Genomic DNA, 115,343 nt, shown 5'->3' with positions numbered 1-115,343 from the left:
CGGCGAGACACCACGCAAGCCGCGCGGTCGCGATCGCTCGGCGCCGGGGAGCCTGGGGAGCGTCGCCGGGAGCCGTTCGAGCCAAAGGCCGGGTTGCCGATGAACATCCTCGACGTCATCGGCCTCGAGCGCGGCAGGCTCGACGAGTCGGCCTTCCGGCGCCAGGTGCCATTGGCGCGTCAGCCAGGCCGGCGGCAGTTGGGAAAGCGGCCAGCCGCGGGGCCACGCAAGCCACTGGCGTTGGCGCGACGACCGGCCGGCCAGCGGCTCGCCCAGCGCCTTGAGCAGCCAGTGATCCGAGGTGGCCATCACGCTGAGCCGATCGGGGTCGTCGGCCTCCGGCTGCATCATGAACGCCGTGGACCAGCTATCGATCGTTAAATCCAGCCGGTCGGCCCAGTCACGCCAGGCGAGAAGCCGAGCGGTATCGATCGCCAGGATCTCGAGTTCACCGCGCTGATGGGAGAGCGGGTGCAGCGTGAGCGCAGTGACGTCACCACACAGCGATTCTTCCAGAAGCGTCGGCCACTCTCGGCGTCGCAGCCCCGGCGGCGTCGCCAGATGGAAGTGGCTCGTCGCTGCAGGATCCAGCAGCAGTACGCCTTGCCGGCGCTGCAGACGCTGACGCAGCGTTGCGAGTTCATCGGTCATGTCCGGAGTCAGATGCCGCCAGCGGGGTTCTGGCTCGCCGCCGTCGGCCCACCACAGCGCTCGCCATTCGACACGGCTATCGGGCGTGCCACGGTCGGCCGCCGACGGACACGCCACCTGAAGTAGCAGGCGAGGGCGGCTGGCGCGGGTCGGCAGCCTGCACCGCGCGCGCTTCGAAAAACGGCTCATGAAGCGTCCTCTTGGAAAACGTTGGCGGGTTCGGTGCCGGCGTCGGGCGCGCTGGAAACGTAGCCATCGCGGCGTTGGAGAACCCGAACCCGGGCGGCGGCGGAGAGCGGCGACCAGCTACTGATGCCCTCGGCTTTCAGCAGCCGCCAGTAGTGGAAGCGCTCGCCACCCAGGGTCAGGGCGAGGTCCAGCGCGACGTAGTCGGGGGTCAACGTCAGCCGGTCGCCGTCGGTATCGAACCAGTCGGCGTTATCGCCGAGCTGCGCCCGCACCGCCTCCGCGCTGTGATAGCCGGTGGCCGGGCGGGCGTTGATCAGGCGAATCAACGTACCGCGCCCGGCCCGACCCTCGAAGAGCGCCTCGAGCAGGGGGAGCTCGGTGAGAGACAACGTGTTGAGATTGAGCCGCCAGGGCCCGGTCTCGGGTAGCGCGCAGAGCTCGGGCAATCGCTGGAAGCGCTGCGGGTTCAGCGGTTCTATCCAGTTGATCTCGCTCGTGTCCTGCATGAGCGTATCGGCGCTGACACGCGGCGGATCGCCTCGGGCGTAGTCGGCGCCGTCGAAGCCGTTCGGACGAGCCTGGGTATCGTCGTCGACCCAGTCCGCCAGGCGCGCCGCGAGCGTAGTCGGCGTCAGCCCGTCCAGCCGGCTTGCCGGCAGCCGGGAAAGAAAATCGCGCAGCTGCCGCTCGGCGAGTCCCGAGTCGTCGCCCGCCAGGGCGTTGACGTTGAAGCAGGTGCGCAGATCGCGAACGCGCAGGCGCAGGTCGCCCTCGTCGGTGGGGTAGTCCAGCGGCCGTCCCGCCAGCGTCTGCCACCACAGGCTCGCCTGACGCACGTTGCTGTCGGTCAGCGCACGGATGGCGATGGTTTCGGCGCCGGCGGCGTAGAAGTCGGCCTGGGTCTCGTTCTGCAGCAGCCGCATGCGCGTGAGCTGATCGCCTCCCTCTTCGGCGAGCTGGGTGAGCAGCAGCGCGCAGAGTGCCAGGCACATCAGCACCATCAGCAGCGCCGCGCCGTCCTGTCGGTGGTGGCTCACGACGTCGCCTCCGGCAACCGGACAGTGAGCGTCACCGGGTTTCCGTCTCGCCACCAGGTGAGGCGCGCGCCGAGTGTCAGGGGCGTCGCGGGTACTGGATTCCAGCGGCTGCCGTCGAAGAAGGCCCAGTCGATCCGGGAAACGTCGTCGAGCACGGCGACGACTTGCCAGTCCGGCGTCGTCGCCGCGTCGAGCAGGCCGGCGCTTGCCAGAACCAGTCGTCGCTGGTCGGGTAGCCAGGTCAGCCGCTGGCGGCGCAGGCGCGTGTAGTGGTCGCCCAGCGGTACCGGCGTATCGGCGAGAGCGACCCATTCCAGCGACCGGGAGTCGGGGGCGTAGTCGAGCCGCGCGTTGAGCTGCGGCTGGCCGCTTTCGTGAACCGGCCGCGTGACCACGGCTTTCAAGCGGCGATCGACCCGTCGCAGCCAACGGAGATCGTCACTGAGCGCGAGCGGCTCGTCGAAACGCTCCCGCGCGGTGGTAAGACCGTTGACCAGCGCGGCGACGCCCAGTCCGACCAGCGCGGTCAGGGCGATGGCGATGAGTACCTCCAGCAGCGTGAATCCTCGCTCGGCGCCGTGCGCGACCGCATTGGGTGAATGGGGCGCAGGTGAATGGGGCGCGGGTGAATGGGGCGCAGGTGAATAGGGCGCGGGTGAATGGGGCGCAGGTGAATAGGGCTTGGAGATCATCGCGGCGAAAAGAACAGCGTGAAGGTGATGTCGGCTCGCTCTCGAGCGTCGTCGTGAAACAGCGTGAGGTCGCCGCGGCGCATGGCGCGAATGGCGGTCGACTGAACGTCGAGTCGCCAGTAGCAGGGCGTACCTGCCTGGGTCGTTTCCCCTTCGCTCGAGCCCACTGGTGGCCAGTAGTGGGTGAGACGAAACTCCGCTGCCAGCGAGCGGGCGCAGAGCACCATGGGGAGTCGGTCCCGTTCGGCGACGGCGATACGCGTGCGCTGATTGATCCCTTGGGAGACCCCGACGGCGATGACTGCCAGCAGAAAGAGCGCCACCATGACTTCGAGCAGCGTGAAACCGCGCTCGGTGGCAAGCGTTGCTTGACCGAGATTCATGGTGCCGTCAGCTCGCGAACGCCCAGCGCGTCGACGGTCAGGGTGCGTGTCTCGCCTCGGCTCGACAGGGTCAGGGTGCCGCCGATGACTTCTCCCGGCGGCCACCAGGCCACCCACGGCGCGAGACCGTCCGCCTCATCGGGTGCGCTCGCCATCTCGAGTGCGACGGGCCGTGACCACTGGCGCGCCGCCAGCGCGGTGGCGTCGGGAGAGAGCGCGACCCAGGCGCCGCCATCGCGCGCCGGCTCCCAGGCGACGAATCGATAACCCCCTTCGACGGGGCGCCAGCCGATGACCCGCTGCTGACCCAGCGCCACCGCGGCGGCCAGCTGCCAGTCGCGGGCCAGCCGATCCGTCAGCGTCTGCAGACGATCGCGCTCACCGCCGCCGAGCCAGGCGACGCCGAGCCCCGCCGCCAGGGCGATGATCACGATGACCACCAGCAGCTCGATCAGCGTCATACCGCGCTGGCGGCGGCCGAGTGCTGCGCGGATGTCCGACCTCGACGTCATAGCATCCAGTTGCCGATATCGGCGTCGTTGCCGTCGCCACCGGGGGCGGCATCGGCGCCCAGCGAGAGGATATCGACGCTGCCGTGCTCCCCCGGGCTGCGGTACTGGTAGGCGTTGCCCCAGGGGTCTTCCGGCAGGCGTCGGATGTAACCGTCGTCCCGATAGTTCTTGGGTTCGGGGGCTTGCGTCGGCTTCTCGGTCAGGGCTGCCAGACTCTGCTGCGTCGTCGGGTAGCGGTAGTTGTCCATCCGATACATGTCGAGGGCCTGCTCCAGGGTCGAGATGTCGGCGCGCGCCTTCTGCTGCATCGCCTCGTCCTGATTGCTCAGCACGTTCGGGGCGACGATCGCCACCAGCAGGCCGATGATGAAGATGACGACCATGATCTCCAGCAGGGTGAAACCCGCCTGGCGGTGGGTATCGGTCGTCTTGCCACGTTGAGCGTGTGGGGCTGGCCGGCGGTCGTGCATGGTGATCTCCTGAGGGTCGGGAAGTGAGTGAAACGCCGCGTCTTTCGCCAAGGGTGAACCCGGCGCGTCTCACAAAGATGACGTGAGTCCGGGCATCAGATGGCCATCGCGCCGTTGAGTCGCATGATCGGCAGCAGAATGGAGAGCACGATGGCGAGCACCACGCCGCCCATGGCGAGAATGATCAGCGGTTCGAACAGGGCGAGCGCCATGTCCACCCGGCGGTTGAAGGTCGTCTCCTGGTTGTCGGCGATGCGCTCGAGCATGTTCTCCAGCCTCCCGCTGGCTTCGCCGCTGGCCACCATGTGCAGCATCGTCGGCGAGAAGCGGCCGACTTCCGCCATCGCCTTGTGCAGGCTGACGCCCGTGGTGACACGCTCGGCGATGTGATCGACGCTTTCCCGCAGTAGGCAATTGCCGAGCGTGTCCCGGCTGACCCGTAGCGCGTCCAGCAGAGGAATGCCGCTCTGCGTCAGGATGGCGAGGGTCCGCGTGAGGCGGGCGGTATCGAGCAGCGACACCAGCTCGCCGATCCGCGGCAGCCGCAGCAGGCCGGCGTCCCAGCGCCGCCGGAAGGCCGCTCGGCGCAGCGCACGGTTGATCGCGACGATCACCAGCGGCACGACGATCGCGAGCCATAACCCGCTGCTCTGGAGCCCTTCGGAGAGGGCGATCATGAACCGAGTGATCCAGGGCAGCGTCATGTCGGCGTTGGCGAACTGATCCGCCAGACGCGGCACGACATAGGTCATCAGGCCGATCACGACCCCGACTGAGACGACGATCAGCACGGTGGGGTAGACCAGTGCGGTACGCGCTTTCTGACGCTGAGCCTGAACGCGTTCCAGATAGTCGGCGAGGCGTTCGAGGACCACGGCGAGACGTCCGGCGCGTTCGCCGGCGGCGACCAGCGCACAGTAGAGCGTGGAGAACGTCGTCGGATGCGCGCGTAGACTGTCGGCGAGGCTGTACCCTTCGCGTACGCGATCGAGCACCGCGAGCAGTAGCGCGCGCGCGCGCGGCTTCTCCGCCTGGTCGGTCAGCGCCTGCAGCGCGTCGCCGATCGGGATGCCCGCCTCGATCAGCGTCGCCAGCTGACGCGTCACCAGCGTCAGCTGGGTGGCGTCCATCCGCGCTCCTCGCGTACCGGTGTGGGCGGCACGTGCCTGGTGGTCGGTCTCCACTCGCTGCAGCTTGCGAGGAAACAGGCCCTGATCGCGCAAGCGCTGACGTGCCTGGCGTTCGCTGTCAGCCTGGACGACATCGCGCCGCCGTGTGCCGTTCGCCGCCAGTGCGACGTAGCGATAGGTCGGCACGTCAGCGCGCCTTGCCGGTGCGGTCGGACTCAATCGTTACCGAGCTGAATCGCACGGATCACCTCCTCGAGACTGGTATCGCCGGCTTCCAGGCGCCGATGGGCGGCTTCGGCGAGAGACTGCTGGTGCGTGAAGGCGTAACGCGCGAGCTGATTTTCGGCCGCACCGTCGTGAATCATTTCGCGCAGGGTGTCGTCGATGGCGATAAATTCGTAGAGACCCAGGCGGCCGCGATAGCCGGTCTGGTCGCACGAATCGCAGCCGACCGGCGCGGCAAGACGCACCAGCGCCGGCAGTTCCGCGAAGGGCCTGGCCTCGACGCCGTTGGGATCGTGCCACTGTCGGCAGTGGGGGCAGAGCCGGCGCACCAGTCGCTGTGCCATGACGCCCTTGAGACTGGTCGACAGCAGGTAGGATTCGATGCCCATGTCGCGCAGCCGGGCGATGGCGCCAAGCGCGCTGTTGGTGTGCAGCGTGGAGAGCACGAGGTGGCCGGTCAGGCTCGACTGCACCGCGATGGCCGCGGTCTCCAGATCGCGGATCTCGCCGATCATGATCACGTCCGGGTCCTGGCGCAGAATGGCGCGAAGCCCCCGAGCGAAGGTCAACCCGGCGTGGTGGTTGACCGGTGTCTGGCCGATGCCGGGAATGGCGTACTCCACCGGGTCCTCGACGGTGAGAATGTTGCGCTCGCGGTCGTTGAGGCGGTTGAGACTGGCGTAGAGCGTGGTCGTCTTGCCGGAGCCGGTGGGGCCGGTATTGAGCAGGATCCCATTGGGCTGGCGGAGCACCTGCCGGTAGCGCTCGAGCACCGCCGGCGGCATGCCGAGACTGTCGAGTTCGAGCAGTTCGGCGCGCTTGTCGAGCAGGCGCATGACCACGCGCTCGCCGTGAATGCCGGGCAGCGTCGAGACACGAATGTCGACCTGTCGGCCCGCGGTGCGAACGGCGATGCGTCCGTCCTGGGGCTGGCGCTTCTCGGCGATGTCGAGCTTGGCCATGATCTTGATACGCGAAATCAGCATCGGCGCCAGCGCTCGGGGCGGCGTCAGCGCCAGTCGAAGCGCGCCGTCCACCCGAAGCCGTACGTTGAGCGTCTTCTCGAACGGTTCGACGTGAATGTCGGAAGCGCCGAGTCTCAACGCCTCGGAGAAGACCCCGTTGATCAGCCGGATCACCGGCGCGTCGTTCTCGGCGTCGAGCAGATCTTCGGCGCGCGGCAGCTCCTGCATCAGGCTGTCGAGATCGACGTGCTCGGCGATCCCCTCGAGAAGCGCGGCCGTACTGGCGCGGTCGCTGTCGTAGAGGGCCGCCAGACGCGCCTCGAAGCGTTCGTCGTCGAGCCACTCGCAGCCGAGGGCCGTGCCGTGCACTCGCTGCAGCTCCTGAAGCGTGTCGACCTGTGTCGCCGCGCCACCCTCGCGGCAGTAGAGCCGGTACCCCTCGGATTCCGCGATGGCGGCAATGCCGGCACGCTGCGCGCTGCGATAGCTCAGAAGCGGTCCCGCCTCATGCGCCCGCGAGGCGACACCGCCGGCGTCTGTCCCCTCGACAAGGGTATCGCTGGCCGGCTGGCGGGTTGCGCTCGGATTCATGGTGCAAGGCTCCCCAGCCGGTCGCGGGCGGAGGGGTAGAGCTGCTGCCAGGATGCGCTCGCCGTCGAGGCGCCTTGGGGGGCGTTCGAAAGGTTGCCTGCGCCGGTGTTGCCCTCGACCATCGTCTCCAGCGGCGGCAGCTGCTGATCGGCGTCGAGCTTCTGAAGTACCTGCTGGGCGCGCATGTACTGATACTTTTCCGCGGTGGCGGCATCCAGCGGCTGGCCGTCGCGGAGTACCCGTGCGCGGATGAAGACCATCAGGTTCTGACGCTCGTTCTCGTTGCTGGTATAGCGAAACAGATTGCCGACCAGGGGAATGTCGCCGAGCAGCGGTACGCTTTGCTGCGTGCTGCTGGTGTTGTTGCTGATCAGCCCACCGAGTACGACCATGCCGCCATCCTGGGTCACCACGGTGGTCTCGATCTCGCGCTTGTTGGTGACCACGTCGCTGGCATCGACGTTATTGGCGATCGACGACACTTCCTGACCGATCTCCATGCGGATGGTGTTGTCGGCACTGATGCTGGGGCGAATGTTGAGCTTGATGCCCACGTCTTCGCGCTGGATCGTCTGGTAGGGATTGGCGTTGTCCAGCGTGGTGGAGCCGGTGACGAAGGGAACTTCCTGACCCACCAGGATGTAGGCCTCGGCGTTGTCGAGCGTCATCAATGATGGCGTCGAGAGCAGATTGGTACTGGTATCGCTGCGCAGGGCGTTGAGCAGCGCGGCAAAACTGATACCGCTGTCGCTGAGTCGACCGACTCCGGCGGTGATGCCGTCTAGACCGCTGAGCAGGCTGCCGAGTGCGGAGGTGTCGTCGTTGATCGCCGCCGCCGCGATGTCATTGATGCCGGGATTGCCCGACACCGGGAAGTTGACGCTGCCGATCGGTACGGAACCGCTGCCACTGGTGTCGGCGAAGAGCCACTGCAGGCCCAGCTCGCGGGCGCGACTCTCGCTGATCTCGGCGATGATCGCCTCGACGGCGACCTGGGCGCGCCGCACGTCGAGCCGTTTGACGATCGCCTCGACGGCGTCGAGGCGACTCGATGGCCCCGTCAGTACCAGCGCGTTGGTTTCGGGATAGACGGCGAAGCTGACCTCACCGCCGCCCCCGCCACTGGCAGTACCGCTCGGCGAACGCAGGCGCGCCTGCTCGACCGGATCGTCGCCGACGAGCGCGGGACGCGCTTCATAGGCTCCAAGTGCGGCGCGGGAGACGCCTGTATCGAAGTCGCCGCCGTCGCGCAGACTGCGCAGGACGTTGACCACCGCTTCGGCACTGCCGTGGTTGAGGTAGACGACGCGGGTATTGGTCTGGGTGCTGGTCGGAGTGTCCAGCGAGGTGACGAGTCGTCGCAGCCGCGCCCGCTCGCGTGCCGGTCCGTAGGCGACCAGTCCCTGGCCGCTGGGGCTGGCGACGATGCGTGTCGCGCTGCCGTTCTCCTGCATCACCCCGTCGAGCGTTTCCGCCAGCTCGTCGGCGGCGGCGTAGTTCACCGGAATGACCTCGGCTGCGGTGTCGCGGCGGCTGTCGAGCCGGGCCGCCAGCTGGGTCAATCGATCCAGGTTGTCCTGCCAGTCGGTGACGACCAGCAGGTTGCTGTTGGGATAGGCGGTAACGGCGCCCACGCGGGCGTCGACGAGCGGCTCGATGATCGTCGATAGCGTCGCCGCGTCGAGAGACTGGGTCTCGATCACGCGCGTCGCGATGGACTGGCCGTCACCGCCGCCGATCGGCAACGGCTGGGTCCGGGCGACCTGGTCGGGAACGACGCGCACACTGCCGTCGGCGAGCGCGACCGTGGCGAAGCCGTTGACCTGGAGCTCGTTCTGGAACACGCGGTAGAGCTCATCGGCGGTGAGTGCGCGCTGGCTGGTCAGGCTGATTTCGCCGCGAACCCGCGGGTCGATGACGAAATCGCGCCCGGTGATACGGCCGATGCTCTGGATGAAGTCGGGCAGACTGACGTCGTCGAAGTCCACCGTATAGCGCGCGTCCGATGCCTCCGCCGACGTCTGCGCCTGAACGGGGGCGGCGAGCGTGGCGAATAGCGCCGCTAGAAGAATGCGGCCGATCAGCGGGCGCAGTGTCATGAGGAAGGCTCCAGAACCAGAATGAGGGGCGCGCCGTTGCGAACCAGCTGCAGCGAGACGGGGAGGTCGCCGACGGCGCCGGCGACGTCGGCCGGCGAGAACTCGGCGATCGGGCGCTCGCCGATGGCGGTGATCAGGTCGCCGCGCTCGAACGGGAGAGCGTCGAAGAGCGTCGCGTCATCGCCCGGTGCCAGGCGATAGCCCTGCAGGCGCCCGTTCTCTACCACGGGCACCACGGCAAGGTGCGGTGAGAAGCGCTGGGGTTCAGCCAGCAGCCGTGTTCGATAGTCCTCGCCGAAGGCCTGATGCAGCGCGACCTCCGGCCATCTCGCCTCGATCCGGCGCGAGGGCGACGCGACCCGCTGCTCCACGATGAAGATGCCGTCGTGAGCGGCTTCAGACTGCGGCCACGGGAGGCGTTCCCGCGTTCCTCGGTTGTCGAGGATCAGCCCCGTCTCGGTGATGCGCTCGAGCACCACGTCCGAAAAGATCTCCTCGCCGGCCATACGCACGCGCTGTCCCTCGGGGGTGTCCAGAATGACCAGCGAACGCGATACCGGTGTCGCGCGCACGATGCCCAGAAAGCTCAGCGGTAGCTGCGTCAGGGCCAGATCGGTCGTGGTCGTTTCCGCCGGCGAGCTCGACCAGGCGCGATCCGCCGTGGGCGGTAGACTGTGCGGCGGTGGCGAGGCGACCTGATGGCCGGCGGTGACCGGCGGGTGCGCCAACTGCCAGATCAGCTGCGCCGAGCCTGCGATGACGCGCGCTGCGAGCCAGGCGACGAGGCACCAGAGCAGCCAGCGCCCCAGCGTTGTCGGCCAGGAAGATGAAAGGGGCATGAACCGCAGCATCAGCTTTCCAGGCGCAGTTCGGGGTGCCAGCCGGGATGCCCTTCGACGAACGGCATGCGCGGACGATTCGGCGATGCCAGGGGGCGGGTGTCGCGCTGCTGTAGATGGCGCTCCATGAGCTGCCAGAGCGGTTCGCCACTCGAGGGGTGGGCCCGGGCGCTCCACGTGACGAAGTCGGTGCGGGGGGCGTCGGCCAGCTGGATGCGTTGACCGGTCTCGGCGCCGTAGCGACAGGTCCAGTCGACGCCGGTTAGGCGCGGCAGGTCCTCGCTGTTGTCGAGCAGGATCGGCGTGCCGAAGCACTGATCGGCGGCGCGTTCGAGTAGCCCGGTCAATGCGGCGTGATCGAGCGAGACCGGGAAGACGAGGGCCGCGTGGCCGCCGCTGAGAGCCAAAAGGTGGTCTCGGGTGAGCGTCGCGTCGGGGGGCAGGACCACGTCGTGGCGCAGGCCCGGCGAGAGAGTGGGGGTGCCCGGGTCGCCGCCGGAGAGCGCCTCGGCAATGAGGGCGTCCCAGCTGCCGCCGGTGGCATCACGACGCCAGAGCCACTCGGGCGCTCGTCCCACCGGGCGGTCGAGCCAGTCGGCATAGGGCGCCCGCCATCGGCCCACCTCGGTTGCCATCGTCTGCCGCTGGGTCTGTGCCGCGGAGGATAGCTGTTTGGCCTCCGCCGGCAGGAAGGTGGCCTCGAACTGCCATCGCCCCGCCTGCGAGCGCGCCTGAATACGATAGGCGCCCATCCCGCGGGAACCGGGAAAGCAGACCGGCAGACGCCCGCCGTGCGCCTGATCGACTTCCACCAGGGTGGGCCAGAAATCCTGGCCGCGGGCGCAGAGCAGCAGGTCCGCCTGGTCGAGACGCTGCGCCAGCCACAGTCCCGGACCGGTCCCGGTATCCGCCAGGACGATGACCAGATCGGCACTCGCGCGCGCTTTGGCGACGCCGGACTCGATGGCGAGATACCACGCATCCAGCGGCCGCGACTCGTCCGCCGCGTAGGGATCGGTCGCGCCGACCACCCCGATACGCGCCCCGCCGCGCTCGAAGTAGCTGACGGGCACGACGCCAGCCGCGGTGGCGCTCTCGTTGGATCGACCCAGGACGGGGCGCGCATAGCGCCGATAGAGCGCCTCGACACGCTCCGGCCACAGCACGCGCTCCTCGCTGCTGACGCGAACATCGCTGCCGAAAAGCTGACTGCTGGCGACGCCTCCATCGCCCTGGGAGAGATGCCCCAGGCCGGCACCGTTCCAGCACTGGCCGTTCTCGAGCGTCAGGCAGCGCTGCTCACCCAGGCGCTGGCGCCAATCCGCCAGCAGCGCGGCCAGGGTCGCGTAACCGCCGAGCGGCCGGGTCGTCGCCGCTCGGGGCGTGGTCGAGAAATCCGGCGGCGTGACGCCGGCGATTGCCGAGATCCCGGCACCGGTAGCCCAGGGCGCGCGACCCATGCGGCTCGAGGGCCCGATTCGGGTCGCGGCGACGGGCGGAATCGACGGCGCGAGCGCATCCAGCGTGTCGGCGTAATACAGCAGCTCGACGCTGGCGCCCTGGGGCGCCGATCGGCCGGGACCCGGTGCGGTCATTCCCGCGCATCCCGCCATGGAGAGCGGCAAGGTGAGCCCGATGCCCTGGAGCAGGCGGCGGCGCAGGAGATCGATCTTCGAATGGCTCGGTGTCGCGGGACGGTGGGTCAAAACGGGGCCTAATCAAACGATCGTGAAGGTGTCGTTGCCGGTGAGGAACACCGTGCTCTTGTCGGTATGGCTGGGCATCTTAATGACGACTTCATGACATTTTGATGATGGTGAGAGCGAGCGCTTCCCTTTGGTCACCATCCTGTCACCGATGGCGTCTACCGTTGCCACGTTCGCCGCAGGGCAATGCAGCGCGAAGGGGAGACGGCAAGCGATGTACCGGCTCTGGGCACCTGGGCGTTGATGGCGAATGCCGGGGCCAGCGGGTGAAGACGTTCGGGACTGACCCAACGCACTCCGCCCGCTGGCCAAAAGACCGCTGACGACAGGATGAGCGAGGAACCATGAGCAAAGAGATCGAAGATCATCGCCTGCTGAACCCGAGCCGCAACGAACCGTTCTCCTCGGTGCTGGAGCGACACGTTTCACGCCGGAGCATCATGCGAGGGGGCGCCGGGCTGGCGGCCATGGGGCTACTGAGTGGATTCGGCCTGGCGGGGTGCAGCGACAGCGACGGCGATGACGACGTCGATCGCGACAATGATACGGCACCGGAAAAAACGCCCCTGGCACTGGCGTTCGAGTCCATTGCCGGCTCGCGCACCGACGCCATCGTCGTGCCGGAAGGCTATACCGCCCAGGTGCTCGTTCCGTGGGGAACGCCGCTCAACGCCAGCGCCCGCGACTGGCGTTCGGACCTGCGGATGACCCCCGAGCAGCAGGCCGCAAGCCTCGGCATGCATCACGACGGCATGCACAATTTCGCCCTGAGTGAATCATCCGCCTCGCGGGATTTCCTGCTGGCGCTCAACAACGAATACATCGACCAAGATGCACTCTGGGCGCCCCAGGGCGGTCCGACCAACGCCGACGACGGCAACCGTCCGGCCGACGAAGTCCGTACCGAGGTCAACGCTCACGGCGTCACGGTGGTTCGGGTTCAGAAAGGAGACGACGGTAGCTGGCGTCACGTCGCCGATTCACCCTACAACCGTCGCTTTACCACGGCAACGCCGATGACGCTCGCCGGTCCCGTCGCCGGCACCGACTACGTGATCACCGCCTATTCGAGAGACGGGACACAGACGCGCGGCACCAACAACAACTGCGCCAACGGCTACACGCCCTGGGGCACCTACCTTACCTGCGAAGAGAACTGGCCCTCCGTCTTCATCAAGAATACGGGGCGTGAAGCGGACGACGATCGCCTGGGGATCGAGACCGGTCGCGGTCGCTACGGCTGGGAGACCGCCGCGGGTAGCGCCGACGAGGTCGATGGCGAGTTCGCCCGCTTCGACGCCACGCCGCGCGGCGCCTCGGCCGCCGACGACTACCGTAACGAGCCGCGCACCTACGGCTATATCGTCGAGATCGACCCCTACACGCAGGCGCGAGCCGTCAAGCGCACGCATCTCGGGCGCTTCCGCCACGAGGGCTGCTGGCCCGGCAAGCTGATCGAGGGCGAGCCGGTCGTCTTCTACTCGGGGCACGACTCGCGCAATGAGTACATTTACAAGTTCGTCTCGCGCGAGCCGTGGGACGCCGCCGATGCGAGTCGAATCGGCAGCGACTACGACCGCCTGGCGATCGGCGACAAGTACCTCGACGAAGGGACGCTCTACGCGGCGCGCTTCGATGCCGATGGCGCCGGGGAGTGGCTGCCGCTGACGCCGGAGGCCACCACACAGGATGGCCGTCGTCTGTCGCAGGCGCTGCAGCTGGCGGACGACGATCTGGCAGGCGTCATCATCCACACCGCGGATGCGGCCGACCTGATGGGCGCGACCCCGATGGACCGTCCGGAGTGGGGAGCCGTCGATCCGGTGAGCGGCGAGGTCTACATGACGCTGACCAACAACAGCGACCGCACACCGGAAGGCACGCGGGCGACGTTCACCCGCGGCGACGATATCGATGCCCTGGGCGCCGGCTATGCCACCGCCCCGACCAACGCGGCCAATCCCCGCGCCGACAACGAGAGCGGTCAGATCATCCGCTGGCGGGAGCCAATGCCCGCCGAGACGACCTTTGAGTGGGAGGTCTTCGTCTTCGGTGCCGCTGCCAGCGCCACGGACAACTTCTCCGGCCTCACCGAACTCAATCAGTTCGCGAGTCCGGACGGCCTGTGGTACGACGATCGAGGCGACGGCCAGGGCATTCTCTGGATCGAGACCGACAACAGCGGCAACGACGTGGCCGACTACACCAACGATCAGGTGCTCGCCGTGGTGCCGGGAGGGGTATCGCTGGCCGACGGGGATCGCGCGGTGATCGACAGTGCCGATCAGCAGTATTTGAAGCGCTTCGCGGTCGGGCCCAACGGCTGTGAAATCACCGGTATCTTCGCCACGCCGGACAAGACGGCGCTGTTCATCAACGTCCAGCATCCGGGCAACTGGCCGGCCGACGCCGACGACCTGACTCAGGACGCCACGCGACAGACGAGCGGGCAGGTACGCCCGCGGGCGGCAACGGTCGTCATCCAGAAAGAAGACGGCGGCGAGATCGGGCTCTGAGGAGCGAGCCTCGCACCACGCCGGCGTGACACGCGACGGGCGCCGCATCAGCGGCGCCCGTCGTCGTAAGGGCCTGTGTCGTGAGGGCCGGTCTCGAGCGGTCGTCAGGCCTGATTGGCGTAGGCGTAGAGCAGGGTCTCCTGCGCGCTGATCGGCTCGGCGTCGCCGCTCTCCTGCAGGTGGTAGAGACCCTCGGCATCGAGAATCCAGCTCTGACAGTTGTCGAGCAGGTAGGTATCGAGATCCTTGCGCACCTGCTGGGCGATCTTCTTGTCGAGCAGCGGGAAACAGGTCTCGACCCGGTGGAACATGTTGCGCTCCATGGCGTCGGCGCTCGAACACCACACCTCGTGCGCGCCGCCGTTATGGAAGTAGTAGACCCGGGTGTGCTCGAGAAAGCGGCCGATGATCGAGCGGACGTGGATGTTCTCGGAGATACCGGGTACCCCGGGGCGCAAGCAGCACATGCCGCGAATGATCAGGTCGCAGCGCACCCCGGCCTGAGAGGCGCGGTAGAGCGCGCGAATCAGCTTGGGTTCGGTGATGGCGTTGCACTTGATGATCAGGCGCGCCTTCTTGCCCTCCTCGGCGAGCTTCGCTTCGCGGTCGATCATCGCCACGAGCCGGTCGTGCAGCGTGAAGGGCGCATGCAGCAGGGTGTTGATCTTGCGTGGCTTGCCCATGCCGGAGAGCTGCTGGAAGACACGATGGACGTCTTCGCAGAGCGTCTCGTTGGCCGTCATCAGGCTGTAGTCGGTGTAGAGCTTGGCGGTCTTGGCGTGATAGTTGCCGGTGCCGAGATGGGCGTAGTGGCGAAGCGTGCCTCCCTCGCGACGTACGATATGGATCAGCTTGGCGTGAGTCTTGTACGCCATCACGCCGTAGATCACGATCGCTCCCGCCTCCTGTAGCCGAGAAGCGAGCGCCAGGTTGTCCGCTTCGTCGAAGCGCGCACGCAGCTCGACGACGACGGTGACCTCCTTGCCGGCGCGGGCAGCCTCCACGAGGGCGCCGACCAGGGCGGAGTCGGGGCTGGTGCGATAAAGCGTCTGCTTGATCGCCATGACGTCCGGGTCTCTCGCCGCTTGGCGCACCAGGTCCTCGACCGGAGCAAAGGACTGGAACGGATGGTGCAACAGCACGTCGCCATCGGCGATGACGCCGAAGAGGTCGACCTCCCCGCGCAGCGACTTCGGCAGGCCGGGCGAGAAGCGCCGGTAGCGCAGTTCGGGACGATCCACGTCGCCAAGCACCGCCATCATGCGCGTCAGGTTGACCGGGCCGTTGACGCGGTAGAGATCGGCTTCGCCGAGCTCGAACTGGCGTCGCAGGAACTCGATCAGGTGATCGGGACAGTTGTCGGCGACCTCCAGGCGCACGCCGCTGCCGTAACGTCGGGCTAGCAGCTCGCCGCGAAGCGCCGAGGCGAGATCGGAGACTTCTTCCGGGTCCACCGAGAGATCGGCGTTGCGGGTCAGCCGGAACTGATAGCAGCCCTCGACCTCCATGCCCGGAAACACCTCGTGCGCGTGAGCGTGGATCATCGACGACAGGAAGACGTAGTCGGTGAAGCCCTCTTCGCTGAGCCAGTCGGGGAGTCGGATCACCCGCGGCAGCGAACGCGGCGCCGGCAGGATCGCCATGCCGCCTTCACGGCCGAAGGCGTCGACGCCGTCGAGTTCGACGATGAAGTTGAGGCTCTTGTTCACCAGCCGTGGAAAGGGGTGGGACGGATCGAGACCGATGGGGCTGATGACCGGGGCGATCTCGGTCGCGAAGTACTCGGCGACCCAGCTCGCCTGTTCCGGGGTCCACTGGGCACGGCGACGAAACCGAATGCTGTACTCTTCCAGCGCCGGCACCAGGGTGTCGTTGAGGACACGGTACTGGCGCTCGACCTGCTCGTGGGCGATACGCGAAATGGCGTCCAGCGCCCGCGCCGGGCTCAACCCGTCGACGCCGACGTCATTGTGGCCGAGAGCGAGCTGTCGCTTGAGACCCGCCACGCGAATCTCGAAGAACTCGTCGAGGTTCGACGAGAAGATCAGCAGGAACATCAGGCGGTCGAGCAGCGGATGCGAGGCATCCAGCGCCTGCTCGAGGACCCGGATGTTGAACTGCAGGTGCGACAGTTCGCGGTTGAAGTAGAGCGAGGGGTCGGCCGGGTCCGCATGGGGCGAGGGGGGCGCCTTGGCGTGAATACCCTTGCGGGTACGGTTCACGCGAAGCGGCGGGCTGCTCTCCTCGGGTATCTCGGTATCGCGGCGATCGTCGATCGCCGCGTCGGTACGCTCGGTCTTTGAGGAAGAGGGCTTGTCGGGCGCGTCCGAATCGGTCATGCAAGTATCTCCTGCCTCGCGAGCGGACACGCCCGCGGGCTTAAGCGTTGTTGAGCAGCCGGGCGGCGCGTTTGGCAAAGTAGGTGAGAATGCCGTCGGCACCGGCGCGCTTGAAACAGGTGAGGGATTCGAGAATGACGCTGTCGGCATCGAGCCAGCCTTTCTCGAAGGCAGCCATGTGCATCGCGTACTCGCCGCTCACCTGATAGGCGAACGTGGGAACACCGAACGACTCTTTGACCCGCTGTACGACATCGAGGTAGGGCATGCCGGGCTTGACCATTACCATGTCGGCACCCTCCTGGATGTCGAGGGCGGTCTCGTGCAGCGCCTCGTTGGTGTTGGCCGGGTCCATCTGATAGCTGAACTTGTCCGCCTGGCCGAGATTGGCACTCGAGCCGATCGCGTCGCGAAACGGCCCGTAATATTTCGACGCATACTTGGCCGAGTACGCCATGATCTGCGTCTCGTGAAGCCCCTCGCGTTCGAAGGTCCGACGAATTTCGCCGATACGACCGTCCATCATGTCCGACGGCGAAATGACGTGGGCGCCGGCCTCGGCGTGGGAAAGCGCCTGCTTGATCAACGCCTCGATGGTGCGGTCGTTGACCAGATAGCCGTTCTCGTCGGGGACGCCGTCCTGACCGTGCGTGGTGTAGGGGTCGAGGGCCACGTCGGTGATGATGCCGAGTTCGGGGAAGCGTTCGCGGAGTGCGCGAATCGCTCGCTGGATCGTACCGTCCGGGTTCCACGCCTCTGCCCCGTCGGCGGTCTTTTTCTCGGCGGGCGTGTAGGGGAAGAGGTCGATCGCCGGAATGCCCAGCTCGCAGATCTCTTCGGCTTCCCGCAGCAGCTCGTCGATGGAGAGGCGCTCGACGCCGGGCATCGAGGCGATCGGCTCCCGGCGCTTCTCGCCGTCGAGCACGAATACCGGCAGGATCAGATCGTCCGTCGTCAGCGCCGATTCCCGAGCCAGGCGGCGCGAGAAATCGCTCTTGCGCAGTCGGCGCAGGCGAGTGGCAGGATACTGACGAGAGAGAGAATGACGCATGAGAATCTCCACGAAGCGACGGGGCGGTTTGAGCGCGCCCGAAACGCCGACGGCAAAGCTATCAGCGTGGTATGACAATGGGGTGACAGTGACGACGACCCAGTATAGCAACGCTATCGTCACGGGGCCTGAGGGGGAGGGTCGCAGGTAGACGGTTCGGCCCGCGGCGAATGGCGATTCGGCCGAGCGACGGTCGCTGCGTGACGCCGATCGGCTCGCGGGGCCGCGCCCGGGCCGACGCAAGCGTCGGCCCGGGCGCGTTTCAGTCCGCCTCTCGTAGCTCGGGGCGGCGACGCACCAGGCGCCCGAAGATGATGCCGACCTCGAACAGCAGCCACATGGGTACTGCCAGCAGGCTCTGCGAAATGACGTCCGGCGGTGTCAGCACCATGCCGATGATGAAGCAGACCAGAATGACGTAGGGCCGCTTCTTGCCGAGACTCTTGACGTCCGTGATGCCGGTCCATATCACCAGAAACGTCGCGATGGGGATCTCGAACGCCACGCCGAAGGCGAAGAACATCTTGAGGACGAAATTGAGATAGGCGTTGATGTCCGTCATCACCGTCACGTCCTGCGGCCCGGTGTGGACGAAAAAGCTGAACAGTAGCGGGAAGACCACGTAGTAGGCGAACGCCGCACCGCCGTAGAAGAGCAGGATGCTCGAGGCGAGCAGCGGAAACGCGATGGCTTTCTCGTGCTTGTAGAGCCCAGGGGCGATGAACGCCCACGCCTGGTACAGAATCATGGGAATTGCGGCAAAGACCGCCACCACCATGGTCAGCTTGAACGGCGCCAGAAACGGCGACGTCACTTCGGTGGCGATCATCTGCGAGCCCGGCGGCAGCAGGGCCACCAGCGGGTCGGCGACGAAGCGATAGATCTCGTTGGAGAAGACGTAGAGTCCGGCGAAGATCACGACGACCACGATCACCGCCTTCAACAGCCGCGAACGCAGTTCGATCAGATGCTCGATCAGCGGCGCCTGCGCCTGCTCTTCTTCCGGCTGGCGGGGTGCGTCACTCATCGGTCACGGGGTTCCTTGTCCTCGGTCGGTGATTCGGCATCCGATGCGTGACGGTCGGTGCCACTGGTCGGTTGAGGGATCGACGACCCGGTGGATGCCGCGTCGATGGCAGCGTCTCTCTCCACCCTCTCCTGGAGCGTCAAGGTTTCAGTCGACGATGCTTCGCGCGGCGGTGCTTCGCGCGGCGGTGCTTCGCTCGTCGGCGTTTCGCTCGTCGGCGTTTCGCTCGTCGGCGTCTCTTCGCTGCGTCGGCTTCCGGATGCGGGCGAGGAGAGCGTGCTCTCGACACCGCGGCGCACCTGATTCACGCCGTCATCGAGTTTCTTCTGCTGTTCGGCGACCTTCTGGCGCAGCTCCTCGGCCTCGAGCTGAGCCGTGATCTCCCGCTGCACGTTGTTGACGCTGCGCCGGATCTTGCCGATCCAGAGCCCCGCCGTACGCGCCGCCACGGGCAGCCGCTCGGGGCCGAGTATCAGCAGGCCGACGATGCCGATGAGCAGCAGCTCGAAAAAGCCGATATCGAACATTGCCGGTTACTGTCGTCCGGTCTTGTCGTCGGACGTCGACTTGGCGTCGTCGTGCGCGTCGAACTGGCTGTCCGTCGACTCGTTACGCGACTGATCGATTCGACCCTGCGGGGTGTCGTCGTGTTTGTCCTTGTCGTCGTCATCCATGGCCTTCTTGAAGCCCTTGACCGCGCCACCCAGGTCGCCGCCGACGTTGCGCAGCTTCTTGGTGCCGAAGATCAGGATGATGATTCCGAGGACGATGAGTAGCTGCCAAATACTGATACCACCCAGCATGACGTTCTCCTTGCGCTAGCGTCGTGACGCGATGTTTGGCTTAAACGGGTTGATGTCGATTCAAGAGGACTGTGGGCGAGACGCTTTTTCGTCGAGACCGGAGACACCGAAGCGGCGTGCCAGCTCGTCGAGAATCTCGCGATGGTCGATGTCGAGATGCGACAGCATGACCAGGCTGTGGAACCAGAGGTCGGCGACCTCGCCGATCAGAGCCTGACGGCTTTCGGCATCATCCGCCTTGACGTCCTTGGCGGCAAGCAGCGTCTCGGTCGCCTCTTCTCCCACCTTCTCCAGAATCTTGTTGAGTCCGCGGTGGTGGAGCCCGGCAACGTAGGAGCTGTCGGGGTCGGCCGAGCGCCGGGATTCGAGGATGTCGGTCAGTCGCTCGAGCGTATCACTCATGACGGAAATTCCTGTAGCTCGCGGGTCGTCGTTGAACGTTGAAAGAGGCCGAGTGCATCGGGCGGTGACGCTCGCGGGCCATCATACACTCAGCGCCAGGCAAGGAGCAGTATGCCGAGGCCGGCGGCGACGAGAACCGGCCAGGGTTGCTGCTGCGCCCACGCCAGCAGTGGCTGCCAGGCCAGCGCCAGTGCCAGCACGACCGCACCGACACGCAGGCGCCGCGCCCGGCCGCTGGCGTTCTCGACCCGCGACTGCAGGCTGGCGAGCGCGTCGGTCTGACGTCGCTGCTGGCGCTGACGATCCTTGTGGCCGGCCAGCATCTGGTGCGCCAGCACGGGCAGCTCCGGCAGCTGATGAGAGAGCTCCGGGGCGTGCTTCTTGAGCGAGCGCCAGAACCCCTGCGGCCCGGCGCGCTCGCGCATCCAGGTTTCGAGATAGGGACGCGCGGTGCTCCAGAGGTCCAGGTCGGGGTAGAGCTGACGCCCCAGGCCTTCGATGTTGAGCAGCGTTTTCTGCAAGAGCACCAGCTGCGGCTGCACTTCCATGTTGAAACGCCGTGCGGTCTGGAACAGCCCCAGCAGTACCTGACCGAAGGAGATATCCTTCAGCGGCTTTTCCAGAATGGGCTCACACACGGCGCGAATCGCCGAGGCGAATTCGTTGGCTCGCGTCCCTTCGCCCACCCAGCCGGACTCGATGTGCAGCACCGCCACTTCGTAATAGTCCTGATGAAAGAAGGCGAGCAGGTTACGCGCCAGATAGTCCTGATCCTCTCGCGTGAGGCTGCCGACGATACCGCAGTCGATGGCGATGTACTGCGGATCTTCCGGGTTGTCACGAGAGACGAAGATGTTGCCCGGGTGCATGTCGGCGTGGAAGAAGTTGTCGCGGAACACCTGGGTGAAGAATATCTCCACACCGCGCTCGGCGAGTTTCTTCAGGTTGATGCCGTGGGCCTTGAGCGCCTCGATATCGGCGACCGGAATGCCGTCGATGCGCTCCTGCGCCATCACCTGGCGGTGCGTCAGGGACCAGTCGATGCTCGGCACGTAGAGCAGCGGCGAGTCCTTGAAATTGCGCTTGAGCTGGGAGGTGTTGGCCGCCTCCTTGTTGAGGTCGAGCTCATCGAAAAGCGTCGCTTCGTAGTCCTGAACCACCTCGACCGGGCGCAGTCGGCGCGCCTCCGGTACCCGGCGCATCAGCCGAGCGACGGTATAGAGCAGCCCGATGTCCTCGCGCATGGTGCGCTCGATACCCGGACGAATGATCTTGACCACGACCTGCTCGCCGCTGTGAAGCTCGGCGGCATGCACCTGCGCGATCGACGCCGAGGCCAGCGGCTCGGCTTCGAAATGGGCGAACGCCTGCTCGACGCTCATGCCTAGCTCGCGTTCCACCGTGGCCTTGGCGATATCGCTGGGGAAGGGTGGCACCTGATCCTGCAGGCGCTTGAGCTCGTCGGCGATGTCGGGCGGTAGCAGATCGCGCCGCGTCGAGAGCATCTGTCCGAACTTGACGAAGATCGGGCCCAGGGATTCCAGCGCGATACGAAGCCGCTCGCCGCGGGAGTGGCTGCCGGTGGGAATGAGCCTGACCGGGGAGAAGCGCCAGAGCCAGCGCAGGACGGGCGGCAGACGTTCGAGCGGTACCAGGCTGTCGAGCCGGTAACGGGCGACCGTCCAGCCGATACGCAACAGGCGCAGGCTCATGAGCGCGGCTCCTGCGTTCGATCGCTCGGGCGGCTAGCGCGCGCGAGCCGGTTGACCCGGGCTTCCACACGATCGAGGCGCTGCCGGAGCTCGCCGAGCTGATCGCGAGCGACCTCGAGCTGATCCTGCCCCGGCAGCCAGCGGCTCTCCTCGAAGAGGTATTCACGCACGTCGTGCTGGAACGAATCCCCCAGCGTACGGGCCTGGCGCGTCAGGTTGCGTACGGTAAGCGTGGCGGCGTGGGCGCCATCGTTACCGATACCGCCGGCCAGCGCGCCTTCCCAGTCGAGATCGAGATCCAGGAAGAGCGCCTGGACGGCCGGAAGCAGGCCGGTGTCGCCGGCAACCGGCAGCGTGCCGCTGAACAGCAGTCGCTCGAGAGAGTCGCCGGCGACGAGTCGCTCTACGGCCGTCTGGGTCAGCGTGACGCGAAGGTCGTCTTCGCCTTGCCAATCGCGAATCCGCATCAGCGTGAGACCCGTCTCGTGGAAGGCAACGCGCACCGCGATGTCGGTCGGCTCGATCTCGACGCGCAGCGTCTTGCCGGCGAGCTTGTCGAGCCGTGCCGGCGTGGCAGGATCGCGTGCGAGCAGGCGGGTCAACGCGCGCTCGAGCGCGACCAGAGCGAAGGTATCCAGCACGCCGGCCACCCTAGAGTTTGATGCCGCGATGAAGCGCGACGATACCACCGGTCATGTTGGTGTACTCCACCCGTTCCAGACCGGCTGCCTGCATCATGCCCTTGAGCGTTTCCTGGTCGGGATGCATACGGATCGACTCGGCCAGGTAGCGATAGCTGTCGGCATCGCCGGCGACGAACTGACCGACCCGCGGCAGGACGCGGAAGGAGTATTCGTCATACGCCTTGGAGAGTACGACGTTGTTGGGTTTGGAGAACTCGAGCACCAGCAGGCGCCCGCCGGGCTTGAGCACGCGAGCCATCGAACGAAGCGCCGCGTTCTTGTCGGTGACGTTGCGCAGGCCGAAGGCGATGGTGATGCAGTTGAAACTGTTGTCCGGGAAGGGCAGGGCTTCGGCGTTGGCCTGGACGTAGCGCACGTTGTCGCCGACGCCGTTGTCGATCAGCTTGTCGCGGCCCACGCGGAGCATCGACTCGTTGATGTCGGCGAGGATCACCTGCCCCTTGGGGCCGACGCGTTTGGCGAACTGTCGGGTCAGATCGCCGGTGCCGCCGGCAATATCGAGGACGCGATGACCGGCGCGTACGCCACTGCGCTCGAGGGTGATCTGCTTCCAGACCCGATGAATGCCGAACGACATCAGATCGTTCATCACGTCGTAACGAGCTGCCACCGAGTGAAAGACATCGGCCACGCGGGCGGCCTTTTCTTCGACCGCGACCTGCTCGTAGCCGAAGTCGGTCGTGCGCTTATCCATGTGCTGCTCTCCCGGGTGACGCTGTCGACGGATTGATCGATCGGTTCGCGAACGCGAATCGCGCTGGCATTGTAGCGTTTGGCCGTGACCTTGTCTGCGCGCGCCGGGCCGGCGACGGCGCGTCCGGCACAAGCGCCGGCGAGGATCAGACCTCGTGAATCTGAATGCCGCTCGGCTCGCGGGAGGCGCCGGCACGTTCGAGCCGTGCCAGATAGTCCGCCCACCAGGTTTCCTGGTGGCACGCCATGTCGTAGAGATACTCCCAGGTATACAGGCCGGTGTCGTGACCGTCGTCGAAGTGGAGCTTCAGCGCATAGCGTCCGGTCTGGGAGATGTCGAGCAGGCCCACGTGACGCTTGCCGGTTTGCAGCACCTCGTCGCCGGGGCGGTGGCCGCGAACCTCGGCGGAGGGGGAGTAGACGCGCAAGAGCTCGATCGGCAGCTGGAACGTCTCGCCGCCGGGGTAGCCGAGCTCGAGCGTTCGCTGCTGCTTGTGGTAATGGACGCGGTTGGGGACGGGGGCGCTCATGTCGGACTCCTGCTGTCGAGCCAATGGAGAAGGGGCGACGTTCGAGAGTAGCGATCATGCAGGGTCGCCACAAAAGAAAACAGCGGCCGGGGCCGCTGTTTTCACTCGAGACGATGGATGAACCTTTCGGCTTACAGGATGTAGCGCGAGAGATCCTCGTCGACCGCTAGTTCACCGAGCTGCGAGTTGACGTAGTCGGCGTCGACGACCAGCGGGCTCTCGAAATCGCCGCCCTGGTAGGAGGCCTCCTCGAGCAGACGCTCCATCACCGTGTGCAGGCGGCGTGCGCCGATGTTCTCGGTGCCGTCGTTCACCTGCCAGGCGATCTGGGCGATGCGCGAGATCCCTTCTTCGGTGAACTGCACGTCGAGCCCCTCGGTCGCCAGTAGCGCCTGATACTGCTTGGTCAGTGCCGCCGACGGCTCGGTCAGGATGCGCTCGAAATCGTTCGGTGAAAGCGCGGTGAGTTCGACGCGAATCGGTAGACGGCCCTGCAGCTCCGGAATCAGATCCGACGGCTTGGAGACGTGGAACGCGCCGGAAGCGACGAACAGGATGTGATCGGTACGCACCATGCCGTGCTTGGTGGAGACGGTGGAGCCCTCGATCAGCGGCAACAGATCGCGCTGCACGCCCTCGCGGGACACGTCGCCGCCGCCGCTGCCGCCGGATTCGCCGCGCTTGGCGACCTTGTCGATCTCGTCGATGAAGACGATGCCGTTCTGCTCGACCGACTCCAGCGCGCGCTGCTTGATCTCCTCTTCATTGACCAGCTTGGCGGCTTCCTCGTCCTGCAGCAGCTTCCAGGCGTCCTTGACCGTGACGCGACGGCTCTCGGACTTCTGCTTGCCCATGTTGGCGAACATGCTCTGGAGCTGGTTGGTCATCTCCTCCATGCCCGGCGGGGTCATGATGTCCATGCCCTGGCTCGCCGGCGTCACCTCGATGTCGATCTCCTTGTCATCGAGCTGGCCTTCGCGAAGCTTCTTGCGGAAGGTCTGACGCGTGGTGGAGTCGTCACGACCGGCGTCGTACTCGCTGCCGCGAGGGCGAGGAAGCAGCGCGTCGAGAATCCGCTCCTCGGCGGCATCTTCGGCCTTTACGCGGACTTCCGCCTTGGCCTGCTCGCGCACCATCTTGATCGCCATCTCCATCAGATCGCGCACGATGGATTCGACGTCACGACCGACGTAGCCCACCTCGGTGAACTTGGTCGCCTCGATCTTGAGGAACGGCGCCCCGGCGAGCTTCGCCAGACGGCGGGCGATTTCGGTCTTGCCGACGCCGGTGGGGCCGATCATCAGGATGTTCTTGGGCACGATCTCACTGCGCAGCTCCTCGTCGAGGCGCATGCGGCGCCAACGGTTGCGCAGGGCGACCGCCACGGCGCGTTTGGCGTCGTGCTGGCCGATGATGTACTGATCCAGCGAGTGAACGATCTCGCGCGGCGTCATGGCGGTCTGATTCTGGCTCGACGGCAGTGCCGGCTGGGCGTTGGAGGTTTCCTGAGACATGGCTCTCGCTCTCGTCACAGCTCTTCGAGCGTGATCTGGTGATTGGTGAAGACGCAGATGTCGGCGGCGATGTTGAGGGACTTCTCGGTGATCTCGCGCGGGCCGAGTTCGGTATTCTCGAGCAGCGCCCGGGCGGAGGCCTGGGCGAAGTGACCGCCGGAGCCGATGGCGATGATGCCACGCTCGGGTTCGACGACATCGCCGTTGCCGGTGATGATCAGCGACGCCGTCTTGTCGGCGACGGCGAGCATCGCCTCGAGGCGGCGCAGGGCGCGGTCGGTACGCCACTCTTTCGCCAGCTCCACGGCGGCCTTGGTCAGATGGCCCTGGTATTTCTCGAGCTGCGCTTCGAAGCGTTCGAACAGGGTGAAGGCGTCGGCGGTGCCGCCTGCGAAGCCGGCCAGAACCTGGCCGCGATAAAGCCGCCGTACCTTGCTGGCGTTGCCCTTCATTACCGTGTTGCCCAGAGACACCTGGCCGTCTCCCGCCAGCGCGACCTGCTCGCCGCGGCGCACGGATACGATAGTGGTCATGCAGTCACTCCCAATGACTCGTCGCCTGGAAACCGACGACGACTGTAGAAACGGGTACGATCGCGACGGGCTCGGCGAGCGCCGCGATGCGACATGACTTTGCATATGCGGGCGGCAAGCCGGAAATCAAGCCGTCGTCTGCGGCGAGGGGGATGCGGGTATCGGCGTGCGGCGAGAGCGCGCACGGCAAGCGAGCGCGTCGATCGTCGGCGTCGCGGGCGGTCAGCGGGTGGCAGAACCGCTAGCGGAACGGGCAGGCGCGAGAGAGGGGGAAGGGTAAGGGCCGCCCGGGCGGGCGGCCCCGTGGCTAGCTTTCAGTTCTGCAGGCGGATCATCAGCGGTTCGATGCCCTGGGTCATCATCAGATCCTGGGCGCGAGAGAGCTCGCGGGTGTCCTCGTAGGGACCGACCTGAACGCGGTGCCAGAGCTGATTGCCGTTGGCGCGCACGTCGGTGATCTTGGCCAGCAGGCCGAAGTCCTTGAGTCGGTTGGCGAGGCGCTCGGCGTCGTCGATCTCGCGAAACGACGCGGCCTGGAGCATGTAGCGCCCGGTCGCCTTGGGCTGCTGGGTCTGGTTGGCCGCATCGTCGGCAGCCGTTTCCGGGGCGGGAGGCGTTTCGGGTTCGGAAACGCCCTCGCCGCCGGGGGCGATCACTTCGGTCTCCGGCAGCAGGGTGTAGAACTCGAAGGTCGGCGTTGCCGGCTGCGCGGGCGCCGATTCGCGAGGGCTGTCATCGGTTGCGTCATCCCCGCTAGTGGCCGGGCTCGACTCGCTGGACGCCGGCTGGCTGGCGGTCGGTTTGGGGACCACCGCCGCCACCGGCTCCGGCGACGAGCGGTCGAGGTACTGCGACAGGAAGAAGCCGCCGATCAGGCCGGCGATCGCCCAGAGCCAGCCCGGAATGCCGGCGAAACCGCCCCCGCCGCCGCCATCGCGTTTGGCAGTGCTGCGCTGGCGTGGCTTGGTGGTCGCCCCCTTCTGGGGCGGGCGTTGACTCTGAGCGGGACGGCGTGCCATCGATTACATCTCCTCCGGGGCGCTGACGCCGAGAAGCGACAGTCCATTGCTGATGACCTGGCGAGTCGCCAGACCCAGTGCCAGGCGCGCGTTGCGCAGCTCGGCATCGTCGACCATGACCTTCTGGGCGTTGTAACAGGTGTGGAAATCGCTCGCCAGATCGATCAGATACTGTGCGATCTGGTGAACTTCCCGCGCACGGGCGGCGCGGGCGACCGTTTCCGGATAGCGGGCGAGACGGTTCATCAACGCCTTCTCCTGCTCGGCGTCGAGACGCGAGAGATTGGCCATCGCCACGGTGTGGTCGAAGGGCCGCTCTTCGCTCTCGGCCTTGCGCAGCACGCTGCAGACCCGGGCGTGGGCGTACTGGATGTAGTAGACCGGGTTCTCGTTGGTCTGGGCGCGCGCGAGGTCGATGTCGAAGGTGAGCTGCGAGTCAGCGCGGCGGGCGGCGAGGAAGTAGCGCGTGGCGTCGCGGCCCACTTCGTCGATCAGGTCGCGCAGGGTGACGTAGCTGCCGGCCCGCTTGGAGAGCTTGATCTCCACGCCGGAGCGGGTGACCAGCACCATCTGGTGGAGCACATAGTCCGGCCAGCCCTGGGGAATGCCGGTCTCCAGCGCCTGCAGGCCGGCGCGCACGCGGGTGACGGTCGAGTGATGATCCGCTCCCTGCTCGTCGATCACCGTGGTGAAGCCGCGCTGCCACTTGTTGTAGTGATAGGCGACGTCGGGCACGAAGTAGGTGTAGTCGCCATCCGTCTTGCGCATGACGCGGTCCTTGTCGTCCCCGAAGTCGGTCGTGCGCAGCCAGAGCGCGCCGTCGGCCTCGTAGGTGTGGCCCTTCTTGATCAGTTCGGCCACGGTCTCTTCGACTCGGCCCTCGGCGTAGAGGGAGGATTCGAGGAAATAGACGTCGAACTCGACCCCGAACGCCTTGAGATCGAGATCCTGTTCGCGGCGCAGATAGGCCACGGCGAAGTCGCGGATCGCCTCGTCGTTCTCCGGGTCCGCCTCGGCGATGACTTCGCGGTCGTCGGCGGTCACCTTTTCGCCGGCGAGATAGGCGTCGGCGACGTCCTTGATGTAGTCGCCGCGGTAGCCGTCTTCCGGCCACTCGGCATCGTCGGGGGTGAGGCCGTGGGCACGCGCCTTCACCGAGCGCATCAGGTTGTTGATCTGCGCGCCGGCGTCGTTGTAGTAGAACTCCGCGGTGACATCGAAGCCGGTCGCCTCGAGCAGTCGGCAGAGGCAGTCGCCGATGGCCGCACCGCGTCCGTGGCCCACGTGCAGCGGGCCGGTGGGGTTGGCAGAGACGAACTCGACCTGCACCTTCTCACCGCCGCCGATCATGCTGCGACCGAAGACGTCGCCGGAGTCGATGATGTCGCCGACGATGCTGGCAATGGCGTCGGTGGCGGCGAAGAAGTTGATGAAGCCGGGGCCGGCGATTTCGGTGCGACTCACGGCGGCACTTTCCGGCAGGGCGGCAATGAGTCGCTCGGCCAGGTCGCGCGGCTTGGCGCCGGCGGGCTTGGCCAGCATCAGCGCCAGATTGCTCGCGTAGTCGCCGTGGGCCTTGTCGCGGGTCGGTTCGACCTTGATCGCGGGGTCGACGTCGGCCGGCAGTTCGCCCGAGCTCTTGAGCTCGGCGACGGCGGCGTGCAGCAGTTCGGTGATCGTCTCTTTCATTGCCTGATTGGGTCTCAAGGGCCGGGAGTGGACGGGCGCTCGCCCGCGATCGGCGCGGTGATTCATGGGAGTGGGACGCCGTCGAACGGATATCTCGGCACCGCAGAAGGCGCTCATTATCAGTGATTGGCGCATGGCTTTAAACCCTGTCGCGACGCGTGCGTCAGCGCCGAGTTTCGGCGGGGGCCACGCGCCCCGAGCGAAGCCGCTCGAACCGGGGCGCTCAGATCAGCGTCACCGGGTCCACGTCCAGCGACCAGCGAACTCGACGCGAGGCGTGCTGTTCCAGGTAGGCCACCAGCCAGGCGCTCGCCTCGTGAAGCTCGCTGCGTTTGTCGGCGGAGAGCAGTAGCTGCAGATGGTAGCGATTCTGGCGCCGTTCCATGGGGGCGGGGACCGGGCCGAGACAGTGGACGTCGAGCGCTTGCCCGCTCTCCCGGCGTTCTTCGAGCCAGGCCCGCAGCGCGTCGCCGGCGGCCTCCGCCTCGGCGGTGGCGTCACCCTCACGCGGGGCTTCGAAGCGGACCAGGGCCAGGCGGCGAAACGGCGGCAGCATCGCCAGCCGGCGCTCCTCGAGCAGCTGATAGGCGAGCGCGTCAAAGCCGCTATCCGCCAGCAGTCGCAGGTTGGGGTCGTCCGGGTGCAGCGTCTGCACCAGTACGCGGCCGGCGCGATCGGCGCGGCCGGCGCGCCCGGCGACCTGCACCAGCAGCTGGGCGCTGTGCTCGAGTGCGCGGAAGTCGCTGGCGTAGAGACCGGCATCGGCGTTGACCACGACGACCAGCGTGACGTGGGGCAGGTGGTGGCCCTTGGCGAGCATCTGGGTGCCCACCAGCAGGCTCGGTTCGCCACGACGAATCTCGCCGAGTACCTGATCGAACGCCTCCTTGCGCCGGGTGCTGTCGCGATCCACACGATGAATCGGCACGTCGGGAAATAGTGTCGAGAGTGTCTCTTCGGTGCGCTCGGTGCCGGCGCCGAGCGGGCGCAGATCGGCGCTGTCGCAGGTGGGGCAGGCGTCGGGCTGCAGCGTCTGATGTTCGCAGTGATGACAGACCAGGCGCGGTGGTTGACGGTGGAGCGTCATGCGGGCGTCGCAGTGGCGGCACTCGGCGATCCAGCCACACTGGTGGCAGGCGAGGGTGGGGGCGAAACCTCGACGATTGATGAACACCAGCACCTGCCCGCCGGCGGCGAGCGCCTGGCGGATGCCGTCGATTACCGGCGGGATCAGACCGCCCTGGCGCATTCGTCCGCGCAGGTCGACGAGTTCGAGCTTGGCCGGGGCGTGGCGACTGGGTCGCTGGGTCAGGCGCAGATGGCGGTAGCGACCGCTGCGGGCCTGGGCGAGGCTTTCCAGTGACGGGGTGGCGCTGCCCAGCAGGATGGGAATCCCTTCGCGATGAGCGCGGGCGATGGCCAGGTCCCGGGCGTGATAGCGAAGCCCGTCCTGCTGCTTGAAGGAGCCGTCGTGCTCCTCGTCGACGATGATCACCCCGGGGCGGGCCAGAGGCGTGAAGATCGCCGAGCGAGTGCCGATGACGATGGGAGCGCGGCCGCTACGCGCCGCTTCCCAGGCGTCCAGGCGCTCGAGGTCGGTGAGCCCCGAGTGCAGCGCGACCACCGGGGCGCGAAAGCGTTTGCGAAAGCGCGACAGCGTCTGCGGCGTCAGACCGATCTCCGGCACCAGGACCAGCGCCTGCCGGCCCTGGCTCAAGACGCTCTCGATCAGCTGCAGGTAAACCTCGGTCTTGCCACTGCCGGTGACGCCATGGAGCAGGCAGGGATGGAAACGATCCAGTCCCTCGTGCAGGACCGCCAGCGCCTGTGCCTGCTCGCGGTTGAGCGATAGCGACGGCTCGGCGAGCAGCGGTCCTGCCGAGGCAGGGGCGGCGGTGAGCGGCTCCTCGCTGCGGCGAATCAGGGCCTTGTCGAGCAGGCTCTGCAGCTGGGCTCGGGTGAAACCCTGGGCCGTGATCGCCGAGGTCACCAACCCGTGACGGTGCTGCGCGAGCAGCTCGATCAGCGCCTGCTGTTTCGGCGCCCGCCCGAGCGTCGAAATCGCCTGCGCCGAGTCGGTCGCGAGATGCCAGCGCTCGCGGGTACGTGCCTCCAGTGGCCGACCCTGGCGCAGGGGGCCGGGCATGGCGTGCTGGAAGGTGTCCCCCGGCGAGTGCTGGTAGTAGCGGGCAGTGAAGGTGCATAGCCAGAGCCAGTCTGCCGGCAAGGGCTCGTCATCCAGGCAGGCGACGATCGGCTTGAGCTGCGCCACGGGGAGTTCGCTTTGCGTCACGCACTCGACCACGATGCCGACCAGTTCGCGGCGACCGAACGGCACCTTGACGCGCAGGCCGGGTCGCCAGCCGCCGGCGGGACGGCCCGAGCCGGTGCGGTAGTCGAAGAGCCGGCGCAGCGGCGTGGGAACGGCGACACGCAAGACACGCGGTTCGGTCTGCGTGGCGCCCGTGGGGGCCTGAGTATCAGCCAATTGGCCTCCATGGAGAATGCTGCTAAAATATCGCGCCTTCCGACGTAGGATGCGTCTTTTATCCGGGGTTTTCAGCGATCGCGATGATCGGTATCGCTGACGGCGCGAGCGAATTATACGCTCATGACGACGACTTCGGGATTCTAGGCGTGCCGGTCCCGCGGGAGTTAACCGCTACTTCCTAATCCGTGTACGGTGCCTGGCAGACGATCAGGTGGCGGTACACCGCAAAGCGAGGCTTCACGATGAAACAGGCTATCCATCCTGAGTACAACAAAGTCACGGCGACCTGTTCCTGTGGCGCGACCCACTCGGTCGGCACCACGGCGAACCACGGCTTCGATCTCGACGTCTGCTCGCAGTGCCACCCGTTCTACACCGGCAAGCAGAAGCAGGCGACCACTGGTGGCCGCGTCGAGCGCTTCAACAAGCGCTTCGGTGCCGTTCGCAGCAACTGAGCCTGACTATCGACGCCATCGAGCGTCGATCGGAAAGCCCGCCATCATGGCGGGCTTTTTTGTGCCCGTCGTTCGGCGTGGCATCTCTAGCGAGCGGCAGCGATAAGCAAAGCGTTATGCTCGAGAAGACATGTATAAGTGTTGCCAAATGGCTCCAAAAGTTTCAAACGGGCGATTAAAAATCGTTAAAAGCGAACAAGTCGTAAGATTGTGAGGGTAGGGGTTTTTCTATAGGCTTGGTCGCACTTCTGCCCAATACGGACATCATCAAATGAGTGACGACAAGCGACAGGCGGCGCTCGACTACCACGCCAAGCCGATCCCCGGAAAACTCTCGGTGGAGATCACCAAGCCCACGGAAACCGCCAAGCACCTCGCCCTGGCCTACAGCCCGGGCGTGGCCGAACCGTGCCGCGAAATCGCCGCCGATCCGGAAAACGCCTATCGCTACACCGGCAAGGGCAATCTCGTCGCCGTCGTATCCGACGGCAGCGCCATTCTGGGGCTGGGTAATCTCGGGCCGCTGGCGAGCAAGCCGGTAATGGAAGGCAAGGGGGTGTTGTTCAAGCGTTTCGCCGGCATCAACGCCGTCGACATCGAAGTCGAAGCAGACTCCCCGCAGGCCTTCATCGATACCGTGGCGAACATCGCCAACACCTGGGGCGGTATCAATCTCGAGGACATCAAGGCGCCGGAGTGCTTCGAGATCGAAGCCGCGTTGAAGTCGCGCTGCAATATCCCGGTCTTTCACGACGATCAGCACGGCACGGCGATCGTCACCGCCGCGGGGCTGCTCAACGCGCTGGACATTGCCGGTAAACGGCTGGAGTCGGCGCGCATCGTCTGCCTGGGGGCGGGCTCGGCGGCGATCGCCTGCATGAAGCTACTGATCGAGTGCGGTGCTCGCGCCGAGAATCTCTACATGCTCGACCGCAAGGGCGTGATTCACAGCGGTCGCGACGACCTCAACGACTACAAGGCCCAGTTCGCCACGGCGACCGAGCTGCGCACGTTGGATGACGCCATCGACGGCGCCGACGTTTTCGTCGGCCTCTCGGGGCCGGATCTGCTCTCGCCGGAGCAGCTCAAGACGATGGCGGCCAACCCGATCGTCTTCGCCTGCTCCAATCCGGATCCGGAGATTCACCCGGATCTCGCCCACCAGACCCGCGACGACGTGATCATGGGCACTGGACGCTCCGACTATCCCAACCAGGTCAACAACGTCCTCGGCTTTCCGTTCATCTTCCGCGGAGCGCTGGACGTTCGCGCCTCCGCGATCAACGAAGCGATGAAGATCGCCGCGGTCCACGCGCTCAAGGACATCGCGCGGGAGTCGGTGACCCAAGAGGTGCTCGACGCCTACGAGCTGAACTCGCTCGAGTTCGGACGCGGCTACATCATCCCCACGCCGGTGGATTCACGCCTGCTCGAGCGCATTCCGGCGGCGGTCGCCCAGGCAGCGGTGGAAACCGGTGTGGCGACCAAGCCTTATCCGGCGCACTACCCGCTGAAAAGCGTCGACGAGATCTACGGCTAGCGCCGAGCGTCTCGCCCAGCGCCACGCAAACGACGCTGCCGCCCCGAGGGGCGGCAGCGTCGTTTTACGTTGGGGGGACAAGACGATATCGATCAGCGCGCATCGATCAGCGTCGTTCGCTCACCAGCTGTAGAGCACCGAGACCGACGTCGTGGTGTCGGTGCGGGCGGAGGCGTCCGGCGGCGGGTGCGTGTTGCTCTTGACGTCGTAGGCGACGCGCAGGGCGAGGTGCGAGTTGAGCTGAGAGGTGATGGTCGACAGCGATCGGGTGGTCACGCTGATATGGGTCGCTTCCGCGGACATCTCCTGCTCGAAGGAGATGTCGTCGCTGAAGTTGTAGGTATAGTCCAGCGCGGCGTAGGCCAGCGGCAGGTTGTCGCTGCCGCCTTCGGCGTAAGCGTCGTGACGATAGCCGGGGCCGGCTTCCGCCGACAGCGTATGCGTCGGGCCGGTCAGCAGCTGGCGGCCGTAGCCGGCGATGGTCGTGAGCTGCGAGTCATAGCCGCTGAAGCGGTCGCGCTCCCAGCGGGCAAAGCCGAACAGATAGTTGTCGTCGGCGAGCTCGTAGCGCTCGCGGGCCGCGGCGAGGTAGCGCTCGGAGGTCGTGTCGTCGTGGTCCTGAACGCTTCGCGTCTCGGCGCGGAAGGTGTGCGTGAACCGTCCCGTGAGCCAGGTCAGGCGGCCCCGTGCGAGCAGCGTCTGGGTTTCGGTGTTGCCGGTCAGCCGGGTATAGCCGAGCTCCGCACTGCCGCTGAAGTTAGGGGCGTCGTCATCCGGGGCCGGTGGTGCATAGAAAAGATCGGCAGGGGCGGATACCGATAGCAGACAGCCGGACAGGAGCAGCCATCGACAGCGGGGCAGGGGCATGACGTCTCTCTCGGCGTGGCAACGGTCGGTAGCCTGGATAGATGAGTGAACCCCGCCCGAGGCGTCGTGCCCCGGGCGGAAACCGCTAGAAAATCGCTTCGTAGGTCCCGGTGCCCTGGGAGCCGCTTTCGTCCTCGAGCTCGGGGCGCATGCTGCGGGGCTGATAGGCCGGAATGTTGTCGCGGCGGAAGATCTCGCTGATGCCACCGGGCTGATCGTCGTGGAGCCGCTTGCCGCTATCCGGGTCGATGCGCACGCTGACGATGCTCTCCGGACGCGGCGGCACGGACTCCGGCGTTCCTTCGAGTGCCGGGCCCATGAATCCCTTCCAGATCGGCAGCGCGGCCTGGGCACCGTACTCGGCGGTCGTGGTGTTGTCGTCCTTGCCCACCCAGACGGTCGTCACCAGCGAGTCGTTGAAACCCGAGAACCAGGCGTCGCGCTGGTCGTTGGTGGTACCCGTCTTGCCGACGATATCGCCACGGTCGAGGGAGAGCGCGGCGCGGCCGGTGCCGCGTTCGATCACGTCTCGCAGAATGCTGCGCAGGATGTAGAGCGCATCCTCGTCGACCACGCGGGGTGCCACGCGCCGGGGTTCGCCGTCGACCTCGGTCCGGGTGGCGTCCGGGGCGCAGTCGCGACACGCCACCACCGGGTTGGCCTCTTCGACCACAGTGTTCTGGCTGCCCTGGGTGATCTGCTGGATGTACCACGGCGAGACCTGGAAACCGCCGTTGGCGAGCACCGCGTAGGCGTTGGCGATCTCCAGCGGCGTCAGTGAGGCGCTGCCCAGCGCGAGTGACAGCCCGTGGGGCAGACGATCCCGAGAGAAGCCGAAGCGCTCGAGGAAATCGAGCGCGCGGTCGAGCCCCAGCGACTGCAGCACGCGGATCGTCACCAGGTTGCGCGAGGTGTAGAGACCGACGCGAAGCCGTGTGGGCCCCTGGAAGCGCTGTTCGGCGTTCTCCGGGCGCCAGTCCTCGCCGCTGTACTGTGACATGACGATGGGGGCGTCGTTGATGATCGTCGCCGCCGTCATGCCGCCTTCCTGGAGGGCGGCGAGATAGACGAACGGCTTGAAGTTGGAGCCGACCTGACGCTGGGCCTGGATCGCCCGGTTGAACTTGCTGGCGGCGAAGCTGAAACCGCCTTGCAGCGCCTCGATCGCCCCGGTCTTGGGGTCGAGCACGACGATCGCCCCCTCGGCGCCCGGGCGCTGAGACAGCCGCCACTGATCGCCATCCTGGATGATGCGGACCAGATCACCCCGATCGGCGATGGCAGCGGCGTTGGCCGGTTCGCCGCCACGCCATTTGGCGCTCTTGTACTCGCGCGCCCAGCTCAAGCCGTCCCAGCCGAGCGTGATGACGTCGCCGTCGGCGTCGAGGACGCGCATCTCGCGGCCATCCGTCCCGATGACGATCGCCGGGTGCAGCGGGCCGAAGTCCGGCGTGCGCTCGAGCACCTTGAGCCAGTTGCTCACGTCACCGTCGACGCCTTCGATCGTCGCCTGGCTGCTCTGTGCGGCCTGTCGCGCGGTCTGGATGACCTCCGGCGATTCCGAGAGCTCCTCCTCGAGACCCTGGCGCTCGGTGCGGTCCTGGGCTTCGACCAGGCTCGGCGGTACGTCCTGCTCCTCCGCACCGCGCCACCCGTGGCGGGTGTCGTAATCGATCAAGCCCTGTACCAGCGCATCGCGCGCCAGGGTCTGGCGGCGGCTGTCGAGCGTCGTGGTAATGCGCACGTTGTCGGTATAGGCCTTGTCACCGAAGCGCTCGACCGCGTAGGCGCGCGCCATTTCGGCGACATAGGGCGCGTCGACTTCGGCCTGAGCGATGTGTCGGCTGGCCGTGATGGGGGCCTTGACCGCCTCGTCGTAGCTCGCCTGATCGATGGAGCCGAGCTCGCGCATGCGATAGAGGATCCAGTTGCGCCGAATCAGCGCGCGTTCCGGGTTCGCCAGCGGGTTGAAGTTCGAGGGCGCCTTGGGCAGCCCAGCGATCATCGCGAACTGCGGCAGGGTAAGTTCGCTCAGCGGTTTGCCGTAATAGGTGTTGGCCGCCGCCGCCACGCCGTAGGAGCGATGCCCCAGATAGATCTTGTTGACGTAGAGCTCGAGGATCTGGTCCTTGTCGAGAATCTGCTCCATCTGCAGCGCCAGCAGGATCTCGCGAATCTTGCGGGTGAAGGTCTGATCGAGCGTCAGCAGGTAGTTACGGGCGACCTGCATGGTGATGGTGCTGCCCCCGGACTGGATATCGCCCGAGGAGGCGAGTTCGACCGCGGCACGGGCGAGTCCCTTGGGGTCGACGCCGGGGTGCGTGAAGAAGCTCGCATCCTCGGCGGCCAGCAGGGCGTCGATCAGCGGCTTGGGAATTTCATCGAAACTCACCGGCAGGCGACGTTCTTCCCCGTACTCGCCGATCAGCTTGTCGTCCTCGGTGTAGATCCGAAGCGGCGTCTGCAGCTCGTAGTTCTGCAGCTGATGGACGTCGGGAAGCCCGGGCGCGAAGTAGAGCGCGGCGCCGACGACCGCCAGCACGGCGCCGGTACCCAGCGAGACGATCAGCCAGAACACGGTCGTGAGTAGGCGGGTGAAGAGCTTCATGGTTAGCGCGTGATTCCTTGGCTGGTGGCGATCCGGCCGTGGGTGGGCGTGGCCGCGGGTGAGCGCGCGTCGCCGCGTCGACGCTCGGGGTAACAAAAACTGCGGGCATTATATGGACGCGACACAGCCGGGGCCAGTTTCACAGAGCGCGCTTCCTGCAAGTTACGTGGAATAACGGTAACGAAACGTCTCAAGTCGATCCCGGTGTGGCCGTTATAAGACCTCAGGTTTCCCGGGCCGTGACGAGGTACGACAGTGCTGCGCTTGAAAAGGTCCCCGAAAGGGCTGGTGGGAGTCGACATCACTTCCGCCACCGTCAAGCTGCTGGAGCTCGAGCGGCAGGGCGACAGTTTTCGCATCGACAGCTACGCCGTCCGGCCGCTGAGCGAAGGGGCCGTCATCGAGCGTCGAATTCGTGACCGCGCCGAAGTCGTCGACACCCTCAATCGGGCCCTGGAGCACGCGAGTCTCAAATCCCGTCAGGCGGTGGTCGCGGTGCCGAACTCGGCCGCCATTACCCGCACACTGACGCTGCCCGCTTCGCTCAGCGACGACGACATCGAAGCGCGAATCCAGATGGAGTCCGAGAAGTACGTGCCGTTTCCGCTCAATGAAGTGGCGTTCGACTTTCAGCGGCTGGGCTCGCGCGGGCGCTACGACGATCAGCAGGAAGTGCTGCTGGTCGCCTGTCGCATGCAGGACATCGAAACCCTCACCGCGACGCTGGAAGAGGCCGGTCTCGAGGTGGTGGCGGTGGATGTCGAGGGGTTCGCTCTCGAGCGAGTCTGGCAGGAAATCGCGACCCAGATCGACGTGCCCGGCGACGATGCCACGGCGCTGGTGGACATCGGCGCCAACCTCTGCGCCTTCAACGTCTTGAAGGGCGGTCGCATCGTCTACAGTCGCGACAATCTCTGCGGCGGGCGTCAGCTGACCGATGCGATCAGCAAGCGCTACGCCATGAGCTTCGAGGAGGCCGGGCGCGCCAAGAAGCGCGGCGGTCTCCCCGAGGAGTATCAGCAGCGGGTGCTGATGCCCTTCATCGATACCCTGATTCAGCACATCGGTCGTTCGCTACAGCTTTACTACACCGCGGCGGGGCAGGAGGAGATCCGTCATCTCGTCCTCGCCGGCGGGTCGAGCGCCCTGCCGGGCTTCGCCGAACGGCTCCGGGCCCAGAGCGGGCTCGAGTCGATTCTCGCCAATCCCTTCGCCAACATGCGCGTGGGCGCCGGAGTCGACCGCGGCGCACTCACCGCCGATGCGCCGGCGATGCTCACCGCCTGCGGTCTCGCCATGCGGGGGCCTCGATGAAGACGCTGGACAGGCCGGCCGATCGGCAGGCAGATCGTTCACGAGGCGACGACCCATCGGCGTCGGAGGAAGCGCTCTTCGGCACCGCGCACACCGCAAACGGTGACGGGCGTACACGACAGGCGGGTATCTCCATCAACCTGATGCCGTGGCGGGAGCGGCGTCGCGAACGGCGAACGCGTCGCTTCAAGCAAGCGTTGGTCCTCACGCTCCTGCTGGGGCTGCTGGTCGGCTGGGGTGTCGCTCAGCACGAGCAGGCACTGCTGCGGGCGCAGCAGGCGAGAATCGCGATGATCGAGCGCCACACCCAGTCCCTCAGTCGTGACATCGAGGCGGTGCGAGACTTTCGCCGCCTGCGGGAGCGCATGCTTTCGCAGATCGAGCTGATCACGCAGCTCCAGGCCAGCCGGCCGCTCACCGTTCGCGTTTTCGATCAGCTCGCCGCGACGCTGGTCGACGGCGTCGTCTACACCGAGCTCGATCGACGCGAGCAGACGCTCGAGATCGGCGGCATCGCCAGCGCCAACCGGCAGGTCTCGGCACAGATGCGCGCGCTGGCGCAGAGCGACGTGTTCGCTACGCCGCTGCTCTCCGACGTCCAGTCCGGCGACGGCCCGAACGCCCCCAAGCAGTTCCACATGAGCGTCGACGAACGCACCGCGAGTGACGCACCGGCGGAGGTGACGCCATGAGCCGACTCGGACGGAGCGCCGCGCTTACGCGCCTTCGCCACGGTGTGGGAGAGCAGTGGCGGCAGCTGCGTCAGACGCCGTGGCGCGAGCTGGATATCAAGGAGGCGGGGAGTTGGCCGGCGCTGCTGCAGGGGCTCGTGGCGTTCGGGATATTCGCCCTTGCCGTCTGGGCCACGCAGTGGCTGCTCGCCTCGGGGCCGCGAGAGGCTCACGCCCGCCTGGCACGCGACGAGGTTCAGGCGCTGGAACGTTTCGAGACGCTCTCCTATCAGGCGGTCAACCTGCCCGACATGCGCGCGCAGCGGGACGAGCTGAGCGTGCGCATGAATCATGCGCTGGAGATGCTGCCCTCGGACGCCGAGGTGCCGGCGTTGCTCGACGCCATCAGCGACGCCGCCCGCGAGCAGCAGCTCGACATCGACAGTATCAAGCTTCGCCCGGCCGTGGCGCAGACGTTCTATTACGAGCAGCCGTTCGATATTCAGGTCCAGGGCAGCTATCACGCGATCGCCGCGTTCCTGGCCGAGGTGGCGGCGATGCCGCGGATCGTCACGCTTCACGACTTCACGCTCAGTGTCCAGGGCGACCGCCTGAGTCTGGTCATGCTCGCCAAGACCTACCGGTATCGCGACGCCGATTCGGCTGTCGCGGCCGACACGGCAAAAGGATCGGCATGATGCGTGCGCGACGTCTGACCCTCGCTCTCGGGGCCGTGCTGGCACTCGGCGGCTGCGCGGACGCGGACCTCGGCGCGCTCGAAGCGCACCTCGAGTCGCTACGCCACACGCCCAAGGGCGCGATCGCCGAACTGCCCGAGATGCCGACCTTCGAGGCGGTCGGCTATGCCCAGCGTGCACGGCGCAGTCCCTTCGTGGCCGACGTCGCCGCGCCACAGGAGAGCGTGGCGCCATCTTCGCCGCTGCCGGATGCCGGACGGACGAGCGAGCCGCTCGAGGCGTTCGATCTCGACAGTCTCGAGCTGGTGGGCACGCTGAGCGTCGGCGCGCGGGACTCGGGGCTGGTGAGAGCGCCGGACGGCCGCGTGCACCGTCTGTTCACCGGGGATCATCTCGGGCGGGACTACGGCACGATCGTCGCTATCGGCGAGCGTGAGCTGACGCTGGTCGAAAGCGTGCGGGGTGCCCAGGGCGAGTGGGTCGAACGGACGCGTCAGCTGGCAATGACATCACGCGACACCGACGGTCAGGCCGACGGCAATCGATAGAGGACGAATCGATGACAGCTATACGTTTTTGCATCGCCTGGCTGCTGGCGACCGCGCTCGGGTGTGGGGCATCGCTGGCGCTGGCCGCGCCGACCCTGACGGCGATGACGTTCACCGATCGCAGCGGTCAGGGGCTCGATGTCGGTCTCGACTTCGTCGGGGGCGTACCCGATATTCGCGGTTATCGTACCGAGGCGCCGCCCCGGCTGGTTCTCGATCTGACCGAGACGCGTAACGGTCTCGCCGAGCCGCGGTTCGCGGTGGGCAGCGGTGGCGTCGATTCGGTGCGCGTGCTGGGGGCCGGTTCGCGCACGCGCTTGGTCTTCGAGCTCGAATCCGCCAGTGACTATCGTCTCGAGGAAGGCGAGAACGGCGTGACCGTCCATATCGGCGGCGTGTCTCCGGAGGCGGCGCAGCGCCGCGATACTGCTGTCGATGACGGGCCGTCGTCGTTTCTGGCGGCGGCCGCGACCGGGAACGCGAGCGAGCACTCCGTATCGACGCCTAACACGCCCGTTGGCGGCCTCAACACGGGCGAGCCCCGCGTCGGTTCGATCGACTTTCGCCGTGGCGATGACGGCGTGGGGCGGCTCGTGCTGGGGCTCGACCGTTCCGGCGTCGCTGCCGAAGTGAGCGGGCGCGGCCAGGAGATCACCCTGACGCTGCCGGGCGTCACGCTACCCGACGAGCAGTATCAGACGCTCGACGTCAGCGACTTCGGCACCCCGGTTCAACGTATCGTGCCGCGACGTCAGGCAGGCGGTGTCAGCTTCGATATCCGCGCCACGGAGGACGTCGAGCCGCTGGTCACGCAGAACGGGCGCACCCTGAGCGTCGAGCTGGCGCCCGCCGGCAGCATCCGCCGCCCCCAGCAGGAGGCGGGTCCGAGCTATTCGGGGCAGCGCATCACTCTCGATTTTCAGGACATCGCGGTACGCGACGTGCTCTCCATCATCGCCGAGGTCTCGGGGCTCAACGTGGTCGCAAGCGATAGCGTACAGGGCAGCGTCACCCTCAATCTGGTCGACGTGCCTTGGGATCAGGCCCTCGATCTGGTGCTGCAGAGTCGCGGTCTGGCCGCCAGACGTAACGGTGACGTGATGATGGTCGCGCCGGCCGGCGAGCTTGCCAGCCTGCAGCGTCAGACGCTGGAGAGTCGCGAACAGTCCGAGCAGCTGGCGCCGCTGGCCACCGAATTCCTGCAGATCCGCTACGCCAAGGCCGAGACGCTGGCGGCGCTTCTGCGCGGCGGCGAAGGGGTAGGTCTGATGTCGGAGCGCGGGCGCGCCACGGTCGATCCGCGCACCAATACGCTGATCCTGCAGGACACCCGCGAGCAGCTGGAAGCGATCCGCCGCACCATCGATCAGCTCGACGTGCCGGTGAAGCAGGTGCAGATCGAGGCGCGCATCGTCATCGCGCGCGACAGCGCGGCTCGCGAACTGGGCGTGAATTGGGGATTGACGCCACAAACGAGTAGTGGCCGTCTCAATTACACCGGTCGTGATTCGACTGGAAACGCCTATGCGCCTGGCGGTTCTAACTATATTGGCGCTGCTGACGGTAATCCCACGACAGTGCCCACGACATCTGACGATCCGAGTTCTTACGGTGGCGGGCTGGCGGTGGATCTGGGCAATACGGTCAATCCGGCCAGCGCTTTCAGCTTCGGCTATCTCTCCGGCGACGTGCTGATCGACCTCGAGCTCAGAGCGCTTGAGAGCGAGGGCAAGAGCCAGACCATCTCCCAGCCCAAGGTGATCACCGCCAATCAGCGCACCGCGGTGATCAAGCAGGGCCAGGAGGTGCCGTATCAGGAAGCCTCCTCGAGCGGGGCGACGACCACCGAGTTCAAGGAGGCGGTGCTGTCGCTGGAGGTGACGCCGCAGATCACCCCGGACGATCGCATCATCATGGATCTGCGCATCAACAACGATGACATTTCCGATACGCGATTCGACGGCGCGCCGGCGATCGACACCAACGAAATCCAGACGCAGGTGCTGGTGGATAACGGCGAAACCGTGGTGCTCGGCGGCATCCTCACCTCCGAGCAGCTGCGCACGCTGTTCAAGACGCCCTGGCTCGGCGATCTGCCGCTGATCGGCAATCTGTTCCGCTATACCCAGGAAAGCAACGAAAAGGTAGAATTGCTGGTATTCATCACGCCCAAGATCATCGAGGACGGACTGGCCATTCGCTGATGCGCTCGCTCCCCAATCTTTTCCTGGTCGGCCCCATGGGGGCTGGCAAAAGCACCATCGGCCGCCTTCTGGCGGCCGAATTGCAGCGCGACTTCCTGGATAGCGACCATCAGATCGAGGCGCGATGCGGGGCGAACATCCCGTGGATTTTCGACGTCGAGGGCGAATCGGGCTTTCGCGACCGTGAGACCTCGATGCTCGACGAGCTGAGCCGGCGCCACGACATCGTCATGGCAACGGGCGGCGGCGCCATCATGCGTAAGGCCAATCGGGCGCTGCTGCGTGAGCGCGGCACCGTGGTCTACCTCGCCACCACCGTGGAACAGCAGATCCGCCGCACCGCGCGGGATCGCAACCGTCCGCTCCTGCAGAACGCCAATCCCGAGCAGGTGCTGCGCGATCTCTTCGCCATTCGCGACCCGCTCTACCGGGAGACGGCGGACCTGGTCATCCGCACCGACCGCCGCAGCCCGCGCAGCGTGGTCGCCGATATCGTTCGCCGCGCGGCACGGCTCAACGAGCCACTCGCGGCCAAGGCGACGCTCTACCACTCGAGGTAATTCGTTGATGTCATCCGCACCCTTGCCTTCCTCGGCCCCGCGATCCGCGACCACGCCATCCGCGATGGCGTTGACCGTGTCGCTGGGCGAGCGCAGCTATCCCATTCACATTGGCGCCGGCCTGCTTGCCGACCGTGAGCGGCTACACGCGCATCTCGCCGGGCGCCAGGTGATGATCGTTACCAACGAGACCGTCGCGCCGCATTATCTCGAAACGCTCAAGGCTACCCTTGCCGACGGCGAACTCGACGTGCGCGAGGTGATTCTCCCCGACGGCGAGGCGACCAAGACCGTCGCCTCGGTCGAGCGGATCTGGGATGCGCTGCTGGCGGCGGGGTTCAATCGCCGCTGCACGTTGATCGCCCTCGGCGGCGGCGTGATCGGCGACATGGCCGGTTTTGCGGCGGCGAGCTATCAGCGCGGTGTCGCCTTCATTCAGGTGCCGACCACGCTGCTGTCGCAGGTCGACTCATCCGTGGGCGGCAAGACGGGCGTCAACCATGCCCGCGGCAAGAACATGATCGGTGCCTTCTGGCAGCCGAAGGCGGTGATCGTCGATACCGCGACCCTGGCGACGCTGCCGCCGCGAGAGTTCTCCGCCGGTCTGGCGGAGGTCGTGAAATACGGCTTCATTCGCGACCCCGAATTTCTCGTCTGGCTCGAAGGTCACGTCACCGCGCTGCGCGCGCTCGACGACGACGCGATCGCCCACGCCATCAAGCGCAGCTGCGAGATCAAGGCGGAGATCGTCGCCGAGGACGAAACCGAGCAGGGCGTACGCGCGCTGCTGAATCTCGGGCATACCTTCGGCCACGCCATCGAGGCGCATCAGGGCTACGGCAACTGGCTGCATGGCGAGGCGGTCGGCGCCGGCATGATGATGGCGGCCCGGCTCTCCGAGAGGCGCGGCTGGCTCGGCAGCGACGACGTGTCTCGCGTCGAGGCGCTGCTCGGCGCCGCCGGCCTGCCCGTCGTGGCGCCGGCCAACATGACGGTGGAGGACTTCCTGGCGCGCATGCGCCTGGACAAGAAGAACGTCGATGCCCGCCTGCGGCTGATCCTTCTCGAATCGCTCGGCCACGCCGTCATTCGCGACGACACCTCGAGCGAGATGCTCGAATCGCTGATTCGCGACTTCCCCCGCGACTAACGCCCTGCGCGAGTCTTTCGGCGACTGCGTCCTGCGGTCGCCGGCGCCGTTGCCCCTCGCCCGGTGCTTCACGCTTCGCCCCCTTACGTCACCCGCCTGACATTGGCGCCTCCGCGCAGCCGCCTTTGTGGCAACCGCCGTGCGCGCTTCGTCTCCGACTCCTCGACCGTCATGTTTCGCGAGCACCGTCGCGGTTCGCAAAACCACGTCCATGCCCATGCTTATGCCCACGACTACGACCACGGGCTGCGTGAGTCTGCGATTGGTATGCTCCATGTCGTATCGGCATGGGGGCGAGGCCGTAGACGGGCGATAATCGACAATGATTAGACCTTCGTCTAATACCCTGACTTAAGCGCTTGAGATGGCAGGTAATTTTACTGAAGCTTCGGATAAGTATCCGATTTGCAATGGAAATGCCGTGCCGGTCAGGGCGGGTGGCGATTGCGCCGGCGCAGTGTACTGGCTATTCTGGCCGGCCTTTTCGCGAATCGATGCGACGGGAATAGAGCGCGTTCCAGCGTCGAGAAACGCCAGCGGTCGTTAGTCAGAATAATAAAAAACCCTCCAGTATATTTGTCGGAAAATCGAATGCAAGCCCCTCGGTTTCCGACCCGATTCTCGGTTTTTGAACAAGCTTTGTGAGGCACGCCCATGATGAGAGGTCTTCACCAGCCTGGGGAGTTCCGCGACAACTGCGGCTTCGGGTTGATTGCACACATGGAGGGGCAGGCTAGCCACGATCTGCTCGAGACGGCGATCGAATCGCTGACGTGCATGACGCATCGCGGCGGTATCGCCGCCGACGGCAAGACGGGCGACGGTTGCGGCCTGCTGCTGAAGATGCCGACGGCCTTCATGCGCGATGTCGCCCGCGAGGCGCTCGACGCCGAACTCGGCGAGCGCTTCGCGGTGGGCGTGGTGTTCTTTCCCGACGACGACGCGCTGGAAACCGAGGCGCGTAACGTTGTCGAGGCGGAGCTCGACGCCCGCGGACTCAGCGTGCGCGGCTGGCGCGACGTGCCCACCGACGCCAGCGTCTGCGGGCCGATGGCGCTGGACTGCCTGCCACGCATCCGTCAGGTCTTCGTCGAGGGCGACACCGAGCAGTCCGACGCCGAGTTCAACGTCCAGCTCTTCATGGCGCGCCGGCGGGCGGAGGAGAAGCTCAAGCGCGAGGAGAATTTCTACATCTGCTCGCTCTCCTCGAAGGTCGTCTCCTACAAGGGCTTGATGATGCCCGCGGATCTGCCGACCTTCTACAAGGATCTCGGTGACGAGCGTCTCGAGACGGCGATCTGCGTCTTCCATCAGCGCTTCTCGACCAATACCGCTCCGCGCTGGCCGCTGGCGCAGCCGTTTCGCTTCATGGCGCACAATGGCGAGATCAACACCATCGAGGCCAACCGCAGCTGGGCCAACGCGCGCAAGGCCAACTTCGTCAGCGAGCTTTTGCCGGACATCGATGGTCTCGAGGAGATCGTCAACACCAGCGGTTCCGACTCCTCGAGCATGGACAACATGCTCGAAGTGCTGCTGACCGGCGGCATGGAGCTCTACAACGCGGTGCGCATGATGGTCCCGCCGGCGTGGCAGAACGTCGAGACGATGGACGGCGATCTGCGTGCGTTCTATGAATACAACTCCATGCACATGGAGGCGTGGGACGGCCCTGCCGGCATCGTCATGACCGAAGGTCGTCATGCGGTCTGCATGCTCGATCGTAACGGTCTGCGTCCTGCGCGCTGGGTGATCACCGACAACGGCTACATTACCCTCTCCTCGGAAGTCGGCGTCTGGAACTACTCGCCCGAGTCGGTCGTCGCCAAGGGGCGGGTGGGGCCGGGACAGATTCTCGCCGTGGATACCGAAACCGGCGAGGTGCTGCACACCGACGACATCGACCAGCGGCTCAAGTCGCAGTATCCCTATCGTCGCTGGCTCAAGGATCACGCCCACTATCTGGAGTCCGCGCTCACCGAGCTGGCCCGTTTCCAGCCGATGGAGGCCGACGAGCTCGACGTCCACCAGAAGATGTTCTCGGTGACCAACGAGGAGCGCGACACCCTGCTGCGCCCGCTCGCCGAGAGCGGCCAGGAGGCGGTGGGCTCGATGGGCGACGATACCCCGATGGCGGTACTCTCGCGCCAGAACCGGCTGCTTACCGACTTCTTCCGCCAGAAGTTCGCCCAGGTCACCAACCCGCCGATCGACCCGCTGCGCGAAGCGATCGTGATGTCGCTGGAGACCTGCATGGGCGCCGAGCTCAACGTCTTCCAGGCGACCCCCGAGCACGCCAATCGGCTGATTCTGACCACGCCGGTGCTCTCACCGCGCAAGTTCACCACGCTACTGGCGCAGGACGATCCGGCGTTCGCCTCGCTACGCATGCCACTGCAGTACGACCCGGAGACGACCTCCCTCCAGCAAGCGCTCAAGGTGCTCTGCTTCGATGCCGAGCAGGCCGCCCGCGACGGCAAGGTGATCCTGGTGCTCTCGGATGCCGAGCTCGAGAAAGGCAAGCAGCCGATCCAGGCGCTGCTGGCAACCGGTGCGGTGCATCATCACTTGGCGAAGCTCGCGCTACGTCCGCGGGTCAACCTGGTGGTGGAGACCGGCTACGCCCGCGACGCCCACCAGATGGCCGTGTTCTTCGGCGTGGGGGCGACTGCCATCTACCCCTATCTCGCCTATCAGGTGATGGCGGACATGCACCGTACCGGCGAGCTCGTCGGCAACCCGGCGGATGCCCGCGAGAACTACCGCAAGGGGATGCAGAAGGGGCTTTTCAAGATTCTCTCCAAGATGGGGATCTCGCAGATCTCCTCCTACCGCGGCTCGCAGCTATTCGAAGCGGTGGGGCTGGGTGGCGAGGTGATGGCGATGTGCTTCGACGGCATGAAGTCGCGCATCGAAGGCGCCGGGTTCAGCGAGCTGCAAATGCAGCAAACGCTCGCCGCCCGCGATGCCTGGGTGCCGCGCAAGCCGATCAAGCAGGGCGGGCTGATCAAGTACGTCCACGGCCACGAGTTCCACGCCTACAATCCGGACGTCGTCATGCTGCTGCAGCGGGCGGTCCAGCAGGGCGACTATGAGAAGTGGAAAGCGTTCGCGCGGCTGGTCAATGAGCGCCCGGTCGCGGCCATTCGCGATCTGCTCACGCTCAAGCCGGCCCCCGAGCCGCTGTCGCTCGATGAGGTCGAACCGGTGGACGACCTGCTGCCGCGTTTCGACAGTGCCGGCATGTCGCTCGGCGCGCTCTCGCCGGAGGCCCACGAGGCGCTGGCGCAGGCGATGAACGAGACCGGCGGTCGTTCCAACTCCGGCGAGGGCGGCGAGGACCCGGTGCGCTACGGCACCATCCGCTCTTCCAAGATCAAGCAGATCGCCTCCGGGCGCTTCGGCGTGACGCCGGCCTACCTCGCCAACGCCGAGGTGCTGCAGATCAAGGTGGCCCAGGGCGCGAAGCCCGGCGAGGGCGGCCAGCTTCCCGGCGGCAAGGTCAACGAGACCATCGCCCGACTGCGCTACGCCGTCCCCGGGGTGACGCTGATCTCGCCGCCGCCGCACCACGACATCTACTCGATCGAGGACCTAGCGCAGCTGATCTTCGATCTCAAGCAGGTCAACCCGACCGCTCAGGTCTCGGTGAAACTGGTCTCCGAACCCGGTATCGGCACCATCGCCACCGGCGTTGCCAAGGCCTACGCCGATCTGATCACCGTCTCCGGCTACGACGGCGGCACCGCGGCGAGCCCGATCACCTCGATTCGCCACGCCGGTAGCCCTTGGGAGCTGGGCCTGCCGGAGGTGCACCAGGCGCTGCGCATCAACGGCCTGCGCGACAAGATTCGGCTGCAGACCGACGGGGGCCTGAAGACCGGGCTCGACGTGGTCAAGGCGGCGATCCTCGGCGCCGAGAGCTTTGGCTTCGGCACCGCGCCGATGGTCGCGCTGGGCTGCAAGTATCTGAAGATCTGCCATCTCAACAACTGCGCCACCGGCGTCGCCACCCAGCATCAGGAACTTCGCGACGAGCACTTCCGCGGCACTGTGGACATGGTCAAGCACTACTTCCGCTTCATCGCCGAGGAAGTGCGCGAGCTGATGGCACTGCTGGGGGTACGCACGCTCACCGACCTGATCGGGCGTACCGATCTGCTCGAACTGCTCGAGGGCCAGACCGCGGCCCAGCGCAAGCTGGATCTCACGCCGCTTCTGACCAACGACTTCGTGCCCGCCGAGGCGCCGCAGTTCTGCCAGGTCAGCCGCAACGAGCCCCACGACCCGGCGGCCAAGAACCAGGAAGTGTTCGATGCGCTGCTGCCGGCGATCGAGGCCAAGTCCGGCGGCGAGTTCAGCTTCACCATCACCAACTGCGACCGCTCGGTAGCCGCGCGCGTCTCCGGTGAGATCGCCAAGCGCTACGGCGAGGCGGGGCTCGAGGAGGCGCCGATCACCGCGCGCTTTACCGGCGTCGCCGGGCAGAGTTTCGGCGTCTGGAACGCCCGCGGCCTGCATCTCTATCTGGAGGGCGATGCCAACGACTACGTCGGCAAGGGCATGAACGGCGGTAAAGTGGTGGTGACGCCGCCGGCGGCGAGCCGCTTCAAGAGCCATGAGACGGCGATCATCGGCAACACCTGTCTCTACGGTGCCACCGGCGGCAAGCTGTTCGCCGCGGGCACCGCCGGCGAGCGCTTCGCCGTACGTAACTCCGGTACGCTGGCGGTGATCGAGGGTGCCGGCGATCACTGCTGCGAGTACATGACCGGCGGTCTCGTCTGCGTGCTCGGCGCCACCGGCATCAACTTCGGTGCGGGGATGACCGGCGGTTTCGCCTACGTGCTCGACGAGAGCCGTGATTTCGTCGACCGCTACAACCACGAGCTGGTCGAGATCCATCGCGTCAACACCGAGTCGATGGAGGCGTACCGTCGCTATCTGCGCGAGGTGATCACCGAGTACGTCGAGGAGACCGGCTCCGCTCGCGGCAAGGAGATCCTCGAGGACTTCTCCAACTTCATTCGCCACTTCTGGCTGGTGAAGCCCAAGGCCGCGAGCCTCAACGGCCTGTTGGATCAGTCGCGACGTCAGCCCGAATGAATCGGCGTCAGCCCGAACGCGTCACGGTGCCGGCCACAGCCGGCGCCGGAGTGAGGAGATAGACCATGGCAAATCGTCTCAACAACGACTTTCAGTTCATCGACGTGGGGCGCCACGATCCGCAGAAGAAGGACGCGCGCCGCCGTTCGAAAGAGTTCGCCGAGATCTACGAGCCGTTCAAGCCGGCCGAGGCGGCGAGTCAGGCGCATCGCTGCCTGCACTGCGGCAATCCGTACTGCGAGTGGAAATGCCCGGTCCACAACTATATTCCCAACTGGCTGAAGCTGGTGACCGAGGGCAACATTCTCGAAGCCGCCGAGATGTCGCACCGCACCAATTCGCTGCCGGAAGTCTGCGGTCGCGTCTGCCCGCAGGACCGGCTCTGCGAGGGTGACTGCACCCTCAACGACGGCTTCGGTGCGGTCACCATCGGCTCGATCGAGAAGTACATCACCGATACCGCCTTCGCCATGGGCTGGCGGCCCGACCTCTCCAAGGTGGTGATGACCGACAAGCGTGTGGCGATCGTCGGCGCCGGCCCGGCGGGGCTTGCCTGCGCCGATATCCTGGTGCGCAACGGCGTGACCCCGGTGGTCTTCGATCGCTACCCCGAGATCGGCGGTCTGCTGACCTTCGGTATCCCCGAGTTCAAGCTCGAAAAGCACGTCATGGAGCGACGTCGCTCGGTGTTCGAGGAGATGGGCGTCGAATTTCGACTGGGCGTCGAGATCGGTCGCGATACCACCTTCGAGCAGCTCGACGATGAGTTCGACGCGGTCTTTCTGGGCATGGGGACCTACAAGTACATGGTCGGCGGCTTCCCAGGGGAGGACGTCGAGGGCGTGCACAAGGCGCTCGATTTCCTCATCACCAACGCCAACCATACGCTGGGCTTCGAGAAGGACCCCGCCGACTACGTCTCCATGACCGGCAAGCGCGTGGTGGTGCTCGGTGGCGGCGACACGGCGATGGACTGCAATCGCACCTCGATCCGTCAGGGCGCGACCAGCGTGACCTGCGCCTATCGTCGCGACGAAGAGAACATGCCGGGCTCGCGCAAGGAGGTGACCAACGCGCGAGAAGAGGGCGTGGATTTCCTCTTCAATCGCCAGCCGGTGGCGATCGTCGGCGAGGAGAAGGTCGAAGGGGTCAAGCTCGTGCGAACGCGCATGGGCGAGCCGGACGAGAAGGGGCGTCGCAGCGCCGAGGTAGTGCCGGGCTCCGAAGAGGTGCTCGCCTGCGATGCGGTAATCATCGCCTTCGGCTTCCAGCCCAGCGAGATCGAGTGGTTCGACACGCATCAGATCGAGGTGGACGAGCGCGGCCGGGTGCTGGCACCGGAAATTCCCTCGCAGATGGAACGCTTCGCCTATCAGACCAGCAACGAGAAGGTGTTCGCCGGTGGCGACATGGTGCGCGGCTCCGATCTGGTGGTGACTGCAGTCTTCGAGGGTCGCCAGGCGGCCGAGGGCATTCTCGACTATCTCAAGGTCTGACAGGCGGGCGGTCGAGACCGGGACGATCGGCGGTAGTATCGCGCCGGTCGAATCTATACAGTGGCGCGCTTCATCCGCATCACGAGCACCGAGGAGATCGACATGATCAGGCTTGAACGCAGCATTCTGGACCAGGCGAACGGCTACATGCGGGCGCTGGAAGAACACGTGCTGGAAGGCAGCGACGATCGCGATCAAGTCATGGCGGATCTCTACCAGCTCAAGGCGCTCTACACGCTGCCCAAGACGCACGACAGTGGGATGTCGGAAGAGTGCCAGGGCATGCTCGAGGAGATCGAACGCCGGGCGGGCATCATTGCCTCGAAGCTCACGCTCGACTGAACCCGCCGGGCGTCGACGCCGATACCCAACGACGAGCGCGCCGGCATCACTGCCGGCGCGCTTTTTTGCGTCCTGGGTTCACCCGTGACGACGCGCTCCTGCGGTCGCTCACCGGGCACTCAGTCCCGGGGGATGCGCCCGACCAGCGTCGTTTCGTCCTGTGCCGAGGTATCGGCGAGCACCGCCCGGGCGTCGTCGAGCCTGTCGGCGTCGAGGTTGAGCAGCAGCACGCCTTTGACTCGTCCCTCTTCGAGGTAGTAGTAGACGCCAGCGTCACCGTCGGCGTCTTCGATGACGTCGAGGCGGCTATCCAGCGTGCCGACTGCCTTCCAGGCGAGATCGAAGACGTTGGAATAGAAGTAGGGCGTATGACCGTAGGTCTCGTCGCTGCCGGCCATGATATGTCCGACCGTGGCGCCCATCTGGTTGGCGTTGTCGACGTGTTCGGCGTGCCAGCGTCCCAGTATCGCATCCGGATAGGTGGCGACGTCGCCGGCGGCGAAGATCGCATCGTCAGCGGTCTTCAGCCGTTCGTCGACGACGATGCCGCCGTCGATTTCGAGGCCCGCGTTCTCGGCGAGCTCGACGCACGGCTTCACCCCGAGGCCGAACACGACAGCGTCGGCTTCCAGTCGGCTGCCGTCGTCGAGATCGAGCGTCACCTTGCCATCGGCCTCGCTGCCACTTTCGACCTTGCGTCCGCCGAGCAGCTCGACGCCGTGGTCGAGATAGGTCTGGTGGAAACGGTTGGCCAGCGAGGCGGGCAGCATGCCGCTCATGAGGACGGCTTGGGGATAGACGAGCGTGACGCGACAGCCATTCTGGATCAGCGCGGCGGCGAGTTCGGTGCCGATGTAGCTGCCGCCGACCACCACGACGTGAAGATTCTGCCCGGCGAGTTCGCGCAGGTAGTCGTAGTCCGCGACGGTGCGAAAGTAGCGCACCCGCTCGCTTTCGGCCATGTCGAGGCGTACCGGGGCGCCGCCGGTGGCGAGCAGCAGCTTGCCGTAGCCGACACTGTCGCCGGTCTCCAGGGTCACCGTCTTGGCCTTGCGGTCGATCTGGGTCACGCGAGCGTCGACGTGCAGCGTGGTATTGTCGTCATCGGCTTCCGGCTGCATCCAGATCTTGTCGTAGCCGAACTCCGGGTCGGTCCAGAGTTTCTTGGATAGCGCGGGACGTGTCACCGGGCCGTTGGGCTCTTCCCCGAGGATGCCGATGCTGCCCTCGCGGTCATGCTCGCGAATGCCGGCGACGGCGTTGGCGGCGACCATGCCGGCGCCGACGATGAGGTAGTCATAGCGTTGCATAACGTCTCCCTGTAATTGCGTTACGCGGGCCTGAAAGCCGATACGTTGAGTGGCCGTTTTGCAGGCCGGCGCCGCGCCTTCCCGGTGCGACCGCGCGACCCTTTCACGCGTTCCAGCGTAGTTCAGCGTGGCGCGGTGTGCCTCGGCCGGCTCACCCCTGGCGCCTGCCGGGAGTGGGCGTGGGGTCGCTGCCCGGGTAGAATGCGCCCTGAATCGCACCCGCTGTCATCACACTTGCTGTCATCACACTTGCTGTCATCACACTTGCTGTCGCCTGACGTCGCCGCTACCTCGAACTCGGGGTGGGCGCTGTCGGCGCGCGCCCAACACGGAGCTTTCCGATGTCCTCCTGGTTTCCCCAATGGCGACGCGTGAGTCCCAGCCGCGACGGCCTGGTCGCCCCCGACGAGCGGCTGTCGGCGACTCAGACGCTGCTGATGGGTGTTCAACACGCCGTTGCGATGTTCGGCTCCACCGTACTGGCGCCGCTGCTGATGGGTTTCGATCCCAACCTGGCGATCCTGATGTCGGGTATCGGCACCTTGTTGTTCTTCGTCATCGTCGGCGGGCGGGTCCCCAGCTATCTCGGCTCGAGCTTCGCCTTCATCGGTGTGGTGATCGCCGCCTCCGGCTACGCCGGCAGCGGGGCCAATCCGAATATCGGTCTGGCGCTCGGCGGCATCATCGTCTGCGGAGCGATCTACGCCCTCGTCGGCCTCGTCGTGATGGCACTGGGGACGCGCTGGATCGAGGTGCTGCTGCCGCCGGTGGTCACCGGGGCGATCGTGATGACCATCGGTCTCAACCTGGCGCCGGTCGCGGTGTCGAGCGTCGCTGACTCCGGCTTCGATGCCGCCATGGCGCTGGCGACGATCCTGTGTATCGGGCTCGCGGCGGTTCTCACCCGCGGCATGCTGCAGCGGCTTCTGATCCTGGTGGGACTGGTCGCGGCCTATGCGCTCTACGCGATTCTGACCAACGGGTTGGGGCTGGGACCGGCGATCGATTTCACCCCGGTGGCCGAGTCGGCGTGGCTGGGACTGCCGACGTTCAGCGCACCGACTTTCACCTGGCACGCCTCGATTCTGATCGCCCCGGTGGCGGTGATTCTGGTGGCCGAGAACCTGGGCCATATCAAAGCGGTGGGGGCGATGACAGGGCGCAATCTCGACCCCTACATCGGGCGGGCGTTTCTCGGCGACGGCGTCGCGACGATGGTGTCGGGCTCGGCCGGCGGGACCGGCGTCACCACCTACGCCGAGAACATCGGGGTGATGGCGGTGACTCGCGTCTACTCGACACTGATCTTCGTCGCTGCGGCGGCTTTCGCCATTCTGCTCGGCTTCTCGCCGCGCTTCGGCGCGCTAATCCAGACCATTCCCGGGCCGGTGCTGGCGGGGGCGTCGATCGTCGTGTTCGGCCTGATCGCCGTGGCCGGTGCCCGGATCTGGATCCAGAACCAGGTCGATCTCGGCGACAACACCAATCTGATCGTGGCGGCGGTGACGCTGGTGCTGGGCGCGGGGAATTTCTCCATCGACTTTGGCGGTTTCACGCTCGACGGCATCGGCACGGCGACCTGCGGGGCCATCCTGCTTCATCTGCTGCTGCGGCGCGGGGCGCGCTCGAGCCGTACGGACGAGACGTCGTGACGCGCGGACGAAACGTCGTGACGGCGATGTGGCAGTGGTTTCCTTGCGTCGACGTTCAGTCCCGTTACGCTGACACCTTCCCTGGCGCGTCGACGGCGCGCCCGTATCGATCTCCTCCGGTGGGAAACGCACATGAGTGATCCGCAACACAGCGCCGATGCCGGCGAGAAATCGATTCCGATGACCCGCGAGGTGCTGGAGCAGGATCTGATCCGTCGTCACTTCGAGCAGGCCTATCCCGACGTCGAACTGGTCAGCGAGGCGGCGCTTGCGCAGTCGATTCGGCACATCCTGGAGACGATGCCGAGCGAGGCCCACGAGACCGACGGCGTCTATCTGTTCGCCTACGGCTCGTTGATCTGGAACCCTTGCGTGGAGGTCGCCGAGCGTCACACCTGCCGGCTTTACGGCTACCATCGCGATTTCTGCCTCAAGCTCGAGCACGGTCGCGGCACGCCGGACTATCCCGGTTTGATGCTGGCGCTGGCCCCGGGCGGCTCCTCCCAAGGCGTGGCGCTGCGCGTGCCCGCCCGCGATCTCGAGCGCGAACTGCTGCTGGTGTGGCGCCGTGAGATGCTCACCGGTGCCTATCGGCCGCGCTGGGTGCGGCTGGTCAGCGATGCGGGCCCGCTCTGGAGTGTCGCCTTCGTCGTCAACCCGCAGGGCGAGCGCTATATTGGTCGCCAGTCGGACGAGACCGTCATCGAACTGCTCAGTACCGGTCGCGGCGTGCTGGGTAGCTGTCGCGAGTATCTGGACAACACGGTGGGGGATCTGGCGGCGCTGGGAATCCGCGACAAACGCCTGGAGAGCCTGCAGCGAGCGGTTCACGCAAGGGCTTGAGACAAGAGGCCCGCGGTACGCAGCGCTGAAGCAAATTGAGCGCTCGGGACGTCTCTGGTAATCTGACGTCCCATCCTGGCTCGACTTTCTCCCCCCGAGCCTTTACGACCACGATTCGACAGGTTTTCCATGACACGATATATCTTCGTGACCGGCGGCGTTGTGTCCTCTCTCGGCAAGGGCATCGCGTCGGCTTCGCTGGCGGCCATTCTCGAGGCCCGCGGCCTCAAGGTCACCATTCTCAAGCTGGATCCGTACATCAACGTCGATCCGGGGACCATGAGTCCGTTCCAGCACGGCGAAGTGTTCGTCACCGAGGATGGCGCGGAGACCGATCTTGATCTGGGTCACTACGAGCGCTTCATCCGCACCAAGATGACCCAGGGCAACAACTTCACCACCGGCCGCGTCTACGAGCACGTGCTCAGAAAGGAGCGTCGCGGCGACTATCTCGGCGGCACGGTGCAGGTGATCCCGCACATCACCGACGAGATCAAGCATCGTGTGATCAAGGGGGGAGAGGGGTACGACGTGGCGCTGGTGGAGATCGGCGGGACCGTCGGCGACATCGAATCGCTGCCGTTTCTCGAGTCGATCCGCCAGCTGCGCAGCGAAGTCGGCGCCAGCCGGGCGCTGTTCATGCATCTGACGCTCGTGCCCTACATCAAGACCGCCGGCGAGACCAAGACCAAGCCGACCCAGCACAGCGTCAAGGAGCTGCGCTCGATCGGGATCCAGCCGGACATCCTGATCTGTCGTAGCGAGGTCGAGCTCGAGGAGAGCGAGCGGCGCAAGATCGCGCTGTTCACCAACGTCGAGGAGCGCGCGGTCATCCCGCTGCAGGATGCCGATACCATCTACCGCATTCCGCTGATGCTCCACGAGCACGGCCTCGACGAGATCGTCTGCGACAAGTTCCGGCTCGAAGCGCCGCAGGCGGATCTCGCCGAGTGGATTCACGTGCTCGACGCCAAGCTCAACCCGCTCAAGACGATCAACATCGCCATGGTCGGCAAGTACATGGAGCTGCTCGACGCCTACAAATCGCTCAACGAGGCGCTGATCCACGCCGGCATCCAGACCCGGGTGAAGGTCAACGTCGAATACGTCGACTCCGAGCTGATCGAGCGCCAGGGCGTCGAGCGTCTCGCCGGCAAGGACGCCATCCTGGTGCCCGGCGGGTTCGGCGAGCGCGGCGTGGAGGGCAAGATCGCCACCGCCCGCTTCGCGCGTGAGAACGACATTCCCTATCTGGGAATTTGTCTGGGCATGCAGGTGGCAGTGATCGAGTTCGCTCGTCACATGGCCGGGTGGGAAGACGCCAACTCCACCGAGTTCACCCGCGACACCCAGCATCCGGTGGTCGGTCTGATCACCGAGTGGATCAATCCCGAAGGGCAGATCGAGCTGCGCGACGAGGCCTCCGATCTCGGCGGCACCATGCGTCTCGGCGGCCAGGAGTGCCGGCTCAAGCCGGACTCCAAGGCGCGCGAGATCTACGGTCTCGACACCATCACCGAGCGTCACCGCCACCGCTTCGAAGTGAACAACCAGTTCGTCGGCGAGCTCGAGGCCGCCGGCCTGATCATCTCCGGCAAGAGTGGCGATCAGTCGCTGGTGGAGATGATCGAGCTGGCCGACCACCCCTGGTTCGTGGCGTGCCAGTTCCACCCGGAGTTCACCTCCACCCCTAGGGACGGCCACCCGCTCTTCACCGGCTTCGTCAACGCCGCGGTGGAGCACAAGGCCCAGCGGCAGCGCCATCACGGCCATAGCCACCAGGAGTGACGATAAGCGGGGGATGAAGCGATTCATCCCCCGCTTGCGTTGCGGACGATGGACCTCGATGGTGCCGATTGGCTAAGCTCGAACCCTTTCGACAGTATCGCGATTCTGCACCCGGGCCCGGCTCGCCGAACGTCCGGGCTGCGACATGCCGGGCGTGACCCCGCTACGGCGTTGAGTGACCCTCTGACAGGACGATGTGACATGGCTGAGATCGTAGATATTCGTGGCCTCGAAGTGCTCGATTCCCGAGGCAATCCGACAGTGCAGGCCAAGGTGACGCTGGCCGGCGGGATCGAGGCCAGCGCGTGTGCCCCGAGCGGCGCCTCGACCGGCTCGCGGGAAGCGCTGGAGCTGCGCGACGGCGACAAGTCGCGCTATCTGGGCAAGGGTGTGCTCAAGGCGGTCGAGGCGGTCAACGGCCAGATCCGCGATCAGCTCATGGGAATGGACGCCAGCGATCAGCGTGCGCTGGATGACGCCATGCTCGCCCTCGACGGTAGCGACAACAAGGCGAACCTGGGTGCCAACGCGATCCTCGCCGTTTCGCTGGCTGCCGCCAAGGCCGCCGCCATCGCCAAGGGCGTGCCGCTCTATGCGCACATCGCCGAACTCTACGGTCAGCCGGGCCAGTACCTGATGCCGGTGCCGATGATGAACATCCTCAATGGCGGCGAGCATGCGGACAACAACGTCGACATTCAGGAGTTCATGATCCAGCCCGTCGGCGCGCCGAACTTCCGCGAAGCGCTGCGCACCGGTGCCGAGATCTTTCATGCCCTGAAGAAGGTGCTCTCGGCCAAGGGGCTTTCGACGTCGGTCGGCGACGAAGGCGGCTTCGCGCCCAACCTCTCCTCCAACGCCGAGGCGCTGGCGGTGATCAAGCAGGCGGTGGACGACGCCGGCTACACCCTGGGCAAGGATGTCACCCTGGCGCTCGACTGTGCCTCCAGCGAGTTCTACAAGGACGGCGTCTACGACCTCGCCGGCGAAGGCAAGCAGTACGACGCGGCGGGCTTCACCGACTACCTCGCCGATCTTTGCGATCAGTATCCGATCGTCTCGGTCGAAGACGGCATGGACGAGTCCGACTGGGCAGGCTGGAAGGCGCTGACCGACAAGATCGGCGACAAGGTACAGCTGGTCGGCGACGATCTCTTCGTCACCAACACGCGGATTCTCAAGCGGGGTATCGACGAGAAGATCGGCAACTCCATCCTAATCAAGTTCAACCAGATCGGCTCGCTCTCCGAGACCTTGGATGCGATCAAGATGGCCCACGATGCCGGCTTCACCGCGGTCATCTCGCACCGTTCCGGCGAGACCGAGGACACCACCATCGCCGATCTCGCCGTGGGTACCTCCGCGGGCCAGATCAAGACCGGCTCGCTCTGCCGCTCCGATCGCGTCGCCAAGTACAACCGGTTGCTGGTGATTGAAGACGAGCTGGGCGGTAAGGCGGCCTATCCCGGGCGCACTGCGATCAAGGGGCAGTAATCGCCGGTCGAGCGGCAAACCGATCGCTGGAATAGTCGACCCCTGGGATAGTCGATCGATAGAGAAGTCGACGCAGACGAAGAAGGCCGCTCATCGAGCGGCCTTCTTGCGTTCTTTAGCAGCAAGCGTCCGATTTGCGTAATAGCCAATCAGCGTTCGAGCAGTTCGATCTTGCCGGACTTGCCGTCCCACTCCTTGGCATCCTCGGGCGGATCCTTCTGCTCGGTGATGTTCGGCCACACCTCGGAGAGCTCGGCGTTCAATTCGATGAAGTGCTGCTGGCCGTCCGGGAGCTCGTCCTCGGAGAAGATCGCTTCGGGGGGACACTCCGGCTCGCAGAGCGCGCAGTCGATGCACTCGTCCGGATGGATGACGAGGAAGTTGGGTCCCTCGTAGAAACAGTCGACCGGGCAGACTTCGACGCAGTCGGTGTATTTGCACTTGATGCAGTTTTCGGTGACGACGAACGTCATGGATCTTCTCTCCTTTACGGGGCCGAGCGGCTGGGTCTAGCACGTCTCGTCCGGGCGCGTCGCGGTACGGTCATCGGCGGAGTGTAGTGATGATAAGAGCGAGCCGGGGCGCCGGGCTACTGCCCATCCTCGGCTCACTCTCCGTGTCTCTTTGATAGTCACCGCGCATCGCGGCGCCGCCGGGGTCCAACAATGGCGACATATTCTAGGCGTGGCGCGCCAATAGCGGCAAGCCGGGCGAGGGAACGTCTCGCTATGGTGTTATAGCTCGGTTGCCGGAAACGGCCGGAAATCCGCGTACGGCGAGCGCAGACTCTTCATCGACTACTCAAGAAGAAGGCGTGCTCATGTCCTTTCGTTTCGTCGGGCTCGATGCGCAATCGATCGATTTCGATCATCTCGCGGGTCGCGGTCTCGCGACACGCGTCACTGTGACGCCGGAGGCGAACCTGCCCTGTCGAGCGACGCTGAACGATGCCGAGCCGGGGAGTCCGGTCTGGCTGGTGCATTTTCGGCATCATGCGGTGGCTTCACCCTACCGCGCCGGCGGGCCGATCTTCATCGCAGAGGGCGCGACCCGCGGCGTCTACCGGCATGGCGAGGTGCCGCCGTCGCTGGCCAAACGCGCACTGGCGCTGAGAGCCTACGACGTCACCGGCTTTCTGATCGCCGCGACGCTCAGCCACGGCAGTGACGTCGAGACGGCGATCGAGACCCTGCTCGAGGACGAGCGCATCGACTACCTGCACGTTCACTACGCCGCGCCCGGCTGCTTCGCCTGCCGCGTCGAGCGGGAGTGACGGCGCGTTTGACCTATCGGGCGTCCATCTCCTTGAGGCGGTAGAGCAGATCCAGCGCCGCCCGCGGCGTGAGCGAGTCGACGTCGAGCGTCTCCAGCGTTTCCAGCGCCGGGTGCGGGGTGGCAGCGAAAAGATCCGTCTGCTGCGGCGCCTGGGTCGCGCTCGGCCGCGCCTCCAGCGTCGCTGTCGGCTGCTCGAGGCTCGAGAGTTTCTCGCGCGCCCGGGCAATCACGTTTTGCGGCACGCCGGCGAGCTGGGCGACCTGCAGGCCGTAGCTCTGACTCGCAGGACCCTCTTCCACCCGGTGCATGAAGACGATGCCGTCGCCGTGCTCGGCGGCGGTGAGGTGGACGTTGGCGACCCGCTTCTCGTGATCGGCAAGCGCCGTCATCTCGAAGTAGTGGGTCGCAAAGAGGGTGAACGCACGCTGCGCCGCGAGATGCTCGGCGCTGGCCCAGGCCAGCGACAGGCCGTCGAAAGTGCTGGTGCCGCGGCCGATCTCGTCCATCAGCACCAGGCTCTCGGCGGTGGCGTTGTGAAGGATGCTGGCGGTTTCGGTCATCTCCACCATGAAGGTGGAGCGACCGCCGGCGAGATCGTCGCTGGAACCGATTCGGGTGAAGATGCGGTCGATGGGGCCGATCTCGACCCGTTCGGCGGGAACGAAGGCGCCGGTGTGCGCCATCAGCGCGATCAGTGCCGCCTGACGCATGTAGGTCGACTTACCCCCCATGTTGGGGCCGGTGATCACCAGCATGCGGCAGTCATCGTCGAGGACCAGGTCATTGGGCACGAAGGGGTGCTGGCTGACGTGTTCGACCACCGGATGCCGCCCGCCGAGAATGCGGATGCCCGGCATGTCGAGAAGCTCGGGGCGCACGAAGTCCAGCGCCTGGGCGCGTTCGGCGAAGGCGCACAGCACGTCGAGGGCAGCGAGGGCGCGACCGGTGGCTTGTAGCGCGTCGAGTTCGGCGTTGAGCGTGTCGATCAGGCTTTCGTAGAGCAGCTTCTCCCGCGCCAGGGCGCGTGACTTGGCGGAGAGCGCCTTGTCTTCGAACTCCTTGAGTTCGGGAATGATGAAGCGCTCGGCGTTCTTCAGCGTCTGGCGACGAATGTAGTCCGCCGGGACCTCGCGCGCCTGCGCCCGGGGAATTTCGATGAAATAACCGTGGACCCGGTTGTAGCCGACCTTGAGCCCGGCAAGGCCAGTGCGCTCGCGCTCCCGCGTCTCGAGCTGGACCAGGTAGTCGCCGGCGTGCTCGGCGAGGCCGCGATACTCGTCGAGCTCGTCGTCGAAGCCCTCTTTCACCACGCCGCCGTCGCGCAGGACGACAGGAGGATTGTCGACGATCGCGCGGGCAAGCGTGTCGGCGAGTTCGGGGTAGGGCTCGACGTGGCGTGCCAGATCATCCAGGGCGCTGGCACCTTCGATCCGCGCCAGGTCGTTCTGAAGCGTCGGCAGTACCGCCAGGGCGTCGCGCAGCCGCGCGAGATCCCGCGGGCGGGCGCTGCGCAGCGCGACGCGGGCGAGGATGCGCTCGACGTCGCCGACGACGTTCAGCGATTCGCGCAGCAGCGCGTGGTCGTCGTTTTCCATCAGCAGCTGCACGGCGGCCTGCCGCGCGCCGATCTGGGCGTGGTCGCGCAGCGGACGGTTCAGCCAGCGTTTGAGCAGGCGCGAGCCCATCGGCGTAACGCTGACGTCGAGTACGCTCGCCAGGGTGTTGTCGCTAGTGCCGCCGAGGTTGATGTCGATCTCGAGGTTGCGGCGGCTGGCGGCATCGATCACCACGGCGTCGTCGCGGCTCTCGACACCGAGCGCCGTGACGTGGGGCAGGCGCGAGCGCTGGGTGTCGCGAGCGTAGTCGATCAGTACGCCGGCGGCGACGATGGCGGTCTCGAGATGCGTGCAGCCGAAGCCGCGCAGGTCGGCGACGCCGAACTGATCGCACAGCAGCCGCTGGGCGGTCTCGAGATCGAAATGCCAGTCGCTCTGGCGACGCAGGCCGCTACGCTCGGCGAGAGCGATGGGCAGGCTGAGGCTCTCGGCGGCGAGCACCTCGGCGGGCTGCAGACGGTGGATCTCGGCCATCAGGTCGGCCTCGGTATCCACTTCCAGCACGTTGAAGCGCCCGCTGGAGAGCTCGAGCCCGGCGATGCCCCAGCGCTCGCCATGGCGATGCAGCGCAATCAACAGGTTGTCGCGGCGCTCGTCGAGCAGGGCTTCGTCATGCAGCGTGCCGGGAGTGACGATACGCACGACGCGGCGCTCCACCGGCCCCTTGGAGGTCGCCGGGTCGCCGATCTGTTCGCAGATCGCCACCGACTCACCCGACTTCACCAGCCGCGCGAGATAGTTCTCGGCGCTATGGTAGGGCACGCCGGCCATGGGAATTGGCGTCCCGGCGGACTGGCCGCGGGCGGTCAGGGTGATGTCGAGCAGCTTGGCGGCACGCTTGGCGTCGTCGAAGAAGAGCTCATAGAAATCGCCCATGCGATAGAAGAGCAGCACGTCGGGATGTTCGCGCTTGATCTTGAGAAACTGCGCCATCATCGGCGTGTGCTGGGAAGACTTGCTGGCGGCCGCGTCCTGCATGGCGTGTCGCTTCGCTCCGTGGGTAGCTTGGCAGGCGAGGCGGGAGCGAGGATGATGCACGAAAGACGCAGCGCTGGCGCTGGTAATGGCGCTCCTCGATCCCGGCGAATTGGGGAAGCGGCAAGGGTACCACGCAGCCATCGCGTCGACATCCGACAGGCCGTTCGGTACGTGCCGTTCAGGCGCTTCATGCGTGCGGGTCTAGTGATTTCAGCCGGGGCGATCGCGACGAAGCCGTTACAGTAGGTGAAATCGGCATCGAGGAATCGTTCATGGCCCGGCTGGTGCTCAACCACCTCAGTGAATCGGCCTACCGCCAGCTAGTGCTCGCCGCGGATCGTCGCAACGTCAACGTCAGTGAACTCGCGGTGATTCTGCTCGAGATTGCGGTCGCCCAGCTGGCAGCGGAGGAGGCGGCCCGACACTCGCCGCCCTCTCCGGGGTCGGCATCTTCCCCCGACCCGAAGGACTGAGGTCGCAAGCGTCCGGGTTGAGAAATACGCGGCGCCTTCCATACTGGATATCGAAATCCGTCTCGAGCGCACCCGCTGTCATGCCCATGCCCGCTGCATTCGTTGCTCCCATCGATATCGACCGTACCCAGGATTCGCTGACGCGCACGCTGGCCGAGCGCTGTCTCGCCGCCGGTGTCCAGATTACCGCCGCCGAGTCCTGCACGGGGGGCGGCGTGGCATCGGCCATTACCGCAGTTGCCGGTAGCTCGGCCTATTTCGAAACCGGCTACGTCACCTACGCCAACGCCGCCAAGACTCGCCTGCTCGGGGTACGGGAGACGACGCTTGCGACGTATGGGGCAGTGAGCGAACGGACCGTTTGCGAAATGGTCGCCGGGGCGTGTCGCGACAGTGGCGCGGCGCTCGGCGTCGCCATCAGCGGCGTCGCGGGCCCGGGTGGCGGTAGTGCCGACAAACCGGTGGGTACCGTCTGGATCGCCTGGGGCGACGATCAGGCGCAGTGCGCGCACTGTTACCGCTTCGACGGTGATCGAGCCGCGGTACGCGAGCAGGCCGTAATGGTGGCGCTAGCCGGTCTGGTCGACTGGCTGGCGGCCACGCCGTGGTAAAACGAATGCCAGGCAGCGCGGAGCTCGCCGGATAGACAAACGGGATCTCGAGCTTGGCCCGGCTCAGCTAAAATAGCCGGCACGGGGATAGTCTCGCCGGCATTTTTTCGCCATAATACTGGGTAGCCATACAGTATTCGAAACTTCGAAGCTTACTGTTCGAAACTTAGTATTCGAAATCCAGTATTCGAAACCCAGGGCTCGCAACCGGTTCGGCCGTCTCGCGTGACGGACACCGCCACCCCGGCGCTCTCACTCAGTGCACTCTTAGGAGACCTTCATGGCAAAGGACGAAAACCGCAGCAAGGCTCTCAACGCGGCTTTGTCACAGATCGACCGCCAATTCGGCAAGGGTACCGTGATGCGTCTGGGTGATACCCCGCGTACCGCGATACCGGTGGTATCCACGGGGTCGCTGGGGCTGGACATCGCCCTCGGCGTGGGAGGACTGCCGTTCGGCCGTGTGGTCGAAATCTTCGGGCCGGAATCTTCGGGCAAGACGACGTTGACGCTTTCGGTCATCGCTCAGGCGCAGAAGGATGGCAAGACCTGCGCCTTCGTCGACGCGGAGCACGCCCTCGACCCGAGCTACGCCGAAAAGCTGGGTGTCGATCTCGACGAGCTGCTGGTCTCGCAGCCGGACACCGGCGAGCAGGCGCTGGAGATCTGCGACATGCTGGTTCGCTCCGGTGGCGTCGACGTGATCATCATCGACTCCGTGGCGGCACTGACGCCGCGTGCCGAGATCGAAGGCGAAATGGGTGACTCCCACGTCGGCCTGCAGGCCCGCCTCATGTCTCAGGCGCTGCGCAAGATCACCGGCAACATCAAGAACGCCAACTGCATGGTGGTGTTCATCAACCAGATTCGCATGAAGATCGGCGTGATGTTCGGCAGCCCCGAAACCACGACTGGCGGTAATGCGCTCAAGTTCTACTCCAGCGTACGCCTCGACATTCGCCGCATCGGCTCGGTCAAGCAGGGTGACGAGGTCACCGGCAACGAGACCCGCGTCAAGGTGGTCAAGAACAAGGTGGCGCCGCCGTTTCGGCAGTCCGAGTTCCAGATCCTCTACGGCAAGGGCATCTACCATGCCGGCGAGGTCATCGATCTTGGCGTTCAGTGCAGCCTGATCGACAAGGCGGGCGCCTGGTACAGCTACAAGGGCAGCAAGATCGGCCAGGGCAAGGCCAACGCCGCTCAGTATCTCGAAGAGCATCCCGAGATCATGAAGGAGATCGAGGATCAGATTCGGGCGCAGCTGCTTGCCACACCGGTGGTCAAGGGGGAAGAGAAGGCCGAAGAGACCGCTTCTGCCGAAGACGACAGCGACGCTCTGATCTGATCTGATCGCAACCCGTCAGTGATCGTGTGATGACCGATACCCCTGAAACGTCGCCGCGAGACATGGCGATTCAGTACTTGGCCCGGCGAGAATACTCCCGGGCCGAACTCGTTCAGCGCCTGCAGTCGAAGGGGGTCGCCGAGGAGGCGATCTACCCGGCGCTGGATACGTTGGCCGAGGACGGCTTGCAGTCGGATGCGCGTTTTGCCGAGGTCTTCGTGCGTTCGCGACTCGTGCGCGGGCAAGGGCCCAATCGCATTCGCGCCGACATTCGACAGCGCGGCATCGACGACGCGCTCACCGCACTGGCCTTCGAAGCCGAGGCGCCGGATTGGCACGCGCTCGCCGCGCAGGCGCTCGCCAAGCGCTTCGACGAGCCGGGCTCACTACCCCGTGAGCGTGCCAAGCGAGAGCGATTTCTCGCCGGCCGCGGGTTCGAATTCGATCAGGTGCGCCACGCCATGCAGCACGCCTGGGACGACCTCTGAGCGCGTTGAGTTCGCTTTTCGCTGCACTCGCGCGCTCCAGTTGGCGTCTCCGGCTTTCCCGCCTCACGGCTTCTTTCGATCACCCTAGGCGAGCGCTTCGCCACCCTCGACTTCGGCCACCCGCGCTGGTGTCGTGCTGAGTTCGGCTTTTCAAACCCTCGACCGTTCTTCTCGACGCCGCCGAACCGGCAGTGCGAACCGGTGCACCGCTCGCAAGATCGTGTCGGAACGTGACGATTGGCGGCACCCAGACCTGCACTCGACAGACGGACAGGCGACCACGTTATACTAATGCGCTTTGTGTCGGCCGTTGGGGTCGACGCGTTTTCCTGCGTCACCACGTGGTCCGCTTGCCGCCGTGGATGCGCTCATCGCCACGGATTCCTTCATGAAAAGTGCAGATATCAGACAGGCCTTTCTGAGCTACTTCGAGGAGCGCGGACACACCATCGTGCCTTCCGCCTCTCTGGTACCGGAAAACGACCCGACGCTACTCTTTACCAACGCCGGCATGGTGCCGTTCAAGGATGTCTTCCTCGGACGCGACCCGCGACCCTACGTGCGAGCCACCTCCGCGCAGCGCTGCGTACGCGCCGGCGGCAAGCACAACGACCTCGACAACGTCGGCTACACCGCGCGCCATCACACCTTCTTCGAGATGATGGGCAACTTCAGCTTCGGCGACTACTTCAAGGCGGATGCCATCCGTTTCGCCTGGACCTTCATTACCGAGGTACTGGCGATTCCGCGCGAGCGGCTCTGGGTGACGGTTCACGTCAGCGACGACGAGGCCGCCTCGATCTGGACCGACGAGATCGGCGTCGACCCGACGCGGATGTCGCGACTCGAAGAGGACAACTTCTGGCAGATGGGGGACACCGGTCCCTGCGGGCCGAGCTCCGAGATCTTCTACGATCATGGCCCCGAGGTGTGGGGCGGCCCGCCCGGAACGCCGGAAGAGGACGGCGACCGCTACATCGAGGTGTGGAACCTCGTCTTCATGCAGTTCGATCGCGATGCCAGCGGCACCATGACGCCGCTGCCCAAGCCCTCCATCGATACCGGCATGGGCCTGGAGCGTATGGCGGCAGTGATGCAGGGCGTGCACTCGAACTACGAGATCGACCTCTTCCACAATCTACTGCTGGCGGCGGCCGAGCTCACCGGCCACGACGATACCGCCACGCCGTCGCTGCGCGTCATCGCCGACCACATTCGCTCGTGTGCCTTCCTCATCGTCGACGGGGTCATGCCCTCCAACGAGGGGCGCGGCTACGTGCTGCGCCGGATCATCCGTCGCGCCGTGCGTCACGGTCACAAGCTCGGCGCCAACGAGCCGTTCTTCCACCGTCTGGTCGCCGCCCTCGACGCAGAAATGGGTGAGGCCTATCCGGAACTTCGTCAGTCTCGCGAGCGCATCGAGCAGATCCTGTTGAAAGAGGAGCAGCAGTTCGCCCGTACGCTGGATCACGGTATGGGCCTGCTCGAAAATGCCTTGGAGGCACTCGACGGTGACGTTCTCTCCGGCGAGACGGTCTTCAAGCTCTACGACACTTACGGTTTCCCGTATGACCTGACCGCTGATGTCTGCCGCGAGCGCGGCGTAACGCTCGACGAGGCCGGCTTCGAGCGCGAACTGGAAGCACAGCGTCAGCGCGCCCGTGCCGCCAGCCAGTTCGGCGGCGACTACACCGCGGCGCTGTCGCTCGACGGTACCACCGAGTTCACCGGCTACGACCGGCTCGAAGACAGCGCCACCGTCGTGGCGATCGTCGATGCCGAGGGGCGCGAGCTCGAGGCGCTGGAGGAAGGGCAGCGCGGGGTCGTCGTGCTCGATCGCACGCCGTTCTACGGCGAGTCCGGCGGGCAAGTGGGCGATTCGGGCTACCTCGACACCGACGCCGGACGTTTCCAGGTCGGCGATACGCGCAAGCAGGCCGGCCATCACCTGCACGAGGGCGTGCTCATCCGTGGGCGCCTCGAAGTGGGCGAGCGGGTCGCGCCGAAAGTCGACGCTTCGCTGCGTCAGGCGACGATGCGCAACCACTCCGCCACCCATCTGCTTCACGAGGCGTTGCGGCGTACCCTCGGCGAGCACGTCCAGCAGAAGGGGTCGCTGGTCAGCGCCGAGCGTCTTCGCTTCGACTTCAGCCACTTCGAAGCAGTGACCCCGGAGCAGCTCGCCGAGATCGAACGCATCGTCAACGCGCAGATTCTTGCCAATGCGCCGACGGTCACCGAACAGATGACCCTCGACGAAGCCAAGGCGAAGGGCGCTCAGGCGCTGTTCGAAGCCAAGTACGCCGACAGCGTCCGCGTGCTCACCATCGGCGCCGACGACTTCTCCATCGAGCTCTGCGGCGGCACGCACATTGCGCGCACCGGCGACATCGGCGTGTTTCATATCGTCGCGGAGTCGGGCACCGCCTCCGGCGTTCGGCGTATCGAAGCGGTGACCGGCGACGGGGCGCTTGCCTGGTTCCAGGGGCAGGAGCGTCAGATTCATGCGATCGGTGAACGGCTCAAGGCCAAGCCCGAGCAGGTGGTAGAGCGCCTGGATTCGCTGCTCGAGCGTCAGCGCACGCTGGAGAAAGAGCTCGAGCGACTCAAGGCCAAGCTCGCGAATGCCGCCGGCAACGATCTGCTCGATCGCGCCCAGGACGTCGCCGGCGTGCGGGTGCTCGCCACTCAGGTCGAGGGCGTCTCCGGCAAGGAATTACGAGGTCTGCACGATCAGCTGAAATCGAAGCTCGGCTCCGGCGTGCTGGTACTCGCCACCGCGCAGGAAGGCAAGGTCAGTCTCATCGCTGGCGTGACCGACGACCTCACCGGCTCTATAAAGGCTGGCGAACTGGTCAATCACGTGGCCGGCCAGGTTGGCGGCAAGGGTGGTGGACGCGCGGACATGGCGCAGGCCGGCGGTAGCGACCCCAGCCGCCTGGAGCAGGCGCTCGAGAGCGTACCCGCCTGGATTGCGGATCGACTAGGCTGAATGCACCGGGCCGCTACCGGGGTGGCGGCCGTCAACGCTAGGGAGCGATAGAGAGACTCATGGCGCTTTACGTACAAAAATTCGGTGGTACCTCCGTCGGCTCGGTCGAACGGATCAAGGCGGTGGCGGAGAAGGTCAAGCGCGATCGCGACGCAGGCCACCAGGTCGTGGTCGTCGTCTCGGCGATGAGCGGTGAGACCAACCGGCTGATCGGTCTGGCGAGTCAGATCAACGAGGACCCCACACCGCGCGAGATGGACATGCTCGTCTCGACCGGTGAGCAGGTCACGATCTCGCTACTGGCCATGGCGCTGCATCAGCTGGGCGTGCCGGCGACCTCCTACACCGGCGCCCAGATCGGCATTCGCACCGACAGCGCTCACACCAAGGCACGCATCCAGCGCATCGAAACCGACGATCTGAAAGAGGATCTGGACGAAGGGCAGGTGGTCGTGGTCGCGGGGTTCCAGGGCGTCGACGACGAAGGCAACATCACCACTCTCGGCCGTGGCGGTTCGGATACCACGGGCGTGGCGCTGGCGGCGGCGCTCAGTGCCGATGAATGCCAGATCTATACCGACGTCGACGGCGTCTATACCACCGACCCCCGGGTCTGCTCCAAGGCGCAGCGACTGTCTCGCATCACCGTCGAAGAGATGCTCGAGCTTGCGAGCCTTGGCTCGAAGGTATTGCAGATCCGAGCCGTCGAGTTCGCCGGAAAGTACAACGTGCCCCTGCGCGTGCTGTCGAGTTTCGAGGAAGGGCCCGGCACACTCATCGTTGCAGACGAGGAAATTGAATCCATGGAAGAACCGCTCATCTCCGGCATCGCCTTCACGGCCAACGAAGCGAAGCTGACGCTCCTGAACACGCCGGACGTGCCCGGTGTCGCGTCGCGCATTCTCGGCGCCATCGCGGATGCCAACATCGAAGTCGACATGATCGTGCAGAACGTCGCGCCCACCGGGGACTACACCGACTTCACCTTCACCGTCGCCAAGAACGACTACAAGCAGACCATGCGAATCCTCCAGAACGACGTCATACCGGCACTCGGTGGCGGCGAGCTGCGTGGTGACGACAACATCGCCAAGGTGTCGCTGGTCGGGGTGGGCATGCGCTCCCACGCAGGGGTCGCCTCCAAGATGTTCCGCGTGCTCGCCGAAGAGAACATCAACATCCGAATGGTCTCCACCTCGGAGATCAAGATCTCGGTGGTGATCGACGAAAAGGCCATGGAACTCGCCGTGCGCGCACTGCATACCGCTTTTGGCCTCGATAAAGACAGCATTCAGAGCGAATAACCCAATAACACCTTCAAGAATGTCTCAGGCGTTCTACGCTTAGGGGAATTGAAAGAAGTGAAGGGACTCGAACGCTTTTTTCAATGACGCCCTTAGGCCGTTGGCAACGACGTGATTGGCCTGTCGGTCTGTATGACGCATAATCGCCCCGCTCGGGCGATAGGTCCGATTGCTGCGAGCGGCCCGAGAGCACACCCGAGAATGGAAGAAGGCCTGAGAAGGAGATCAGACAATGCTCATCCTGACCCGCCGCGTGGGAGAGACTCTCATGATCGGCGACGAAATCACCGTCACGGTTCTGGGAGTGAAAGGGAACCAGGTGCGCATTGGCGTCAACGCGCCGAAGGATGTGTCTGTTCATCGTGAAGAGATCTATCAGCGCATTCAGCGCGAGAAATCGGAAGACGACGATGACGGCGGTCCGGACGTCTAGATTGCCATGCGTGAGTCTGGAACCGCCTGAGCTGGTGAAGTCGTCCCTTTATCGGCTCGGGTTCTAGTAGTCAGCCTTCCTAGCTTTCCCGTTTCCCGTTCTCAAACTGCAGCTCGCTACCCTCGTCGAGAGAGACGTAAAAAAGTTTAGGCGCCTTCTGGACAAAGCCTAATAAAATCGGTAACCTATGCGCCGTGTTGATGAGGGAGAGGTGGCCGAGCGGCTGAAGGCGCTCCCCTGCTAAGGGAGTATGGGGTTTATAGCCTCATCGAGGGTTCGAATCCCTCCCTCTCCGCCAACATCGTTTTAAGCGATGACATCAGCGCAAGGGCTTAACGCTTGAAGTTGTTCGTCTTCTGAGATGGCGCTTAAGACCAGACAATTTGTGATCAGCGCCCGTAGCTCAGCTGGATAGAGTACCTGACTACGAATCAGGGGGTCGGAGGTTCGAATCCTCCCGGGCGCGCCACAGATTGAAAGCGGTAAAAATTGACGTCATTTGCTGTCAGAGCTTCGATCGTCATCAAGGTTTCAAGCGCCCGTAGCTCAGCTGGATAGAGTACCTGACTACGAATCAGGGGGTCGGAGGTTCGAATCCTCCCGGGCGCGCCACATCAATGACACCCGCACGCTAGCGTGCGGGTGTTTTTGTGTGTGCATCATTTACGTCTCGCCCACCGGGTCGTTCCGGACGCCTCTGGCTTGCCCTGGCATGGCCATGGCGTTGAAGGTGGCTGTCCGAGAGGCGGTGGCCTCGTTGAACGACGCGAGTGCTCGACGCATGCGCAGCCCGATGAAGCCTGCCGTCCTTAAATTGACGTTCAGGCGCCAGTCGGCGAGGGCGCCTCTGCGCGGGTCACGAAACCACCGATCAATGCGTCTCGGATGCTTCGAGGTGCCGTGCTGTCAGACCGTCGAGAAACGCCGGCATCGAAGTCTCACGGCGTAGCGCCCGAAACCGTATGGCAGCCTCGGCATCTCGAGCTCGCATGTGGTTCAGCCACTGTTTGAGTAGCGACACGACTACCTTCTCCGGCATTCCGTCTTCTCGTTTGCGCATGGCATAGCGGCAGAGCACGTCGCTGCGCGCCGACCAGGGGGTCGCGGCGAGCCGCTCGCCGCTGTGCTGCCAATGACGGATACGCCGGGCGAGCCACGGATCGGCCAGCATGCCGCGGCCGAGCATGACATCCCGGCAGCCGGAGAGCGTGCACGCCTTCCAGTACTCTTCCAGCGTCCAGATATCGCCGTTGACCACCACCGGCACGTCCACGGCAGCCCGAATCTTGCCCACCCACTCCCAGTGCGCCGGCGGACGATAGCCGTCGCGTCGCGTGCGCGCGTGGACCACGAGCTCTTCGGCACCGCCCGACTCGGCGGCGAGAGCACAGGCCAGCGCCACCCGGCGATCGTCGAAGCCGAGCCTGAGCTTGGCGTTTACCGCCACGCCGCGGGGGGCAGCAGCCTCGACCACAGCGGCGACGACTGTTTTGACGCGCGTCGGCGTTCGCAGCAGCGAGGCGCCGCCGTCATGCCGGTTCACCAGTTTGGCGGGGCAGCCGAAATTGATATCGAGCCGTGTCGCGCCCAGCGCGATCGCCTGCTCGGCGTTGGCGGCCAACGCCGCCGGATCCGAGCCGAGCAGCTGCAGCGTGACGGGCGTATTCGACGGCGTCGTCGGCCCATTCGGGCCGGCGGTGGCGAGTTCGGGGCAGTGGCGCAGAAAGACCCGCGGCGGCAGTTTGGCATCCACCACACGCACGAACTCCGTCACACACCAGTCAAGCGCGCCGTCGGCGCTGAGCAGGTCGCGGGTATCGGCATCGATCACCCCCTCCATCGGCGCCAGGCCAAGCCGACCGGCGCCGCGAGGGGAAGAGGAGAAGTGCAGAGCATGCTGAGCCATTGCGTTACGGAGCACTCGCGTCGAGAAGTGGGCCGCTACGCTAGCACAGCCACCGACCTACGCAATGCCAGGCGCTACACGAGCGCCTGACGCCGTGACGGGTTCTCGGTGGCGAAAGCCCAATGCACTCGTAGGGCGGTCATTCGGTGCCGCGCTGCCGGAGCGCTCGCCGCACCGTGAACGCAACGGAGAGCACGGCGAGAACCAGCAGTGCCAGCGAAATGGGGCGCGTCAGAAAGAGCGTCCAGTCCTCGTTGGCCATCAGCGCGCGGCGCAGATTGGTCTCGGCGATCGGGCCGAGAATCACGCCGAGTACCAGCGGCGCGAGCGGGTAGTCCAGCTTTGCCAGCAGATAACCCATCAGCCCAATACCGATGAGCAGGTAGAGATCGGTGACCCGGTTGTTGAGCGCAAGCGCCCCCACCGCGCAGCAGATCAGTACCACCGGCACGATGATCGATTTCGGTATCTCGGTGATACGCAGAAACCAGCGCATGCTGAGCAGACAGAACACCAGCACCATGGCAGAGGCGAGGAACATCGCCAGGAAAATGCCGTAAGCCAGATCGGCGTTGTCCATGATCAGGCGGGGGCCGACGCTGATCCCCTGAACCATGAGTGCCGCCATGAGCACCGCATCCACGGCGCTGCCCGGGATGCCGAGGGCGATCATCGGAATCAGCCCGCCGCCGGAGGTCGCCGAGTTGCCGGACTCCGACGCGACCACGCCGTCGGCGATGCCGGTGCCGAATCGCTCCGGCGTCTTGGAGGCGCGCTTGGCCTGATCGTAGGCGATCAGATTGGCGATGCTACCGCCAGCGCCGGGCACCGCGCCGATCACCACGCCGACCAGCGATGAGCGCAGCAGGTTGCCGGGTCGACTCAATACCTCGCGCAGCACCTTGAACGGCTCGAAGCGAATCCGGCCCTGAATCAGCGCCTTGTTCTGCTGGAGTTCGGCGGGATTCTCCACCTCACCGGCCAGCTGGCTGACCGCGAAGATACCTATGAGCACCACCAGAAACGGCAGCCCCGAGGCGAGCAGATCGAGCCCGAAGGTGAAGCGAGGGACGCCCATCATCGGATCCTGACCGATGGTGGCGATGAATAGGCCGAGCAGGCTCATCATCAGCCCCTTTAGTACGGACTTGCCGACCAGGCTCGCCACCACGGTGACGGCGAAGAGGATCAGCGAGAAATACTCCCAGGGACCGAGTTTGACGGCAATCATTGCCAGCGGCGGTGCCGCCACGATGAGCACCAGGGCACTGATCAGCGCGCCGAAGAACGACGCCCAGATCCCCAGCGCGAGCGCTCGGCCGGGTTCGCCGCGGCGCGCCATCGGATAGGCGTCGAAGGTCGTCGCCACCGACGACGGCGTACCCGGGATACCCAGTAGCGCCGCGCTGATCAGCCCCCCGGAGCAGCCACCCACGTAGACGGCGAGCATCGTCGCCACGCCCTGCAGGGGCGGCATGGTGAAGGTCACCGGGAGCGTCAGCACGATCGCCATGGTGACGGTGAAACCCGGAATGGCGGCGGCGATCACGCCGGCCACCACGCCGATCATCATGCTGAGCAGCGTCGCCAGCGTGAAGAGTTGATCCAGACTCGAAAGCAGCGCAGTTGTCATTGGCATGGCGCGGTGTCTCGTTGCGGAGTGCTGAAGAGAGCTCGGCTACCAGAGCCTGCCGGCGGGTAGCGAAATACGAAAGACCTCACCGAAGAGCCAGTAGAGTCCCAGGCTGAAGACCGCGGCGACGATGAGCGCGATGGCGAGCCGCCGACCGCGACGCGCGCCCAGCGTCCACTGCACGCCCGCCAGAAAAAGCAGCGAAGCGAGCGGAAAGCCGAGCCACGGCATCGAAAGCGCGTAGAGCGCGAAGGCGGCCAGGGTCGCGAACGCCAGACGTCGCTGAACGAACCAGGCCGCCGCCCCCGCCCCGGCCTTGCAGTCGGGGCGGCGCAGAGTCAGTAACGACTGCGTCAGGATCGACAGGTTGAAAACCACCAGCGCTGCGAGCACCAGACGCGGAAACGATCCCGAGCCCAGTGGCTCCCACATCGAGGAGGGGAGCGAATCGGCCTGCACGAACAGCGCCACGAAGAGCGCCGCGAGCGTGGCGTTGAGAATCGCATTGGCGAGTGCCTGTCCACGGGCACCCTCGCCCACCGGCGTCTCGCCGGAGGCCGTTGGCGTCGGGGCCGTCATCGTGCCAGCTTGCTGGAGAGGCGCTTCACGGTGGCGTCGACGTCGCCCAGATAATCCGCGTACGCGTCGGGACCCATGAAGTCGACCTCGGCGCCGACCCGATTGACGCGTTCGACGAAGGCCGGGTCTTCGGACATCGCCTCGAAGCCTTCGGCGAGGGTCTCGACCTTGGCGTCGTCGATGCCCTTTGGCGCGATGATGCCGCGATTGATGGTCAGGTTGAGATCGTCATAGCCGAGCTCCGTGAACGTCGGCACGTCCGGCGTGCGCTCGACGCGCTCCTGGGTGCCCACGGCGAGAAACCGCAGATCCCCGTTCTTGACGAATTCGAGGCTCGAGGAGACATCGCCGATGGAAGCGTCGATGTGGCCGCCGACGAGCGCGCGGATTCGGGCCCCGGTCCCCTCGAAGCCGACATAGCGAAACTGCGCGCCGATCGCGTCCTCGATCATCGCCGAGTGGACGTGCGGAATACCGCCGAGGGTGGTACCGATGCGAATTTCGTCCGGGTGAGATTCGGCATACTCGGCGAACTCCTCGAATGTCTCCCAATCACTGTCGGCGTTGACGGTCAGGTACTGCGGCGACGACGCCAGCGAGGCGATGGGCGTGAAGTCGTCCCAATTGAGTTGGGTCAGGCCCGTCGCGTTGGCCGCCATCAGCCCCTCGTGGATCTGGCCGAGTGTGTAGCCGTCCGGTTCTCGTTCGGCGAGTTCGGCAAGCCCTACCGTGCCGCTCACGCCGGGCATGTTGATCACCGGCATCGGCTGGCCGATGTGCTCGTCGGCGGCGTTGGAGATGATGCGCATCAGTGCATCGCTGCCGCCGCCCGGGGACCACGGCACGATGAATTCGATGGCTTGATCCGGGTAGTCGGCGGCCGTCGCGGCGGTGGCGAAGGCCCCCGAGCCGAGCGCCAGGCCGAGTACGCATGCGGTGCCGGTCAGATGGCGAGTGGTGCCCTGAATGACGGCCTTGAGAGCGTTGTAGTCCAGCATCGATTCGTCCTTTATTGGTGTTGGAAAACGTCGACTGACTTGCGAGTTGTTGTCGTAGAATTCTGCGAGTTGCGAGTTGCGAGTTGCGAGTTGCGAGTTGCGAGTTGCGAGTTGCGAGTTGCGAGTTGCGAGTTGCGAGTTGCGACGCGCTCAGCCGAGCAGCAGCGCGCCATATCCCAGCCCCATGGCCACCGCCCAGACCGGGTGCAGCTTGAGCTTCCACAGCATCAGCGTGGCGGCCGCGCCGATGATCAACACGTGGATCAGGCCCGCGCTCTCGACCCCCTCGTCGAAGAACGACCAAGTGAGATAGGCCATCAACACCATGATCACCGGACGCACCCACTGGCTCATCGACTTGACCTTGATCGAATCGCGGTAGCGATAGAGCGTGCCGAGGGCGATCAGCATGAGCAGCAGCGACGGCGCAACCGTAGCGAAAGTCGCGATCACGCCGCCGCCGATCCCCCCGACTTCATATCCGATATAGCCGGCCATCTTGGTGGCGATGGGACTCGGTAGCGTGTTGCCGAGCGCCAGGGTTTCGGCGAACTGTTGCGAGGTCATCCAGCCGTATCGGCCGACGACTTCGTTCTCCACCAGCGGAATGATCGCCGGTCCGCCACCGTAGCCGACGATGTTGGGAATGAAAAAGGCGAGGAATATCTCCCAGTAGATCATTGCTTGCCTTCCTCGAGCGCATCGGGCGTCTTGCTGGAGGTCCTGTCCCGCGACGGGCGCAGCAGCGCCGCGATCAGAATGGCGCCGATCACCAGCCCCGGATGGATATCCAGCCAGTAGATGAGTCCCCCGGCGATCACGCCCATGATCAACGTCACCAGCCAGCCGAGGGCAACCCGGGACTTGGCGAAGAAGTCCCAGGTCAACTGGGCCATCATCACCATCACCACCGGAATCACGCCCTCGCTCATGCCCTGGATCCAGCGCTGATCGCGGTAGCGGGTGAAAAGCCCCAGCAGCGCGACCATCGCCAGAACGCACGGCAGCACCACGGCAACGATGGCGTTGATGCAGCCGAACACGCCACCGACGCGATAGCCGATGTAGCCGGCCATCTTGGTGGCGATGGGGCCGGGGAGCGTATTGCCGATGGCGAGCACGTCGCCGAACTCGTCATCGTTCATCCATGCGTAACGGGCCACCGCCTCGGCGCGAACCAGCGGGATCATCGACGGGCCGCCGCCGAAACCGAGCAGGCCGATGCGCAGAAAGGCCACGAAGAGCTGCCACTGAGTCTTCATGGCTCAGAGGACCGCGATCGCAGCATCGGTGCGCGGTTCGGTGCCGCCGCAGTAGACCCCGGACTGGGGGTCGCGGAGGATCACTTGGCCACGGCCGTAGGCTGTGGTGTCGATCGCCATCGTCACCTCGTGGCCGCGTTCGGCCATGTCACGGATCAGATGGAGCGGATAGCCCGGCTCGATGCCTACCTTGCGCCCACCCATCCACTGCCAGCGCGGGGCGTCCAGCGCCGCCTGCGGGTTGAGCGCGTAGTCGACCAGATTCATCACCACCTGCATGTGCCCCTGAGGCTGCATGAATCCGCCCATCACGCCGAAAGGGCCAAGGGGCGTATCGCCCTGGGTCAGAAAACCCGGAATGATGGTGTGAAAGGTACGCTTGCCCGGCGCGAGCGTGTTGACGTGGCCAGGGTCGAGGCTGAAGCCGTGGCCGCGATTCTGCAGCGAGATGCCGGTCTCCGGCACCACCACGCCGGAGCCGAAGCCGTGATAGTTGCTCTGGATGTAGGAGACCATGTTGCCGTCGGCGTCCGCCGTGGCGAGATAGACCGTGCCGCCCGCCTGCGGCTCGCCGGGCTCGGGGTCGATCGCGGTCGGCTTGATCAGCGCACGACGCGTCTCGGCGTAGGCATCGCTGAGCAGGGATTCGACGCTCGTGCGCATGTGGGCGCTGTCGGTAATGTGGTGGTGGCCATCGGTGTAGGCGAGTTTCATCGCCTCGATCTGGCGATGTAGCAGTTCGGGGTCGTCGCGCACCGCCGGGTCGAAGCCCTCCATCAGCCGCAGTGCCATCAGCGCGACCATGCCCTGACCGTTGGGCGGAATCTCCCAGACATCGACGCCGCGATAGTTCACCGAGATCGGCTCGACCCATTCCGGCTGATAGCCGGCGAGATCCGTCGCCCGCAGATAGCCGCCGGTTTCCCGGGAAAAGGCATCGATCTTCTCGGCCAGCTCGCCACGGTAGAAACTCTCGCAGTGAGAGGCCGCCAGGGACTCGAGGGTCCGCGCCTGCGCCTCGTTGCGATGGATTTCGCCGGCGCGGGGAGCGCGCCCCCGCGGGGCGAAAGCCTCGAGCCAGGGAGCCACGGCGGGATCGGTGGCTGCCGCGCGAAACTGGCGCTCGCCGCGGGCCCAGAGCTTGGCGATCACCGGCGATACCGGAAAGCCTTCCCGGGCGATGCGGATGGCCGGGGCGAGCAGCTTGGCGAAATCGAGCTTGCCATGGCTACGGGAGAGCTCGGCCCAGGCGGCCGGCGTGCCGGGTACCGTGACCGGTGTCCAGCCGTGCAGCGGCATCTCGTCGAAGCCGGCGGTCTTGACCGCCTCCGGCGTCAGGCCGGCCGGCGCGTGGCCGCTGGCATTGAGGCCGTGGAGCTTGCCGCTGCCGGTACCGTCAGCGAGCCACACGAGGGCGAAGGCATCACCGCCGATGCCGTTGCCCGTCGGCTCGACCACGCTGAGCACGGCGGCCGTGGCAATGGCGGCATCCACGGCGTTACCGCCCTGGGCCAGAATGTCCCGACCGGCCTCGCTCGCCTGAGGCTGGGAGGCGGCAACCATGCCCCGTTGTGAATAGGTGGCACTGCGCCGTGAAGCGTAAGGATTGTCGTCGGAAAAGCGCAGCGAGTCGAAGGGCGCGGTATCGCCCCGCGTAGCGGTGCGGTCGGAAGCGGTCGTCATGCGGGCGTTCTCGATTGTTATGGGCCGATGGGCGATCGACTGGCCGAGGGCGTCGAAAAATCGATTTTTACTATGACGTCGTATTCCGCGGATGGTCAAGCCGCGTTCGCGTCTCAATGGGGATTCGCACCGCCGGTCGAATTCGGCACTATTGGAGAAACGACTCGCCGTGCGGCATCGAGTTCCCAGCGATCATGGTGTGACTCCCCGCCGGGCGCTTTGTCAGCACAGGCCGAGTCGACATCGACGACAAGAGGCGTTCATGCCCCAACGAGAACCCGCAGGGCTCACCGCCGCCAGCCAGATTTACACGGCGCTCAAACGCGACCTCATTCAGGGGCGATTCACGGCGGGCGAAAAACTCGCGATCAAGTCGCTCAAGGAGCACTACCAGGTAGGCCTGAGTCCGCTGCGCGAGGCGCTCAATCGACTGGCCGCCTACGGCCTGCTGACGCAGGAGAATCAGCGAGGTTTCCGAGTGCCGGCGCTCACCCGCACCGAACTCGACGATATCGTGACGTTACGTCAGCGTTTCGAAGGGCAGGCGCTGAGCGAGGCGCTGGCCAATGGCGATGCCCACTGGGAGGCCGAGCTGCTGGCAGCGTTTCACCGGCTCAAGCGGGCCGACGAGCACGCCGAGGCGCTGGAACACTGGGAGCTCATGCATCTGCAGTTCCATCGTCGCCTGCTCGAACCGTGCACATCGCGGTGGCTACTGCGATTCATCGAGCAGCTTCACGATCAGTTCGACCGCTATCGGCGCATGGCGCCGACCCTTCCCGGGCTGCGGGAAACGCTGGATGCCCAGCACGGCGAGCTAGTGGAACTTTCGCTTTCACGCCGCACCGAGGCGGCGCGGACGCTCATCCACGAGCACATCCAGCTCTCCTACGAAGTGGCGCGCGGCGCCTGCGAAGAGGGGTGAAGCGATCATGACTCGAGTGGCGTGAGCCCGCCGCGCAGGCGCTGCTCGAGTGCGTCCATCGAAACGCTGTCGTCGTCGGGCCAGCCGAGAGTGAGTACGACGCCGTCGCTCGAATAGTCGACGCCGTCGACCGGAATCTCGTGCTCGGCGAGCCAGTGACGCGTCTCCGCCTCCTGGCTGAAGCCGACGCGGATGCGACGCTTGCGACGTTCGGTATGGCTGGCGCGGGGCAGGGTGTCGAGCGCCTGAACGACGGCCTGGGTATAGGCGCGGACCAGTCCGCCGGTGCCCAGCTTGATACCGCCGAAATAGCGCGTGACCACGACCCCGATGCGTCCGAGACCGCTGCCCTCCAGCGCCTGGAACATCGGGCGCCCGGCAGTGCCGCCGGGTTCGCCGTCGTCTGAGAAACCGATGGTGACCTGCTCGCGCGGCGCCCCGGCGATGAAGGCGCTGCAGTGATGGCTGGCGTCAGGGTAATGTGTTCGCGCGTTGGCCAGCAGACGCTCGAAATCCGCCGGTGTGGCGACGTGGCCGATCCAGGTAATGAAGCGACTCTTTTCGATCTCGAGGGTGTGGGTGTGGATCTCGTCTGGGGCGAGCGCCGGGACAAAGTAGCGCATCAGGCCGCTTGCGAAGGGTGGCGCATCACACCCATGACGAGCCCCAGTACCTGGACGTCCTCGTTCTTGAGGTAGATCGGCGGCATGGTGTCGTTGGCCGGCTGCAGACGCACGCCGGTCTTCTCGATGAAGAGCTTCTTCAGGGTCACTTCCTGATTGTTGATGAGAATGACCGCCGTCTCGCCGTTCTCGGCGGACTCATAGCGCTCGATGATGATGATGTCGCCGTCGAAGATGTGGCTATCGATCATCGAATCGCCGCGCACGCGCAGCGCGTAGGTGTTGCGCCGCACCAGGCGCGCGGGCACCTGCACCGTGGCGTCGTCGAGACACGCCTCCATCGGTAGCCCCGCCGCGACCTGGCCGAGCAGCGGGATGTCCACCAGGTCGGTGGCATCGATGGTTTCCCAATCGCCCTCCATCAGCGGCAGGTTGGGGTGGCGTTGCAGATAGCTCGGTGCACGGTTGTTCATCGTTTTCTCCCGACAGGTGGCGCCCATCATAGCAAGGTCGACGGGACGGACAAGCCACCTCTAATCCCCGAGCCGCGCGGCGGCTGGCTATCGCCGGATGCGTGCCGTAGGCTTGCCGGCGAGCGAGGTCACACCGCTCGAACGGCTATCGTGAATCAGGAGACCGACCGGCGGCATGCGCCTCAAATCGATCAAACTTGCCGGCTTCAAATCGTTCGTCGACCCCGTTACCGTCCCCTTCGACGGCAACATGACCGCCATCGTCGGCCCCAACGGGTGCGGCAAGTCCAACGTCATCGACGCCGTGCGCTGGGTCATGGGGGAGTCCTCTGCCAAGACGCTACGCGGTGAGTCGATGGCCGACGTCATCTTCAACGGCTCCACCGGCCGCGCGCCGGTCGGCCAGGCCGCCATCGAACTCACTTTCGACAACCGCGACGGGGGCATGGGCGGCGCTTATGCCAGCTACGCCGAGATCGCGGTCAAGCGTCAGGTGACGCGCGACGGCCAATCCGGCTACTACCTCAACGGTCAGAAGTGCCGGCGACGCGACATCGCCGACATCTTCCTGGGTACCGGCCTCGGGCCGCGCTCCTACGCCATCATCGGTCAGGGCATGATCTCCCGCCTTGTCGAGGCGCGTCCGGAGGAGCTTCGCAGCACGCTCGAAGAGGCCGCGGGCATCTCCAAGTACAAGGAGCGCCGCCGCGAGACCGAGAATCGCTTGCGGCGAACGCAGGAGAATCTGGAGCGCCTCGACGACATTCGCCAGGAGCTCGACAAGCAGCTCGAACGTCTCAAGCGCCAGGCGGAGGCGGCCCGGCGCTACCGGCGCCTGCAGGACGAGATGCACCGGCTGCGCGGCGAACTCGCGTTGCTGCGCGAGCGTGCGCTTCGTGGCCAGCTCGCCGAGGAGACGGCGCGGGTCGGCGAACTCGAAACCCGTATCGAACAGGTGACGTTGAGCCTGCGGGCGTGCGAGACGCGTCTGGTCGAAGGACGCGAGACGCATGAAAAAGTCGCCCGTGAACTCGAGCGTCACCAGGCGAGCTTCTACGAAACCGGCGCGGCGATCGCCCGGCTCGAACAGTCCCTCGAACATGCACGCCAGCGCGATCGTCAGCTCGCCAGCGACCTCGACGCCGTCCGCCGCGAGCATGAATCCCTCGCGGCACTGATGAGTGAGGACGAACGCCGCCGCGCCGAGATCGAGGCGCGCCTCGAGACGCTCTCACCGCAAGCGGCGGCCGCCGAGGAGCGTCTCGAAGCGCTCGAGAGTCGCGCCGCCGATGCCGAATCCGAGATGAGCCAGCGCCAGCGAACGTGGGAAACGGCCAGCGAGCGAGAGCGCGACAGCCGCTACGCGGCCGAGCGGGAGCAGACCGCGATTCAGCGTCTGGAGCGTCTGGTCATCGACCTCGAGGCCGAGATCGAACGCCGCCGTCGTCAGCGTGACGAGCTGCCCGACGTTGGCGAACTCACCCACGAGCGCGGCGTCCTCGCCGCCTCGCTCGACGCGCTGGAGGCTCGCCAGCAGACTCTCGAACATCGGCGCGAGCAGCATGGCAGCGAGCGCGACACCGCCCGCCAGGCGGTCGAGGAACGTCGCCGCGAGCGGGAGGCGGGGAGCGCCGAGCAGCACCGGTTGCAGGGAGAGATCGCGTCTCTCGACGCCCTGATCGCCGCCGCGCTGACCGACAGCGACGCGGGACTCGCCGACCATCTGGCAGGCCATTCGCTATTGCATGCGCCGCGGCTCGCAGAGCGCCTCGAGGTCGAGTCCGGGTGGGAGCGTACGGTCGCCTGGGTGCTGGCTCCCTGGCTGCACGCTCGCGTGGGGACGCTTGCCGAGTCACGCGCGCCGCTGGAGGGACTGCTCAGCGGTGAGCTGCCGGTGGTCGAGGCGAATGCAAGCGCGCGACACGACTCCGACGATCCGGTAACGCGGGTTACCCTCGCCGCCAAGGTAGAGGGTGCCGGCGCGCTCACTGCCTTTCTCGACACTATCTATTGTGCGGCGACCCTAGAGGAGGCATGGGCCAGGCTCGATGGGCTTGCGCCGGGGGCGAGCGTGATCACCGCCGACGGGCTCTGGCTCGCGCGCGGCTGGGCGCGCCGTCTGGGGCGCGACGATGCCGCCGGCGACAGCGTGGTTCGTCAGCGTCAGCGGCGCGCGACACTCGAAACAAGGCGCGAGCATCTCGAGGGGCGCCTCGAGACGATCGACACCGCGCTCGGCGAGGCGCAGTCGACGCTTGCGACGAGTGAGGCGGCGCTGGAGGCGTCGAGAGAGGAAGAGACGGCGCTGGCACGCGAGCGTCAGCAGACGGCGACACGGCTGGCGACACTCGACGGGCGGCTCGAACACGGTACCGCGCGCGCGGCAGAGATCGACGACGAGCTGGCCGAGCGGCGCGAAAGGCTCGAGAGCACTCGGCTCGAGTGGGAAGCGGCCCGCGAGCGCTGGCAGCAGGCCTTGAGCGCCGTCGAGTCCGCGGCGCTCGAGCGTGACGCGGCGGATACGTCGCGCCAGGAGACCCGGGAGCAGCTCGATACGCTGCGTCGGGAGCAGCAGCAGGCGCGGGCCGATCAGCAGTCGCAGGGGCTGGAGCGTCAGCGTCTGGAGACGCAGCAGGCCGAGCTTGCCCAGCAGCTCGAGCGCAGCCGGGTGCAGCTTGCCGCGCTCGACGAGCGCCGTGACACGCTTCTGAGTCAACGAGAGGCGCTCAGCGAGCCCGATGACGAACAGCGCGAGACGCTCGCATCGCTGCTCGATCAGCGCAGCCACGAAGAACGCACCCTCGAGTCGTATCGTGATCGTGCCAATACGCTCGGCGAGACACTGCGACAGGCCGAAGTCGAGCGTCAGGATCACGAACGCACGCTCGGCGAGCTGCGCGAGCGCCTTCAGGAGGTGCGCCTGCAGGTGCAGGCGCTCACGCTCAAGGCCGACGCTCAGGCCGCGCAGATCGATGAGGCGCAGCACGACCGCGACGCGCTGCTCGAATCTCTCGACCCGGCGGCCACCGAACCCGCCTGGCAGACCCGTCTCGACGAGACCGCCGAGCGCATTCGCCGACTCGGGGCGATCAACCTCGCGGCGATCGAGGAGTACGACCAGCAGTCGGAACGACGTGACTACCTCGAGGGGCAGCACGCCGAGCTCTCTGAGGCGATCGAGACGTTGGAGCGGGCGATCAAGCGTATCGATCAGGAGACACGTAGTCGCTTCAAGCAGACTTTCGAGCAAGTCAACGACGGGCTGGGGGCACTTTTTCCACGAGTCTTCGGTGGCGGGGCCGCATGGTTGACGATGACCGGCGAGGATTTGCTGGAGACCGGGGTGGCGATCATGGCGCGCCCGCCGGGCAAGAAAAACAGCACCATTCATCTGCTCTCCGGCGGCGAAAAGGCACTGACCGCACTGTCGCTGGTCTTCGCCATCTTTCAGCTCAATCCGGCACCGTTCTGCATGCTCGATGAGGTCGATGCCCCGCTGGATGACGCCAATGTCGGACGCTATGCCAGGCTGGTCAAAGAGATGTCGGAGAGCGTGCAGTTCATATTCATCACGCATAACAAGATCGCCATGGAAGCGGCGGAGCGATTAATGGGCGTGACAATGCAGGAGCCCGGTGTGTCTCGACTGGTCTCCGTGGGCGTGGACGAGGCGGCGTCGATGGCCGAGACCGCCTGACGAGCAGGAAAGCGTCACACGAAAGTCATTCCGCGCGCCGCGACGGTTTGCGGAAAATAGCCAAACCGTCCGACCGCGTAATAGACTGCCTTCCATGCGGGAGAATTGAAGGGCGATGGCAGGCGGGCAAAACATTTCTTGACAACGAAAAATATGGCCCGCTTCGGATAAATCACGCTATGCTTAGGCCAGCATGCACCCGCATGCATTTCTTTCCTCGGCATAGCGGCATCGCGAACAGGCAAGACGACCCATGGAACTAAGAGAGTGGCTCATCATCCTGGGGCTGGTTTTGGTAGCAACCATCGTGATCGATGGCTTTCGCCGCCTCCAGCGCCAACGTCGTGTACCGCGACTCGACCGCGCGACCGCTGAAGCCAGTGAGTCCGATGCGGGCGATGTCGACACCGGCGCGCAGCAGGATCCGGAAGAGCAGGCCCGTGAGCAGGAAGTCAATTGGGAACTGCCCAATGGCGGCGCCCGTGTCGTGCGCCCGGCGACCTTCGAGCGTAGCCAGGACACCATGGAGCCGATTCGGCCGACCGAGCCCAAGCGTCAGGAGCGAATTCCCGACGAAGCGCTCCAGAGCAGTATTCTCGATCGTCGCTCGCGCTCCTCGTTTGCCAGCATGCAGGCCAATGTGAAGAGCGCGGTCCGTGCCGGTGCCAAGCGCGTCAGCGAATCCGCCTCTCGTCTCGGCCACAAGCGCGACGATATCGACTCCGACGAGACCGTTCACGAAGAGCCCCGGCTTACCGGTCTCGAAGCCGAGAGTCGCGACGCTGATTACGAGCGTGACGCTCGGCCCACGCAGGCAGAGCGGCTGAGAATCGAAACGCTCACGCCAATGGATCTCGACCCGGACCGACTGCCGCGAGAAACGTCAGCGACAGACGCCACCGAGCGGGACGAGTCTGCCGACATGCACGTCGCCGAGGCATCGCCGGCACGCCATGAAGTGGTGACACCGCACCCGGTGGTCGAGCGGGCTAAGCGTCATCACGTCAACGCAGCGCGTGCGCGTGAGACGCTGGCGGATGCCGAAGAGATCATCGTCATCAGCGTTCTGGCGCGTAACGAGGAAGGCTTCGACGGCACCACGCTGCTCAAGCTTATGCTGGCGTGCGGACTGCGATTCAGCGAAATGGGCATCTTTCACCGTTTCGAGACGGAAGAGAGCGATAGCGAACTTCAGTTCTCCATGGTGAACGTGCTCAAGCCCGGCGTCTTCGACCTGGACCGGATGGACGAGATCGTCACACCCGGCGTGAGCTTCTTGATGCCGCTGCCCGGCGCCCACGACACCTCGGTCGCGTTCGAGGCGATGCTCGAGACGGCCATGGTGCTGGTGCGCAATCTGGGCGGCGAACTCAAGGACGAGAATCACAGCGTCATGACCGCGCAGACCATCGAGTTCGCGCGCCAGCGAGTGCAGGACTTCGAGCGTCGGCATCGGCTGCATCGCTATCAGGCGAACTGATGCTTCGACGGGGCGCGAACCGAACGTTCGGTAGCGGGTGATCCGAGCACGGAAAAATGACGGGGCCTTCGGGCCCCGTTGTCGTCTGCGCTGGCAGTAGCAGGAACGACGGCTTTAGCCTCTGATCCACCGGTGTCTCGCGCAGCAGGCACTAGACACTTGTTCCCTCTCTATCGTTGCAACGCGCCTGGTTGATCGGCGTGTGTCTGCCCGGGCGCTCTAGCGTTCGAACGTCTCTACTCGCGCACGTTGAGGGCAATCGTGACGCCGCTTGAACCGATGACACTTTCACATCGGCGGTACGGTCGGCATCCGCTACAATCGCTGCCCATCAGTCACTTCCCTTCGCGACACCGCGGACCTTTCTTTCACGCGATCGAATCGAATGCCATGAGTCAGATTCCCGAAGCGACCCGCCAGCGGGCGGAGACGCTGCACCGCCAGTTGGACGATGCCAACTACCACTACTATGTCGAAGACGAGCCCCGTCTCACCGATGCCGAGTACGACACGCTGCTGCGCGAACTGCAGCAGCTCGAGGCCGACTATCCCGACCTCGTGACGCCGGACTCGCCGACGCAGCGCGTCGGTGCCGCCCCTGCCGAGCGTTTCGAGGAGGTGGCACATGCCGTCCCCATGCTGTCGCTCAATAACGCGCTCAACGAGTCCGAGTTGCATGAGTTCATTCAGCGCACTGCGATTAGATTGGAACGTGATGCCGAAACGCTGGAATTCTGCTGCGAGCCCAAACTCGACGGCCTAGCCGTCTCGCTGATCTACGAGAGAGGGCGACTGGTGCGCGGTGTAACCCGCGGCGATGGCCAGACGGGCGAAGACATTACGTCGAACCTCAAAACGCTTCGCTCGATCCCCTTGAAAGTCAGAGGGGGCGAGTACCCCGACCTCTTCGAAGTTCGCGGTGAGGTTTACATGAGCCATTCCGGCTTCGAGGCGTTGAATGAGCGCGCAAGGGTGAGCGGTGGGAAGGTCTTTGCCAATCCGCGCAACGCCGCCGCCGGTAGTGTCCGCCAGCTCGACTCCAAGATAGCGGCCGAACGTCCGCTCGAGTTCTGCGCTTATCAGTGGGTCTCTCGCGGAAGCGAAAGTATCACCAAGATCGATGCCGCTTCACACAGTCAGCAGATGAAGTGGCTACAATCCTGGGGGTTCCGAACCAGCCCGCTGCTCGACGTTGTGAAAGGCGCCGAAGGCGTCATCGATTTCTGCCGGGGGCTGGGGGAGCAGCGCGAGACGCTGGATTACGACATCGACGGCGCGGTGATCAAGGTCGATAGCCTGCGCGATCAGCGCGAGCTTGGCTTCGTCTCGCGCGCGCCCCGCTGGGCGATCGCGCTCAAGTATCCCGCTCAGGAGCAGACCACCACGCTCAACGACGTCGATTTTCAGGTCGGCCGGGTGGGAACGCTGACGCCGGTCGCCAAGCTCGCCCCCGTTCAGGTCGCCGGCGTCACCGTCTCCAACGCCTCGCTTCACAACATGGACGAGATCGCGCGACTCGGCGTGCGTATCGGTGACACCGTCATCGTGCGTCGCGCCGGCGACGTCATTCCGCAGATCGTCGGTGTGGTCACGGCACAGCGCCCCGAGCAGACGCGTAGCATCGAACTGCCCGAGGCCTGCCCGGTCTGCGGTTCCGCCGTTGAGCGCCTGGAGAACGAAGTCGCCGCGCGCTGCGCCGGCGGGCTCTACTGCCCGGCTCAGCGCAAGGAGGCGCTCAAGCACTTCGCCAGCCGCCGCGCGCTGGACATCGACGGACTCGGGGAAAAGCTCATCGATCTGCTGGTGGAGCGCGACTGGGTGCAGACCCCCGCGGACCTCTTCCGGCTGGAAGCCGAGCGCCTCGCCGAGCTGCCGCGACTGGCGCAGAAGTCGGCGGGCAATCTGGTCAATGCGCTGGAGACGGCCAAGCGGACCACGCTTGCGCGCTTTATCTACGCCATCGGTATCCGTGAAGTGGGCGAGGCGACCGCCGCCGGTCTGGCGCAGCACTTCGGCACGCTGGAGGCGCTGCGCCGCGCCGAGCTGGAAGCGCTGGAAGCGGTCAACGACGTGGGCCCGGTGGTGGCGCGCCACGTTCACACCTTCTTTCGCCAGGCGCACAACCGGGAGACGCTCGACGATCTGATCGACGTCGGCGTGACCTGGGACGAGATCGAGATTGAATCCCGTCCTCAACCGCTGGCGGGGGAAACCTGGGTGCTCACCGGCACGCTGGAGGAGATGACCCGGGACGAAGGCAAGGCGCGCCTTCAGGCGCTTGGCGCCAAGGTCGCCGGGTCCGTCTCCAAGAAGACCGCGACCGTCGTCGCCGGGCCGGGTGCCGGCAGCAAGCTCGACAAGGCCGAGTCGCTCGGCGTCGAGGTCATCGACGAGGCGACCTTCGTCGCCCGTCTCGCCGAATGGGAGTCCTGACATGAGCCGCTTCGTCGACGTACCGCACACCATGCTGCCCGCTGAAACCCTGGACGCGCTACTGCAAACCTTCGTTACCCGCCAGGGCTACGACACCACCGACGTCACCACTGACATGCACGACTGGGTGCGCGATCTCCGTCGTCAGTTGGAGCGCGGCGAGCTGCTGGTAGTTCACGATCTGCAGACCGAGACCACCGAAGTGATGACGCTCGCCCAGTGGCAGAGTTTCGGCCGCCAGATCGGCGACGACGAGGAGGAGGGCGACGGCCCTTTCTCCTGACGCCTACGCGTCGTTCCGCATCTGTGGCATGACGCATCGGCGATAAAAAACGGCGCCCCCGNNCGGGGGCGCCGTTTTGCGTCGAGGCGCGCTCTCGCAAGAGCGGCCCCGGGAGAGGCGCGAACTTCAGGTGAAGAACAGCGGTACCAGAATGCTCGAAATCAGCAGAATCAGCGCACCGCCGAGTCGCGAAGAGATCTGGGCGAACGGCATCAGCTGCATGCGCTTCGCCGCCGACAGCACCGCGACGTCGCCGGTACCGCCCATGTTCGCCATGCAGAGCCCGGCGGTAATGGCGGATTCGATCGGGTAGAAGCCGACCAGCTTGCCCACCAGGCCCGCGCCGAAAGCAGCCCCCGCGACCACTGCGAAGACGATCATCACGTAGGTGATCGAGATCGCATCGATCACCTGGCCCAGATCGGTGTAGGCGATGCCGATGCCGAAGAGCAGGGCGAAGGTCCAGTTCTTGGCGACGAACTGAAACCACTGCGACGCCGCTTCGTTGATCGACTCCGGCACCACGTCGGTGATCTTGAGCAGGGCGACCAGGATGATCATCAGCGCGTAGGGGTGCAGCGGAATGAAGCCACCCAAAATCTCGCCGCCGACGAAGAAGGTGAGTGCGGCGACCACGCCGATGCCCAGCTTGGAGAGATCGAACGTGCTCTCGCGCTCCTCGATCTCCACGCCCGGCATCATCTGGCCGTTGCCGGTGAGTTTCGGCATGCGGTTGCCGAGACCGTTGAGCAGTCCGGCGATGATGATCGCAAAGACGTTGCCCAGCGCCAGCGCCGGCACCAGGATCGAGATGTAGTAGCTCGCCGGCTGACCCAGCAGCTGCTCGTAGATCTGGCTCATGGGGACCGCGCCGGCGCCCATGCCGCCGCCGAGGATCGGCAGCGTGATGACGACGACCGCATCTTGGGGCGAGAAGCCCATCACGTAGCCCACCGCGACCGCAAACAGCGCGGCGAACAGAACCGCACACACCAGCGGCAGGGCGTAGCGCGACCCCACCTTGACCAGCACCTTGGAGTCCATGCCCAGGATGCTGCCGGTGATCAGCGCGGCGATGTAGAAGTTCAGAAAACCGCCGCCCTTCATGAAGGTGGTGACGTTGTCGACCACCCCCGTCGGCAGCCAGTCGAGATAGACGAGGGCGGCCGAGCCGAAGATCGCAAGGATCGCCCCGCCGCCGAGATAGGTCTTGACGATGGGCAGGCGGTCGCCGATGAACCCGAGCAGCTCGCCGAACAGCATCATGACCAGCAGGGCGCCGATCATGCCGGTGGGCAAGGTGTCAGTCGCCATCGACAGGATGAGAACGGCGGTCGCGATCGCGAACAGGGGAAAGGGAATGCCGAAGATCGGCGTCGACAGCCAGTGGCGTCGTTCGGCCGGGTCAGCGTGCGCGCTGTGCGACTCGGATACAGTCATGGTTGGCTCCCCGAAGGTGAGCGCCCGAAGGGCGGTGGACGAAAGATCGTTGATACGCTTGGCCGCAAGGATAAAAGGCGTGCCGCACCAGCCAAATTTTCCGAACTTAATTAAGTCTTTCGAAACTATTGAAACCAGCCCACTGTGTCGCGGCATAAAGCCCCGAGTGGCGGAATACCACGTTGGTCTAAATACGCGCCAGCCGGGGCTCGCTCCGCGCCTGGCGAGTGTCGGGTAAGCCTGGCAAGCGAAACGTCGGCGACATCTCCGATCGCGGGCGTTAGCCGCTGTCAGTCCGGCGCGGTATCCTGCGTTCACTTTTCGTGCCCCGCGACCGATTTCCAGGATTCATGAAACGTCTACGTCTGAGCGCCCAGATATTCCTGCTCGTCGCCAGCATGATCGTGCTGACGCTGGGCACGGCGTTTCTGCTTTTCGACTACCAGCTCGCCGAGAGCGTCGAGCGAGCCCAGGCAGAACGGGTCCAGGGGCTGGCGAGCGTGATCGCCACCCGGGGCGACGTGCGCGAGGCGCTAGCGGCGCGGCCCATCGTCCGCGACCCAAACTCGCCGCTGCGTCGCGACATCGAGACGCTTCGCGAGTCCCTCGGGATCGATTTCATCACCGTGTTGGATCGCGACCACCTGCGCCTGACGCACCCCGATCCCGACGAGGTCGGGCGGCATTTTCGCGGCGGTGACGAGGGCCCGGCGCTCGCCGGCGAGACCTACGTGTCGCGGGCGCCGGGTACGCTCGGCGTCAGCATTCGCGGGTTCGCCCCGGTGCGCACGACCAACGGCGCGGTGCTCGGCGCGGTCTCCACCGGCGTCACGCTGAATCGGGTCGGCTTGGTGCTCGCCGAAAAGCGTCAGGGCGGGCTGCTGGGCGTCATCCTGCTGATGCTCGTCGGCGCCCTCGGCGCCGGCTGGCTCTCCCGCTACATCAAGCGAGTCCTGCTCGGCTTCGAACCGCACCAGATTTCGCAGTGGGTGCAGGAGCGTCAGGCGCTCATGGCATCGCTGCACGAAGGCGTGCTGGCGGTGAACGCCGACGGCGAGCTCACGCTGATCAACCCCGCGGCGCGGGAGCTGCTCGGCGTCGAGGCCGAGCGGGCGATTCCGCCGGAGACGCTCGAGACCCTGTTCGCCGGCGATCCGCTCGCGCTGGACCGCCGATTGACGCTCAACGGCCGGGCGCTGATCGTCAACCGCATGGCGATCCGCGACGTCGCCAGCGAGGGCGGCGGCAGCGTGGTGACGCTTCGTGACCGCAGCGAGGTCAATCGCCTGGCCGAGGAACTGACCGGTGTCAGCCGCTACGCGCAAGCGCTGCGCGCCTCCACGCACGAGTTCAAGAACCGGCTTCACGTCATTCTGGGTCTGGTCCAGCTGCGCGATCTCGGTCGGCTCGAGCGCTACCTGCGCGAACTCGACGACACGCTGATCGCCCCCGCCGCGGCGCGGGTCGCCAAGGTGCGCGACCCGGTGCTCGCCGGGTTCCTGCTCGCCAAGGGAAGCGAGGCGCGGGAGCGGCGCATCACGCTCGAGATCGAGCTCGAGACGACCCTGCCCGCGGCCGAGGAAGAGGAGGTGTGTCACCTGCTGGTGACGATCATCGGCAATCTGGTGGAGAACGCCTTCGAGGCGTTGGCCGAGCGAGAGACACGCTGCGTCACGCTCACCCTCGGGCTCGACGCGGGCGCGCTCTCGCTGCACGTCGCCGACAGCGGTGCCGGCATGAGCCCCGAGCAGTGTGGCCGCGCGCTGGAGCAGGGCAGTTCCACCAAGGGCGAGGGGCGCGGCTTCGGCCTGGCGATGGTCAAGAATCACGTCGAATCCCGCGGCGGTACGCTCGCGCTCTACTCGGCGCCGGGGCGTGGCACGCTGGTCGAGGTGACGCTGCCCTACGCCGTCGCCGTGAGCCAGGTGACCGACCCGGTAACGTGACCGACTCGGTGATACGGATCATCGATCAACCGAAGCAGACAAGCGAGGCGAGCATGCGCGTACTGGTGGTAGAAGACGACCCGATGGTGATGCGGCTCAACGTCGAGTTTCTCAATCGCATCGACGGGATGAGTCTCGTCGCCCAGTGCGAGGATCTGCCGACCGCGCGCGACCTGCTCGCCAATGAAGCGGTGGATCTGCTGCTGCTCGACGTCTACCTGCGAGACCAGAACGGACTGACCCTGGTCCGCGAGCTGCGACGTCAGGCCCGCGACGTGCAGATCGTGCTGATCACTGCCGCCTCCGAAACGGAGACGGTACGCGAGGCCAAACATCTCGGAGTCGCCGACTATCTGGTCAAGCCGTTCGATTTCGCCCGCTTTCGCGAGGCGCTCAGCCAGTGTCTGGAGACTCACCGACGCCTGTCCGGGTTGCCGGCGCGGGCGCATCAGCGCGACGTCGATGCGCTGTTCCGGCGCGATACCGTCGCCCCCTCGCGGCCTGGCGAACTGCCCAAGGGACTGACGCAGAACTCGCTGGCGCAGGTGGCGCGGGCCGCCGTCGCCCATGCCGGCGATGTCTTCACCACCGAGATCCTGAGCGAGGAGAGCGGCATGTCGCGGGTGTCGGTGCGCAAGTATCTCAAGCACCTGGTGGATCGAGGTCTGCTCGAGGAGTCCTTCCACTACGGTCAGATCGGCCGCCCCTCCTTCACCTACCGCTGCCTCGACCTGCACGCGCTGACCCGTCTCGGCAGCTAGCCGCTGAGCGTCGTCACTGGCCGCGAATCAGATCACTGATCAGCCGACGTCCGGGGTGCAGATGATCGACGAGCGCTCGCGGCAGCGGCAGCGGCTCACCGTGAATGCGCGAGGCGACCAGCTCGGCGCAGAGCGGGGCGCTCACCATGCCCCGCGAGCCGTGCGCCGCGCTGATCCAGAGCCCCGGATAGTGCGCGCCCGGCGTCGTGAAACGTCGACGAGCATCCTTGCCGAGATCGCCGTAGTCCGCGCGCCAGCGCGCCGCGATCGGCACCGGTCCGGCGTAGGGCGTCTTGTCCGGACTTGCCGCGCGGACCGATGCCCGCCCCGTGAGGCGTCCGGGATCGATCTCCCCCAGCGCCGGGGCGGTGCGCGAGAGCTCGGTCAGATTGCGCCGGTGATCCGTGTCGCGAACCGTCGTATCCGCGTCGTTGGGGTGAAACGTCGCCCCGAAAGTGAGCCTGCCATTGCGCGGCGGTAGCACGTATCCCTCGGCGCAGAGGACGCGTTCGAGCGCCGGCAGCGCGTCGTCTTCGAGCATCGACACCTGGCCGCGGATCGACTGCAGCGGAATCCCCTCGAGCCAGGCGGTACTCGCCGCGCCGGCAGCGAATACCACCTGATCGACGATAAGCGGGCCGTCGTCGAGCGAGTCGTTGTCGAAAACGAGCTGCCATCCTGCCTCGGTCTCGCGAAGTGTTTTCAGCGCGGCCTGGCGCAGCGTGGCGCCCGATCGCGCGATGAGACGCCGGCAGAGCGCGGCGGGATCGACCCAGCCGGCATCGGCGTAGTGCAGCGCGTCCATCCGTTGCGCAAGCCCCGAAAGCGCCGTCGCCCGTTCGGCGGGGCAGGCGTCGACGAGGTTCGCGGGCAGGCCGTAGTGATCCAGGAATCGGCGCTGGCGGCGCTGTTCGCGTTCGTCGGAGGCGAGCGCCAGCAGTCCGCAGTCGGACCAGAGCGTGCGCTCGGGATCGAGCGTCGCCAGCAGGCGATGAGCGTGCTGCAGCGCGGCGAGATAGAAAAGGCTCTGCCGGTTGGGCTCGGCAGCGAGCTTGACGTAGAGCGCGGCCTGCGGATTGCCGGAGGCGCCGCCGGCGATACCGCCGGGGTCGACCAGCGTGACCCGACTGCCTCGCCGGGTCAGGGCCTCGGCAACGCTGGCACCGGCGATGCCGGCACCGATCACCGCGACGTGCTCGGCGGAACGAAGCGGCGGTGGCGAGAACCATGGCGTGTCGCGGCGAGCGTCATCCGCGGGTTGTGTCGCGAGCTCGCCGCAGAGCATCTCACGCTTGCGACCGAACCCCGGCACCTTGCGCCAGCGAAAGCCGGCGTCCGCCAAGCCGCGCCGCACGAAGCCGGCACAGGTGAAGGTGGCGAAGGTGGTCTCTCCGTGGCTTGCCGCCGCCATCGCGCGAAAGAGTCCTGCGTGCCACATGTCCGGGTTCTTGGCGGGCGCGAAGCCGTCCAGAAACCAGGCATCCACCTGGCCGTCGAGCGCGGCGAGAGATTCGGCGGCGTCACCGATGTGCAGATCCAGCGTGACCCGCGCGTCGAGTCGCAGCCGATGGATGCCGGCGACGGCGTGCGGCCACTGGGCGATGAGCGTTTGTGCGCGCGCGGCGAGGTCCGGCCAGCTCTGCCAGATGCGGGCGAGCGAATCGCGGCCCATCGGATGTTTCTCGGTCGAGATCAGGTGCAGGCGCGCGCTGGCCGGCGCGTGACGATCAAAACACTCCCAGGCGAGCAGCATGTTGAGACCGCTGCCGAAGCCCGTCTCGCCGACGACGAAGGCGCGAGACGACGGCCAGGCGGCCAGGCGCTCGGCCAGTCGATTGTGGGCGAGAAAGACGAAACGGCTCTCTTCGCGGCCATCCTCGCGGGAGAAGTAGACATCGTCGTAGCGTGCAGAGAAGGGCGCTTCGCGATCCGCCGCGTCGCGTCGCCACTCGAGCTCGGCGGGTTCGATACGCAAGGCCGAGGCGGCATCACCGGGAGCGGTGGAGGAAGAAGGGGAGTCGGACATGCAGCGGCGTCTCGCAAGGGTTCAAAAATTGATCAATCGGCGCCAGTCGGCGCGATATCGGCGGCTCGACGAGACGTCCGCGGGATCTCAACAGCGTTATCCACAGCCACTGTGTAAAACCTCGAAGGGTGACCGGCACGCCGGGCGGCGTGCCGGCCGACGGTCACGGCAGGACGTGCTTGAACGGCTTGACGACGACGTCGGCGTAGACGCCGGCGGCCACGTAGGGGTCGGCGTCGGCCCACGCCTTCGCGGCCTCGAGGGAGTCGAACTCGGCGACGACCAGGCTGCCGGTGAAGCCGGCTTCGCCGGGATCACTGCTGTCGGTGGCCGGCAGGGGCCCGGCGAGTACCAGACGCGCTTCGTCGCGCAGGCGTTCGAGTCTCGCCAGGTGCTCGGGGCGGGCCGACTGGCGCTTGGCGAGACTGTCGTCGACGTCCTGGCTCATGATGGCGTACAGCATCAGCGTTTCTCCTCGGTGGGTGAACGGGAAATATGCCGGGCCAGGAACAGCGCCTGACCCACCACGAACAATAGCGTCAGCCCCAGCATGCCGAACAGCTTGAAGTCGACCCAGGTGGCTTCGCTGTAGTGGGTGAAGACGTAGACGTTGAGCGCGGCCATGGCAAAGAAGAAGGCGACCCAGGCGAGATTCAGCCGGCGCCAGGCAGCGGCGGGGAGCGTGACCGCCTTGCCCATCATGCGCTGGGTGAGGGTGAGTCCGCCGAACAGCGGCGACAGCAGAAAGGCGACACCGAAGGCGGCGTTGACCACGGTCGGCTTCCACTGGATGAAGGCCGGGTCGTGGAAGGCCACGGTCGCCCCCGCCGAGGCGAGGACGATGATCGACGTCACCAGCAGCGTCTTCTCGATGCGCCGCTGGCGCCACCAGGTGATGGCGAGCTGAGCGAGCGTCGCTGGTATCAGCACGAGCGTCGCGGCGATGATGTCGCCGGTGAAGTGATAGACCGCGAAGAAAATCGCGATCGGGAGAAAGTCGAACAGCAGCTTCATTGGCACGGCGCTCTGGAGGAACTTGCGAGAGGCGGGGGTGGTGTCGACGGGGTGTCGATTGACCGGGTCTGCCGCGACCCTCACCATGAGCGGCCTATTCTGACAAAGACGCCATGCGGCGTCATGCGCATGCCCATCGAAACCTCGCTCGACCCCGCCGCTTGCGGCGACGACCGCTCACGCCCGCCGCTCGCCGACACGCTCGACGCCGCGACCGGCGTGGATCTGCACATGCACTCTCGCGCCTCCGACGGTGCCCTGACGCCGACCGAACTGGTGGATCTGTGTCATGCCCGCGGCATTCGCCACATGGCGTTGAGCGATCACGACACCCTCGACGGGGTCGCCGAGGCGCAGGCTCGCGCCGCGACCCTCGGGCTCGGCTTGATGCCGGCGGCGGAACTCTCGTGTCAGTGGCGGGGGCAGGGAGTCCATATCGTGGCGCTGCTGCCGGCCGGCGCCTCGGACGGTTTCCAGGCGGGACTCGACGTGCTGACGAATGCCCGTGAGGCGCGCAGCCGGGAGATCGCCCACCGTCTGGAGAAGATCGGGCTCGACGACGGCCTGGCACGTGCGCGTCACGAAGCGGGAAGCGAGCGCCCGCTGGGCCGACCCGATTTCGCCGCGGCGCTGGTGACCGCCGGGCTGGTGCCGGATCGGGCAGCGGCGTTCAAGCGCTATCTGGGCGCCGGCAAGCGGGGCGACGTCAAGATGCACTGGCCGACGCTCGAGACCGTGGTCGGCTGGATTCGCGAAAGCGGCGGCGTCGCCGTCATCGCGCACCCGCTGCGCTACGGCATGACCCGGCGCAAGCGCGATCTGCTGATCGAAGCCTTCATCGCCGCTGGCGGCGAGGCGGCGGAACTCGTCAGCGGCTACCAGAACCCGGGGTCCACCTTCGATCTGGCGCGTCAGCTCCACCACCACGGCCTCTACGGGTCGCTCGGCAGCGACTTCCACTATCCCGGTGGCGCACTGGCGCCCGGTACCGTCAGCCCGGCGCCGCGATCCCACGTCGTGCCGGTGTGGCGGCATCCGGCACTGGCCGAATTCGCCGCGGGCGCGAGCAGCCCATCTGTTACGCTCTGAAGAAGGACGGCGCCAGTCGATCGACGCCGCGCCGCCCATCGACGAGCGAACGTCTCGCTTCAGGAGGCCAACATGACACAGTTTTTCCAGATTCACGCCCAGAACCCGCAGAAGCGGCTGATCGATCAGGCGATCACGATCCTGCAGAAGGGGGGCGTCGTCGCCTATCCCACCGACTCCGGCTATGCGCTGGGTTGTCGTCTCGGCGAAAAGAAGGCCGTGGAGAAGATCAAGTGGCTGCGCGAGCTCGACGATCGCCACAACTTCACCCTCGTCTGCTCGGATCTCTCCGAGATCGGCACCTACGCCAAGGTCGACAACAGCGTCTTTCGCCTGCTGAAGTCGCATACGCCGGGGGCGTACACCTTCATTCTCAACGCCACCAACGAAGTGCCCCGGCTGCTGCTGCACCCCAAACGCCGCTCGATCGGCGTGCGCGTGCCGGATCACAACATCACCCATGCGCTGCTGGATGCCCTCGGCGAGCCGCTGATGAGCGTGACGCTGATTCCGGTCGGGGAGGCGCTGCCGATGACCGACGCCGAAGAGATTCGTGATCGCTACGGTGCGCATCTGGATCTGATCATCGATGGCGGCGCCTGCCACCTCGAACCCACCACCGTGGTCGATCTGCGCGAGACGCCGCCGACCATCGTTCGCGAGGGCCGAGGCGATACCGCCCCGTTTCTCTGAACCGTCTTCCCGGCGGCGGTGCGACTGCGCTGCCGCTTGCCTGCCGCACGGTGCCCAGGCCGTGCGGGGTTCGCTCTCGCCGCCCGCGGCGCGAATCGGCTCCCACCGCCCTTTGCTCCTCCTTCGTTAGCCGGTCGACCCGCTCTCTTTCGAATCACCCGCTGTCGCGCTGTTGTCATCGGTATCGTCCTCGGCGGCCTTTTCGGCCTCCGGCGCCTGCGGATCGGCCGTCTCCTCGTCGAGCCAGGTGCCGCAGAAGCGGCAGTACTTGGCGTCCTGTTCGTGACCTTCATGACCGCACCCGGGGCAGGCCTCTTCGGAATAGCGATCCTCGCGGATCGAGCGAATCACTTCGGCGGAGAAGACGCCGGTGGGCACGGCAAGGATCGAGTAGCCGAGGATCATCATCAGCGCGGAGATGAACTGACCCACCGGGGTAATGGGCGCGATATCGCCGTAGCCCACGGTGGTCAGCGTGACGATTGCCCAGTACATCGAGCGCGGCATGCTGGTGAAGCCGGCTTCCGCCGGCTCGATCATGTAGATCAGCGCGCCGAAAATGGTGATGATCAGCAGTACCGTGATCAGAAACAGCAGCACCTTGCGCTGACTGCGTCTGAGCGCCTGTATGAGAAGCCGACCCTCGCCGACGAACTCCATCAGTCGCAGCACGCGAAAGACCCGCAGCACCCTGAGTACGCGCAGCACCAGCAGCGACTGGGCGCCCGGCAGGATGAGCCCCAGCCAGGTCGGCAGAATCGCGAGCAGATCGAGAACGCCGTAGAAGCTCTTGAGGTAGCGCATCGGACGTTCAAGACAGTAGAGGCGCAGCGCCAGTTCGAGGGTGAAGGCGAGCGTGAAGCACCACTCTGCGAGGTAGAACCATTCCCCATAGCGCGCGTGCAGGTGGGGTACGCTGTCGATGAAGACGACGATCACGCTCAGCAGGATCAGGCTAATCAGCGCGATGTCGAAGCCCTTGGCGAGCGGGGTGTCCGACTCGAAGATGACTTGAAAGACCTTTTTACGAAAACCTGATTCCCCGGATTGCATGGCTGGCTCAACTCGCTGGCTGTGTCGATTGTGAACGGGGGGGACGATCGCACGCAGGCAGTCGAGCGCTAAACTTCTGGCGGTCCTCGCCGATGATTCTGGAACAGATCGCCGTATCGATCCGCATCCAGTCGATGGCGTCGCACGTAGAAACGGGCAGGGTCGAGGGAACGATGTTTCCAGGCCGAACGAGCCGCAAGTCGACGAATCGTCCGGCGTCAGTCAACGAGATTCCTGCGCATGAGACAACGTGTCACGCGTGACTGTTAAAAGGTAAGTGCCATGATCGGACAGATCCAGCGCGTACTGATCGACCGCACCGAAGCGGACTATGGCGAGGATGCGGTGGCGAGCACCGCAAAGCAAGCCGGTATGGCCCCGTGCGGCCATCGGACCGGTACCGACGCTTCGAGCGCGGCCTCCCGGCCGCCGACAACTTCGCTTGGTCGCCGCGACACCGGTCGTCGTCGCGGCACCCAGCAACTCACCGGACCCTCCCCATGCGCCTGAATGACAGCGAGAGCCGCAGCGAGCGCGAGCGTCATCTGATCGACCAGATCGACGTCATCAGTGCCCAGCTCCGGCAGGCGGCGGACGGCACTTTCGACTTCCACGTTCAGGTCGACAGCGAGGAGACCGCGATCCAGAAACTGGCACAGCTCAACAACTCTCTACTCGAGACCGCCAGGCGCACGCTGAGCGATCTCGGCGATTCGCATCGCCAGCTCGAGGCTCGCGTGGTCGAGCGCACGCAGCGCCTCGATCTGGTGCTGACGGCGACCAGCGACGGCATCTGGGAGTGGGATCTGGAAAGCGGCATGGTGACGCTCTCCGCCCGCTGGTCGAGCATGCTGGGGCTGGCACGGCCGGAAGCCTCGAAGCCGATCGACGACTGGCTGTCGTTGATCCACACGGAGGATCGCGAGGCCGTCGAGCGAGCGCTCTATCGTCATCTCGATGGCCTGAGCGTTAGCGTCAACGTCGAATATCGCATTCGCGATGCCCGCGGCACCTGGCGAATGATGCTCTGTCGCGGCCTGTGTCAGCGCGACGAGCAGGGCCGAGCCGTACGCATGGCCGGCACGCAGACCGATACCACCGAGCAGCGCCTGAGCGATCCGCTGACCGGCTTGCCCAATGGCGACTACCTGAACCTGCTGTTGAACGAGTGTCTGACGGCGTCGCCTCGGCGGGCGATGTCACTGGTAAAGTTCCAGCTGCTCAACGTGGTGTCGCTGTTCGACGGTGTGGCAGTGGAAGGCGCCGTGAAAGCGCTGCGCTCGCTGGTCCAGCGCCTGCGCCGACAGCTGCCGCCTCACGTCAAGCTGATAGCGCTCCCCGAGCACACGTTCGCGATCATCTTCGAAACCGCGGAGGTGCTGGCCCTCGAAGGACTGCTGGAACCGCTCGAGACGCTGCTGGCCCAGCCAGTGGAGATCGAGGGCCAGCTGGTCTGGCTTTCGCACATCAGTGGCGTGGCGATCCTCAATCCCCAGGAGTCGATCACCGTCGACGAGTGGCGCCATCAGGCTCGCCTGGCGCTGGCCAGCGCCCGGTCGTCGGATACCGGTGCCCGGCGCTATTACAGCGAGGCGCTGCGTCAGTGGGAGCGGGCCAACAGCCGGGCGGAGCAGATCATTCGTGGCGCCCTGGCGACTCGCGGCGTGCGCTGCTTTCTACAGCCGATCATCGAGGCCTCGAGCGGACGGGTGCAGGGCGTCGAGGCGTTGATGCGCCTGCAGGATCCCATCGACGGGCTGGTGGCGCCGGCGGCGTTCATCGAGGTTGCCGAGCGTACCGGGCTGATCACTCCGCTCTGGGAAATGCTGATGGACCAGGCGCTCAAACTGCTCAAGGATCCGGCGGCGGCCGAGCGATTCGGCAACGATTTCCTGCTCAGCGTGAACCTCTCGACGCGTCAGCTGCTCGACCCGGCGCTGATCGAGTCGATCGTGGATCGCTGCGAGCGCGAGGGAGTGGCGCATCATCGCCTGCAGATCGAAGTCACGGAGACCGCCGTTCTGAGTGAGCCGGCCAAGGCGCTGCGCATTCTCGAACGGCTGAGGGCGGCGGGGGTACGCGTCGCGCTCGACGACTTCGGAAGCGGCTACTCGTCGCTCGCGCAGCTCACCTCGATGCCGCTGGATACGGTCAAGATCGACCGGGAGCTAGTGCTCGGGGTCACCGAGTCACCGCGCAAGCGTCACGTGCTCGCAGCGGTGGTGGCGCTCTGTCAGCGTCTCGAATACGACGTGGTGGTCGAGGGCGTCGAGGATCGCGAGACGCTCGACCTGCTCTGCGAGTGGCAGGCCGGCGACATTCAGGGCTACTACTACGCTCGGCCGATGGCTTTCGCCGAGCTCATCAAGACCTTCATGCCGCCGTCGCCGCACCCGCCTTCGCAACCGTCCGGTGGCGTTTTGCGCCCGCCGTCGGCGAGTGCCCCAGCACGCTAGTCTCTCGTCACGCCTGGTGTAGGAATCCTCGATCACCCTCGGTGTGCGCCATCATTCCGCCGATCGATAGAGCGCCAGCCAGGCGCTCGCCTGCCAGGGAATTCGACCCGCGGCGAGCGCCTCGGCGATCGCGTCGAGCGCCGCGCTCGCTGCATCGCTGGTTGCGTACCGGTCGACACGCCGGACGCCGCGAATGGCAGCAAGGCGCTCGACGGCGGCCTCCCGCCAGCGCGGCTCGCCGCTATCCTGCCAGGCGTCCACGGCATCGATGACGTCATCCAGCGTCGGGTCGGGCAAGGGCGCCGGTGCCGCCCAGCCTCGACGCAGTGCCGCCGCCCGACTCGCCTTGCTGTGATTGGCGGGCCGGGCGGCAAGCGGTGTCTCGCCGCTACCCAGGGCGTGCGTCAGTTGCCAGAGCGCCGCCGGCTGGCCGGATTTCAATTCCAGCTCGAGCTCCTGAATCGTCAGCCGGCGATCGTCGACAGCGATCGTGCCGCGGTCGAGTGCGATCTCGATTTCGGCTTTCGTCGCGGGGTCGTGGTAGTGCCAGAGGTCGCGGGTGAAGTCGGTCGAAAACACCGGTGCGAGGCGGTCGAGATCGATACCCGCCAGTGCCGGCAGGTCGAGCTCGCGCAGCCCGGCGACGTCGAGGCCGGCCGCGTTGCACTCGCGGTCGTCGAGCGACCACTCCCATTCGCCCCGGCTGGAGAGCCCGCCCTGGCTCGCGGCGGCGGTCTTGAGGGTCTGCAGACGCTGCGTGCCGTTCTGGCGGATTCGCAGGGCGACCCTTGCGGACTCGAGTTCGCCCTCGGGCGTGTCGTAGTAGCGGTTGCCGAGGGTGAGCCGTTCGCGTCGGCAGTCGAGCAGGGCAGGGTGGGCCTCGAGCACGGCCGGCGCGTCGGCATCGAGGGCCAGTTTGAGTTCGATCTCTTGGCTCATGGAAACTCCTGGAGGAACGGGCGTGCGTTGGCGACGGCGCTGTACGGCGGGCGCCGGCGCCAACATGAATTTTTCATGACGGGCTAGGGTCCAGTCATTATACTGGCGCCGCCACTTTCAACGCATTCGGGCCACGTCATGGTGAGTACCAATCCGTTCTCTGCACTGTTTGGACGTTCTCCTTTCCAGCCGCTGCTGGCGCATATCGTCAAGACCAGCGAGTGCGCGGCCGAGCTTCTGCCGTTCTTCGACGCTGCGCTCGGCGGCGACTGGGAGGCGGCGCGGCGACACCGGGAAACGATCACCCAGCTCGAGCACGATGCCGACGAGCTCAAGACGCAGCTGCGCCTGAACCTGCCCAACACCATGTTTCTGCCGGTATCGCGCTCGGATCTTCTCGAGCTGATCAGCGTGCAGGACAAGATCGCCAACAAGGCCCGCGACATCACCGGCATCATGCTCGGGCGCACCATGAACATTCCCGAGTCGCTGGCCGAGCCGATGCGGGACTACCTGCGCACCGCGGTGGCGACGGTGGATCAGGCACGCAAGGCACTGGAAGAGCTCGAAGACCTGCTGGAGTCCGGTTTCGGTCGCAACGTCTCCGATGTGATGCAAACCCTGATTCGCGAACTCCACGATCTCGAACACCAGGCCGACGAGCAGCAGATCGCCATCCGGCGCCAGCTCTTCCAGCTCGAGTCCGAGCTGCCCCCGGTCGATGTCATCTTTCTCTACAAGATCATCGAGTGGGTCGGCGAGCTTTCCGATCGCGCCGAGCGCGTCGGCAGCCGCCTGCAGATCCTCACGGCCCGCTGAACCGCGGGCCGCTCTTCGTTACGCCGCAAGATCTTACGCCTTCGTCACGCCACTTTAGCGAAATCAGCCTATGTCCATCATTGCGCAATACGGTGATGTCTTCATCATCCTCGCCTGTGCCTTCGGCTTCTTCATGGCCTGGGGAGTCGGGGCCAACGACGTCGCCAACGCCATGGGGACCTCCGTGGGGTCCAAGGCGATCACGATCAAGCAGGCGATCATCATTGCGGTGATCTTCGAATTCCTCGGTGCCTGGCTTGCCGGCGGCGAGGTGACCGAGACCATTCGCAAGGGGATCATCGATCCCGAGCTCTTGCAGAGCAATCCGGAGCTTCTGGTCTACGGCATGCTCGCCTCGCTGCTGGCGGCCGGTTCCTGGCTGATGGTCGCTTCGCTCAAGGGCTGGCCGGTCTCCACCACGCACTCCATCGTCGGCGCGATCGTCGGCTTCGCCATCGCCGGGCTCGGCGTGGGCTCGGTGCACTGGGGAGCAGTGGGCACGATCGCGCTGAGCTGGGTGACCTCACCGCTGATCGCCGGGGTCTTCGCCTATGTGCTGTTCCGCTCGGTGCAGGTGCTGATCTTCGACAGCCCCGATCCTTTCGCCGCTGCCAAGCGCTACGTGCCGGGCTACATCTTTCTCGTCGGCTTCATCGTCTCGATGGTGACGCTGGTCAAGGGTCTCTCCCACGTGGGCCTGCATCTGAGCTTCGGCGAGAGTTTGCTGCTGGCGGTGGCGTTCGGCGTCGTCATCATGATGATGGGGCTGCTGCTCGAGAACCGCATCAACCGTGGCGATCGCCGGTCGCGCAGCAACTACGACTTCTCGAGCGTCGAGCGGATCTTCGGCGTGCTGATGATGTTCACCGCCTGCGCCATGGCCTTCGCCCACGGCTCCAACGACGTGGCCAACGCGGTGGGCCCGCTGGCGGCGGTGATCAGCGTGGTGGAGAGCGCCGGCAGTGTCGGCGGCTCCGCGTCGATGCCGTGGTGGGTACTGGTGCTCGGTGGCGGCGGCATCGTCGTGGGTCTCGTGACCTATGGCCACAAGGTGATCGCGACGGTCGGCACCGGTATCACCGAGCTGACGCCGAGCCGCGGCTTCGCCGCTACGCTGTCGGCGGCCTCGACGGTGGTGTTCGCCTCGGGCACGGGGCTGCCGATCTCCACGACGCACACGCTGGTCGGCGCGGTGCTCGGCGTGGGGCTCGCCCGCGGTATGGCAGCACTCAATCTGCGGGTGTTGGGCTCGATCGTGCTTTCGTGGCTGGTGACGCTGCCCGCCGGCGCGCTGCTCTCCATTGCTTTCTTCTTCATGCTCAAGGGCATGTTCAGCTAGTCTTCTCGCCCCGGCGGCTGTCGCGCAGTACGTGACACAGTCGCCGGACTGGGGCGCGACGCTGCCCCGCGCGACACTCTGGTTCAGCGACGCTCTGGTATAGTGATGGCCCCACTCAGCCATGCACCTGCCGGAGCGTCACTGCATTGGACTCGCGCTTTCCCTTCGTCGACTGGTTCCGTAACTCCTCGCCCTACATCAATGCCCACCGCGGCAAGACGTTCGTCATCCTGATCGAAGGCGAGGCGATGGCCTCGTCCCGTGCGGATCAGCTGCTGCAGGACATGGCGCTGCTGCATACCCTCGGCGTGCGGCTGGTGGTGGTCTACGGCATTCGTCCGCAAGTGAGTGCTGCGCTTGAGGCCGACGGCGTCATGCCGCATCGTCTCGACGGCCGCTGGGTGGCGACCCGCGAGATCATGGACCACGTCGAGCGGATCGCTGCCCGCCAACGCCTCGATCTCGAGGCCAAGCTGTCGCTGGGACTGCCCAACACGCCGCTGCACGGCATCGAGCTCACCGCCGTCTCGGGCAACCTGGTCACCGCCAAACCGCTCGGCGTGCGTGCCGGGGTCGACTTCGACCACAGCGGCGAGGTTCGCCGGGTGCGGGCACCGGCCATTCAGACGTTGCTCGACGGCGGCAATCTGGTGCTGCTGCCGCCGCTCGGCTATTCGCGTACCGGCGAAGTCTTCGATCTCGACGCCTCCGAGATCGCCCAGCACGTGGCAATTTCGCTGGGGGCGGACAAGCTCGTGCTGATGGGCGATTCCGCCGGGCTGCTCGACGATGACGGGCAGCTCCAGCGCCAGCTCTCGCCGAGCGAGGCAGAGACGCTCAGAGCCCAGGCGGAGGCGGGCAGCGAGCAGTGGCGGCATCTCGGTGCCGCCTGCGAGGCGGCGCGCCACGGTGTCGAGCGCACGCACCTGCTCTCCTGGCACGATCACGACGCGCTGCTCGGCGAGCTTTTCACCCGCGACGGCGTGGGCACCATGATCACCCAGAATCGCTACGAGCAGCTGCGCCAGGCAGTGCTCGACGACGTCGGCGGGCTGTTGGCGCTGCTTCAGCCGCTGGAGCGCAGCGGCATGCTGGTTTCGCGCACCCGGGAGCGGCTCGAGCACGATATCGACGACTACATCGTGATCGAGCGTGACGGCATGGTCATCGGCTGTGCCGCGCTGCACCGCTATGCCGACAGCGCCATGGGCGAACTCGCCTGCCTCGCCGTGCATGACGATTACCGCCGTGGCACGCGGGGCGAAACCCTTCTCGCGGAGATCGAACGCCGCGCCCGCCGCGGCGGACTGACGCGGCTCTTCGCGCTCACGACGCACACCACGCACTGGTTCTTCGAGCGCGGCTTTGGCGCAGGCGAACTCGATGCGCTGCCCGCGCTCAAGCGGGAAGCGTACAACCAGGCCAGGCGCTCCAAGATCCTGGTGAAAACCCTCTAGAGAACCTCGTTTGGCTGTTTCGAATGCAGTCCGTTTGACCACGCTAAGCGGAATTGTTGCATTTTTAATACAGTCTAAGTCGTTGTCATGAAAGGCATTTCCAGTACGGGCGTAAGAAGGTGTCAGTCATCGGCGACACTTCGACGCGTGTTCGCCAGCGCTATTCCCATCCTTGGCATGAAAATGCTGGCGGCGCTGGTTTTCTGTCTCTATAAACTGCTGAAATCGATAGATATTTACTTTTCTGGCACGACGTTGGCTATAAGATTCATCGAAAGCAGACGGGGCCATGGTCCCAGTGACGCTTGCCGAGACTCAGGGTTTCGAGAGCGTGACAGTCTGCGCTTCACGCGATAGGCGACTTAGGTTGCGATGAGACGGGTGTGGCCCTCTGGGCATGGAGATACACCGTAGGGCATGGATGCTCTGGCATGGATGCCTTCCCTCGACCGATTCGCCGTCATCGTAACGTTTCGATGGTTGGCGGTATCGAGTCCAGAGACGAATCGAAACCGGGCGGGGGCAGCCAGCTGACCCCGCCCGGCAGGAACCGAGGCAGGCGAGCGATCGCCACAAGCGAAGACGGCCCCTGATTGGCAGACGTCGACGCTTGGCTTCGGGGGCCTTCGGGCCCGATGGAACGCCTTCGAACAGCTGATTCAGGCAGTTTTTCAAGGGCGTTTTGACTGACCCTTCAGTTCCCTGCGTACCTTGGGCCGGCTCTGCCGGCCCATTTTTTTGCCTGATCGTCAGCGAAAATGGGCTCGGTGATTAAATGTTATTCTTGCGGATCGACCCATGAGCCCCATCGGCTTTCTGCCCAGAGTCATTGTCATGTCCACCGAGCTCTCCCGACGCTGGCGCCCGCGCTCGTTGATGCAACTGGTAATGCTGGCCTTCGCCGTCGTCATGCTGCCGATCGCCGTGCTGATGTTTCAGGCCGGCGAGGCGCTGTCCGAACTCTCGGCGCTGGCCAATCAGAGCGCCCGCCAGGCCGTGGAAGAGACGCGCCGTGCCCGCATGCTGAGTTCGCTGGCGCTGCAGATGGAGCGCAGCGCGCGTCAGTACGCCGTCATCGAAGAGCCGGGGCTTCGCGATATCTACGAGGCCAAATCGACCCAGTTCGGCAAGCTGCTCGCCCAGCACGAAGCGCTGATGGGCGACGACCCGGACTACCGGTCGCTGGTCTCGCGTTACCGGTCGCTCGAGAATCTGCCGGTCATGCCGACGGAGGCGATGGCGCCGTTTCTCGATCGTTTCACGACGTTCGGCGCCAAGGCCGATGCCGTGCGCGACCAGACCAACGATCTGATCGACGCGCGGATCAACGCCATCCGTGAGCGGGCCGACACCGTGCGGGCCCAGCTCTGGATGCAGACCGCCGCCCTGGTGTCGGCGAGCCTGATGCTGATGCTCTTCTTTACCTGGCTGATCACTCGGCCGATTCGCCAGCTGGAGCGACGCATCTTCACCCTGGGGGGGAGCGAGCGGGGCGAACCCGTGGGGCGTATTCAGGGGCCCGCCGAGCTGGTGTATCTCGGCGAGCGGCTTGACTGGCTCGCCAATCGGCTCAACGAACTGGAAGCGCAGAAGCGCGAATTCCTGCGCCACATGTCTCACGAGCTCAAGACGCCGCTGGCGAGCATCCGCGAAGGAACGGCGCTGCTGTCGGATCGCATCGCCGGCGATCTCAATGGCCGGCAGGACGAGATTCTCGGCCTGATCGACGACAACGGTCAGAAGCTGCAGACCTTGATCGAGCAGCTGCTCGACTACAACCTGCTGCAGAGCGCACAGCGCATGAGCGTGTCGCAGTTCGATTTCGCCGCCGTGGTGCAGGAGGTTCTGGCCGATCATCGCCTGGCGCTCGACAACAAGGGCATGGCGGTCGTAAGCCCGCATCAGCCCTGCCAGTGGCAGGCGGATCGCGAGCGTACCGCGCGGATCATCGACAACCTCATCTCCAACGCGATTGCCTACGGCGATGACAGCGGCAGGCTGATCGTGCGTCTGGCGCCTTGCCGAGACCAGGTCTCGCTGGATGTCGCGAACAGCGGCGAGGCCATCGCGCAGCACGATCGCGAACATCTGTTCAAGCCGTTCTACCAGGGCAGCGCGCGCCGCAAGGGGCCGCTGAAAGGCTCCGGTATCGGCCTCTCGGTTGCCGCCGATTGCGCCCGGCTGCAGGGGGGCGATCTCGCCCTGGTCGACGACGCCGAGCTGCCCGTGTGCTTTCGGCTGACGCTGCCCTGGGTAGAGGCACCAAGCTCGCCCCATCGACGCCAACATCATGAGGGCGCCGAGTCGATTACCCTCGAACGAGACGACATACACAGCACAGGGTTTGGGTAATGCAATGAAAGGGATAACGAGAGCGGCGCTGACCCTCGCGATAGTGGCGGCGATCACCGGCTGTCAATCGCTGCCCGATCTGAACCCGCCGCGGGGCTGCGGCGAGATTCCCCGTTTCGCCGACAACGTCTGTCTGCTGGATTCCTGGGTCGCCTTCGGCCTCGAGTCCCAGCGCGGCGACACGATGTGGCGCCGGACGCATCTTCGCGCCCTCGAGGGAGATCAGCCCGAGCGCAAGGCGGCGCGTGCCGTCGTGCTCGCCGAGGGCGGTCCTGCCCAGTGGGCGCAGGCGTCCGAGCTCTACAAGGCGAGTATCGAGTCCGCGCCGCCTCGGCTGCAGCCGCTGCTGCGCCAGTGGCTCAACGCGCTGGAAGCGCGGCGCCGGCTTCAGCGCCAGACCCCTTCGGCGCCGCCGGCGACAGCAACGGCCAACGACGACCGCGCCCAGGCGCTGGCGCGCGAGAATCAGCAGCTCAAAGACGAGCTCCAGGCGGTATCGGACAAGCTCGAAGCGCTGACCGATATCGAACGAACGATCAACGCACGTGAATGAACGATCAACGCACGCGAGTGAACGATCGACGCGTACGTCAACGTAACCGCCATCCCGTCGCCGCAGAGGCCGAGTGGCCCTGGCGGTCGATGCGAGGCGCCAGCTACGGCGCCCGGGCGCTGCCCGACGATGGCTAGAGGGACCGAAACGATGTCACCGAATACGCCAACTTCTCATACACCAACTTCTCACACGCCAACGTCTCGCCGAGCGGTCAGAACGCCGGCGATGCAGCCGGGCCAGTCCGTCGGGGCGGCGCACATTCTGCTGGTCGACGACGACACCAGCCTGCTCAAGCTGCTCGGCATGCGCCTCGAGAGTCGCGGATTCCAGGTCACCACCGCGGAGAGCGGGCGCGAGGCGCTCAACCTCATGGTCGACAGCGTGCCGGATCTCGTGCTCTCGGATCTGCGCATGGACGAAATGGACGGCCTGACGCTGTTCCATGAGCTGCAGCGCCGGGCGCCGGGGCTGCCGGTGATCATTCTTACCGCTCACGGGTCGATCCCCGAAGCGGTGAGCGCGACACGTCAGGGCGTGTTCAGTTTTCTGACCAAGCCGATCGATCGCGACGAACTCTTCGATGCCATCGACGAGGCGCTGGCACAGGCGCCGAGCCCGCGGGGCGAGGGCGGCGAACTGTGGCGCTCCAAGATCATCACCCGCAGCCCGCAGATGGAGCGGATTCTCGAGCAGGCCTACATGGTCGCCGCCTCCGACGTCAGCGTGCTGGTGACCGGCCCGAGCGGTACCGGCAAGGAGCTGCTGGCCAACGCCATGCACCAGGCGAGCCCCCGTGCCGACAAGCCGTTCGTGGCGATCAACTGCGGCGCGCTGCCGGAGCAGCTGCTGGAGAGCGAGCTGTTCGGTCACGCCCGCGGTGCCTTCACCGGCGCGATCAACCAGCACGACGGGCTCTTTCTCGCCGCCGACGGCGGCACGCTGTTTCTCGACGAGATCGGCGACATGCCGCTGACGCTGCAGGTGAAACTGCTGCGCGCCCTGCAGGAGCGTCAGATCCGCCCACTCGGCAGCACGCAATCCGTGCCCATCGACGTGCGCATCATCTCCGCGACCCATCGCGATCTCGACCGCGCCATGCACGAGGGCGACTTCCGCGAGGATCTCTACTACCGCCTCAACGTGGTCAACCTGCGCCTGCCGCCGCTGAAGGAGCGCGCCGAGGACGTCCCGCTGCTCGCCAAGCACATGGTGTCGCAGGTCGCCGCCCGGCATAAGCCGTTCGTGAAGGGCTTCTCGCCGGACGCGCTCAATCTGCTCGCCGCCAGCGCCTGGCCGGGTAACGTGCGCCAGCTGGTCAACGTGGTGGAGCAGTGCGTGGCGCTGACCAGCACGCCGATGATTCCGGAGGCGCTGGTCTCTCAGGCACTGGTCGCCGAGGAGAACGCGCTGCCGTCGTTCAGCGAGGCGCGAGCCGGGTTCGAGCGCAGCTATCTGGTCAAGGTGCTCAAGATCACCGAGGGCAACGTGACCCAGGCCGCGCGCATCGCCGGACGCAACCGCACCGACTTTTACAAGCTGCTGTCGCGCCACGACCTCGACCCCAGCACCTTCAAGCCCGGGGCCGCCGTGAACTTGCTCTGATTCAGGGGCGTTGCCAACGAGGTTTGGTGCCGCCCGGCGAGCGCGATGTGAAAGTGGGCATCGTGTGAAAGCGAACCCGGTGTGAAAGCGCACACGGTATGAAAGCCAAAAGCCCCCGTCGGTCTTCACCGGCGGGGGCTTTCGTGTGTCAACGGTCACGGCGTCAGCGTTCTAGCGTCTAGCGCTTCAGGCGACGCTTCACCTCGAGCTTGAGTCGCCCGTCGCCGAGGCGGGCGGTGAGCGTCTGGCCGGGGTGGGTCTGACTGGCGGCACGAATCACCTGACCGCCGTCATCCTGAACGATGGCATAGCCGCGGCCGAGCACCGCCAGCGGGCTGACGGCATTGAGTTCCCGCGCGCTGGCTTCCAGCCGCTGGCGCGCCTGCTGCAGCTGGCGACGCTGGGCGGCCTCGAGCCGCGTTTGGAGATCGGCCACCTGCGCCCGGGTGCGGGCGAGCGTGCGCGCCGGATCGTGGCGAGTGAAACGCTGCTCGACAGTACTCAAACGCTGGCGCTCGCCGGCCAGCCTGCGCTGCATCGCGCCGATCAGGCGCTGCTCCAGTGTCTCGAGGTGCCGGCGCTGCTGGGCGAGACGCTCGCCGGGATGGCGCAGCCGGGCACGCAGGTGATCGAGCCGCTGCGACTCGGCGTTGGCCCGCGCCTGCCACGCTCGCGTCAGCCGTGCGCGGACCTGCTCGAGGCTCGCGGTGAGGTCGCGGCGGTCCGGCACCAGCCGTTCCGCCGCCGCCGACGGCGTCGGCGCGCGCACGTCGGCGGCGAACTCCGCCAGGGTGTGGTCCACCTCGTGGCCGATGGCAGCCATCACTGGCAGCGCCGAGCGGAAGATCGCCCGCGCCAGATGCTCGTCGTTGAAGGCCCACAGGTCTTCAAGGCTACCCCCGCCGCGGGTGATGAGAATGGCGTCGAACGGGTCGCTGTCCACTCTTTCCGGCTCGGCTCCCGTGGCGTCGTTTCCCGCCGAATCGTTCCGCGCCTGTCGATTGACCAGCGCCAGCGCGCGAATCAGCGCCGGCGGCGCCTCCCGGCCCTGCACCGGCACCGGGAAGACGCTCACGCGAACCATCGGCCAGCGCGCCCGCAGCACCGCGAGCACGTCGCGAATCGCCGCGCCGGTGGGGGAGGTGATCAGCGCCAGGTGTCGCGGCGGGTAGGGCAGGGGGCGTGCGTTGGCGAAGGCCCCCTCGGCCTGTAGCGTCTGCTTCAGCCGCTCGTAGGCCGCCATCAGCTCGCCTTCGCCGCTCGGCTGCACCGCCTCGACGATCAGCTGATAGTCGCCCCGCGGCTCGAAGATCGAGACGCGGCCGCGCACCTTGATGTGGTCGCCATCCTTCAGCGGCGTGCGCGACAGCCCCGCACGGTTGCGGAAGAAAGCGCACTTCAGCTGCGCCTTGGCGTCTTTCAGCGAAAAGTAGATATGGCCGGAGGCGGGGCGCGCCAGTCCCGAGATTTCACCCTCGACCCAGCAGTCGCCGAAGCCGCGCTCCAGCATCTGGCGGGCCTGACGGTTGAGGTCGCTGACGGAGATCGCCTGGGGCGTGGGGGCGGGCATGGGAGGTCTCGAGACGGTCACGAAAGGGTGGCAGCGTAACATGCGCGCTGGCTTCGGCGTTGAGCGGGTGTCGCCAAATGTCTATAATGCGCGATTAACTTTTCGCACCACCCGCCGAGCCGTATCCCGCCTAACCGGCTTCCCGCGGATGCTGCCACCGGTCCCTCACCACCTGCCAGATTGGGTTTCCGACCATGCTACGTATAGCGCAAGAAGCTCTTACGTTCGACGACGTATTACTCGTACCCCGCTACTCGGATGTCCTGCCCAGAGACGTCGACCTGAGATCCCGCCTGACCCGCAAGCTCACGCTGAACATCCCGCTGCTCTCGTCCGCCATGGACACCGTCACCGAAGCCCGTCTGGCGATCGCCATGGCGCAGGAGGGCGGTATCGGCATCATCCACAAGAGCATGTCGATCAACCAGCAGGCGGCCGAAGTTCGCAAGGTCAAGAAGCACGAGAGCGTCATCGTCAAGGACCCGGTCACCGTCGGGCCCAACGCCAAGCTGCAGGATCTGCTGGAGATGGCCCAGGAATACGGCTACTCCGGCTTCCCGGTCGTCGAGGGCGAAGCGCTGGTGGGCATTGTCACCGGCCGCGACATGCGCTTCCAGCCGGACCACAGCGACAGCGTCGAAGCGATCATGACCCCGCGCGAGAAGCTGGTCACCGTGCTCGAGGGCACCAGCCTCGACGTGATCAAGTCGAAGCTGCAGGAGAACCGCATCGAGAAGATCCTCGTCGTCGACAAGGACTTCCATCTGCGCGGTCTGGTCACCGTGCGTGACATCGAGAAGGCCCGCACCTATCCGATGGCCGCCAAGGATGCCGATGGTCGCCTGCTCGCCGGCGCCGCCGTGGGGACCGGCGCCGAGACGCCGGATCGCATCGCCGCGCTGGTCGAGGCCGGTGTCGACGTGCTCGTCGTCGATACCGCCCACGGTCACTCCAAGGGCGTCATCGACCGCGTGCGCTGGGTGAAGGAGCACTACCCGGAACTGCAGGTGATCGGCGGCAACATCGCCACCGGTGAAGCCGCCGTCGCGCTGGCCGAAGCCGGCGCGGACGCGGTCAAGGTCGGCATCGGCCCCGGCTCCATCTGCACCACCCGCGTCGTCACCGGCGTCGGCGTGCTGCAGATCAGCGCCGTGGCCAACGTCGCCGAAGCGCTCGAGCCGTTCGACATCCCGCTGATCGCCGACGGCGGCATCCGCTACTCCGGGGATATCGCCAAGGCGATCGTCGCCGGGGCCAGCACCGTGATGCTCGGCAGCATGCTCGCCGGCACCGAAGAGTCCCCGGGCGAAGTCGAGCTGTTCCAGGGCCGGACCTACAAGGCCTACCGCGGCATGGGCTCCATGGGCGCGATGTCCCAGACCCAGGGCTCCTCGGATCGCTACTTCCAGAGCAAGGAAGAGGGCGTCGAGAAGCTGGTGCCGGAAGGGATCGAAGGGCGCGTCGCCTACAAGGGCCAGATGAGCGCCATCGTCCACCAGATGATGGGCGGCCTGCGCGCCTCCATGGGCTACACCGGCTGCCACGACATCAACGAGATGCGCACGCTGCCGGAGTTCGTGAAGATCACCGGCGCCGGGATCACCGAGTCCCACGTGCACGACGTGCAGATCACGAAGGAAGCGCCGAACTATCGCGGGGCGTAATGAACCCGCTGCGCTCGCTCGGGCTTTGTTGAACGTCGGCTCGCCTGAGCATCGCTCGAAGGGTTTATTTCCATGGTTGAGTTCATCTTGTATGGGCTCGGCCATGGAATCAGTTTCTAGCCATTTCCGGCTTCATCAGCGGCGCCCAGGCTCCGTCTGAAACGTTGACGAGCGAAGTCCAGGCAAGGCGAAAATTGAAGAAAGAGCGGAGTTTACAAATGTAAATGAGCATCTTGAGACAATTTTCAACGCCGTATGGACAAGCACAGTCACTTTTCAGGCTGAGTCTGCAAGCGCCGCTGCTTGTTTAAGCACTACATCTCAGGGCCCATCCGATGACCGACATCCATTCGCACAAGATCCTGATTCTCGACTTCGGCTCCCAGTACACGCAGCTGATCGCTCGCCGCGTGCGTGAGCTCGGCGTCTACTCCGAAGTGCGCGCCTTCGACATCACCGAAGACGAGATCCGCGAATACAACCCCAACGGCATCATCCTCTCCGGTGGGCCGGAGTCGGTGGCCGAGCTGGACTCCCCGCGCGCGCCGCAGTGCGTGTTCGAGATGGGCCTGCCGGTCTTCGGCATCTGCTACGGCATGCAGGTGATGGCGGAGCAGCTTGGCGGCGCCACCGAAGGCTCCGACAAGCGCGAGTTCGGCTATGCCCAGATCAGCGTGGCGGCGGAAGACGACCTGCTCGGCGGCATCAAGGACCACATCGGCGAGCGCGGCGACGCCCTGCTCGACGTCTGGATGAGCCACGGCGACAAGGTCGCCCGCGTGCCCAAGGCGTTCGAAGTGACCGCTTCCACCCCGAGCTGCCCCATCGCCGCCATGAGCTGGGCGGAGAAGCGCCTCTACGCGGTGCAGTTCCACCCGGAAGTGACCCACACGACCCAGGGCCAGCGGATTCTCGAGCGTTTCGTGCTCGAGATCTGCGGCTGCGAGACGCTCTGGACGCCGGCGAAGATCATCGAAGACCTCGCCGAGCGCGTGCGTGAACAGGTCGGCGACCGCCACGTACTGCTGGGTCTCTCCGGCGGCGTGGACTCCTCTGTCGTCGCCGCGCTGCTGCACAAGGCGATCGGCGATCAGCTCACCTGCGTCTTCGTCGACAACGGCCTGCTGCGCAAGGACGAAGGCGAGCAGGTCATGGACACCTTCGCCCAGCACATGGGCGTGCGCGTCATCCGTGTCGACGCCGAAGACGAGTTCCTCGGCAAGCTGGAAGGGGAGAACGACCCCGAGGCCAAGCGCAAGATCATCGGCAACACCTTCATTGACGTGTTCGACCGCGAAGCCGCCAAAATCGACGGCGTCGACTTCCTCGCCCAGGGCACCATCTACCCGGACGTGATCGAATCCGCCGCCAGCAAGACCGGCAAGGCACACGTGATCAAGTCGCACCACAACGTGGGCGGCCTGCCGGAGACCATGAAGCTCAAGCTGGTCGAACCGCTGCGGGAACTGTTCAAGGACGAAGTGCGCAAGCTCGGCCTCGAACTCGGCCTGCCGTACGACATGGTCTACCGTCACCCCTTCCCGGGGCCGGGCCTCGGCGTGCGCATTCTGGGTGAAGTGAAGAAAGAGTACGCCGACATCCTGCGGGAAGCCGACGCCATCTTCATCGAAGAGCTGCACAACTTCGACTGGTACCACAAGACCAGCCAGGCGTTCGCCGTCTTCCTGCCGGTGAAATCGGTTGGCGTCGTCGGTGACGGCCGCCGCTACGAATGGGTCATCGCCATCCGCGCCGTCGAGACCATCGACTTCATGACCGCCCGCTGGGCGCACCTGCCGTACGAGCTGCTGGAGAAGGTCTCCGGTCGCATCATCAACGAGATCAGCGGCGTATCGCGCGTGACCTACGACGTCAGCAGCAAACCGCCCGCGACGATTGAGTGGGAGTGAAGTTTAAGTTGTAAGAAATTTCTTACAACTATTTGAGATATTAGCCCGCCACCGTGCGGGCTTTTTTGTTGCATAATGCCACAGTTAGGAGAAGAAATCGTTAGCTTGGAAGGGGGGTGAATGGCACGAAACGGAACTTATTATCTGGGAAGGGTGATAAAAACAGGTGCGCTTGAAACTGAGCACATTAAGTCTGCTCTTCGCTCTTCGGAGTCGTTCACTACGTATGGTAGTTCATGGACATTTTTGGATGTTGAAGAACTATCTGATGGGAGTGCGACGTATTTTTTTGGTCGCTTAGTTAAGTACGATCCAGATGCGGAAGTGACTGTGGTAGACCCTGAAGCTAGGCGAGAAGTTCGGCAGCGGGAGCCGAATATGACAATTGCTTCGAGCCCTTTTGTTTACATTCCTGATCATCAGGGATTGGCGTTCCTACATGTGGCTGGACAGATAAGTTATGAGACCTTTATGTCAAGGTGGAGTTCAGTTGTTAATGCATCGCATTTTCAGATATTGTCAAATTGCTCAGTTGAAGCTGTGTCGGATATCGAGTCTTTCACCAAGAAAGTAAAAGCGTTAGATAATATTTACTTTATATCCTCAACTGTCTCGCCGCCTAATCCAATGTTTGGACCTTTATGGGAGAACCTGAAAAATTACTTGGTTAGTAGGAAAACAGATCGTATGAAAATAGAGGAGGATGGGGCGCCAGCTCAACCCATCAATACAGAGTTAGCTCAGCACATGGAGAGAATGCTTGTCGATGAGGAAGCGAGCTCACCTCTATCAGAAACTTTACCGATAGGAGATGCGGCAATTCTAATGGCCGTGGATGGATATGGTAAGGGTGTAATAAGAGGTAAGAGGGGGGATAAAATTGTGACCATAAAAACGTCGGAGACGACTATGAACTTTACTTTTCCTCGTGACCCAGATCCCTTCGGATTATACAAGAAAGCCGCAGGTGTTTTTGAGGAAATAAAAAGCCAACGGCATATGAGGCACTCATGAAACGGGTTCTGGACTGCCTAAAGGTTGTTTTTGTGTCCGGAGAATTTCTGTTTTTTTTGCTAGCTTTTTGGTGGTATGGGGAAAACAGGGAATTTTTTCTAAATCTATGGGGAGCCGTTTCTGGTAAAAAAGAGTCAGGGTATTTTTTCACCGTACTCCCGATCGCAATTTTGATTTCCAGCTACGCTCTAGGCAAGAGAGTTCTGTACCCGAGTAATGATAATGAAAATAAAATTTTATGCGGCTGGGAGTATTATTGGGCATTAGAGTTTAGGGTCTATTGGTCTGTTCTTTTATGCTTGGTGGCATGCGTTACTAGTTTTTGTATTTTTATCGATTTTATTCCAATGTCTAATGCTATAAAAGGTTTTCTCTTTCTATGTTATTTAGCAGTTCCTTTGGTTGTTATAACAACTCTTTTTTTGGCTGAGCTTACGATTAGAAAGATTCTTGCGACCCAGTTATAGCTATTTTTATCATTCTCTTTAGCTCCTTAGATATTTATAATTTGCTGTAATAATTATAATTTAAGGGGGTGGATTGGGTTAATGGTAATTGTCTTTTAAAGATCTTTAGGCGAGTTTTTTTGCCTTTAGCATGTTTTTATGCTTGAGGTGGTTGTTGGTTGCTCTTTTAGAGTAAGGTTTTATGTTTTACCGGTGCCAGTATGATAGGGTGATTATTTTTTGAAATGGGTGTTAGGGTTAATCCTAAATGCAGTTATTCGGAATTTAATCGAGGTGGATTCGCTCTCATCGTGATGGCGAACTAACTGGTCTCGTTTCTTGCTTTATCGGGGTTGACGCAGGTCCCGTGAAAGTTCGATGTCTCCTGACGCAACCCATCGGAGATCGCGCGGAAGACTAACTTGGTGCCACGTTAGGTCGCGGCAGTGGGCACGGACTGCAGTGCAACGACGGAGCCGATGTTCATGATCGGTCCCTTTCCCTACCGCTCAATCACCAGCAGCATGGCGCCGTTGCCCCTCTGCCCCT

92 protein-coding genes and 3 tRNA genes (1 of these 95 cut by a window edge) are annotated in these 115,343 nt (G+C 65.4%); 48 read left to right on the top strand and 47 right to left on the bottom strand.

Features of this window, described 5'->3' with window-relative positions:
• The 11 genes from DOM33_RS06605 to DOM33_RS06555 form a co-directional block, all read right to left on the bottom strand.
• Positions 1–840, bottom strand: the 5' portion of a protein-coding gene (locus DOM33_RS06605; protein WP_110666932.1) for a hypothetical protein. 474 nt of this gene lie to the left of the window's left edge; only the first 840 of its 1,314 coding nucleotides appear in the window; it begins with the start codon at positions 838–840; its stop codon lies off the left edge, out of view.
• Positions 837–1,877: a type II secretion system minor pseudopilin GspK gene (gene gspK / locus DOM33_RS06600; protein WP_239495279.1), complete on the bottom strand. Its 1,041-nt coding sequence runs from the start codon at positions 1,875–1,877 to the stop codon at positions 837–839. The genes DOM33_RS06605 and gspK overlap by 4 nt, the downstream gene beginning before the upstream one ends.
• A complete protein-coding gene (locus DOM33_RS16350; RefSeq protein ID WP_110666930.1) occupies positions 1,874–2,569 on the bottom strand; it encodes a prepilin-type N-terminal cleavage/methylation domain-containing protein in 696 nt (231 codons plus the stop codon). The genes gspK and DOM33_RS16350 overlap by 4 nt, the downstream gene beginning before the upstream one ends.
• Positions 2,566–2,952, bottom strand: a complete 387-nt coding sequence (locus DOM33_RS06590; protein ID WP_110666928.1) for a type II secretion system protein — start codon at positions 2,950–2,952, stop codon at positions 2,566–2,568. Before DOM33_RS06590 ends, DOM33_RS16350 begins: the two co-directional genes overlap by 4 nt.
• A complete protein-coding gene (locus tag DOM33_RS06585; protein WP_110666926.1) occupies positions 2,949–3,464 on the bottom strand; it encodes a prepilin-type N-terminal cleavage/methylation domain-containing protein in 516 nt (171 codons plus the stop codon). Before DOM33_RS06585 ends, DOM33_RS06590 begins: the two co-directional genes overlap by 4 nt.
• Positions 3,461–3,934 (bottom strand): type II secretion system major pseudopilin GspG, encoded by a 474-nt coding sequence (gene gspG / locus DOM33_RS06580; RefSeq protein ID WP_110666924.1) that lies wholly within the window; start codon positions 3,932–3,934, stop codon positions 3,461–3,463. The genes DOM33_RS06585 and gspG overlap by 4 nt, the downstream gene beginning before the upstream one ends.
• 95 nt (positions 3,935–4,029) lie before the next feature.
• Positions 4,030–5,250, bottom strand: coding sequence for a type II secretion system inner membrane protein GspF (gspF, locus tag DOM33_RS06575; protein ID WP_110666922.1), 1,221 nt, complete (start codon positions 5,248–5,250; stop codon positions 4,030–4,032).
• A gap of 29 nt (positions 5,251–5,279) precedes the next feature.
• The gene (gene gspE / locus DOM33_RS06570) at positions 5,280–6,845 is read right to left on the bottom strand and encodes a type II secretion system ATPase GspE (protein ID WP_110666920.1); all 1,566 of its coding nucleotides are present in this window, start codon (positions 6,843–6,845) and stop codon (positions 5,280–5,282) included.
• A complete protein-coding gene (gene gspD, locus DOM33_RS06565) occupies positions 6,842–8,944 on the bottom strand; it encodes a type II secretion system secretin GspD (protein WP_110666918.1) in 2,103 nt (700 codons plus the stop codon). Before gspD ends, gspE begins: the two co-directional genes overlap by 4 nt.
• Complete coding sequence (locus DOM33_RS06560) at positions 8,941–9,795, bottom strand: type II secretion system protein N (RefSeq protein WP_110666916.1); 855 nt, start codon at positions 9,793–9,795, stop codon at positions 8,941–8,943. Before DOM33_RS06560 ends, gspD begins: the two co-directional genes overlap by 4 nt.
• A complete protein-coding gene (locus DOM33_RS06555) occupies positions 9,795–11,489 on the bottom strand; it encodes a bifunctional UDP-sugar hydrolase/5'-nucleotidase (RefSeq protein ID WP_204352617.1) in 1,695 nt (564 codons plus the stop codon). Before DOM33_RS06555 ends, DOM33_RS06560 begins: the two co-directional genes overlap by 1 nt.
• A gap of 344 nt (positions 11,490–11,833) precedes the next feature.
• Between DOM33_RS06555 and DOM33_RS06550 the strand changes: the two genes are divergently transcribed.
• Complete coding sequence (locus tag DOM33_RS06550; RefSeq protein WP_110666914.1) at positions 11,834–14,005, top strand: PhoX family protein; 2,172 nt, start codon at positions 11,834–11,836, stop codon at positions 14,003–14,005.
• 104 nt (positions 14,006–14,109) lie between these two features.
• On the opposite strand, the gene ppk1 is transcribed toward DOM33_RS06550, so the two are convergent.
• From ppk1 to DOM33_RS06475, 15 genes are all read right to left on the bottom strand, one after another.
• Positions 14,110–16,344: a polyphosphate kinase 1 gene (gene ppk1, locus DOM33_RS06545; protein WP_110666912.1), complete on the bottom strand. Its 2,235-nt coding sequence runs from the start codon at positions 16,342–16,344 to the stop codon at positions 14,110–14,112.
• Between the two features lie 40 nt (positions 16,345–16,384).
• Positions 16,385–17,395, bottom strand: a complete 1,011-nt coding sequence (gene hemB / locus DOM33_RS06540; protein WP_110666910.1) for a porphobilinogen synthase — start codon at positions 17,393–17,395, stop codon at positions 16,385–16,387.
• Between the two features lie 262 nt (positions 17,396–17,657).
• Positions 17,658–18,422, bottom strand: coding sequence for a twin-arginine translocase subunit TatC (tatC, locus tag DOM33_RS06535; protein ID WP_110666908.1), 765 nt, complete (start codon positions 18,420–18,422; stop codon positions 17,658–17,660).
• Entirely contained in the window at positions 18,419–18,949 is a 531-nt protein-coding gene (gene tatB, locus DOM33_RS16435) for a Sec-independent protein translocase protein TatB (protein WP_110666906.1), read from the bottom strand. The genes tatC and tatB overlap by 4 nt, the downstream gene beginning before the upstream one ends.
• 6 nt (positions 18,950–18,955) lie before the next feature.
• Complete coding sequence (gene tatA, locus DOM33_RS06525; protein ID WP_110666904.1) at positions 18,956–19,225, bottom strand: Sec-independent protein translocase subunit TatA; 270 nt, start codon at positions 19,223–19,225, stop codon at positions 18,956–18,958.
• 60 nt (positions 19,226–19,285) lie between these two features.
• Positions 19,286–19,627, bottom strand: a complete 342-nt coding sequence (locus tag DOM33_RS06520; protein WP_110666902.1) for a phosphoribosyl-ATP diphosphatase — start codon at positions 19,625–19,627, stop codon at positions 19,286–19,288.
• An 89-nt stretch (positions 19,628–19,716) separates the two neighbouring features.
• Positions 19,717–21,339, bottom strand: a complete 1,623-nt coding sequence (ubiB, locus tag DOM33_RS06515) for a ubiquinone biosynthesis regulatory protein kinase UbiB (RefSeq protein WP_110666900.1) — start codon at positions 21,337–21,339, stop codon at positions 19,717–19,719.
• Positions 21,336–21,980 (bottom strand): ubiquinone biosynthesis accessory factor UbiJ, encoded by a 645-nt coding sequence (locus DOM33_RS06510; RefSeq protein ID WP_162617919.1) that lies wholly within the window; start codon positions 21,978–21,980, stop codon positions 21,336–21,338. The genes ubiB and DOM33_RS06510 overlap by 4 nt, the downstream gene beginning before the upstream one ends.
• A gap of 10 nt (positions 21,981–21,990) precedes the next feature.
• On the bottom strand, positions 21,991–22,737 hold the full coding sequence (gene ubiE, locus DOM33_RS06505; RefSeq protein WP_110666895.1) for a bifunctional demethylmenaquinone methyltransferase/2-methoxy-6-polyprenyl-1,4-benzoquinol methylase UbiE: 747 nt from the start codon (positions 22,735–22,737) through the stop codon (positions 21,991–21,993).
• 145 nt (positions 22,738–22,882) lie between these two features.
• On the bottom strand, positions 22,883–23,266 hold the full coding sequence (locus tag DOM33_RS06500; RefSeq protein WP_110666893.1) for a gamma-butyrobetaine hydroxylase family protein: 384 nt from the start codon (positions 23,264–23,266) through the stop codon (positions 22,883–22,885).
• A gap of 131 nt (positions 23,267–23,397) precedes the next feature.
• Positions 23,398–24,780: an ATP-dependent protease ATPase subunit HslU gene (gene hslU / locus DOM33_RS06495; protein WP_275425793.1), complete on the bottom strand. Its 1,383-nt coding sequence runs from the start codon at positions 24,778–24,780 to the stop codon at positions 23,398–23,400.
• A gap of 14 nt (positions 24,781–24,794) precedes the next feature.
• Entirely contained in the window at positions 24,795–25,313 is a 519-nt protein-coding gene (gene hslV, locus DOM33_RS06490) for an ATP-dependent protease subunit HslV (RefSeq protein WP_110666891.1), read from the bottom strand.
• A 314-nt stretch (positions 25,314–25,627) separates the two neighbouring features.
• Positions 25,628–26,332, bottom strand: a complete 705-nt coding sequence (locus tag DOM33_RS06485; RefSeq protein ID WP_110666889.1) for an SPOR domain-containing protein — start codon at positions 26,330–26,332, stop codon at positions 25,628–25,630.
• 3 nt (positions 26,333–26,335) lie between these two features.
• The gene (gene argS, locus DOM33_RS06480) at positions 26,336–28,021 is read right to left on the bottom strand and encodes an arginine--tRNA ligase (RefSeq protein ID WP_110666887.1); all 1,686 of its coding nucleotides are present in this window, start codon (positions 28,019–28,021) and stop codon (positions 26,336–26,338) included.
• A gap of 223 nt (positions 28,022–28,244) precedes the next feature.
• A complete protein-coding gene (locus DOM33_RS06475; protein ID WP_239495278.1) occupies positions 28,245–30,509 on the bottom strand; it encodes a primosomal protein N' in 2,265 nt (754 codons plus the stop codon).
• A 245-nt stretch (positions 30,510–30,754) separates the two neighbouring features.
• On the opposite strand from DOM33_RS06475, the gene rpmE reads away from it, so the two are divergent.
• Entirely contained in the window at positions 30,755–30,967 is a 213-nt protein-coding gene (gene rpmE, locus DOM33_RS06470; RefSeq protein ID WP_110666883.1) for a 50S ribosomal protein L31, read from the top strand.
• Positions 30,968–31,238: 271 nt separating this feature from the next.
• Positions 31,239–32,507: a malic enzyme-like NAD(P)-binding protein gene (locus DOM33_RS06465; RefSeq protein WP_110666881.1), complete on the top strand. Its 1,269-nt coding sequence runs from the start codon at positions 31,239–31,241 to the stop codon at positions 32,505–32,507.
• Between the two features lie 120 nt (positions 32,508–32,627).
• Here DOM33_RS06465 and DOM33_RS06460 read toward each other — a convergent pair whose 3' ends face one another.
• Positions 32,628–33,374, bottom strand: a complete 747-nt coding sequence (locus DOM33_RS06460) for a DUF481 domain-containing protein (protein WP_110666879.1) — start codon at positions 33,372–33,374, stop codon at positions 32,628–32,630.
• An 85-nt stretch (positions 33,375–33,459) separates the two neighbouring features.
• Positions 33,460–35,982, bottom strand: a complete 2,523-nt coding sequence (locus DOM33_RS06455; RefSeq protein WP_110666876.1) for a penicillin-binding protein 1A — start codon at positions 35,980–35,982, stop codon at positions 33,460–33,462.
• 258 nt (positions 35,983–36,240) lie between these two features.
• Here DOM33_RS06455 and pilM point away from each other — a divergent pair, with 258 nt between their 5' ends.
• From pilM to DOM33_RS06405, 10 genes are all read left to right on the top strand, one after another.
• Complete coding sequence (gene pilM / locus DOM33_RS06450) at positions 36,241–37,296, top strand: type IV pilus assembly protein PilM (protein WP_110667594.1); 1,056 nt, start codon at positions 36,241–36,243, stop codon at positions 37,294–37,296.
• Positions 37,293–37,988: a PilN domain-containing protein gene (locus DOM33_RS06445; RefSeq protein ID WP_239495277.1), complete on the top strand. Its 696-nt coding sequence runs from the start codon at positions 37,293–37,295 to the stop codon at positions 37,986–37,988. Before pilM ends, DOM33_RS06445 begins: the two co-directional genes overlap by 4 nt.
• Positions 37,985–38,665 carry a type IV pilus inner membrane component PilO gene (locus tag DOM33_RS06440; RefSeq protein ID WP_110666874.1) on the top strand — a complete coding sequence of 227 codons (681 nt, stop codon included), beginning with the start codon at positions 37,985–37,987 and terminating at the stop codon, positions 38,663–38,665. The genes DOM33_RS06445 and DOM33_RS06440 overlap by 4 nt, the downstream gene beginning before the upstream one ends.
• A complete protein-coding gene (locus tag DOM33_RS06435; protein ID WP_110666872.1) occupies positions 38,665–39,213 on the top strand; it encodes a pilus assembly protein PilP in 549 nt (182 codons plus the stop codon). The genes DOM33_RS06440 and DOM33_RS06435 overlap by 1 nt, the downstream gene beginning before the upstream one ends.
• Before the next feature lie 11 nt (positions 39,214–39,224).
• Positions 39,225–41,417, top strand: coding sequence for a type IV pilus secretin PilQ (locus tag DOM33_RS06430; RefSeq protein WP_110666870.1), 2,193 nt, complete (start codon positions 39,225–39,227; stop codon positions 41,415–41,417).
• Positions 41,417–41,977, top strand: coding sequence for a shikimate kinase AroK (gene aroK / locus DOM33_RS06425; RefSeq protein WP_110666868.1), 561 nt, complete (start codon positions 41,417–41,419; stop codon positions 41,975–41,977). Before DOM33_RS06430 ends, aroK begins: the two co-directional genes overlap by 1 nt.
• A 64-nt stretch (positions 41,978–42,041) precedes the next feature.
• Positions 42,042–43,127: a 3-dehydroquinate synthase gene (gene aroB / locus DOM33_RS06420; protein WP_110666866.1), complete on the top strand. Its 1,086-nt coding sequence runs from the start codon at positions 42,042–42,044 to the stop codon at positions 43,125–43,127.
• Positions 43,128–43,781: 654 nt separating this feature from the next.
• The gene (gene gltB / locus DOM33_RS06415; RefSeq protein ID WP_110666864.1) at positions 43,782–48,233 is read left to right on the top strand and encodes a glutamate synthase large subunit; all 4,452 of its coding nucleotides are present in this window, start codon (positions 43,782–43,784) and stop codon (positions 48,231–48,233) included.
• A 65-nt stretch (positions 48,234–48,298) separates the two neighbouring features.
• A complete protein-coding gene (locus DOM33_RS06410) occupies positions 48,299–49,729 on the top strand; it encodes an FAD-dependent oxidoreductase (RefSeq protein ID WP_110666862.1) in 1,431 nt (476 codons plus the stop codon).
• Positions 49,730–49,831: 102 nt separating this feature from the next.
• A complete protein-coding gene (locus DOM33_RS06405) occupies positions 49,832–50,071 on the top strand; it encodes a hypothetical protein (RefSeq protein WP_162617918.1) in 240 nt (79 codons plus the stop codon).
• Between the two features lie 119 nt (positions 50,072–50,190).
• Here DOM33_RS06405 and DOM33_RS06400 read toward each other — a convergent pair whose 3' ends face one another.
• Positions 50,191–51,381, bottom strand: coding sequence for an NAD(P)/FAD-dependent oxidoreductase (locus DOM33_RS06400; RefSeq protein ID WP_110666857.1), 1,191 nt, complete (start codon positions 51,379–51,381; stop codon positions 50,191–50,193).
• Between the two features lie 341 nt (positions 51,382–51,722).
• Between DOM33_RS06400 and DOM33_RS06395 the strand changes: the two genes are divergently transcribed.
• The 4 genes from DOM33_RS06395 to eno all read left to right on the top strand — a co-directional run bounded on the left by DOM33_RS06395 (position 51,723) and on the right by eno (position 57,158).
• Positions 51,723–53,033, top strand: coding sequence for a solute carrier family 23 protein (locus DOM33_RS06395; RefSeq protein ID WP_110666855.1), 1,311 nt, complete (start codon positions 51,723–51,725; stop codon positions 53,031–53,033).
• A gap of 132 nt (positions 53,034–53,165) precedes the next feature.
• Complete coding sequence (locus DOM33_RS06390) at positions 53,166–53,876, top strand: gamma-glutamylcyclotransferase (protein WP_110666853.1); 711 nt, start codon at positions 53,166–53,168, stop codon at positions 53,874–53,876.
• A gap of 129 nt (positions 53,877–54,005) precedes the next feature.
• Positions 54,006–55,664 (top strand): CTP synthase, encoded by a 1,659-nt coding sequence (locus DOM33_RS06385; protein WP_110666851.1) that lies wholly within the window; start codon positions 54,006–54,008, stop codon positions 55,662–55,664.
• Positions 55,665–55,865: 201 nt separating this feature from the next.
• Positions 55,866–57,158 carry a phosphopyruvate hydratase gene (eno, locus tag DOM33_RS06380; protein WP_110666849.1) on the top strand — a complete coding sequence of 431 codons (1,293 nt, stop codon included), beginning with the start codon at positions 55,866–55,868 and terminating at the stop codon, positions 57,156–57,158.
• Between the two features lie 149 nt (positions 57,159–57,307).
• On the opposite strand, the gene fdxA is transcribed toward eno, so the two are convergent.
• Entirely contained in the window at positions 57,308–57,631 is a 324-nt protein-coding gene (gene fdxA, locus DOM33_RS06375; protein WP_110666847.1) for a ferredoxin FdxA, read from the bottom strand.
• 347 nt (positions 57,632–57,978) lie between these two features.
• Here fdxA and DOM33_RS06370 point away from each other — a divergent pair, with 347 nt between their 5' ends.
• A complete protein-coding gene (locus tag DOM33_RS06370; protein ID WP_110666845.1) occupies positions 57,979–58,431 on the top strand; it encodes a DUF1203 domain-containing protein in 453 nt (150 codons plus the stop codon).
• Positions 58,432–58,444: 13 nt separating this feature from the next.
• Here the strand turns inward: DOM33_RS06370 and mutS are convergent, their stop codons facing one another.
• A complete protein-coding gene (mutS, locus tag DOM33_RS06365) occupies positions 58,445–61,027 on the bottom strand; it encodes a DNA mismatch repair protein MutS (protein ID WP_110666843.1) in 2,583 nt (860 codons plus the stop codon).
• Positions 61,028–61,299: 272 nt separating this feature from the next.
• Between mutS and DOM33_RS06360 the strand changes: the two genes are divergently transcribed.
• The 10 genes from DOM33_RS06360 (at position 61,300) to DOM33_RS06315 (ending at position 69,285) form a co-directional block, all read left to right on the top strand.
• Positions 61,300–61,500 carry a hypothetical protein gene (locus DOM33_RS06360; protein ID WP_110666841.1) on the top strand — a complete coding sequence of 67 codons (201 nt, stop codon included), beginning with the start codon at positions 61,300–61,302 and terminating at the stop codon, positions 61,498–61,500.
• 80 nt (positions 61,501–61,580) lie between these two features.
• Positions 61,581–62,111 carry a CinA family protein gene (locus DOM33_RS06355; protein ID WP_239495276.1) on the top strand — a complete coding sequence of 177 codons (531 nt, stop codon included), beginning with the start codon at positions 61,581–61,583 and terminating at the stop codon, positions 62,109–62,111.
• 280 nt (positions 62,112–62,391) lie between these two features.
• A complete protein-coding gene (gene recA, locus DOM33_RS06350; protein WP_110666839.1) occupies positions 62,392–63,456 on the top strand; it encodes a recombinase RecA in 1,065 nt (354 codons plus the stop codon).
• A 29-nt stretch (positions 63,457–63,485) separates the two neighbouring features.
• Positions 63,486–63,944: a regulatory protein RecX gene (locus DOM33_RS06345; protein WP_110666836.1), complete on the top strand. Its 459-nt coding sequence runs from the start codon at positions 63,486–63,488 to the stop codon at positions 63,942–63,944.
• Positions 63,945–64,332: 388 nt separating this feature from the next.
• On the top strand, positions 64,333–66,936 hold the full coding sequence (gene alaS / locus DOM33_RS06340; protein WP_110666834.1) for an alanine--tRNA ligase: 2,604 nt from the start codon (positions 64,333–64,335) through the stop codon (positions 66,934–66,936).
• 59 nt (positions 66,937–66,995) lie between these two features.
• A complete protein-coding gene (locus tag DOM33_RS06335) occupies positions 66,996–68,240 on the top strand; it encodes an aspartate kinase (RefSeq protein WP_110666832.1) in 1,245 nt (414 codons plus the stop codon).
• Positions 68,241–68,472: 232 nt separating this feature from the next.
• The gene (gene csrA, locus DOM33_RS06330; protein WP_110666830.1) at positions 68,473–68,673 is read left to right on the top strand and encodes a carbon storage regulator CsrA; all 201 of its coding nucleotides are present in this window, start codon (positions 68,473–68,475) and stop codon (positions 68,671–68,673) included.
• Between the two features lie 205 nt (positions 68,674–68,878).
• Positions 68,879–68,971, top strand: a tRNA-Ser gene (locus tag DOM33_RS06325).
• 94 nt (positions 68,972–69,065) lie between these two features.
• Positions 69,066–69,142: transfer RNA gene (locus DOM33_RS06320), tRNA-Arg, on the top strand.
• A 66-nt stretch (positions 69,143–69,208) separates the two neighbouring features.
• Positions 69,209–69,285: transfer RNA gene (locus DOM33_RS06315), tRNA-Arg, on the top strand.
• Between the two features lie 259 nt (positions 69,286–69,544).
• Here the strand turns inward: DOM33_RS06315 and DOM33_RS06310 are convergent.
• The 7 genes from DOM33_RS06310 to DOM33_RS06280 form a co-directional block, all read right to left on the bottom strand.
• The gene (locus DOM33_RS06310; RefSeq protein WP_110667589.1) at positions 69,545–70,513 is read right to left on the bottom strand and encodes a tRNA dihydrouridine synthase; all 969 of its coding nucleotides are present in this window, start codon (positions 70,511–70,513) and stop codon (positions 69,545–69,547) included.
• A 205-nt stretch (positions 70,514–70,718) separates the two neighbouring features.
• Positions 70,719–72,218, bottom strand: coding sequence for a tripartite tricarboxylate transporter permease (locus DOM33_RS06305; protein WP_239495275.1), 1,500 nt, complete (start codon positions 72,216–72,218; stop codon positions 70,719–70,721).
• A gap of 39 nt (positions 72,219–72,257) precedes the next feature.
• Positions 72,258–72,791: a tripartite tricarboxylate transporter TctB family protein gene (locus DOM33_RS06300; RefSeq protein ID WP_110666826.1), complete on the bottom strand. Its 534-nt coding sequence runs from the start codon at positions 72,789–72,791 to the stop codon at positions 72,258–72,260.
• Positions 72,788–73,789, bottom strand: a complete 1,002-nt coding sequence (locus DOM33_RS06295) for a Bug family tripartite tricarboxylate transporter substrate binding protein (protein WP_110666824.1) — start codon at positions 73,787–73,789, stop codon at positions 72,788–72,790. The genes DOM33_RS06300 and DOM33_RS06295 overlap by 4 nt, the downstream gene beginning before the upstream one ends.
• A gap of 150 nt (positions 73,790–73,939) precedes the next feature.
• On the bottom strand, positions 73,940–74,470 hold the full coding sequence (locus DOM33_RS06290; protein WP_110666822.1) for a chromate transporter: 531 nt from the start codon (positions 74,468–74,470) through the stop codon (positions 73,940–73,942).
• Positions 74,467–75,051, bottom strand: coding sequence for a chromate transporter (locus DOM33_RS06285; RefSeq protein ID WP_110666820.1), 585 nt, complete (start codon positions 75,049–75,051; stop codon positions 74,467–74,469). The genes DOM33_RS06290 and DOM33_RS06285 overlap by 4 nt, the downstream gene beginning before the upstream one ends.
• A 3-nt stretch (positions 75,052–75,054) precedes the next feature.
• Positions 75,055–76,614 (bottom strand): gamma-glutamyltransferase family protein, encoded by a 1,560-nt coding sequence (locus DOM33_RS06280; protein WP_204352639.1) that lies wholly within the window; start codon positions 76,612–76,614, stop codon positions 75,055–75,057.
• Between the two features lie 382 nt (positions 76,615–76,996).
• Here DOM33_RS06280 and DOM33_RS06275 point away from each other — a divergent pair, with 382 nt between their 5' ends.
• Positions 76,997–77,659, top strand: coding sequence for a GntR family transcriptional regulator (locus DOM33_RS06275; protein ID WP_110666816.1), 663 nt, complete (start codon positions 76,997–76,999; stop codon positions 77,657–77,659).
• Positions 77,660–77,664: 5 nt separating this feature from the next.
• On the opposite strand, the gene DOM33_RS06270 is transcribed toward DOM33_RS06275, so the two are convergent.
• Entirely contained in the window at positions 77,665–78,282 is a 618-nt protein-coding gene (locus tag DOM33_RS06270; RefSeq protein WP_110666814.1) for an IMPACT family protein, read from the bottom strand.
• Positions 78,282–78,755 carry a LexA family protein gene (locus DOM33_RS06265; RefSeq protein WP_110666812.1) on the bottom strand — a complete coding sequence of 158 codons (474 nt, stop codon included), beginning with the start codon at positions 78,753–78,755 and terminating at the stop codon, positions 78,282–78,284. The genes DOM33_RS06270 and DOM33_RS06265 overlap by 1 nt, the downstream gene beginning before the upstream one ends.
• A gap of 175 nt (positions 78,756–78,930) precedes the next feature.
• Here DOM33_RS06265 and smc point away from each other — a divergent pair, with 175 nt between their 5' ends.
• The 4 genes from smc (at position 78,931) to DOM33_RS06245 (ending at position 86,648) form a co-directional block, all read left to right on the top strand.
• The gene (gene smc, locus DOM33_RS06260) at positions 78,931–82,452 is read left to right on the top strand and encodes a chromosome segregation protein SMC (RefSeq protein ID WP_110666810.1); all 3,522 of its coding nucleotides are present in this window, start codon (positions 78,931–78,933) and stop codon (positions 82,450–82,452) included.
• A 253-nt stretch (positions 82,453–82,705) separates the two neighbouring features.
• Positions 82,706–83,932 carry a cell division protein ZipA gene (gene zipA, locus DOM33_RS06255; RefSeq protein WP_110666808.1) on the top strand — a complete coding sequence of 409 codons (1,227 nt, stop codon included), beginning with the start codon at positions 82,706–82,708 and terminating at the stop codon, positions 83,930–83,932.
• 390 nt (positions 83,933–84,322) lie between these two features.
• Entirely contained in the window at positions 84,323–86,365 is a 2,043-nt protein-coding gene (ligA, locus tag DOM33_RS06250; RefSeq protein ID WP_110666806.1) for an NAD-dependent DNA ligase LigA, read from the top strand.
• Between the two features lies 1 nt (position 86,366).
• Complete coding sequence (locus DOM33_RS06245) at positions 86,367–86,648, top strand: YheU family protein (protein WP_110666804.1); 282 nt, start codon at positions 86,367–86,369, stop codon at positions 86,646–86,648.
• 126 nt (positions 86,649–86,774) lie between these two features.
• Here DOM33_RS06245 and DOM33_RS06240 read toward each other — a convergent pair whose 3' ends face one another.
• The gene (locus DOM33_RS06240; RefSeq protein WP_110666802.1) at positions 86,775–88,088 is read right to left on the bottom strand and encodes a 2-hydroxycarboxylate transporter family protein; all 1,314 of its coding nucleotides are present in this window, start codon (positions 88,086–88,088) and stop codon (positions 86,775–86,777) included.
• 350 nt (positions 88,089–88,438) lie between these two features.
• Here DOM33_RS06240 and DOM33_RS06235 point away from each other — a divergent pair, with 350 nt between their 5' ends.
• Positions 88,439–90,034: an ATP-binding protein gene (locus tag DOM33_RS06235; protein ID WP_110666800.1), complete on the top strand. Its 1,596-nt coding sequence runs from the start codon at positions 88,439–88,441 to the stop codon at positions 90,032–90,034.
• 53 nt (positions 90,035–90,087) lie between these two features.
• Positions 90,088–90,795, top strand: a complete 708-nt coding sequence (locus DOM33_RS06230) for a response regulator (RefSeq protein ID WP_110667587.1) — start codon at positions 90,088–90,090, stop codon at positions 90,793–90,795.
• 13 nt (positions 90,796–90,808) lie between these two features.
• On the opposite strand, the gene mnmC is transcribed toward DOM33_RS06230, so the two are convergent.
• The 3 genes from mnmC to DOM33_RS06215 all read right to left on the bottom strand — a co-directional run bounded on the left by mnmC (position 90,809) and on the right by DOM33_RS06215 (position 93,835).
• Complete coding sequence (gene mnmC, locus DOM33_RS06225) at positions 90,809–92,821, bottom strand: bifunctional tRNA (5-methylaminomethyl-2-thiouridine)(34)-methyltransferase MnmC2/FAD-dependent 5-carboxymethylaminomethyl-2-thiouridine(34) oxidoreductase MnmC1 (protein ID WP_110666798.1); 2,013 nt, start codon at positions 92,819–92,821, stop codon at positions 90,809–90,811.
• Positions 92,822–92,984: 163 nt separating this feature from the next.
• Positions 92,985–93,284, bottom strand: a complete 300-nt coding sequence (locus DOM33_RS06220) for a YciI family protein (protein ID WP_110666796.1) — start codon at positions 93,282–93,284, stop codon at positions 92,985–92,987.
• A complete protein-coding gene (locus DOM33_RS06215; protein WP_110666794.1) occupies positions 93,284–93,835 on the bottom strand; it encodes a septation protein A in 552 nt (183 codons plus the stop codon). Before DOM33_RS06215 ends, DOM33_RS06220 begins: the two co-directional genes overlap by 1 nt.
• 129 nt (positions 93,836–93,964) lie before the next feature.
• Between DOM33_RS06215 and DOM33_RS06210 the strand changes: the two genes are divergently transcribed.
• Entirely contained in the window at positions 93,965–94,924 is a 960-nt protein-coding gene (locus DOM33_RS06210; protein ID WP_110667585.1) for a PHP domain-containing protein, read from the top strand.
• Positions 94,925–94,996: 72 nt separating this feature from the next.
• Entirely contained in the window at positions 94,997–95,617 is a 621-nt protein-coding gene (locus DOM33_RS06205) for an L-threonylcarbamoyladenylate synthase (protein WP_110666792.1), read from the top strand.
• Between the two features lie 126 nt (positions 95,618–95,743).
• Here the strand turns inward: DOM33_RS06205 and DOM33_RS06200 are convergent, their stop codons facing one another.
• On the bottom strand, positions 95,744–96,670 hold the full coding sequence (locus DOM33_RS06200; protein WP_110666790.1) for an ion transporter: 927 nt from the start codon (positions 96,668–96,670) through the stop codon (positions 95,744–95,746).
• A gap of 500 nt (positions 96,671–97,170) precedes the next feature.
• On the opposite strand from DOM33_RS06200, the gene DOM33_RS06190 reads away from it, so the two are divergent.
• The gene (locus tag DOM33_RS06190) at positions 97,171–99,126 is read left to right on the top strand and encodes a GGDEF domain-containing phosphodiesterase (RefSeq protein ID WP_110666787.1); all 1,956 of its coding nucleotides are present in this window, start codon (positions 97,171–97,173) and stop codon (positions 99,124–99,126) included.
• 51 nt (positions 99,127–99,177) lie between these two features.
• On the opposite strand, the gene DOM33_RS06185 is transcribed toward DOM33_RS06190, so the two are convergent.
• Positions 99,178–100,065: a CYTH domain-containing protein gene (locus DOM33_RS06185; RefSeq protein WP_162617917.1), complete on the bottom strand. Its 888-nt coding sequence runs from the start codon at positions 100,063–100,065 to the stop codon at positions 99,178–99,180.
• 138 nt (positions 100,066–100,203) lie between these two features.
• Between DOM33_RS06185 and DOM33_RS06180 the strand changes: the two genes are divergently transcribed.
• From DOM33_RS06180 to glrR, 6 genes are all read left to right on the top strand, one after another.
• Positions 100,204–100,884 carry a TIGR00153 family protein gene (locus tag DOM33_RS06180; protein WP_110666783.1) on the top strand — a complete coding sequence of 227 codons (681 nt, stop codon included), beginning with the start codon at positions 100,204–100,206 and terminating at the stop codon, positions 100,882–100,884.
• Positions 100,885–100,954: 70 nt separating this feature from the next.
• Positions 100,955–102,223, top strand: a complete 1,269-nt coding sequence (locus DOM33_RS06175) for an inorganic phosphate transporter (protein ID WP_110666781.1) — start codon at positions 100,955–100,957, stop codon at positions 102,221–102,223.
• Between the two features lie 146 nt (positions 102,224–102,369).
• Positions 102,370–103,680 (top strand): amino-acid N-acetyltransferase, encoded by a 1,311-nt coding sequence (gene argA / locus DOM33_RS06170; protein WP_110666779.1) that lies wholly within the window; start codon positions 102,370–102,372, stop codon positions 103,678–103,680.
• Positions 103,681–104,478: 798 nt separating this feature from the next.
• Positions 104,479–106,032 carry a sensor histidine kinase gene (locus DOM33_RS06165; protein ID WP_239495274.1) on the top strand — a complete coding sequence of 518 codons (1,554 nt, stop codon included), beginning with the start codon at positions 104,479–104,481 and terminating at the stop codon, positions 106,030–106,032.
• Between the two features lie 4 nt (positions 106,033–106,036).
• Complete coding sequence (locus DOM33_RS06160) at positions 106,037–106,585, top strand: hypothetical protein (RefSeq protein WP_110666776.1); 549 nt, start codon at positions 106,037–106,039, stop codon at positions 106,583–106,585.
• A 228-nt stretch (positions 106,586–106,813) separates the two neighbouring features.
• The gene (glrR, locus tag DOM33_RS06155; protein WP_110666775.1) at positions 106,814–108,190 is read left to right on the top strand and encodes a two-component system response regulator GlrR; all 1,377 of its coding nucleotides are present in this window, start codon (positions 106,814–106,816) and stop codon (positions 108,188–108,190) included.
• 178 nt (positions 108,191–108,368) lie between these two features.
• Here the strand turns inward: glrR and xseA are convergent, their stop codons facing one another.
• A complete protein-coding gene (gene xseA, locus DOM33_RS06150) occupies positions 108,369–109,760 on the bottom strand; it encodes an exodeoxyribonuclease VII large subunit (protein ID WP_110666773.1) in 1,392 nt (463 codons plus the stop codon).
• 194 nt (positions 109,761–109,954) lie between these two features.
• On the opposite strand from xseA, the gene guaB reads away from it, so the two are divergent.
• The 4 genes from guaB (at position 109,955) to DOM33_RS16155 (ending at position 114,815) form a co-directional block, all read left to right on the top strand.
• Complete coding sequence (gene guaB, locus DOM33_RS06145; protein ID WP_110666771.1) at positions 109,955–111,424, top strand: IMP dehydrogenase; 1,470 nt, start codon at positions 109,955–109,957, stop codon at positions 111,422–111,424.
• Positions 111,425–111,759: 335 nt separating this feature from the next.
• Positions 111,760–113,334 carry a glutamine-hydrolyzing GMP synthase gene (gene guaA / locus DOM33_RS06140; protein WP_110666769.1) on the top strand — a complete coding sequence of 525 codons (1,575 nt, stop codon included), beginning with the start codon at positions 111,760–111,762 and terminating at the stop codon, positions 113,332–113,334.
• 120 nt (positions 113,335–113,454) lie between these two features.
• Entirely contained in the window at positions 113,455–114,348 is an 894-nt protein-coding gene (locus tag DOM33_RS06135; protein WP_110666767.1) for a DUF4747 family protein, read from the top strand.
• Positions 114,345–114,815, top strand: coding sequence for a hypothetical protein (locus tag DOM33_RS16155; RefSeq protein WP_162617916.1), 471 nt, complete (start codon positions 114,345–114,347; stop codon positions 114,813–114,815). The genes DOM33_RS06135 and DOM33_RS16155 overlap by 4 nt, the downstream gene beginning before the upstream one ends.
• The last annotated feature ends 528 nt before the right edge of the window (positions 114,816–115,343 follow it).

This window comes from Salinicola halophilus, assembly GCF_003206155.1.
Classification (GTDB): Bacteria; Pseudomonadota; Gammaproteobacteria; order Pseudomonadales; family Halomonadaceae; genus Salinicola; species Salinicola halophilus.
This window is presented reverse-complemented; position numbering and strand designations above follow the sequence as displayed.

Excerpts from the sequence above, each read along its gene's own strand:
- DOM33_RS16350 (WP_110666930.1), bottom strand. The coding sequence starts at position 2,569 with ATGATCTCCAAGCCCTATTCACCTGCGCCCCATTCACCCGCGCCCTAT.
- DOM33_RS06590 (WP_110666928.1), bottom strand. The coding sequence starts at position 2,952 with ATGAATCTCGGTCAAGCAACGCTTGCCACCGAGCGCGGTTTCACGCTG.
- DOM33_RS06585 (WP_110666926.1), bottom strand. The coding sequence starts at position 3,464 with ATGACGTCGAGGTCGGACATCCGCGCAGCACTCGGCCGCCGCCAGCGC.
- gspG (WP_110666924.1), bottom strand. The coding sequence starts at position 3,934 with ATGCACGACCGCCGGCCAGCCCCACACGCTCAACGTGGCAAGACGACC.
- gspE (WP_110666920.1), bottom strand. The coding sequence starts at position 6,845 with ATGAATCCGAGCGCAACCCGCCAGCCGGCCAGCGATACCCTTGTCGAG.
- gspD (WP_110666918.1), bottom strand. The coding sequence starts at position 8,944 with ATGACACTGCGCCCGCTGATCGGCCGCATTCTTCTAGCGGCGCTATTC.
- DOM33_RS06560 (WP_110666916.1), bottom strand. The coding sequence starts at position 9,795 with ATGCTGCGGTTCATGCCCCTTTCATCTTCCTGGCCGACAACGCTGGGG.
- DOM33_RS06550 (WP_110666914.1), top strand. The coding sequence starts at position 11,834 with ATGAGCAAAGAGATCGAAGATCATCGCCTGCTGAACCCGAGCCGCAAC.
- ppk1 (WP_110666912.1), bottom strand. The coding sequence starts at position 16,344 with ATGACCGATTCGGACGCGCCCGACAAGCCCTCTTCCTCAAAGACCGAG.
- hemB (WP_110666910.1), bottom strand. The coding sequence starts at position 17,395 with ATGCGTCATTCTCTCTCTCGTCAGTATCCTGCCACTCGCCTGCGCCGA.
- tatC (WP_110666908.1), bottom strand. The coding sequence starts at position 18,422 with ATGAGTGACGCACCCCGCCAGCCGGAAGAAGAGCAGGCGCAGGCGCCG.
- tatB (WP_110666906.1), bottom strand. The coding sequence starts at position 18,949 with ATGTTCGATATCGGCTTTTTCGAGCTGCTGCTCATCGGCATCGTCGGC.
- tatA (WP_110666904.1), bottom strand. The coding sequence starts at position 19,225 with ATGCTGGGTGGTATCAGTATTTGGCAGCTACTCATCGTCCTCGGAATC.
- DOM33_RS06520 (WP_110666902.1), bottom strand. The coding sequence starts at position 19,627 with ATGAGTGATACGCTCGAGCGACTGACCGACATCCTCGAATCCCGGCGC.
- ubiB (WP_110666900.1), bottom strand. The coding sequence starts at position 21,339 with ATGAGCCTGCGCCTGTTGCGTATCGGCTGGACGGTCGCCCGTTACCGG.
- ubiE (WP_110666895.1), bottom strand. The coding sequence starts at position 22,737 with ATGGATAAGCGCACGACCGACTTCGGCTACGAGCAGGTCGCGGTCGAA.
- DOM33_RS06500 (WP_110666893.1), bottom strand. The coding sequence starts at position 23,266 with ATGAGCGCCCCCGTCCCCAACCGCGTCCATTACCACAAGCAGCAGCGA.
- hslU (WP_275425793.1), bottom strand. The coding sequence starts at position 24,780 with ATGTCTCAGGAAACCTCCAACGCCCAGCCGGCACTGCCGTCGAGCCAG.
- hslV (WP_110666891.1), bottom strand. The coding sequence starts at position 25,313 with ATGACCACTATCGTATCCGTGCGCCGCGGCGAGCAGGTCGCGCTGGCG.
- DOM33_RS06485 (WP_110666889.1), bottom strand. The coding sequence starts at position 26,332 with ATGGCACGCCGTCCCGCTCAGAGTCAACGCCCGCCCCAGAAGGGGGCG.
- argS (WP_110666887.1), bottom strand. The coding sequence starts at position 28,021 with ATGAAAGAGACGATCACCGAACTGCTGCACGCCGCCGTCGCCGAGCTC.
- rpmE (WP_110666883.1), top strand. The coding sequence starts at position 30,755 with ATGAAACAGGCTATCCATCCTGAGTACAACAAAGTCACGGCGACCTGT.
- DOM33_RS06465 (WP_110666881.1), top strand. The coding sequence starts at position 31,239 with ATGAGTGACGACAAGCGACAGGCGGCGCTCGACTACCACGCCAAGCCG.
- DOM33_RS06460 (WP_110666879.1), bottom strand. The coding sequence starts at position 33,374 with ATGCCCCTGCCCCGCTGTCGATGGCTGCTCCTGTCCGGCTGTCTGCTA.
- DOM33_RS06455 (WP_110666876.1), bottom strand. The coding sequence starts at position 35,982 with ATGAAGCTCTTCACCCGCCTACTCACGACCGTGTTCTGGCTGATCGTC.
- DOM33_RS06445 (WP_239495277.1), top strand. The coding sequence starts at position 37,293 with ATGAAGACGCTGGACAGGCCGGCCGATCGGCAGGCAGATCGTTCACGA.
- DOM33_RS06440 (WP_110666874.1), top strand. The coding sequence starts at position 37,985 with ATGAGCCGACTCGGACGGAGCGCCGCGCTTACGCGCCTTCGCCACGGT.
- DOM33_RS06435 (WP_110666872.1), top strand. The coding sequence starts at position 38,665 with ATGCGTGCGCGACGTCTGACCCTCGCTCTCGGGGCCGTGCTGGCACTC.
- DOM33_RS06430 (WP_110666870.1), top strand. The coding sequence starts at position 39,225 with ATGACAGCTATACGTTTTTGCATCGCCTGGCTGCTGGCGACCGCGCTC.
- aroK (WP_110666868.1), top strand. The coding sequence starts at position 41,417 with ATGCGCTCGCTCCCCAATCTTTTCCTGGTCGGCCCCATGGGGGCTGGC.
- aroB (WP_110666866.1), top strand. The coding sequence starts at position 42,042 with ATGGCGTTGACCGTGTCGCTGGGCGAGCGCAGCTATCCCATTCACATT.
- gltB (WP_110666864.1), top strand. The coding sequence starts at position 43,782 with ATGATGAGAGGTCTTCACCAGCCTGGGGAGTTCCGCGACAACTGCGGC.
- DOM33_RS06410 (WP_110666862.1), top strand. The coding sequence starts at position 48,299 with ATGGCAAATCGTCTCAACAACGACTTTCAGTTCATCGACGTGGGGCGC.
- DOM33_RS06405 (WP_162617918.1), top strand. The coding sequence starts at position 49,832 with ATGATCAGGCTTGAACGCAGCATTCTGGACCAGGCGAACGGCTACATG.
- DOM33_RS06400 (WP_110666857.1), bottom strand. The coding sequence starts at position 51,381 with ATGCAACGCTATGACTACCTCATCGTCGGCGCCGGCATGGTCGCCGCC.
- DOM33_RS06395 (WP_110666855.1), top strand. The coding sequence starts at position 51,723 with ATGTCCTCCTGGTTTCCCCAATGGCGACGCGTGAGTCCCAGCCGCGAC.
- DOM33_RS06390 (WP_110666853.1), top strand. The coding sequence starts at position 53,166 with ATGAGTGATCCGCAACACAGCGCCGATGCCGGCGAGAAATCGATTCCG.
- DOM33_RS06385 (WP_110666851.1), top strand. The coding sequence starts at position 54,006 with ATGACACGATATATCTTCGTGACCGGCGGCGTTGTGTCCTCTCTCGGC.
- eno (WP_110666849.1), top strand. The coding sequence starts at position 55,866 with ATGGCTGAGATCGTAGATATTCGTGGCCTCGAAGTGCTCGATTCCCGA.
- fdxA (WP_110666847.1), bottom strand. The coding sequence starts at position 57,631 with ATGACGTTCGTCGTCACCGAAAACTGCATCAAGTGCAAATACACCGAC.
- DOM33_RS06370 (WP_110666845.1), top strand. The coding sequence starts at position 57,979 with ATGTCCTTTCGTTTCGTCGGGCTCGATGCGCAATCGATCGATTTCGAT.
- mutS (WP_110666843.1), bottom strand. The coding sequence starts at position 61,027 with ATGCAGGACGCGGCCGCCAGCAAGTCTTCCCAGCACACGCCGATGATG.
- DOM33_RS06360 (WP_110666841.1), top strand. The coding sequence starts at position 61,300 with ATGGCCCGGCTGGTGCTCAACCACCTCAGTGAATCGGCCTACCGCCAG.
- DOM33_RS06355 (WP_239495276.1), top strand. The coding sequence starts at position 61,581 with ATGCCCATGCCCGCTGCATTCGTTGCTCCCATCGATATCGACCGTACC.
- recA (WP_110666839.1), top strand. The coding sequence starts at position 62,392 with ATGGCAAAGGACGAAAACCGCAGCAAGGCTCTCAACGCGGCTTTGTCA.
- DOM33_RS06345 (WP_110666836.1), top strand. The coding sequence starts at position 63,486 with ATGACCGATACCCCTGAAACGTCGCCGCGAGACATGGCGATTCAGTAC.
- alaS (WP_110666834.1), top strand. The coding sequence starts at position 64,333 with ATGAAAAGTGCAGATATCAGACAGGCCTTTCTGAGCTACTTCGAGGAG.
- DOM33_RS06335 (WP_110666832.1), top strand. The coding sequence starts at position 66,996 with ATGGCGCTTTACGTACAAAAATTCGGTGGTACCTCCGTCGGCTCGGTC.
- csrA (WP_110666830.1), top strand. The coding sequence starts at position 68,473 with ATGCTCATCCTGACCCGCCGCGTGGGAGAGACTCTCATGATCGGCGAC.
- DOM33_RS06310 (WP_110667589.1), bottom strand. The coding sequence starts at position 70,513 with ATGGAGGGGGTGATCGATGCCGATACCCGCGACCTGCTCAGCGCCGAC.
- DOM33_RS06305 (WP_239495275.1), bottom strand. The coding sequence starts at position 72,218 with ATGCCAATGACAACTGCGCTGCTTTCGAGTCTGGATCAACTCTTCACG.
- DOM33_RS06300 (WP_110666826.1), bottom strand. The coding sequence starts at position 72,791 with ATGACGGCCCCGACGCCAACGGCCTCCGGCGAGACGCCGGTGGGCGAG.
- DOM33_RS06295 (WP_110666824.1), bottom strand. The coding sequence starts at position 73,789 with ATGCTGGACTACAACGCTCTCAAGGCCGTCATTCAGGGCACCACTCGC.
- DOM33_RS06290 (WP_110666822.1), bottom strand. The coding sequence starts at position 74,470 with ATGATCTACTGGGAGATATTCCTCGCCTTTTTCATTCCCAACATCGTC.
- DOM33_RS06285 (WP_110666820.1), bottom strand. The coding sequence starts at position 75,051 with ATGAAGACTCAGTGGCAGCTCTTCGTGGCCTTTCTGCGCATCGGCCTG.
- DOM33_RS06280 (WP_204352639.1), bottom strand. The coding sequence starts at position 76,614 with ATGGTTGCCGCCTCCCAGCCTCAGGCGAGCGAGGCCGGTCGGGACATT.
- DOM33_RS06275 (WP_110666816.1), top strand. The coding sequence starts at position 76,997 with ATGCCCCAACGAGAACCCGCAGGGCTCACCGCCGCCAGCCAGATTTAC.
- DOM33_RS06270 (WP_110666814.1), bottom strand. The coding sequence starts at position 78,282 with ATGCGCTACTTTGTCCCGGCGCTCGCCCCAGACGAGATCCACACCCAC.
- DOM33_RS06265 (WP_110666812.1), bottom strand. The coding sequence starts at position 78,755 with ATGAACAACCGTGCACCGAGCTATCTGCAACGCCACCCCAACCTGCCG.
- smc (WP_110666810.1), top strand. The coding sequence starts at position 78,931 with ATGCGCCTCAAATCGATCAAACTTGCCGGCTTCAAATCGTTCGTCGAC.
- zipA (WP_110666808.1), top strand. The coding sequence starts at position 82,706 with ATGGAACTAAGAGAGTGGCTCATCATCCTGGGGCTGGTTTTGGTAGCA.
- ligA (WP_110666806.1), top strand. The coding sequence starts at position 84,323 with ATGAGTCAGATTCCCGAAGCGACCCGCCAGCGGGCGGAGACGCTGCAC.
- DOM33_RS06245 (WP_110666804.1), top strand. The coding sequence starts at position 86,367 with ATGAGCCGCTTCGTCGACGTACCGCACACCATGCTGCCCGCTGAAACC.
- DOM33_RS06240 (WP_110666802.1), bottom strand. The coding sequence starts at position 88,088 with ATGACTGTATCCGAGTCGCACAGCGCGCACGCTGACCCGGCCGAACGA.
- DOM33_RS06235 (WP_110666800.1), top strand. The coding sequence starts at position 88,439 with ATGAAACGTCTACGTCTGAGCGCCCAGATATTCCTGCTCGTCGCCAGC.
- DOM33_RS06230 (WP_110667587.1), top strand. The coding sequence starts at position 90,088 with ATGCGCGTACTGGTGGTAGAAGACGACCCGATGGTGATGCGGCTCAAC.
- mnmC (WP_110666798.1), bottom strand. The coding sequence starts at position 92,821 with ATGTCCGACTCCCCTTCTTCCTCCACCGCTCCCGGTGATGCCGCCTCG.
- DOM33_RS06220 (WP_110666796.1), bottom strand. The coding sequence starts at position 93,284 with ATGCTGTACGCCATCATGAGCCAGGACGTCGACGACAGTCTCGCCAAG.
- DOM33_RS06215 (WP_110666794.1), bottom strand. The coding sequence starts at position 93,835 with ATGAAGCTGCTGTTCGACTTTCTCCCGATCGCGATTTTCTTCGCGGTC.
- DOM33_RS06210 (WP_110667585.1), top strand. The coding sequence starts at position 93,965 with ATGCCCATCGAAACCTCGCTCGACCCCGCCGCTTGCGGCGACGACCGC.
- DOM33_RS06205 (WP_110666792.1), top strand. The coding sequence starts at position 94,997 with ATGACACAGTTTTTCCAGATTCACGCCCAGAACCCGCAGAAGCGGCTG.
- DOM33_RS06200 (WP_110666790.1), bottom strand. The coding sequence starts at position 96,670 with ATGCAATCCGGGGAATCAGGTTTTCGTAAAAAGGTCTTTCAAGTCATC.
- DOM33_RS06190 (WP_110666787.1), top strand. The coding sequence starts at position 97,171 with ATGCGCCTGAATGACAGCGAGAGCCGCAGCGAGCGCGAGCGTCATCTG.
- DOM33_RS06185 (WP_162617917.1), bottom strand. The coding sequence starts at position 100,065 with ATGAGCCAAGAGATCGAACTCAAACTGGCCCTCGATGCCGACGCGCCG.
- DOM33_RS06180 (WP_110666783.1), top strand. The coding sequence starts at position 100,204 with ATGGTGAGTACCAATCCGTTCTCTGCACTGTTTGGACGTTCTCCTTTC.
- DOM33_RS06175 (WP_110666781.1), top strand. The coding sequence starts at position 100,955 with ATGTCCATCATTGCGCAATACGGTGATGTCTTCATCATCCTCGCCTGT.
- DOM33_RS06165 (WP_239495274.1), top strand. The coding sequence starts at position 104,479 with ATGAGCCCCATCGGCTTTCTGCCCAGAGTCATTGTCATGTCCACCGAG.
- DOM33_RS06160 (WP_110666776.1), top strand. The coding sequence starts at position 106,037 with ATGAAAGGGATAACGAGAGCGGCGCTGACCCTCGCGATAGTGGCGGCG.
- glrR (WP_110666775.1), top strand. The coding sequence starts at position 106,814 with ATGCAGCCGGGCCAGTCCGTCGGGGCGGCGCACATTCTGCTGGTCGAC.
- xseA (WP_110666773.1), bottom strand. The coding sequence starts at position 109,760 with ATGCCCGCCCCCACGCCCCAGGCGATCTCCGTCAGCGACCTCAACCGT.
- guaB (WP_110666771.1), top strand. The coding sequence starts at position 109,955 with ATGCTACGTATAGCGCAAGAAGCTCTTACGTTCGACGACGTATTACTC.
- guaA (WP_110666769.1), top strand. The coding sequence starts at position 111,760 with ATGACCGACATCCATTCGCACAAGATCCTGATTCTCGACTTCGGCTCC.
- DOM33_RS06135 (WP_110666767.1), top strand. The coding sequence starts at position 113,455 with ATGGCACGAAACGGAACTTATTATCTGGGAAGGGTGATAAAAACAGGT.
- DOM33_RS16155 (WP_162617916.1), top strand. The coding sequence starts at position 114,345 with ATGAAACGGGTTCTGGACTGCCTAAAGGTTGTTTTTGTGTCCGGAGAA.